The sequence below is a fragment of the Tessaracoccus luoxuelianae genome (genome assembly GCF_055326245.1).
Window position 1 is genome coordinate 1 of the sequence record NZ_JBUZNO010000003.1, and the last position, 115,343, is coordinate 115,343.

Annotated in this window: 93 protein-coding genes, 3 pseudogenes and 1 riboswitch (1 of these 97 running past the window's edge); of the genes and pseudogenes, 75 read left to right on the forward strand and 21 right to left on the reverse strand. The window is 68.6% G+C overall.

The window, feature by feature from the left end:
* Nucleotides 1-122 precede the first annotated feature (122 nt).
* The 21 genes and pseudogenes from ACZK39_RS05135 to ACZK39_RS05235 all read left to right on the forward strand — a co-directional run bounded on the left by ACZK39_RS05135 (nt 123) and on the right by ACZK39_RS05235 (nt 28,553).
* Nucleotides 123-1,544 carry an IS1380 family transposase gene (locus tag ACZK39_RS05135; RefSeq protein ID WP_459055881.1) on the forward strand — a complete coding sequence of 474 codons (1,422 nt, stop codon included), beginning with the start codon at nt 123-125 and terminating at the stop codon, nt 1,542-1,544.
* Between the two features lie 1,292 nt (nt 1,545-2,836).
* Nucleotides 2,837-3,955 (forward strand): DegT/DnrJ/EryC1/StrS family aminotransferase, encoded by a 1,119-nt coding sequence (locus ACZK39_RS05140; RefSeq protein WP_463612707.1) that lies wholly within the window; start codon nt 2,837-2,839, stop codon nt 3,953-3,955.
* A 2-nt stretch (nt 3,956-3,957) separates the two neighbouring features.
* The gene (locus ACZK39_RS05145) at nt 3,958-4,893 is read left to right on the forward strand and encodes a WxcM-like domain-containing protein (RefSeq protein WP_463612708.1); all 936 of its coding nucleotides are present in this window, start codon (nt 3,958-3,960) and stop codon (nt 4,891-4,893) included.
* On the forward strand, nt 4,880-5,839 hold the full coding sequence (locus ACZK39_RS05150) for a glycosyltransferase (protein WP_463612709.1): 960 nt from the start codon (nt 4,880-4,882) through the stop codon (nt 5,837-5,839). Before ACZK39_RS05145 ends, ACZK39_RS05150 begins: the two co-directional genes overlap by 14 nt.
* A gap of 51 nt (nt 5,840-5,890) precedes the next feature.
* Nucleotides 5,891-6,925, forward strand: a complete 1,035-nt coding sequence (locus ACZK39_RS05155) for a glycosyltransferase family protein (protein WP_463612710.1) — start codon at nt 5,891-5,893, stop codon at nt 6,923-6,925.
* Nucleotides 6,926-7,036: 111 nt separating this feature from the next.
* A complete protein-coding gene (locus ACZK39_RS05160) occupies nt 7,037-9,274 on the forward strand; it encodes a glycosyltransferase (protein ID WP_463612711.1) in 2,238 nt (745 codons plus the stop codon).
* Nucleotides 9,275-10,373: 1,099 nt separating this feature from the next.
* The gene (locus ACZK39_RS05165) at nt 10,374-11,672 is read left to right on the forward strand and encodes a hypothetical protein (RefSeq protein WP_463612712.1); all 1,299 of its coding nucleotides are present in this window, start codon (nt 10,374-10,376) and stop codon (nt 11,670-11,672) included.
* Between the two features lie 160 nt (nt 11,673-11,832).
* Nucleotides 11,833-12,618, forward strand: a pseudogene (locus tag ACZK39_RS05170) (transposase); the annotation flags it as partial.
* A gap of 192 nt (nt 12,619-12,810) precedes the next feature.
* Nucleotides 12,811-13,818 (forward strand): glycosyltransferase family protein, encoded by a 1,008-nt coding sequence (locus ACZK39_RS05175; RefSeq protein ID WP_463612713.1) that lies wholly within the window; start codon nt 12,811-12,813, stop codon nt 13,816-13,818.
* 581 nt (nt 13,819-14,399) lie between these two features.
* On the forward strand, nt 14,400-16,205 hold the full coding sequence (locus tag ACZK39_RS05180) for an ABC transporter ATP-binding protein (RefSeq protein WP_463612714.1): 1,806 nt from the start codon (nt 14,400-14,402) through the stop codon (nt 16,203-16,205).
* Nucleotides 16,206-16,266: 61 nt separating this feature from the next.
* Nucleotides 16,267-17,130 carry a glycosyltransferase family 2 protein gene (locus ACZK39_RS05185; protein WP_463612715.1) on the forward strand — a complete coding sequence of 288 codons (864 nt, stop codon included), beginning with the start codon at nt 16,267-16,269 and terminating at the stop codon, nt 17,128-17,130.
* Nucleotides 17,127-18,020: a glycosyltransferase family 2 protein gene (locus ACZK39_RS05190; RefSeq protein WP_463612716.1), complete on the forward strand. Its 894-nt coding sequence runs from the start codon at nt 17,127-17,129 to the stop codon at nt 18,018-18,020. Before ACZK39_RS05185 ends, ACZK39_RS05190 begins: the two co-directional genes overlap by 4 nt.
* On the forward strand, nt 18,017-19,024 hold the full coding sequence (locus tag ACZK39_RS05195) for a CgeB family protein (protein ID WP_463612717.1): 1,008 nt from the start codon (nt 18,017-18,019) through the stop codon (nt 19,022-19,024). The genes ACZK39_RS05190 and ACZK39_RS05195 overlap by 4 nt, the downstream gene beginning before the upstream one ends.
* 113 nt (nt 19,025-19,137) lie before the next feature.
* Nucleotides 19,138-20,040, forward strand: coding sequence for a prephenate dehydrogenase (locus ACZK39_RS05200; protein WP_463612718.1), 903 nt, complete (start codon nt 19,138-19,140; stop codon nt 20,038-20,040).
* Nucleotides 20,037-20,912 (forward strand): glycosyltransferase family protein, encoded by an 876-nt coding sequence (locus ACZK39_RS05205; RefSeq protein ID WP_463612719.1) that lies wholly within the window; start codon nt 20,037-20,039, stop codon nt 20,910-20,912. Before ACZK39_RS05200 ends, ACZK39_RS05205 begins: the two co-directional genes overlap by 4 nt.
* A gap of 84 nt (nt 20,913-20,996) precedes the next feature.
* Complete coding sequence (locus ACZK39_RS05210) at nt 20,997-23,240, forward strand: N-acetylneuraminate synthase family protein (RefSeq protein WP_463612720.1); 2,244 nt, start codon at nt 20,997-20,999, stop codon at nt 23,238-23,240.
* 1 nt (nt 23,241) lies between these two features.
* Nucleotides 23,242-24,282: a glycosyltransferase family 4 protein gene (locus ACZK39_RS05215; protein WP_463612721.1), complete on the forward strand. Its 1,041-nt coding sequence runs from the start codon at nt 23,242-23,244 to the stop codon at nt 24,280-24,282.
* On the forward strand, nt 24,279-25,310 hold the full coding sequence (locus tag ACZK39_RS05220) for a glycosyltransferase family 4 protein (protein WP_463612722.1): 1,032 nt from the start codon (nt 24,279-24,281) through the stop codon (nt 25,308-25,310). Before ACZK39_RS05215 ends, ACZK39_RS05220 begins: the two co-directional genes overlap by 4 nt.
* On the forward strand, nt 25,307-26,233 hold the full coding sequence (locus ACZK39_RS05225; protein ID WP_463612723.1) for a glycosyltransferase family 2 protein: 927 nt from the start codon (nt 25,307-25,309) through the stop codon (nt 26,231-26,233). The genes ACZK39_RS05220 and ACZK39_RS05225 overlap by 4 nt, the downstream gene beginning before the upstream one ends.
* The gene (locus ACZK39_RS05230; RefSeq protein ID WP_463612724.1) at nt 26,233-27,378 is read left to right on the forward strand and encodes a glycosyltransferase; all 1,146 of its coding nucleotides are present in this window, start codon (nt 26,233-26,235) and stop codon (nt 27,376-27,378) included. The genes ACZK39_RS05225 and ACZK39_RS05230 overlap by 1 nt, the downstream gene beginning before the upstream one ends.
* Nucleotides 27,375-28,553 carry an O-antigen ligase family protein gene (locus ACZK39_RS05235; RefSeq protein ID WP_463612725.1) on the forward strand — a complete coding sequence of 393 codons (1,179 nt, stop codon included), beginning with the start codon at nt 27,375-27,377 and terminating at the stop codon, nt 28,551-28,553. Before ACZK39_RS05230 ends, ACZK39_RS05235 begins: the two co-directional genes overlap by 4 nt.
* Here the strand turns inward: ACZK39_RS05235 and ACZK39_RS05240 are convergent.
* Nucleotides 28,547-30,082 (reverse strand): tyrosine-protein kinase domain-containing protein, encoded by a 1,536-nt coding sequence (locus ACZK39_RS05240; protein ID WP_463612726.1) that lies wholly within the window; start codon nt 30,080-30,082, stop codon nt 28,547-28,549. The genes ACZK39_RS05235 and ACZK39_RS05240 overlap by 7 nt on opposite strands.
* 145 nt (nt 30,083-30,227) lie before the next feature.
* Here ACZK39_RS05240 and ACZK39_RS05245 point away from each other — a divergent pair, with 145 nt between their 5' ends.
* Genes ACZK39_RS05245 through ACZK39_RS05270 form a run of 6 tightly spaced genes read left to right on the forward strand, consistent with a single transcriptional unit; the run spans nt 30,228 to nt 35,275 of the window.
* The gene (locus ACZK39_RS05245; RefSeq protein WP_459055854.1) at nt 30,228-31,646 is read left to right on the forward strand and encodes a sugar transferase; all 1,419 of its coding nucleotides are present in this window, start codon (nt 30,228-30,230) and stop codon (nt 31,644-31,646) included.
* Nucleotides 31,647-31,692: 46 nt separating this feature from the next.
* Complete coding sequence (locus ACZK39_RS05250; RefSeq protein ID WP_463612727.1) at nt 31,693-33,102, forward strand: sugar nucleotide-binding protein; 1,410 nt, start codon at nt 31,693-31,695, stop codon at nt 33,100-33,102.
* Nucleotides 33,099-33,998, forward strand: coding sequence for a nucleotidyltransferase family protein (locus ACZK39_RS05255; RefSeq protein ID WP_463612728.1), 900 nt, complete (start codon nt 33,099-33,101; stop codon nt 33,996-33,998). Before ACZK39_RS05250 ends, ACZK39_RS05255 begins: the two co-directional genes overlap by 4 nt.
* A complete protein-coding gene (locus ACZK39_RS05260; RefSeq protein ID WP_463612729.1) occupies nt 33,995-34,255 on the forward strand; it encodes a PqqD family protein in 261 nt (86 codons plus the stop codon). Before ACZK39_RS05255 ends, ACZK39_RS05260 begins: the two co-directional genes overlap by 4 nt.
* Nucleotides 34,248-34,985 (forward strand): hypothetical protein, encoded by a 738-nt coding sequence (locus tag ACZK39_RS05265; protein WP_463612730.1) that lies wholly within the window; start codon nt 34,248-34,250, stop codon nt 34,983-34,985. The genes ACZK39_RS05260 and ACZK39_RS05265 overlap by 8 nt, the downstream gene beginning before the upstream one ends.
* Nucleotides 34,982-35,275, forward strand: a complete 294-nt coding sequence (locus ACZK39_RS05270; RefSeq protein WP_463612731.1) for a PqqD family peptide modification chaperone — start codon at nt 34,982-34,984, stop codon at nt 35,273-35,275. Before ACZK39_RS05265 ends, ACZK39_RS05270 begins: the two co-directional genes overlap by 4 nt.
* Here the strand turns inward: ACZK39_RS05270 and ACZK39_RS05275 are convergent.
* Together ACZK39_RS05275 and ACZK39_RS05280 are read right to left on the reverse strand one after the other, a co-directional pair.
* Nucleotides 35,265-36,167 (reverse strand): HAD family hydrolase, encoded by a 903-nt coding sequence (locus ACZK39_RS05275; RefSeq protein ID WP_463612732.1) that lies wholly within the window; start codon nt 36,165-36,167, stop codon nt 35,265-35,267. The genes ACZK39_RS05270 and ACZK39_RS05275 overlap by 11 nt on opposite strands.
* 9 nt (nt 36,168-36,176) lie before the next feature.
* Nucleotides 36,177-37,940, reverse strand: a complete 1,764-nt coding sequence (locus ACZK39_RS05280; protein WP_463612733.1) for a glycoside hydrolase family 3 protein — start codon at nt 37,938-37,940, stop codon at nt 36,177-36,179.
* A gap of 215 nt (nt 37,941-38,155) precedes the next feature.
* Between ACZK39_RS05280 and gnd the strand changes: the two genes are divergently transcribed.
* The 3 genes from gnd to ACZK39_RS05295 all read left to right on the forward strand — a co-directional run bounded on the left by gnd (nt 38,156) and on the right by ACZK39_RS05295 (nt 42,087).
* Nucleotides 38,156-39,610 (forward strand): NADP-dependent phosphogluconate dehydrogenase, encoded by a 1,455-nt coding sequence (gene gnd, locus ACZK39_RS05285; RefSeq protein WP_463612734.1) that lies wholly within the window; start codon nt 38,156-38,158, stop codon nt 39,608-39,610.
* Between the two features lie 11 nt (nt 39,611-39,621).
* Nucleotides 39,622-40,695, forward strand: coding sequence for a PfkB family carbohydrate kinase (locus ACZK39_RS05290; RefSeq protein ID WP_463612735.1), 1,074 nt, complete (start codon nt 39,622-39,624; stop codon nt 40,693-40,695).
* 84 nt (nt 40,696-40,779) lie between these two features.
* Entirely contained in the window at nt 40,780-42,087 is a 1,308-nt protein-coding gene (locus ACZK39_RS05295) for a lactate racemase domain-containing protein (protein WP_463612736.1), read from the forward strand.
* A gap of 1,343 nt (nt 42,088-43,430) precedes the next feature.
* Here the strand turns inward: ACZK39_RS05295 and ACZK39_RS05300 are convergent.
* On the reverse strand, nt 43,431-44,885 hold the full coding sequence (locus ACZK39_RS05300) for an MFS transporter (RefSeq protein WP_463612737.1): 1,455 nt from the start codon (nt 44,883-44,885) through the stop codon (nt 43,431-43,433).
* A gap of 338 nt (nt 44,886-45,223) precedes the next feature.
* Between ACZK39_RS05300 and ACZK39_RS05305 the strand changes: the two genes are divergently transcribed.
* From ACZK39_RS05305 to ACZK39_RS05315, 3 genes are all read left to right on the forward strand, one after another.
* Nucleotides 45,224-46,339 (forward strand): tyrosine-type recombinase/integrase, encoded by a 1,116-nt coding sequence (locus tag ACZK39_RS05305; RefSeq protein WP_463612738.1) that lies wholly within the window; start codon nt 45,224-45,226, stop codon nt 46,337-46,339.
* Nucleotides 46,336-46,680 (forward strand): helix-turn-helix domain-containing protein, encoded by a 345-nt coding sequence (locus tag ACZK39_RS05310; protein WP_463612739.1) that lies wholly within the window; start codon nt 46,336-46,338, stop codon nt 46,678-46,680. The genes ACZK39_RS05305 and ACZK39_RS05310 overlap by 4 nt, the downstream gene beginning before the upstream one ends.
* A 218-nt stretch (nt 46,681-46,898) precedes the next feature.
* A complete protein-coding gene (locus ACZK39_RS05315) occupies nt 46,899-48,227 on the forward strand; it encodes a hypothetical protein (RefSeq protein ID WP_463612740.1) in 1,329 nt (442 codons plus the stop codon).
* Nucleotides 48,228-48,353: 126 nt separating this feature from the next.
* Here the strand turns inward: ACZK39_RS05315 and ACZK39_RS05320 are convergent, their stop codons facing one another.
* Entirely contained in the window at nt 48,354-49,163 is an 810-nt protein-coding gene (locus ACZK39_RS05320) for a sulfite exporter TauE/SafE family protein (protein WP_463612741.1), read from the reverse strand.
* 86 nt (nt 49,164-49,249) lie between these two features.
* Between ACZK39_RS05320 and ACZK39_RS05325 the strand changes: the two genes are divergently transcribed.
* Entirely contained in the window at nt 49,250-50,521 is a 1,272-nt protein-coding gene (locus ACZK39_RS05325) for an IS256 family transposase (RefSeq protein WP_463612913.1), read from the forward strand.
* Here ACZK39_RS05325 and ACZK39_RS05330 read toward each other — a convergent pair.
* The 6 genes from ACZK39_RS05330 to eno all read right to left on the reverse strand — a co-directional run bounded on the left by ACZK39_RS05330 (nt 50,481) and on the right by eno (nt 54,861).
* Nucleotides 50,481-51,236 (reverse strand): MFS transporter, encoded by a 756-nt coding sequence (locus tag ACZK39_RS05330; RefSeq protein ID WP_463612914.1) that lies wholly within the window; start codon nt 51,234-51,236, stop codon nt 50,481-50,483. The two genes, ACZK39_RS05325 and ACZK39_RS05330, sit on opposite strands and share 41 nt — an antisense overlap.
* Nucleotides 51,233-52,042, reverse strand: a complete 810-nt coding sequence (locus ACZK39_RS05335) for a hypothetical protein (protein WP_463612742.1) — start codon at nt 52,040-52,042, stop codon at nt 51,233-51,235. Before ACZK39_RS05335 ends, ACZK39_RS05330 begins: the two co-directional genes overlap by 4 nt.
* Before the next feature lie 20 nt (nt 52,043-52,062).
* Nucleotides 52,063-52,135, reverse strand: a riboswitch (Fluoride riboswitch).
* Between the two features lie 92 nt (nt 52,136-52,227).
* A complete protein-coding gene (locus ACZK39_RS05340) occupies nt 52,228-52,599 on the reverse strand; it encodes a fluoride efflux transporter FluC (protein WP_463612743.1) in 372 nt (123 codons plus the stop codon).
* The gene (locus ACZK39_RS05345) at nt 52,596-53,045 is read right to left on the reverse strand and encodes a fluoride efflux transporter FluC (RefSeq protein WP_463612744.1); all 450 of its coding nucleotides are present in this window, start codon (nt 53,043-53,045) and stop codon (nt 52,596-52,598) included. Before ACZK39_RS05345 ends, ACZK39_RS05340 begins: the two co-directional genes overlap by 4 nt.
* Nucleotides 53,042-53,584: a universal stress protein gene (locus ACZK39_RS05350; protein ID WP_463612745.1), complete on the reverse strand. Its 543-nt coding sequence runs from the start codon at nt 53,582-53,584 to the stop codon at nt 53,042-53,044. The genes ACZK39_RS05345 and ACZK39_RS05350 overlap by 4 nt, the downstream gene beginning before the upstream one ends.
* Nucleotides 53,581-54,861 (reverse strand): phosphopyruvate hydratase, encoded by a 1,281-nt coding sequence (eno, locus tag ACZK39_RS05355; RefSeq protein ID WP_463612746.1) that lies wholly within the window; start codon nt 54,859-54,861, stop codon nt 53,581-53,583. The genes ACZK39_RS05350 and eno overlap by 4 nt, the downstream gene beginning before the upstream one ends.
* Before the next feature lie 395 nt (nt 54,862-55,256).
* Between eno and uidA the strand changes: the two genes are divergently transcribed.
* From uidA to pknB, 14 genes are all read left to right on the forward strand, one after another.
* A complete protein-coding gene (gene uidA / locus ACZK39_RS05360; protein ID WP_463612747.1) occupies nt 55,257-57,041 on the forward strand; it encodes a beta-glucuronidase in 1,785 nt (594 codons plus the stop codon).
* Nucleotides 57,042-57,046: 5 nt separating this feature from the next.
* Nucleotides 57,047-57,955: an ATP-dependent sacrificial sulfur transferase LarE gene (larE, locus tag ACZK39_RS05365; RefSeq protein WP_463612748.1), complete on the forward strand. Its 909-nt coding sequence runs from the start codon at nt 57,047-57,049 to the stop codon at nt 57,953-57,955.
* Nucleotides 57,952-58,638 carry a nickel pincer cofactor biosynthesis protein LarB gene (gene larB, locus ACZK39_RS05370; RefSeq protein ID WP_463612749.1) on the forward strand — a complete coding sequence of 229 codons (687 nt, stop codon included), beginning with the start codon at nt 57,952-57,954 and terminating at the stop codon, nt 58,636-58,638. The genes larE and larB overlap by 4 nt, the downstream gene beginning before the upstream one ends.
* Nucleotides 58,631-60,028, forward strand: coding sequence for a nickel pincer cofactor biosynthesis protein LarC (larC, locus tag ACZK39_RS05375; protein WP_463612750.1), 1,398 nt, complete (start codon nt 58,631-58,633; stop codon nt 60,026-60,028). The genes larB and larC overlap by 8 nt, the downstream gene beginning before the upstream one ends.
* Nucleotides 60,021-61,079: a LacI family DNA-binding transcriptional regulator gene (locus ACZK39_RS05380; RefSeq protein ID WP_463612751.1), complete on the forward strand. Its 1,059-nt coding sequence runs from the start codon at nt 60,021-60,023 to the stop codon at nt 61,077-61,079. Before larC ends, ACZK39_RS05380 begins: the two co-directional genes overlap by 8 nt.
* A gap of 7 nt (nt 61,080-61,086) precedes the next feature.
* On the forward strand, nt 61,087-62,508 hold the full coding sequence (gene uxaC, locus ACZK39_RS05385; protein WP_463612752.1) for a glucuronate isomerase: 1,422 nt from the start codon (nt 61,087-61,089) through the stop codon (nt 62,506-62,508).
* Nucleotides 62,505-63,947, forward strand: coding sequence for a mannitol dehydrogenase family protein (locus ACZK39_RS05390; protein ID WP_463612753.1), 1,443 nt, complete (start codon nt 62,505-62,507; stop codon nt 63,945-63,947). Before uxaC ends, ACZK39_RS05390 begins: the two co-directional genes overlap by 4 nt.
* 36 nt (nt 63,948-63,983) lie before the next feature.
* Nucleotides 63,984-65,009 carry a methylmalonyl Co-A mutase-associated GTPase MeaB gene (gene meaB / locus ACZK39_RS05395; RefSeq protein WP_463612754.1) on the forward strand — a complete coding sequence of 342 codons (1,026 nt, stop codon included), beginning with the start codon at nt 63,984-63,986 and terminating at the stop codon, nt 65,007-65,009.
* Nucleotides 65,010-66,322: 1,313 nt separating this feature from the next.
* Complete coding sequence (locus ACZK39_RS05400) at nt 66,323-67,030, forward strand: FHA domain-containing protein (protein ID WP_182783152.1); 708 nt, start codon at nt 66,323-66,325, stop codon at nt 67,028-67,030.
* Between the two features lie 2 nt (nt 67,031-67,032).
* The gene (locus ACZK39_RS05405) at nt 67,033-67,494 is read left to right on the forward strand and encodes an FHA domain-containing protein FhaB/FipA (protein ID WP_182783151.1); all 462 of its coding nucleotides are present in this window, start codon (nt 67,033-67,035) and stop codon (nt 67,492-67,494) included.
* Nucleotides 67,495-67,497: 3 nt separating this feature from the next.
* Entirely contained in the window at nt 67,498-68,943 is a 1,446-nt protein-coding gene (locus ACZK39_RS05410) for a PP2C family protein-serine/threonine phosphatase (RefSeq protein ID WP_463612755.1), read from the forward strand.
* Nucleotides 68,943-70,337: an FtsW/RodA/SpoVE family cell cycle protein gene (locus tag ACZK39_RS05415; protein ID WP_182783149.1), complete on the forward strand. Its 1,395-nt coding sequence runs from the start codon at nt 68,943-68,945 to the stop codon at nt 70,335-70,337. The genes ACZK39_RS05410 and ACZK39_RS05415 overlap by 1 nt, the downstream gene beginning before the upstream one ends.
* A complete protein-coding gene (locus tag ACZK39_RS05420) occupies nt 70,334-71,761 on the forward strand; it encodes a peptidoglycan D,D-transpeptidase FtsI family protein (RefSeq protein WP_182783148.1) in 1,428 nt (475 codons plus the stop codon). Before ACZK39_RS05415 ends, ACZK39_RS05420 begins: the two co-directional genes overlap by 4 nt.
* Before the next feature lie 68 nt (nt 71,762-71,829).
* Complete coding sequence (gene pknB / locus ACZK39_RS05425) at nt 71,830-73,674, forward strand: Stk1 family PASTA domain-containing Ser/Thr kinase (protein ID WP_463612756.1); 1,845 nt, start codon at nt 71,830-71,832, stop codon at nt 73,672-73,674.
* 650 nt (nt 73,675-74,324) lie between these two features.
* On the opposite strand, the gene ACZK39_RS05430 is transcribed toward pknB, so the two are convergent.
* Nucleotides 74,325-74,963, reverse strand: coding sequence for an aminodeoxychorismate/anthranilate synthase component II (locus tag ACZK39_RS05430; RefSeq protein WP_459055829.1), 639 nt, complete (start codon nt 74,961-74,963; stop codon nt 74,325-74,327).
* A 62-nt stretch (nt 74,964-75,025) separates the two neighbouring features.
* Nucleotides 75,026-75,805 (reverse strand): DUF881 domain-containing protein, encoded by a 780-nt coding sequence (locus tag ACZK39_RS05435; protein ID WP_255422274.1) that lies wholly within the window; start codon nt 75,803-75,805, stop codon nt 75,026-75,028.
* A gap of 105 nt (nt 75,806-75,910) precedes the next feature.
* Here ACZK39_RS05435 and ACZK39_RS05440 point away from each other — a divergent pair, with 105 nt between their 5' ends.
* The 9 genes from ACZK39_RS05440 (at nt 75,911) to ACZK39_RS05480 (ending at nt 85,854) form a co-directional block, all read left to right on the forward strand.
* Nucleotides 75,911-76,195 carry a cell division protein CrgA gene (locus ACZK39_RS05440; RefSeq protein WP_182783145.1) on the forward strand — a complete coding sequence of 95 codons (285 nt, stop codon included), beginning with the start codon at nt 75,911-75,913 and terminating at the stop codon, nt 76,193-76,195.
* Complete coding sequence (locus tag ACZK39_RS05445) at nt 76,192-76,836, forward strand: HAD family hydrolase (protein WP_220490973.1); 645 nt, start codon at nt 76,192-76,194, stop codon at nt 76,834-76,836. The genes ACZK39_RS05440 and ACZK39_RS05445 overlap by 4 nt, the downstream gene beginning before the upstream one ends.
* A gap of 48 nt (nt 76,837-76,884) precedes the next feature.
* A complete protein-coding gene (gene lysS / locus ACZK39_RS05450) occupies nt 76,885-78,393 on the forward strand; it encodes a lysine--tRNA ligase (protein WP_463612757.1) in 1,509 nt (502 codons plus the stop codon).
* A gap of 859 nt (nt 78,394-79,252) precedes the next feature.
* Nucleotides 79,253-80,554: an ABC transporter substrate-binding protein gene (locus ACZK39_RS05455; protein ID WP_463612758.1), complete on the forward strand. Its 1,302-nt coding sequence runs from the start codon at nt 79,253-79,255 to the stop codon at nt 80,552-80,554.
* Nucleotides 80,555-80,627: 73 nt separating this feature from the next.
* Nucleotides 80,628-81,560 carry a carbohydrate ABC transporter permease gene (locus ACZK39_RS05460; protein ID WP_182783142.1) on the forward strand — a complete coding sequence of 311 codons (933 nt, stop codon included), beginning with the start codon at nt 80,628-80,630 and terminating at the stop codon, nt 81,558-81,560.
* Nucleotides 81,560-82,468: a carbohydrate ABC transporter permease gene (locus ACZK39_RS05465; RefSeq protein ID WP_463612759.1), complete on the forward strand. Its 909-nt coding sequence runs from the start codon at nt 81,560-81,562 to the stop codon at nt 82,466-82,468. Before ACZK39_RS05460 ends, ACZK39_RS05465 begins: the two co-directional genes overlap by 1 nt.
* The gene (locus ACZK39_RS05470; RefSeq protein ID WP_463612760.1) at nt 82,465-83,874 is read left to right on the forward strand and encodes a GH1 family beta-glucosidase; all 1,410 of its coding nucleotides are present in this window, start codon (nt 82,465-82,467) and stop codon (nt 83,872-83,874) included. Before ACZK39_RS05465 ends, ACZK39_RS05470 begins: the two co-directional genes overlap by 4 nt.
* 14 nt (nt 83,875-83,888) lie before the next feature.
* Nucleotides 83,889-84,893 carry a LacI family DNA-binding transcriptional regulator gene (locus ACZK39_RS05475; RefSeq protein WP_182783140.1) on the forward strand — a complete coding sequence of 335 codons (1,005 nt, stop codon included), beginning with the start codon at nt 83,889-83,891 and terminating at the stop codon, nt 84,891-84,893.
* 43 nt (nt 84,894-84,936) lie between these two features.
* Nucleotides 84,937-85,854 (forward strand): DMT family transporter, encoded by a 918-nt coding sequence (locus ACZK39_RS05480; protein ID WP_182783139.1) that lies wholly within the window; start codon nt 84,937-84,939, stop codon nt 85,852-85,854.
* Nucleotides 85,855-85,857: 3 nt separating this feature from the next.
* On the opposite strand, the gene ACZK39_RS05485 is transcribed toward ACZK39_RS05480, so the two are convergent.
* Nucleotides 85,858-86,574: an NUDIX hydrolase gene (locus tag ACZK39_RS05485; protein ID WP_463612761.1), complete on the reverse strand. Its 717-nt coding sequence runs from the start codon at nt 86,572-86,574 to the stop codon at nt 85,858-85,860.
* 63 nt (nt 86,575-86,637) lie between these two features.
* Between ACZK39_RS05485 and nadA the strand changes: the two genes are divergently transcribed.
* The 4 genes from nadA to ACZK39_RS05505 all read left to right on the forward strand — a co-directional run bounded on the left by nadA (nt 86,638) and on the right by ACZK39_RS05505 (nt 91,179).
* Nucleotides 86,638-87,672 carry a quinolinate synthase NadA gene (nadA, locus tag ACZK39_RS05490; protein ID WP_463612762.1) on the forward strand — a complete coding sequence of 345 codons (1,035 nt, stop codon included), beginning with the start codon at nt 86,638-86,640 and terminating at the stop codon, nt 87,670-87,672.
* Entirely contained in the window at nt 87,669-89,291 is a 1,623-nt protein-coding gene (gene nadB, locus ACZK39_RS05495) for an L-aspartate oxidase (RefSeq protein ID WP_463612763.1), read from the forward strand. The genes nadA and nadB overlap by 4 nt, the downstream gene beginning before the upstream one ends.
* The gene (gene nadC / locus ACZK39_RS05500; RefSeq protein WP_463612764.1) at nt 89,288-90,205 is read left to right on the forward strand and encodes a carboxylating nicotinate-nucleotide diphosphorylase; all 918 of its coding nucleotides are present in this window, start codon (nt 89,288-89,290) and stop codon (nt 90,203-90,205) included. The genes nadB and nadC overlap by 4 nt, the downstream gene beginning before the upstream one ends.
* Nucleotides 90,206-90,372: 167 nt before the next feature.
* Nucleotides 90,373-91,179: a type IV toxin-antitoxin system AbiEi family antitoxin domain-containing protein gene (locus ACZK39_RS05505; RefSeq protein WP_182783135.1), complete on the forward strand. Its 807-nt coding sequence runs from the start codon at nt 90,373-90,375 to the stop codon at nt 91,177-91,179.
* A gap of 144 nt (nt 91,180-91,323) precedes the next feature.
* On the opposite strand, the gene ACZK39_RS05510 is transcribed toward ACZK39_RS05505, so the two are convergent.
* The 3 genes from ACZK39_RS05510 to ACZK39_RS05520 form a co-directional block, all read right to left on the reverse strand.
* Entirely contained in the window at nt 91,324-92,757 is a 1,434-nt protein-coding gene (locus ACZK39_RS05510) for a nitronate monooxygenase (RefSeq protein WP_463612765.1), read from the reverse strand.
* 88 nt (nt 92,758-92,845) lie between these two features.
* A complete protein-coding gene (hepT, locus tag ACZK39_RS05515) occupies nt 92,846-93,325 on the reverse strand; it encodes a type VII toxin-antitoxin system HepT family RNase toxin (protein WP_463612766.1) in 480 nt (159 codons plus the stop codon).
* Entirely contained in the window at nt 93,322-93,714 is a 393-nt protein-coding gene (locus tag ACZK39_RS05520) for a hypothetical protein (protein WP_463612767.1), read from the reverse strand. The genes hepT and ACZK39_RS05520 overlap by 4 nt, the downstream gene beginning before the upstream one ends.
* Nucleotides 93,715-93,866: 152 nt before the next feature.
* Between ACZK39_RS05520 and ACZK39_RS05525 the strand changes: the two genes are divergently transcribed.
* The 7 genes from ACZK39_RS05525 (at nt 93,867) to ACZK39_RS05555 (ending at nt 101,219) form a co-directional block, all read left to right on the forward strand.
* Complete coding sequence (locus tag ACZK39_RS05525) at nt 93,867-95,006, forward strand: ThiF family adenylyltransferase (protein ID WP_463612768.1); 1,140 nt, start codon at nt 93,867-93,869, stop codon at nt 95,004-95,006.
* A 16-nt stretch (nt 95,007-95,022) separates the two neighbouring features.
* Complete coding sequence (locus ACZK39_RS05530) at nt 95,023-95,262, forward strand: MoaD/ThiS family protein (RefSeq protein WP_182783132.1); 240 nt, start codon at nt 95,023-95,025, stop codon at nt 95,260-95,262.
* A gap of 14 nt (nt 95,263-95,276) precedes the next feature.
* Complete coding sequence (locus ACZK39_RS05535; protein WP_463612769.1) at nt 95,277-96,146, forward strand: DUF4031 domain-containing protein; 870 nt, start codon at nt 95,277-95,279, stop codon at nt 96,144-96,146.
* Between the two features lie 84 nt (nt 96,147-96,230).
* Nucleotides 96,231-96,686 (forward strand): cupin domain-containing protein, encoded by a 456-nt coding sequence (locus tag ACZK39_RS05540; protein ID WP_182783130.1) that lies wholly within the window; start codon nt 96,231-96,233, stop codon nt 96,684-96,686.
* Between the two features lie 221 nt (nt 96,687-96,907).
* Nucleotides 96,908-97,510 carry a TetR/AcrR family transcriptional regulator gene (locus tag ACZK39_RS05545; RefSeq protein WP_463612770.1) on the forward strand — a complete coding sequence of 201 codons (603 nt, stop codon included), beginning with the start codon at nt 96,908-96,910 and terminating at the stop codon, nt 97,508-97,510.
* Nucleotides 97,495-99,240, forward strand: a complete 1,746-nt coding sequence (locus tag ACZK39_RS05550) for an ABC transporter ATP-binding protein (RefSeq protein WP_463612771.1) — start codon at nt 97,495-97,497, stop codon at nt 99,238-99,240. Before ACZK39_RS05545 ends, ACZK39_RS05550 begins: the two co-directional genes overlap by 16 nt.
* On the forward strand, nt 99,237-101,219 hold the full coding sequence (locus ACZK39_RS05555; protein WP_463612772.1) for an ABC transporter ATP-binding protein: 1,983 nt from the start codon (nt 99,237-99,239) through the stop codon (nt 101,217-101,219). Before ACZK39_RS05550 ends, ACZK39_RS05555 begins: the two co-directional genes overlap by 4 nt.
* Before the next feature lie 1,107 nt (nt 101,220-102,326).
* On the opposite strand, the gene xylB is transcribed toward ACZK39_RS05555, so the two are convergent.
* Entirely contained in the window at nt 102,327-103,718 is a 1,392-nt protein-coding gene (gene xylB / locus ACZK39_RS05560) for a xylulokinase (protein ID WP_463612773.1), read from the reverse strand.
* An 11-nt stretch (nt 103,719-103,729) separates the two neighbouring features.
* Nucleotides 103,730-104,899 carry a xylose isomerase gene (gene xylA, locus ACZK39_RS05565; protein WP_463612774.1) on the reverse strand — a complete coding sequence of 390 codons (1,170 nt, stop codon included), beginning with the start codon at nt 104,897-104,899 and terminating at the stop codon, nt 103,730-103,732.
* Between the two features lie 73 nt (nt 104,900-104,972).
* Between xylA and ACZK39_RS05570 the strand changes: the two genes are divergently transcribed.
* The 4 genes and pseudogenes from ACZK39_RS05570 to ACZK39_RS05585 form a co-directional block, all read left to right on the forward strand.
* Nucleotides 104,973-106,199, forward strand: a complete 1,227-nt coding sequence (locus tag ACZK39_RS05570; RefSeq protein ID WP_463612775.1) for an ROK family protein — start codon at nt 104,973-104,975, stop codon at nt 106,197-106,199.
* A gap of 31 nt (nt 106,200-106,230) precedes the next feature.
* Complete coding sequence (locus ACZK39_RS05575) at nt 106,231-107,082, forward strand: VOC family protein (RefSeq protein WP_463612776.1); 852 nt, start codon at nt 106,231-106,233, stop codon at nt 107,080-107,082.
* Nucleotides 107,083-107,329: 247 nt separating this feature from the next.
* Nucleotides 107,330-108,847: a potassium/proton antiporter gene (locus ACZK39_RS05580; RefSeq protein WP_463612777.1), complete on the forward strand. Its 1,518-nt coding sequence runs from the start codon at nt 107,330-107,332 to the stop codon at nt 108,845-108,847.
* Nucleotides 108,848-108,909: 62 nt separating this feature from the next.
* Nucleotides 108,910-109,755 (forward strand): annotated as a pseudogene (locus ACZK39_RS05585) (PPK2 family polyphosphate kinase); the annotation flags it as partial.
* Nucleotides 109,756-110,098: 343 nt separating this feature from the next.
* On the opposite strand, the gene ACZK39_RS05590 reads toward ACZK39_RS05585, so the two are convergent.
* Entirely contained in the window at nt 110,099-110,455 is a 357-nt protein-coding gene (locus ACZK39_RS05590; protein WP_463612778.1) for a BlaI/MecI/CopY family transcriptional regulator, read from the reverse strand.
* An 80-nt stretch (nt 110,456-110,535) separates the two neighbouring features.
* Here ACZK39_RS05590 and ACZK39_RS05595 point away from each other — a divergent pair, with 80 nt between their 5' ends.
* Together ACZK39_RS05595 and cydB are read left to right on the forward strand one after the other, a co-directional pair.
* Entirely contained in the window at nt 110,536-112,020 is a 1,485-nt protein-coding gene (locus ACZK39_RS05595; protein ID WP_463612779.1) for a cytochrome ubiquinol oxidase subunit I, read from the forward strand.
* A 16-nt stretch (nt 112,021-112,036) separates the two neighbouring features.
* Nucleotides 112,037-113,113 carry a cytochrome d ubiquinol oxidase subunit II gene (gene cydB / locus ACZK39_RS05600; RefSeq protein WP_463612780.1) on the forward strand — a complete coding sequence of 359 codons (1,077 nt, stop codon included), beginning with the start codon at nt 112,037-112,039 and terminating at the stop codon, nt 113,111-113,113.
* Between the two features lie 67 nt (nt 113,114-113,180).
* Here the strand turns inward: cydB and ACZK39_RS05605 are convergent, their stop codons facing one another.
* On the reverse strand, nt 113,181-113,735 hold the full coding sequence (locus ACZK39_RS05605) for a DUF4395 domain-containing protein (RefSeq protein WP_463612781.1): 555 nt from the start codon (nt 113,733-113,735) through the stop codon (nt 113,181-113,183).
* A gap of 249 nt (nt 113,736-113,984) precedes the next feature.
* On the opposite strand from ACZK39_RS05605, the pseudogene cydD reads away from it, so the two are divergent.
* Nucleotides 113,985-115,343 (forward strand): annotated as a pseudogene (gene cydD / locus ACZK39_RS05610) (thiol reductant ABC exporter subunit CydD) (its annotated part continues 180 nt past the right edge of the window); the annotation flags it as partial.

A 115,343-nucleotide genomic window follows, 5' to 3' on the forward strand; every position in this document is an offset into this window, starting at 1 on the left:
AGCCTCGATCCACCGATGGGTTGGGTGGGTTGAGCGTGCCGTGACGAACGAATGCCCTTGCTACTGGGATATTGGGACTTGTCTAGAGTCAAAAATCACCAAGTAGGAAGAGCATCCGTCAGATGCAACTCTCTCATACTCCTCACGCTGTTTCTGTCAGCTTCGATGACCCGAATCTTGTGTCGGCCGCTGGGCTGGTCCCGACGATGAGACTGGCCCAAGCTGCGGGGCTGCAGGACCTGGGCGATGCGCACTTGAGTGTCCCCACCGACAAGGGCGCCAACGCCGGCGCGAAGGTCACATCGTTGGTGGCCGGGATGGTTGCCGGAGCAGACTCCATCGATGACATGGCCCTGCTGCGCCACGGCGGCATGAAGAAGCTCTTCTCCAGCATCTATGCCCCCTCCACGTTGGGGTCGTTCCTGCGGAAGTTCACCTTCGGGCATGTCCGCCAACTCGACGCCGTCGCGTCCCGGTTCCTGGCCGCACTGACCGGGCTGACCTGGCTGCTGGGCAACCCGCAGCAGGCTTCCAGGACTCCCGGGGTCGCGTTGCTGGATGTTGATGACACCATCATCGAGGTCCACGGCCACCAGAAACAGGGCGCAGGGTTCGGCTACTCCCGGGTGCGTGGGCTCAACGCCCTGATCGCCACCTTGGCCACCGCGACCACGGCCCCGATCATCGTGGCCCAGCGGCTACGCAAAGGGGCCTGCGGGTCCCCGCGCGGGGCGAACCGGTTGATCGCCGACGCGGTGAAACAGGCCCGCCGTCTCCTGCCAGCGGGAACGCCGGTGCTGGTGCGGATGGACTCGGCCTACTGGGGTCGGCCCTCGCTCTGGGCCGCCATTCGCGGCGGGGCCAACGTGTCAGTGACCGTCAAGATGAGCCCCACCATCAAAACCGCCATCGCGACCATTGATGAGCAGGCCTGGACCACGATCAAGTACACCGACGCCATCTTCAACCCCGACACCCAACAGTGGATCTCGACCGCAGAAGTCGCCGAGGTCGCCTTCACCGCGTTCTCCTCGCAGAAGAAGGCTGAGCAGATCCCTGGACGGTTGGTGGTGCGCCGGATCCCGGACTTCAACGCCGCCACCAAGGCCGCCGCCGGGCAGGACGGACTCTTCGACACGTGGCGGTTCCACGCCTTCTTCACCACCACCGACCCGACGGTGTTCAACACCATCACGGCGGACACAACCCACCGCGGCCACGCGGTGATCGAGCAGGTCAACGCCGACCTGAAAGCCTCCGCCCTGGCTCACCTACCCTCGGGGGTGTTCACGGCCAACGCCGCCTGGCTGGTGCTGGCCGTCATGGCCTTCAACCTCACACGCGCCGCAGCCACCCTGACCGGGACTGGACTGGCAAAGGCCACCACCGCCACCATCCGCCGCACACTGATCACCGTCCCAGCCAGGATCGCATCCTCAGCCCGCCGGCTCGTGCTGCATCTACCAACAGCCTGGCCCTGGGAAGCCGCCTGGACTGACCTGTTCAACCGGGTCAACGACCCACCCGCCCCAGCAACGGCCTGACCACCCCAGCAGCCACCCCTGCGCAACCCCAAGGAACCCTGGACACCACGGACAGCAAGGTCCGATGCCCCTTCACACCCTCACACCAGAAACCCGGCACCACCAGCCAGAACCGCACGGGCACAGTCGAAAACCCGTCACGCAGCACACAGGCTCTCATCGGTCGGTGGATCGAGGTTTAGAGCGTCCGCATGGGCACCGCGTTCCCGCTCGGCCACTACGGCGCCTTACCCTCGCCTGGGAGTTCCTGGCCGGATTCCTCCTGGCACGGATCGTGGGGCTCGTCCGGAAGGTCCCACAGCTCCTTCTCACCGGAGCGGGTTGCCTGGGCGCAATGATGCTGGGGATCAGCTTCGTCGGCATCACCCCCGGAGACTCCCTTTCCCCCGGGGAAGTGGACCCTCGTTCCCCTCGTCTGCACCGTGGAGCTCCTGACAGCCGGACGACGTGCGGAGAACGGCGTCGCACGGCTGCTCTCCAACTGACTGATGGTGACGATCGGCGACTGATCCTCTTCCCTCCACCTGTTGCATTGGCCGCTCATCGTCGTCACAGGGGCGACTTGGCCTTTCTCGGTTGTCGCCCGTGCTCGCTGGCGTCCTGTCGATCGTCCCGGCCTACCTGACCCACCGCTACGTGGAGCAGCCTCTCCGAGCCATGAACATCGCCGGTGTCCGCGCCGTGCTGAGAACCGTCGGCGGGATCGTGCTACCGCCCACGACCGTGGCCTTGTTGGCTTGGCTGGCCCTCACGCAGGCGGTTCCTCCGGCGATGGACCCGGGGGGACGGCTAGGGCCGACGCACGGCAGCGGACGCGCCGATCGAACTGGAGCTCATAGCGGGACGAGCAGATGCCCCCCTCAGCAACGGACTCTGCGGCACGACGCTTCCCGGCCAGGCACGGGTCCTGGGATGCCGTGCTTTCCTTCCGCGGCACGAGACCATCTCATCCGACCTGAGGGCGGTCCTGTCTGAGACAAATGCCGCAGTCGTTGGCGCGCACGAGGCATTCTGAGATGACTCCACCTGTCGTCGCGCTACGGGCCGCGAGGCCCTCTCCACGGACGGCGACCACGTTTCCGAGGCTGGCGCCGTCCTGCTGTTGCAGATGGCACTGGCGCAGAGTCGAGACCTCGCGGTCGCGCTGGGGATCCGCGCATCTCCCTAGCGATGGGGCTGGGACGACAACGTCGCCCCCGGTGTCGTGTTGCCCTGGTCTCCTCCCAGCGCCGTTAAGATGAGGCCAGCGGGCCGTCTGCCCCGCCATCCCTCTGGGGTAGAGGAGAAGCCTCATGCTCGGCAGCTCACCGCGTGAGTCACCCATTGTTCCTTTCAACGACTTGAAACGGGCAACCGCAGCGCGGCACCAGAACCTCGGGGAGGCCGCCTGCCGGGTGATGAACTCCGGATGGTTCGTCCACGGCGTCGAGCACAAGCGCTTCGAGACCGATTTTGCGGACTACCTCGGCGTCGAGGACGTCATGGGGGTCGCGAGTGGAACAGATGCCCTCGAGTTGGCCTTGCGCGCCGTTGCCACCCCTGAGAGAAGAACCGTCGTCACCGTGGCCAACGCCGGCGCTTACGCGACGTGCGCGGCGCTGGCGGGGGGGTTGGACGTGGCCTTCGCCGACATCGACCCCGACAGCCACCTCATCTCCCCGGAATCCTTGGCCACGCTCTTGAGTGAACGGGTGACCGCCGTCGTCGTCACCCATCTGTACGGACGGTTGGCCGACACGGCCGCCGTCCGGCGACTTTGCGACCCACTCGGCGTCGCCGTCATCGAGGACTGCGCACAGAGTGCTGGAGCGAGGAACGAGCACGGCATGGGTGGCGCCGTTGGACACCTGGCTACGTTCAGCTTCTACCCAACGAAGAACCTCGGCGCTCTGGGCGACGGCGGGGCCATCGCGACGTCCGTCCCCGAGCTGGCAGAACGGGTCCGACAGCTACGCCAGTACGGCTGGACCAAGAAGTACAACAACGCCATCCCCGGCGGCCGAAATTCTCGCCTGGACGAGATCCAGGCAGCTTTCCTCAACCAACGTTTGCCTCTACTCGACACGGGAAACGAGCGGCGTCGCGCCATCATCAGCAAGTACGCGAACTCGGTCCCTGCGAGCGTCCGAGTGCTGCCGGCCGACGGCCTGCACCACGCAGGACATCTCGCGGTGGTGGAGACTGCCAACGCAAGTCGACTGGCAGAGCATCTGAGCAGCTACGGCGTGACCACTGAGGTTCACTATCCTGTCCCGGACCATAGGCAGCCGTTCATCGCCAGAGATGCAGTCATCCCCGTAACCGAGTCGAAGGTGGGGCGAATCCTGTCACTCCCTTGCTTTCCCGAGCTCACCGACGACGAGGTCGCCCGCGTTTGCGAAGCACTCAGTCTCTACCAAGACACGGAGTAAACATGGACTACTTCGTTCATCCGCAAGCAATCTGCGAGTCGTCGACGATCGGATCGGGGACGCGCATCTGGGCGTTCGCGCACGTGTTGCCGGGCGCGAAGATCGGCAACGATGTCAACATCAACGACGGCGTGTTCGTCGAAAACGACGTGATCATCGGCGACCGGGTCACGGTGAAGTGCGGAGTCCAGGTGTGGGACGGAGTGCGGTTGGAGGATGACGTCTTCGTCGGCCCAAACGCCACCTTTACCAACGACCCCTTCCCCCGCAGCAAGCAGTACCCAGACGCCTACACCGCGACGGTCGTGGAAAAGGGCGCCTCGATCGGGGGTGGCGCCGTCATCCTGCCGGGCCGCACGATCGGGAGCAGGTCGATGGTCGGCGCCGGCGCAGTGGTGACGCGGGACGTTCCGCCGAACGCCATCGTCGCCGGCAATCCCGCCCGGATCATCGGCTACGTCGACGACCACCGAACCGCGCACGTCCCGTCGGCGACCACTACGCATGACGAAGCAACCGGCCCCGGAGAAATGGTGAGTCTGACCGTGGCGCAGGACCTACGCGGATCGCTGTCGGCCCTCGATTTCAGCGCGATCCCGTTCACCCCCCAGCGCTTCTTCAGCGTCTACGCGGTGCCTAGCACCGACGTGCGCGGGCAGCACGCGCACCGGCGTTGCCACCAGTTCCTTGTCTGTTTGGCGGGCCACGTCACGTGCCTCGTAGACGATGGGCAGAAGCGGTCCACCTACCTGCTCAACAACGCCGCCAAGGGCGTCTACATGCCGCCTATGACCTGGGGCTCGCAGTTCAACTACTCGCCCGACGCGGTGCTGGGCGTCTTCGCCTCCCTCCCCTACGACGCGGATGACTACATCCGTGACTACGCCGAGTTCCGTGAGCTTGTCTCCGTCGAGAGGTCCGACGATGCCGGGAGCTGAGCCTCGCGTCACGTTGGTGGCCGCCTGCTACAACCACGCGCGCTTCCTGCGCGATTGCCTGAGCTCTGTCGCGGCTCAGACCATCGACTCCTTTGCCCTGATCGTCACCGACGACGCATCCACGGACGGCTCCCAGGACCTCATCCGGGCCACCCTCGGTGAGTTGGGGCTCGAGGCCCGGACCATCTTCAACCCCTCAAACCGCGGCATCTGTGCCACCTTCAACGCGGCGTTGGCAGAGGTCCGTACGCCATACGTGGCCTTCCTCTCCACCGATGACGTTCTGCTGCCCACGCGGCTTGAGCGCCAGGTGGCCCTGCTCGACGCGCTCGGCCCAGACGTGGCGTTCGTCTACGGAGACATGCCCGTCATCGACGGCGCCGGCGAGCGAACCGGCGGCCGCTTCTACGGGCCGTCCATGCGGAACCGGTACCGCCCCGTTAAGGAGGAGATGTACCGGGAGCTGTTGAGCGGCAACTTCATCGCCGCGCCGTCGGTGATGATGCGGACCGACGCGCTGAGGGCTGTGGGTGGCTATGACGACCGCCTCGTCTACGAGGACTACGACGTCTGGTGCAGGTTGACGCGCGAGTACCGCGTCGGCTTCGACGACCATGAGACCGTTCTGTACAGACGCGAAGGGGGCCAAGGCAACCAGACTTCCCTCTCTGACGAACTGCAGTCTGCGCGTCGCGCCACCTACCTCCTCACCAATGTCCGCATCCTCGCGAAGCATCTCGGTCAGTCGCGCGAACTAGACCAGCTCATTACGGGGCGCGCCTTCAGCTACGCCATGGAGGCGTACAAGCTGGGGGCGCGGGACAAGGAGCTGTACCAGGCATTCCTCGCACGGTTGCGGGTCAGCCCCAGCGCGCGAGGGGTCGTGCTGACCCTTCTCACCGTCCTCCGCGTGCCGATCCAGAAGTTCCTGCCGTCGCTTCGCTGACTCCGTGCCATCTCAGAGACCACTCGCCCGTTCCGAAAGGAGGCTCATCGCATGCCCCGCTGTCTAGTGCTGTTCGACGGGCGCGCCAGCCTCGGCCCCTACGGCATCGACAAGCTGGCGGACTTCGGCTACGAGCTCGTCGAAGTCCCACCCGCCGAGACGCAGCGCCACCGGAAGCTCCGTGACGTAGCGGAGCATCGGCTTGGCGTGCCGCTCGATAAGACTCTACGGTCGGCCTCCAAGGTGCCGACCGTCGACGTCGTTCTGGCCTTCCTGGAACGCCAAGCGCTCGCGCCGTCATGGTTGAAGCTGCACCACATCCCGCCGTTTTCGCGTAAGCCCCTGGCGATGCTGGCTTGCTGGTTGGCTGACGAGCTTCGCGCCCTGCACGCTGACGACCGTCGCAATGCCGCTCGTCGCTACGCGGGCGTCGACCTGACGATGGTCTGGTCGACGAACCAGATCGACATCCTCGTGGACGCGGGCTTTCGACCTGACCAGGTTGAGGCCATCAGCTTCGGGTTCGCACCGGGGCTCTTTCAGTTCGTTGATCCGCTGGAGCGGGACGGCACGATCGCCGCGATCGGATCGGACCGCGGCCGCGACTACCCGACGCTGCTGGAGGCGGTTTCGGGGACTGATCTGGCCGTTGATCTCTACTGCCGCGATGACAACCTCGAGGGGGCGCCTCTCCCGGACTGCGTGCGCTTGGTAGGTATCGTGCCGTTCGAGGAGTACCGATCGGTCCTGCGCCGCGTCGGAGTAGTGGCCGTACCCACCAAGGTGATGGCCTATCCCACCGGCCAGACCGTGGCGTTGGAGGCTGCCGCCTCCGGCGCCGCGGTGGTCCTCACCAACACCCCTGCCATGCACGAGTACTTCCCCGAGGACACCGCGATGTTCGTGGCTCCCAACGACATCGATGGGTGGCGCAATGCGCTGCGGTCATTGCGCGACGACCCCGACCTACGGATGCGGCTGGGGAGGCACGGCGCACAGCACGTGCGCACGCGGTACACCTATGAAGCGATGTGGCGCGAAGTTGACCAGCTCTTCCGCTCCCGGGGTTGGATTGCCGGGCAGTAGCCCCAGCCTGCTTCCGCCAGTCCAGCGCTCTATGGTGGTGTGATGCGTATCGGAGTCGTCACGCCGTGGCCCATCGATGACCCCCGGGCGTGGTCCGGGGTGGTGGCACCGATGGTGTCGGCCCTGGCCGAGCGGGCCGAGGTAGTTCCCTTCGTCACCCGAGACGTAGGGGACTCGATCGTGGACCGCGCCTTGGCGCGCGCTCTTGACGGACGGTTCGGCGGCCGGTACCTCGTCGGACACGCCCTCGCCACCGGCGCCAAGCACGGCCGGAGCCTTGCGAAGCGGCTCAAGGAGGAGCCCGTCGACGTCATCCTCGCCATTGCGGCGTCGCAGGACATCGCGTTCCTCGACACCGACATCCCAATCGTCCAGGTGTCTGATACGACGTATCGGGCCATCAAGGACTTCTATCCTTTGTTCAGCAACCTGACTCCGCTGTCCGACTTCCAGGCAGCCATCCAGGCCCGACGCTCATCCCAGCGAACCCGGCACTCTCTCGCCGCCACCCGCTGGGCGCGCGACGCGTTGATCCGAGACGAGGGCTTCTCCCCGCAGGACGTGACAGTGGCGCCTTTCGGCCCGGCGATTAGGCCGACCGGGGAGGAGGCCGCCCGTCCGTCTACAGGACCGCTTAGGCTCCTCATGGTCTCGAGCAACTGGGAGAGGAAGGGTGGCCCAGACGTCCTCGCTACGTGGCAAGAACTCACGCGCCGGGGTATGGACGTCGAACTCACGGTTGTGGGTGAAGCGCCGTCGCTCCCGCAGGAGGTCCGTGGCCTCGGCCGGGTTTCACGTGATCAGATGCGCGAACTGTACGCCACCCACCACGTGTTACTTGAGCTCTCGACAAGCAACGCTGCTGGCGTGACACTAACCGACGCCGCGACGTTCGGCCTGCCGGGGGTCGCCACCGACACTGGTGGGGTGTCCACGATTGTCCGGGACGGGGTGACGGGCTTCCTGGTGCCGCCCGCAGCAATCGACAAGGCCGCCGACTGCGTCGTAGCCTTGGCGGACGCGGACACCGCGGCGGCGATGTCTCTCGCGGCGAGGCGCCACGCTGAGGCCACCCTCAACTGGGGGGCATGGGCGGACGCGGCCATTGCCGCCTGCCGGGCGAGCGTCGAACCGGAGCGTGCTTTAATGCCCATTGTGTTCCTTTCCCCCGCGATCCCCTATCCAGGCATTGAGCACGCCGGCGGTCGGTACATCCATAAACTCCACGAGGCTCTCGACGGACGCTCGGCCACCTGTTGGATGGCAATGGACCGGCCGAGCCTCCGACACTCCCTGCAGCAGCCCGGGGTCGCCGACGACGTGGTCCTCCTCGGCAACTTTGACGCCCCCGCAAAGTGGCGTCGCGCCGCCTACCGGCTCGCCGACCAGATAGAGACGCGGCTCTCTCGGATCGACTCCCAGCCGATCCCGCTCGCACCGGCCCTGGACCTCCTCACACACCCTGCGGTGCGAAGGAGGGTCAAAGAGGCTCGCATCCTCGATATCCAGTGGGCCAATTACACGAAGCTCGGCTGTCTCGCCCGTCTGATCAATTCCCGAGCCCGCATCCACTTCACCTTTCACGACGTGATGAGCCAGAAGTGCGACCGATCGGCAGCAGGCGCCCCCGACGCACTGAGACGCGCCAAGTGGCGGCTGGCCGCGTTGCTCGCCCGGCGCTGGGAACGGCGAGCCGTGCGACTGGCTGATCTCTGCATCGTCTTCAGCGACAAGGACAAGAGCCTGCTGGACCCTCGAGACATGGGGAGGGTGGTGATCGTCAATCCCCCGCTCGCCGAAGGAGAGGTGCCAGCGCACGCCCCGAACGACGATGCGAGGGTGTTGTTCGTCGGCTTTATGGCCCGCAAGGAGAACGTGGACGGGCTCCTCTGGTTCCTGGACTCGGTGTGGCCGCAGGTGTTGGCTCGGAGTCCTCGCAGTGTCTTGCGCGTCGCGGGGGGGGCGATGGCTCCGGCCATGCAGGAGCGTGTCGCGAACTACCCCGGATTGGCCCTCCTCGGCTTCGTGCCGGATCTCGCCGATGAATACCGAGCTGCCAGCGCCGTCGTGGTGCCCCTCCTCGATGGGGCCGGGGTGAAGTTCAAGACCATCGATGCACTGCTCCAAGGAGTGCCGGTCATCACCACGACGGTCGGGGCCGAGGGAATCGGCGGGGGTCAGCTCTTCGCAGGTATGACCGACGACCCAACGGAGTTCGCCCGTGCACTCGTCAGGGCGCTGGACAGTAACGAAGAGGCCGTCGACGCCGCTAAGCCAGGCCAGAAGTGGGCTTGGGGTCGCTACAGCGTCGACAGCTTCCGGTCCACGATTGCGTCGCTCTACCTCTAGAAGTCGTCCGTCCTGGCGTGTGACGCGCTGCTCAAGGCGTCTTCCAACCGGCACCCAGTGATGCGTCGGTGATGCAACTGTGCGGTTGAGGGGGACAATTGAGGCATGGCGAATAGGACGGCCAGCCCTAGCCTAGCTAGGCTAGCGTTGGTCTTGCGTGAGGGTGATCGGGTCGAGTTGGAGCGGTTGACCCGGCTGGCGACGGTGGTGGCCTCGACCGCGCACGGGCGCGGATGGGACCGGTACGAGGGACGAGGCTTGTTTGGTGAGCCCCGCCCGGGTCGGCCCAGGCAGGTGGATCGGTTGCCGTCCTCGCCGCGACGCTAGACCCGCCGCCGGCCAGCCTGGGGGAGACGCACGGGTCGTCGCGGCTACTGGCTCCTCGACTGGGGGTTGACCACGCCACGGGCGCGGCGGTGTGGTGAGCTGGTAGCCAAGGTCACCGACGTGGTCGGCTCGTATCTCGCGCCCCGGACAACTCGATCGTGCTGTGCGTTGGGCCCGCAGCGACAACTCGGGCTTGGTCTGGGTGAACGTCCGCCGTGGGCACGCCCGATCGGCGCACACCAGCCTGGGCTTCACCACGATCTCCCCCAGCCTGCCGGCGTTCGGGAGGTCCTGGACCCGCTGCCGGCACCAAGCGTGGACCCGCTCCGACACCACCCGCAGTCGGGGCAGCAGTGAGCGTGTCGGCCTGAACGATCACGCGCCGACCAACCAGGGGGAGATCGACCGCGTCGATCACGTGGTACTAGGGCAAGTTGAAGATCACGCTCGCGGCGTCACGCCGCGAGCCCGCAGGCTCGATCACAGCTCGTGGTCCTTGTCGTTTGGACGGATGTCTCGCAACACCCATCCAGCGCAAGGCCACGAGCCCCCGCATCAACGGCCCACAGCCCTCAACTGCGAGCAGCCCATTTGATCTCATGGGATCTCGTGGGCGATCTCCCGTGCGCCGCTGCCGTAGAATCTCTGCATGTCGCCCAATCACATATTGCCTCCATCGCCGCATCACGAGAGACAGCCAATGAGACGAACACTCGCCGCACCACTCCTATGCGCGGTATTCTTGGCCAGCGGCCTATTGGCAATGCCCCGGATGGCTGCTGACTACGCGATATTCGCCTCGGTTGCCGAGAGGTTATTAGCCGGCGATCGACTCTACGAACAAGTCTGGGACAACAAGGATCCACTGTTTTATTATCTGCTGGCCCTGTCCAGGGCTTTCCACCCAACCGCAGGGTACCTCCTTGAGCTATTTTGGATTTCCGCGGCCGCGTTCGCCGTCTATCAGATCTCTCGCTGGCGCGGAGCGACCCCCACAAGATCCACGTTCGGAGCCGCCCTGACCACGATTATCATGACTGGTGGCGTTGCTTGGGCAGGCTACACGCACCTCCCCGGCACCGCACTAGCGCTCATCGCAATCATGGGAGCGTTGCGGCGACAACCCCTCGTTGCTGGTATTGCGCTTGGGCTCTTGACATTCGCCAAGATCACGTCCCTCCCCGTTGCGGTCGGCGCCTGTCTGGCAATCGTCGTCTGGCGTCGGGATCCGAAATTCGGCGCGGCCTGTTTCGGCGCAGCCATGATGACTCTTGGTACTTTCGTGGGCTTTATGGCCCTACGGGGCGAGCTCGCTGCCTATTTTCAGGCACTCCGCCGCAATGTGGGCTACTCATCCGTGGGCGGCACCGGAGCTTCTCACTTGGCTAGTGTCTTCGTCGCCCCACCATCTGCGATTGCTCTTGTCAGCCTAGTCGCACTTCTGATCTGGCAAAGAATACGCCTCGTGAGAGGACAGGCGGAAGACGCGGCCGTCTGGCTGGCTGCGGCAACGTCAGCATGCGTCGCGCTGGGCGTTTTGGCGCTTACTGGAATGTGGGATCATCACGCGCAAATCCTCTACATCTCGGCTGCCCTGTGCGTTCCGAATCTCGCGGCTTCAGCGCGTTCAGTCCAAGCGATTGCTCTGTGTGTGTTGGTGGCGGTCGCGCTCGGTGGATTCTCGGTCGAGAAGTACAGACGGTCTGTCAGAAACCTAACCCTGACCAGCCAACTGGGCCAAGTCCCCGAGGTCTCGAGGGCACTGGCCCGCGAGGTAGGCATAGCGAGTTTCGCAAGAGTGGGCAGTAATGACGATGGCTGGAATGCTACTGGCCTCAAGAACATGCGACTCCAGTGCCCTGTTTTCCATCAGTACAGCTTCGACCCTTCTGAGACCTTGGCTGCTACCGCCACTTGCCTGGGGACGGCCGACGCCATCATCGTCAGTCGGAACTTCTCGACTACCCCGATCAACGCGTCGTGGGACGGGTTCACTCGTAGCGTCACGGCCGTTATCGAGCAACGAGAATGTACAACTTACCGCGACGGCACTTTGTGCCTGCGTCGCTGACGGGCCCCGAATCGGCGGGTCCCAATCCCTAGCGGTCGATCTCGTGGTTAGTTAGCTAGCTATTTCGACCTGAAGAAGTCCAAGGGGTGTCAGTGCTGAATTGGGGTCTAACTCGGTGAGATGATGGTCTCGTCTTCTGGGGAGAAGGAACGAGACCGTCTTGTTACGCACTGTAGGCGATCAGCCGTCTTTGTGGGAGTCGCTGCTGCCGGCCGAGTTGGTGGTGTTGCCGGTCGGGTTGGCTCGGGTGGATGCCTTGTTGGATGATCCGGTGTTCTTCGCCCCGTTCGTCGGGTTCTTCGATGAGCGGCTGGGGAGGCCGTCGATCCCGCTGGAGACCTATCTGCGGATGATGTTCTTGAAGGTCCGCTATCAGTTCAGCTTCGAGTCGTTGTGCCGTGAGGTGGCCGACTCGATCTCGTGGCAGCGGTTCTGCCGGATCAGTTTCGGTTCCCGGGTGCCGCATCCGACCGCCTTGATGAAGATCACCTCCCGCTGCGGCGACGTGGCGGTGTCGGGGTTGAATCAGGCTCTGCTGGCCAAGGCGGTCGAGGCGAAGCTGGTCAAGACCGACAAGGTCCGCGCGGACACCACGGTGGTCGAGGCCGACGTGTCCTACCCCACCGATTCGGGTCTGTTGGCCAAGGGAGTGTCCCGGATCGCGGCCACGATCGCTCGGGTGAAGGCTGCCGGTGGCGCGACCCGCACCCCCGCCGCGGATCGGCGTCGGGCCGCGGGTCGCAGGGTCCGCGCGATCGCCGGGAAGCTGAAACTGCGTGGCGCCGAGCAGCGCGGTCAAGCCCAGACCGCGGTGCGGCGGATCACCGGCGAACTGGCCGACCTGGCCGAGCAGGCCATCGCCGAGGCCCAAGCCGTGGTCCGTAACGGCCGCCGCGCCGCGAAGAAGGCATCCGGCCAGGCCAGGGGCCGGTTGAAGCGGGCGGTGACTGACAACCCCGATGACCACGCAGCATCCTTCACTTGTCGAGTGTCTTCCGCTATTGGTCTCTTTAGCTTCGCAACTCCAAGTGTCCTGTAGTCAGAAGGCGCTCTACCTCATTACGGCACAAGTCGCCCACACCGCCATGAACGATCGAGGCTAGGATGAAGCCGTGTTTAGCTAGCAAGGGGAGCAGCGATGAAGGTCCTGATTAGTTCCGCCTATCTCGGTGGCGCAGGAGGAGTGGAGCGGGCCATGTACTCAATCTTGACCGCTCTGGCTGCCGACGAAGTTGACGTCGTTGTCCGTCGTCGCATCGGTGGTCACTTGGCGGAAGTGGCTGGTCGCCCGAACGTCTTTACCGTCCGGGATTGGCGTTGGCGTGGTGCTTCCCGCGAGGCGGGGCCATCAGGATTTCTCATGCAACGAGTAATCAATCCGCTTCGGCGACGCTTGCTGCCGAAGTATGACGTTTACCTTCAGCTGTTCCACGGTCATGATCTGACAGGGACCATCAACGCGTCAGTGAAGCTTCTCGTTCCGGCCGGCAACCCGGTTTCGCCCTCCGAGGCGCGCTACTTTGACCACTTGGCACTTGAGGCTCCCGACAATATTCGGTTCGTCCCAGCGGGAGCCAGTAGCGTCGTGCTTAACCCTCCGGTTCCCCCCCTGAGCGACATTGCCGTACCGCCAGATGTTGAGTTGCCGAACGACTACTTCCTGACAGTCTTCAACCCCTACAGCCCAATTAAGGGCTCTGATGACCTAGCTATGGCCCTAAGGTCAGCACCTCTCCCCATCGTTTGGTGCCACAGTCAAAGAACGCTGCAATTTGATATCTCTTCGGAGCTAATCGAGCATCCGCGGCTGATCCACATTGACGACCCGTCACCATCGGAGATGAGGTACTTATATGAGAATGCGCGAGCCTACCTGTCGTTTTCCAAGAGCGAGGGCTTCGGCTGGAGCATTGCCGATGCGCTTCGGTACTCGCGGGCCGTGGTGTCGCGACAGGTCGGTGTTCTCTCTTTCCCTGACGCTGCTGCACTTCCGCAAGTAATCCTAGTCACCGAGCCGTGGGCCGTCGACTGGTCTTCGATTGAGGATCGGGCGGGCGAGCCCGATGCTGCGTTGGCTTGGCTTTCTCTGGACAGATTCCGTGAGCGACTCATAGAACTAGCAAACGGGAAGCTCCAGCTAAGCTAGGCCGTCTAGCTCGCCCGCCGCTACGAAACCATCTGCGAGTCCTGCCCCAAGTTCTTCACCACCCATGAGCTCCTGCAACGCGAACGAGACGACGCCTGCGCCAAGGCCAGACCCGCCGCCTCGACGTCGAGACCGGCCTGCTCGACGCCTCGATCAGGCCCCGCTTGACATCGATCACTCCGGTCGACTGGTGCACCACGGGCGGCTCCACTCCTCGGTCGGCTACGTCCACCGGTGCGCCAAGCCACCTGCGACCCAAAAAGACTATCCATGACCCTCAGTCCCGGGAGAGCTGGTCCTCCGATCCAATGAACCGGGGTGGTTGACTGACTCCGCCACGAACGATCAGGGCTTGCTCCTCGTGGTGACGTTCAGGCCCCTGATCCACAGCCTTCCATGACGAGAATGGGATATCCATCCTGCCCGTACTAACATCGGTCCATCGCGACAAGAAGGGGGCATGATGGTGCATCATCGGCTCAAACTCGGGCTTAGGTGCCCCGAAGACCTTGAGCCCCCTGCCCAAGGTGCTCCGAAGAGGCGTGCTGCCAGACAGTCACTCGAAAACCTGTGGCTCCCGCGTGCGTGAGATCCGTGAGGTGGTGGCCGACCTACGCGTGGCCTTCACGCTGGTTCCCTGGCGGATGCGTCCCAAGCTCATCGGCATCCTCCTCGGCTCGATAGCAATCGCGGCCTTCGACCTTGTAGCGGTCCTTCTCACCCTTCCGCTAATGCAGTTGATCAGCGGCTTGACACCCGAAGAGTCTGGCATTTTGCGATATATCGCGGACTTCACCGGGGTCGAAGGCCAGCAGGGATTGCTAATCACCGTGCTGGTCGCTGTAGTCGCCATGATGCTCCTCAAGAACCTGACCGCACTTTCCTTCCGATGGTGGAGCCTTGGAGTGATGGCACGGGCAACGTCCGATGCCAGCTACTCCATGTTGGCGCTTTACACCACCTCCCCGTGGGCCTATCACCGCCAGCGCCAACGAGACGGCATCTACCAGGCGATGACGGGATACGTACCGGGCGCATTCGGAACAGCCGGGGACGTCATCATTCTGGCCGTAGACATTTTCTCCGCCATCGCTGTCATGGCTGCGCTGCTCATCGTCTCTCCTGGCGCCACCCTCGTGGCTGTGGTCTTCTTCGGCGGAGCTGCCTGGGGATTGCAGTTGGCCTTGAAGGGCTCCCAATTGAAGCTAGGCGAGGTTTCTCGGCAGGCTAATGTACGGAGCTGGTCGTATTTGACGCCAGCCATCGATGGGTTCAAAGAGGCACGGATCTCTGGAGCAAGCGAGCGCTTTTCGCTCGACTATGCCTCCACACGCTACGAAGCCAGCATCGCAAACCGCAGCGTGGGGATTCTCGCGGAGATACCCCGCGTGATCCTAGAAATCCTCATGATTCTGGGGATCATGGTCGTGGCAGGGTTCCTGTTTGCCACCACTACCCAGTCAGTGGCATTCGCATTCTTGGGAGTATTTGCGGTCGGCGCGCTACGCATCGTGCCATCGCTCAATCGTGCGGTCGCGACACTAGGCCGCATTCGCACCGCGGTGCCAAATCTCCGAGCTCTGACGAAGGACATTCGATCACTCCGTTCGGAGCCGCGCCTGACCCTGGAGGCTCCTACACACACCTTTCCCATGGCAGACATCCGGTTTGAGGCCATCTCCTACACGTTCGCAGATGCCGAAGATCCTGTTCTGATCGACATCTCGGGGGTCATCCCGAAGGGTCACACAGTCGCGCTAGTCGGCTCAAGCGGCGCGGGCAAGACCACGTTCGTGGACATGTTGCTGGCTCTGTTCACCCCCGGTCAGGGGTCCATGACCGTGGATGGTGTGAGTATTCATGACCACCCCACAGCCTGGTGGAAGCAGCTCGGGATGGTAGCTCAAGACGTATTCGCGATGCCCAGAACCATTCGCGAGAACGTTGCGTTTGGATTCCCTGAAGACCAGATCGACGACGACCGAGTCCTCGAAGCACTCCACCTCGCACAACTCGACGAGTTCGTGGAAGACATGCCCGACGGCATCCACAGTCTACTGGGGCAGCAGGGGCTTCGGCTCTCCGGCGGCCAGAGGCAGCGCATCGGGATAGCACGCGCCCTCTACCGGCAGCCCCAGGTCCTCATCCTTGACGAAGCCACCTCGGCACTCGACAACGAAACCGAGTCTCGCATCACCCAGACCCTCAAGTCGCTCCATGGCAAGGTGACTATCGTCGTCGTGGCCCATCGATTGTCGACAGTCAAGCACGCGGATCAGATCCTCTTCTTCTCGAAGGGCAGGATTGCGGCCCGCGGCACCATGGCCGAACTGGTTGAGTTGAACGATGAGTTTGCGAACCTCGTCCGACTCGGTCAGCTAAACTAGGCTCAGTCGCAAGCCTCGCCGCGTCCCTTTGGGGCCGCCTTACCGAAACCAGTGAGCTTCAGTGACCGTCGATATCGTCGTCGTCATCCCGTGCAAGAACGAGGCAATATGCCTCCCACGGCAGCTGGCGGCGTTGGATAGACAGACTGATCTCGACTTTGAAGTAGTGGTGAGCGACAACGGCTCGACGGACGCCACTTTATCATTGGCTTCTAGCTGGGGTGCTCGGTTCCACGGGGGAATCCGTGTCGTGGATTCTTCAGCCAGGGCCGGTGCAGCGCATGCGCGGAACGTGGCGGCACGTGCCACCTCGCAGCCACTTATCCTCTTCTGCGACGGTGACGACGTAGTCCACCCAGAGTGGGTTGGGTCGATGCGCGCGGGCTTAGCGACAAACTACATCGTCACTGGGCCACTCCATCTAAAGTACGTCGGCGCTTCCCATCGCGACACCATCTGGAACGGCAATGAGGTCCCCATCTCGATGAGATACCGACCCTACGCCCCCAGCGGCAACATCGGGATTCGCAGGGCCGCGTTCGAGAAAGTCGGCGGCTTCGACGAAGCCCTCTCCATGGGACAAGAAGACGTCGACTTCGGCTGGCGGGCCGGGGAACTTGGCTTCCGCATCGGCCACGCTCCCGGGGCCATCCTTGACTACTATCAACGCCCCGATCTCGGGTCATCGATTCGGCAACAATTGCGGTATGGAAAGGCGCACGTGATGTTGTACGACAAACACCGTCACTCCCACGACATACCACCCCCAGCCTCAGACATGGCATCACTTCGTTGGTTTTGGGAGTGGGCGAAGCAGCTGCCCGGCGCAGTTACTTCTGGCCGGACGCGGGACTCGCTATTAGCCGCAGCATTCCAAGGCGCGCGCTTCTACCATTCACACCGGGTGGGGAGAAGTCCACTATGACCTTGCTCAGCGTGGTGATACCTCACTATGGGCCTCCCGAACCGACACTTGCGCTGGTGGAGCAGCTACTGGCTCAACGCGATGCACCCGAAATTGAGATCGTTGTCTGCGACGATCAATCGCCCGATCCGTTCCCTTCCCGCGAGGGCTGCAACCTGGTGGTGCGGACGAGGAACGGCGGTTTCGCCGCTGCCGTGAATTCTGGCGCGCGAGCGGCGACCGGGGAGAAGTTGCTGATTCTGAACAGCGATCTCGAGATTCCAAGCGACCTGGTCAGCTCCCTCGTCCAGATGGCTGCGGCGACCCCGCCGGCTGTCATCGCGCCCAAGGTCCTAGACCATGAAGGACGAGTCACCTACACCGCTCGACGCTGGCCGACTCTGTTGAACCAGTCGATCGAGTGGCTTAGCCCGCTCGCACGTTGGAGGAATCAGGCCTGGATGAGACGCCTGCTGGGGCACGATGTACGCGTACTAGGCGCGGCCCAGCCCTTTGACGTGGACTGGCTTGTCGGCGCCGCCTTCATGGTGCCTACCGCAGTGTTCCGGGCCGTGGGCGGACTGGACGAGCGATTCCACATGAATTCCGAGGAGGTCGACCTCCAGCGCCGCCTTGCCGACCGCGGTGTCAGACGCATCTACGTGCCATCGGTGACGGTCACACATGAGGGAGGCGGGTCATCCGACCCCGCCAAGCGACGTCAATGGCTCGTCACATCCCAGCTCAGGTACGCGGACAAGTGGGGCGGGCTCAAGCGCCTTCGAGCTGCACTGACAGCCGCCACAGGGATCAATTTCGCATGGAACTGCGCGCGCCGTCTCCGCGGAATTGACGTCAAACCGTTGAAGGTTGCCCGTGAAGAGTTGTCCCTAGTCTGGGCCCGGATATGACTATCAGACCGCGAATCCTTCTGGTGAGCCCCATCTTCCACGGGTACTGGAGATCAATTGAGGATGGCTTCCGAACACTTGGCTTCGATATCCAGACGCAGCAGTACGACCGCAAGAACCACCTATTCGACAAGGTGGCGCACAAGTTTCTTCAAGAGCTCCCATCCATGGCCGGCGTCAAGAGCGACGAGGTGAACCCGACCGTCACAACGCGAGCAGCCGAGGCGATCCGGAGCCACCGGCCCGACGTCACCATCGTGATCCGCGGCGATCAGTTCGGGGAGGAGGTCTTCGACGCGCTGGACGACGTGGGATCGAGGAAGATCGTCTGGCTGTGGGACGAGGTGCGCCGAACCTCGCACACGGTCGAGCTCCTGGACCGCTACGACCACCTGCTGTCCTACTCCCCCCTCGACACCGCCGCCTTCATTGCCGACGGTAGGCAGTGTCTCCACATCCCCAACGCCTTTGACCCGGCCATGTCGCCAGCGCCTCGCCACACCAACGAAGTTGTGTTCATCGGCGCGCGCTACCCCAGGCGGGAGCATCTTCTCGTCCGCCTCGCAGCGCGAGGAGTTCCCGTCAGGGCCTTTGGCCGCGAGTGGTCACGGCATCCCTTCGACCGAGCCCGCACCTGGCAGGTCAGCCGACCCGACGTCCCTTCAGCACGCGACATCAGCCGCCTCGATGGGTACGCGCTGACCGCCGGAGCGCCGGCCGCGATCAACATCCACGGGGATCAGGACGGCTTCACGATGAAGACCTTCGAGGTGCCCGGGGTAAGGGGTGTCCAGCTGATCGACCGCGACGACGTCTCCGACTACTACGAGCCCGGCACCGAGGTGGCCGTGTTTCACGACGAGGACGAGCTGGTGGACCTCTGCCGCAGGGCCGTCAGCGATGATCGGTGGGGCGACACCTTACGCGAGGCTGGCCGCAAGCGCACGCTGGCCGAGCACACCTGGGCGCACCGCGCCGCCAAGATAGCAGAGCTATGGGCCTGAAGTTCAACGACTTGGCGTCGTGGCGCCGCTGGCAGGACTCGCGCCGTCGTCTTCATGTCTGGAAGGACCGCATCACTCCACGAGGCCTCCCAAACACGACGACCCCGCCTCCGATGAGGTTCTGGATCCGGGGGACAGATCCTCGACTTCTGGTGGCCTGCGATTCGAACTCCCCCACCAACTATCACTCCCTCCTGGCTCCCCTCAACGCGGGTGCTGACCTGCCCGTCGTCGTCGCCGCCCCCGCCGACGTCGAGTTGGGGCTTCCCGACGGCCAGTGGGCCGAACTCGGCCAGCTGAGTGATCTCCTGACGGGTGTGCGCACCGTCGCGACTATCGGGGACCATCTGCAGGTAGGCGCCTGGGCACACGCGGAGGCCCGCGCGCGGGGTTGGCGCGAGGTGGTGGTCCAGCACGGTCTGCTCACACCGTTCGCCCCTCCCCCACCCCGGGGAGTCGAGTGGCTGGCTTGGTCGGGAGGTGATGCCCACTTCATCGCGGAGGGCCGTCCTGACCTTCAGACCCACGTGGTGGGCTCGGCGATACTCGCCGCCGCGGCACAACACCCCGCGCCGCATGTGAGCCGTTTCGAAACGCCGGTCTTCCTCGGGCAACTGCACGGGGCTGAACTCTCCCGATGGGCCATGACCCGCTCGGTGACCGACTTCTGGCGAAGGACCGGGGCCATCTACCGCCCCCACCCGCGCGAGGAGGACAGGCTTTCGCGAGCGCAGCACGCACTCTGGCGTCGGATGGGCATGAAATTCGACACCTCGTCGAGCCTCAGCTCTCTCGGCCGCCCGGTGGTGAGTGCATTCTCCACTGGCGTCCTGGAGGTCGCCGCCCGCGGGGTCCCGGCCTGGGTTTATCACCTCGATCCGCCGCACTGGCTGGAGGAGGTATGGGACCGCTACGAGATGCGCCGTTGGGGCCAACCTCCCACAACGCCGACGGGGTGGGTGGGGTCCCCGTCCGCCATTCTCCAGGCCATGACAGATTCCGGAGCCGCTCTATGACCACCTCCGACGCCACCGCCCCGGCCGCCACCCTCGTCCGGCCACGAGCCTGTCTGGTGTCAGGAGCCGACGAGATCCGCCTGCGCTCCTACGTCAACCACACCATCTACGCCCGCACCCACGGCTTGGACTACCGCCTCGAGTGTGGACTTGACCGGGGCATCACGAACAAGTTCTTCTATAAGACCTCAATCATTCGGCGCGTGCTGCCGCAGTATGAGTGGATCATCTGGATCGACGACGATGCCTACTTCACCGACTTCGACCGCGACAACCTCAACGAGTTCGTCAATGAGGCCGAGCGCGCGGGCAAGTTCATGGTCATTGCCAACGGCCCCACAGAGCCGAACGGTTTCTGGTCTGTCATCAACACAGGCGTCGTGCTGTTCCGGAACGATCCCCGGACCATCGAGCTGCTCACTCTCATGGAGCGCAGCGACCTGGCAGAGGTCCGAAGGTGGTGGGACGACGAAAAGCACGGAGTCTTCACCAACGGAGATCAAGATCAGATGCTCTGGGCCCTTGAGACGTCGGGGCTGATGGGCGACATCACTATCGTCGACCACCGAGAGTTGAACTCCCGTGGCCACTACTACGACAGATCGCTTTCCGACGCGTTTGTCATGCACTTCTGTGGTCACTACGACAAAAAGCTCGGAATTGCGCGTTTTGCCGAACGACTCGGGGTCGGCCAGGAGTTGGTCCCCGAGCACCTCCTGGATGAGTTCAGCGCGCAGGTTCGTAGTCCAATGAGACCAGCCGAGTATTGGTTGCGGGCCCGCCGCATGGATGTTGTGGGCCGATTCAAGCGGCGCTTCCGCCCGCTGTGGCATTGGCTGCGGGCCAAGCGCGCGGCTGCACCTTCTCGATAGTCGTGGGGCTCCGCTGTGTGACACGATGGGTGCAGTCCGGTGTTGCAGACACGGGTGCATCCAAGCCGCCGGGGGGCAATCACAATGATCATCGACCGTCACGTCGGACAGTTCGCCGTCCGCGACGATGAAGCGCTGCTCGCAGCGCTTCGAAAGATCGACGCCAACAAGTCGCGGATCGTCTTCGTCGTGGATGGTCACGGACATCTCGTCGGATCCCTCACCGACGGGGACGTGCGCCGCTGGCTGTTGTCCACTGCCGACGCCAACCTCGATTCCCCAAGCCGGCAGGCCGCCAACACCTCATGCGTGCGTGCCCGCATCTCTGACCCGCATCAGCAGATCGCGTCGCTCATCTCCGGGCCCATCAGCCACGTGCCGCTCCTCGACGATCAGGGCCGACTCGTGGCCGTCGCCAGCAACGACCGCCGCGCGCTCCACATCGGCCGCCACCGCGTCTCCGCCGACGACCCGACGCTCATCATCGCCGAGATCGGCAACAACCACCAGGGCGACGTCGCCTTCGCCAAGGAGCTGGTGGACCTCGCGGTCGACGCAGGTGCCGACATCGTGAAGTTCCAGCTCCGCAACATGGACGCCCTCTACCGGCAGAGCGGGGCGGCCAGCGGCGGAGAGGACCTCGGCGCCCAGTACACGCTCAATCTGCTGGCCAAGTACTCGCTGAGTGCGGAGCAGATGATCGAGGTGTTCGACCACTGCCGCACCGTGGACGTCGACGTGCTCTGCACCCCCTGGGACTCCCCCAGCGTCCAGGTGCTCGCCGACTACGGCATTCCAGGCCTCAAGGTGGCCTCCGCCGATATGACCAACCACACGCTGCTGGACGACATGTTCGCCACGGGCCTGCCACTCATCGTCTCCACCGGGATGAGCACCGAGGCCGAGATCATCGAGGCAGCGGACCTGCTGCGCTCGTCGGGCTCGCCGTTCGCGATGCTGCACTGCCAGAGCACCTATCCCGCGCCGTTCAAGGACATCAATCTGCGCTATCTCTCCCGCCTCGCCGAGATCACCGGCGGGCCGGTCGGGTACTCCGGGCACGAGCGCGGCTACCACGTGCCGCTGGCCGCCGTCGCGATGGGCGCGCGGATCATCGAGAAGCACTTCACCACCGACCAGAGCCTGGAGGGCAACGACCACAAGGTGTCTCTCCTGCCCGGCGAGTTCAAGCAGATGGTGTTCCGGATCCGCGAGCTCGAGGAGGCGCTCGGCGACGGCAGCGCCCGCGTGGTCTCCACGGGCGAGTCGATGAATCGCGTCAACCTGGCGAAATCACTGGTCGCCACCCGCCGCATCGAGCTCGGCGAACGGATCGGGCGCGACGACGTCACGGTGAAGTCCCCCGGCCGCGGCCTCCAGCCGAACAAGCTCCACGAGCTGGTGGGTCGTACAGCCGGCCGCGCTATCGACGAGGGCGATTTCTTCTACGCCGGCGACCTCAGCGACGCCCCCGTGGGCAAGCGCAACTACTCGTTCCATCGCCCGTGGGGCCTGCCGGTCAGGTACCACGACTTCGCGAAGCTGGCCCAGGGCACCAATCCAGATTTCGTCGAGTTCCATCTCTCCTACAAAGACGTCGAACTCGACGTCGACGAGATCTTCGCCGGAAGGCTCCCCTACGGCTTCACCGTTCACCTGCCCGACCTCTACGCCGGTGACTTCATCGTCAACCTCGCCAGCCCCGACGAAACGACGTGGGAGCGCTCGATCATCGAGACGCAGCGGGTCATCAGCCTGACCCGGCATCTCACCCGCTACTTCACCCAGGACGAGGCGCCCGTGGTCATCGCGACAATGGGTGGCTTCACCGCAGACGGATTCGTCGACCCGAGCGAGCGCCCCGCCCTGTACGCCCGGATCGCGCAGGCCATCGAGCGGCTCGACACCGCCGACGTCAGGCTCACCGCCCAGACTCTCCCGCCCTACCCGTGGCTGATGGGCGGCCAGCAGTATCACAATCTCTTCATGGGGCTGGACGACACCGTCGAGTTCTGCGAGCAGTACGGCCATCGGCTCACGCTCGACATCTCCCACTCCAAGCTCGCCGCCAACTTCCACAAGCAGGCGTTCAGCACCTACGTGGAGAGGCTCGCCCCGCACACCGAACACCTCCACATCGTCGACGCCGAGGGGGTCGATGGGGAAGGCCCGCAGATCGGCGAGGGCGAGGTGGACTGGCCGCTCCTCGCGAAACAGCTCGACGAGCTGAGCCCCGGCGTCTGGTTCATCCCGGAGATCTGGATGGGGCACACCGACGGCGGCGCCGGCTTCTGGACGGCCCTCGAACGTCTGGAACAGTGGTTCTGACGTGAGACGAGCCCTGTGGGTCACCCCGGTGAGCAACCTGGCGGGCGTTGCGCGCAAGATTCTCGACGCGGCCACCGTCGGCATCCCCGGGTACTGGCTCACTGTAGCCGCGCCTGCCGGTCCGCTGCTCGATCGGCTCGACGAGCTGGGCGTCCCCACCCTCGCCCTGCCACTCGACGGCTCGGCAGCCGACGCTGTCCGCGAGTTGAGGGCGTCCATCCGCGCGCTGAAACCGGCCATAGTCCACTCCCACCTGGCGCGGGCTGACTTCCTCGTCACGGCCGCGACGGTCGGCCTCCCCACGCACCTGGTCTCTACCGAGCACGGCATCGCGGCCGACGAGCGGCTCTATCACCGCGGCAGGGCCAAGGCGCTCGTCCGCCGAGCTCTTCACCACGTCCGCTCTCGACGCTTCGACGCGCTCATCGCCGTCAGCGAGTCAACGAAGCGGGAAATGATTCGCGCCTGGCGCCCCACGACTCCCATCTCCGTCGTCCTCAATGGCGTCAACCGCCTGGAGATCACACCCCGTGAGCCAGGGATGAGGTTCCTCAGCCTCGCCCGGCTGGCCCCGGAGAAGCGCATCCCTGACACGCTCCGCGCCTTCGCGCGCCTCGGTTCCGGTCTCCCCCACGCGACGCTCACAGTCGCTGGGGAAGGGCCCGATCGGATGGCACTCGTGGGCCTCGCCAAGGCTCTCGGCATCGAAGACTCCGTGACATTCCCCGGCTTCCTCGAGGTCCCAGAGGCCTTGGCCCATCACGACGTCCTGGTGCAACTCTCGGCGTGGGAGAACGCGTCCTACTCCGTCCTGGACGCGGTGGCCCACGGTCTGGGCGTCGTGGCAACACCAGTGGGTGGCAACCCAGAGATCCTGCCGGCGTACTGCATGGCTGAGGCCGATGATGTCGCACGCGTCGCGGACCTCATGCGTGAGCAGGCGTTCGACGTGGAGAAGCGACCCGAGTTGCCCCCGCACTGGCCATCGGTGTCAGGCATGGCGGCTCAGATTGCCGAGGTGTATGAAAGGGTGCTGCGATGAGGATCAGCTTCGCGGCCAACCACGGCGACATCGGCGGTGGCGAAGTGATGCTGCTCGCCATGGCCGTAGCCGCGCGAGACCTGGGGCACGACGTTGAGGTTGTGGTGCCCTCCTCGCCAAGGTCACTCCTCGAAGCCGCCCGGGCCGAGGGCCTGCGGGTGGTCGAGATTCACGCCGACAGCACCCTCGGCTACCTTCGGGGACTGCGTCGCTGGACTCGGAGGGAACGCCGGGGCCTATTGTGGTGCAACGGGCTTCGCCCCGCCGCGGCCACCGCAGCGCTGCCCAACCGTGTCGTACACCTCCACCAGCAGCCCACGGGAGAACTCAAGGCCATCGCGCGTGGCGCAACGCGGGGGGCCCGGCTCGTCGTAGTGCCGTCAGAGCTGATGCGACAGCAGGTGGGGCTGGGATCAGAGGTGATGGAGAACTGGACCGCACCCCTTGACCCTTCAACTGTTGAGGGACGCACCCACTCCGGTGCTGTCGTCATCGGCTACCTCGGACGCCTCTCTCCGGACAAGGGAGTCCACGTTCTTGCCCGGGCGATCCGGCTGCTCGACCAGGAACGGCCGGGCACCTACCAGCTGTACCTCGCCGGGGAGCCCCGCTTCGTCCCGGAGTCGGACATCCGGATGGTCGACGATGCTCTTCGGCCGATCGAGCACCTCACCGTACGAGCGGGCTGGGTGACCCGCGAGGAGTTCTTCTCAACTGTCGACCTGGCCGTTTTCCCTTCCGTGTGGGACGAACCGTTCGGGCTGGTGGCCGCAGAGGCGATGTCGGCACGCTGCCCGTTCGTCATCACCCGAGCAGGCGCTCTTCCCTCAGTGGCGGGACCCGCCTTCCCGTGGATGGCAGATCCCGGCGACGCCGACGACCTGGCGCGGACAATCCAGGCCGCGCTCGTCGGCTACAGCACTGCCCACCTGGACGAGTCTCACCGACGCTGGGCTCAGACTTTCTCACCCGAGGCCGGACGGCACCGCCTTGACGAGGTCCTGCAACGGTTGGAGGCGCAACAGTGACCCTCGCCTCGATCATCATCCCCAGCCGCGGCGGCGCCAAGCGCCTGCCGAGGCTGCTCAACGCCTTGGCTGCCCAGGACGATCGCGACTGGGAGGCCATCGTCGTCATCGACGGCGACGTCGACGGCTCCCGCCAGGCGGTGGAACGGTATCGGCACCTGCCGGTCCGCTCGACCGTGTTCCCGGAGAACCGCGGCAGAGTGGCCGCCCTCAACGCAGGCTTCGCAGCCGCCGAGGGAGACGTGCTGATTCGCTGTGACGACGACCTGGAGCCAGGCAGCGACTACGTGCGGCAGCACAAAGCGGCCCACGAGTCGGAACCCGGAGGCGCGATCGGTCTCTACCTCAACCAACTTCCAGACACCCCTTACGCGCGCTGCTACGGTATCGACGCGGATGAAGCCTTCCGGCGCGATGGGTACCACAGCCAGCAAGCCTGGCGGTATTGGGCTGGCAACTGCTCCACGACTCGGGACCTGTGGAACGCGGTCGGACCCTACGACTCGGACTACAGGGCCTATGGCTGGGAGGACGTCGACTGGGGGTACAGGCTCCATCAATATGGCGCCCCGGTGCAACTCGTCCGCGAGTTGGAGACACCGCACTTCGTCGCCGCAGTCACCACCCAAAGCCGGGTGCAGCGGGCCTTCCACTCCGGTGCCGCTCGTCGGTTGTTCGAGGCCAAGCACGGAACTGAGGTGCTTGGCAGCGCTGAGCCGTCAGACGGGGGAGTGTGGAATCGCGCGGTACGAGCGGTCGGACGAGCCCCCTCGAGACGGTTCCTGGACGCCGCTTCGGCTGCCGTCGACGCTGGCGCACGCGTGCTGCCGCGTGCACTCTCACACAAGGCCATCGCACTGCTGGTGGAGGGCGGGTCCGTTGCCGGATACCGTCATCCCGACGACGTCACCACGGAGCTTTGATGGCCGCCCGTCCCCGCGTCGCGATCGCGCACGACTACCTGACACAGCGGGGCGGCGCAGAGCGCGTCGTCCTCGCCATGACGCGTGCTTTCCCGGAGGCCACCGTTCACACCACCGTGTACAACCCGGAGACCACCTTTCCCGAGTTCCGTGACGTGCGCGTGATGACAACCCGGCTCAATCGGATCGAACTCCTGAGACGGGACCACCGCTACGGGCTTCCGCTGTATCAGAGCGCCATCGACAGGGCGCCGATCATCGATGCCGACATTCTGCTGGTGTCCTCCACCGGCTTCGCGCACGGGTTCCGCACCACCGGAAGGAAGCTCGTCTACTGCCACTCCCCCGCTCGATTCCTCTATCTGTCCGAGGAGTATCTCGGCGCACCGGCGGGCCGATCCCCGGTGGGCTGGGCCCTGTCCGCGCTGCGTCCCGCGCTCGTGCGGTGGGATCAACGCGCCGCTAGGTCCGCCGACCGCTACCTCGCCAACTCCACCGTGGTCCGTGAGCGGATCAGGGACGTGTACGGCCTCGACGCCGCCGTCGTGCCGGCTCCCCCGGCCGTCCACGACGCCGTGCCGCCGGAGCCCATCGTCGCACTGGCGGACTGGCCGTCCTTCCACCTGGTGGTCTCACGGCTGCTCCCCTATAAGAACGTGGACACGGCCATCGACGCGTTCCGCGGCCTGCCCGACGAGCGCCTCGTCGTCGTCGGCAGGGGCCCCCTCCGCGACCAACTCCACCGCACTCTCCCTCGCAACGTCCGGATGCTCGAGGGGCTCTCCGACGGTGAGCTGGCCTGGGCTTACAGCGCCGCGGAGGCGCTCATCGCCCCCAGCTTCGAGGACTATGGGCTCACCCCGCTGGAGGCGGGCATGTTGGGCACGCCCACCCTCGCGCTGCGCGCCGGCGGCTATCTGGACACCGTCACGGAGGGGGTCAACGGCTCGTTCTTCGACGTCTCCACCGCAGACGACATCGCGCGGGCGGTGCTGGCCAACCGCGGCCGCGCCTGGAACGGCTCCGAGATCCGGGAGCACGTGACCGCGTTCGACGAGGCGCACTTCGCCGCGGCCCTGAGGCGGCGCGTGACTGAGCTTGTGTCACACTCGTCGGATCACATCGACGACGGGAGGGCACGGTGAGCACTACGGACACCAGCTCCGTGGCCCTGTCAGACAGCGAGGCCCCCGCCGAGAGCCGCTGGCTTCAGGAGTGGGGAGACATCGTCATCCCGGTGTTCCTGCTCGGCATGCTCATCCCGGTGCGTGGGGTCGAGTTCCTCATTCCTTCCCTGACCCTTCCGGTCAACACCCTCGCCTGCGTGGCGCTCGTGGCCATCGGCGTCTGGGCCGGCGCCCGCTGGAGGGCGGGGAGCGCCCTGGTCTCGCTGGCAGGGACGGGGCTGGTGCTCTGGCTGGTGGGCTGGACGCTCTACGTGCATGGGTTGGGCGAGCTCCGGCGTTCCGTCAACATCGTCACCCTCTTCGCGGTGGCCGCCGTCCTCGGCGCCGGGCGCCTGCACGTCCGCTCGGTCAGCCGGGGCGTGGTGATCGGCATGCTCGTCGCCCTCTCTGCGAGCGTTGCTCTCCTTCCCAGCAGCAGCTACGTCGGCAGGCTCACCGGCGTGCTGGGGGATCCCAACGCCGCGGGCTACGTGCTCACCACACTGGGCTTCGCCACCATCCAGTCGCTCCGCACGCGACGCGCCCGGATCTCGCTCTGGGCTGTGGTGGGCGGCGGGGTGCTCCTCACCGTCTCCCGGACCACGCTGTTCGCCTACGCTATCGCAACGCTCTGGGTGTGGTTCGCACCTCGGTTGAATCGGCTGGTGAGCCTGGTCGCCATCGGCAGCACGGCCGTTCTTTACGCGTGGGCGGACGCCTTTGCGGAGGAGCGCGGCTGGTTCACCGACCGCGCAGGCTCGGACGACCTCCGCGAGGCCCTCGCCCTGGCCGAACAGCAGATGGTGCGCGAAGCCGGATGGCTCGGCGAGGGTCTGGGCACCGCCGTGGTCGACATCCGCGGCACCACACTGTTCTTCCACAACAGCTACCGGGCGATGCAGATGGAAGGTGGCCTCCTCGCGATGGTCCTGCTGATCGCCCTGATCATCGGCGTCTTCCTCATGTTCCACCAACTGCCGGCGCTGGACCGGCCGGTGTGGGCCGAGGCCGCGCTGATCTGTGGCCTCATCGTCTCGTTCAACATCGGCTTCTCCCTGACGAGCCCGCCGATCGCAGTCGCCCTGGGGCTGTACCTCGCGTATCACGGCGCGGCACGCACGAGGATTGAGGCGGAGGCCGACGGCGGTCAGTGACCCGCGCTGCGCTTGGCCGACCGAGGCACGGCCACCGGGACCTGGGGCGCCGTCTCGAGCGGCTCCGGGGCGGGGGCGGCTCGCCGTACGGTGATGGGCGCCGCGTCCTCCTCGGAGAGCTGGGTGTCGCCGGTGCCGTAGTAGGCCTGGTACGCACCGCCATGTCCGGCGCCGTACACAACCTCACCCATGCTCTTGCGGTGCGCCCGGTGGAGCACCGTGCCCAGGACCGAGCCGCCCACCTGCTTGAGCAGCTTCGTCGCCATCCGCAACTGTTCCTTGTGCGTCTTCCCGACGCGGGCCACCAGGACCGCACCGTCGGTGGATGCCGTCAGGAGGCCCGCGTCGGTGACGGCCAGGATTGGTGGCGCATCGGTGATAACGAAGTAGTGCTTGGATAGGCTGGCCAGGAGCGTCTTCATGCGCCGCGACCCCACCATCTCCGACGGGTTGGCCGGCACCTTCCCGGAGGTGAGGACCATGAGATTGGGCTCGCTGGTGCGCTGCAACGCGTCCTCCACCGACACGTCGCCCACGAGCACCTGCGAAAGCCCGATCGCGTTGTCCGCGCCGAAGATCGTGTGCTGCACCGGTTTGCGGAGGTCGGCATCGATGAGCACCACAGGCTGCCCTGACCGCGCGATCAGCACCGCGAGAGTCGACGAGATGGTGGACTTGCCCTCACCCGGGTTGGCCGAGGTGACCACGATCGACCTGGGCGGCGAGTCGATGTTGACGTAGCGCAGGTTGGTGCGGAGCTGGCGCAGCGCCTCTCCGGCCGGACCGAGCTTGGACAGGCTGATCCGAGCCCCGGTGCGCGCCTCGGACAGTTCCTTGGTGTCCGGGATCACACCGAGGACTCCGTGCCCGGTTTCAGCCTCGACGTCCGCCATAGTGCGCACCCTCACGTCCAGCTTCGAGCGGGCGAAGGCAACGGCCAACCCAAGCCCGAGCCCGGCGCCGGTCCCGATGAGGAGGAGTCGAAGCCAGTTCGGCGAGACCGGCTCGGAGGATGCGGAGGCGGGGCTGTATGTCGCGATCCGAACCGCGACATCGTCCGGATTCGCCGGCGTCCCCTCCTCAGTGGGGGTGCGCATCTCCAGGGCGAGCGCCTCGGCGGCGAGCGCCTCGAGTCCGGCGTCGGCCAGCAGCCGCGCCTCCTCACCCGAACCGCCGGTGGCGCTGACTGTGAGCAGCGGCGTGCCCGTCACAGTACTGGCGCTGATCGATCCGTTGGCGGCCGAAGGGTTCTCCTGGATGGAGGGTGCCTCCGCGGCGCGGTCCCGCACGGCCGCCGTCCCGGCCAAGGCCACGTAGACCGCCGCGCGCTGTTGCGCGAGGGCGCTTCCGCTCATGGCGCCGCCGACGCTCGTGTTGTCCCCCGCGACGATGATGCCCGTTGCGCTCGACTGGTACACCACCGGCTGCAGGTAGGCGTAGCCCGCCGCCGCCACGAGGCCCAGGAGGGTCATGATGGCGATCAGGCGCGCGTCGTGGCGCAGAAAGCGGACGAACTCGATGAGCGTCACGTACGGAACCCCCGGACATAATCGCGGGTGCCGCCCCGCGGTCCTCCCGAGTATAGGCACCGCCCGCAGGGCACGCACCGTCGAGGATTCGGCGTCCGCCACACCCACTGGCTAGAGTGCTCGGAAGGGGGTGTTGGGGAGCACTATGCGTAATCTGTATCGCTGGGCACTCGTCGCCCTGGATACTGCCCTGATTTCTGCTGCTGCGGTCGCCGCGGTGGCGCTGCGCAGGTGGGTCCCCTTCCTCCGGAGCATCAACGACGCGGAGCAACTGGTCATCCCCGTGGCTCCACTCATCGTGGTGGGATGGCTGCTCGCACTGGCCTTCGGGGGGGCATACCGCCCGCGTCACTGGGGCTTCGGAGTGGCCGAGTACCGCCAGGTGTTCAACTCATCGCTGCTGTTCCTGCTCGCTCTGGGCTTCTTCGCCTTCATCTTCAACTACCCGCTGTCCAGGGGGTTCGTCGCCATCCTGGTGGCCATCGGCATCCCCGCCCTGCTAATGGGGCGCCTCACCGCGAGGCGGATCCTGCAACAGCTGCGGGTGTCCGGTCGCTTCTGTCTGCCCACCCTGGTGGTCGGGGACAGTGGCGCCGTCGACGACGTCGTGGCCGTGCTGCGGAGGGAGACGTGGCTCGGCTACACCCCGGTGGGCGTGGTGGCTCCGCCCGACGACGAGTCGATCGACGTCGACGCGAGGTCAGACAGCGACATCGACGAGGTGGGCACCCTCGACGACCTCCTGAGCGTGATCGATCGCACCGGTGCCCGGGCCGTGATCTTCACCACGGGCTCCGTCCGACGCGGGCGCGAGTTCAACGAGATGGCCCGCAAGTTGGAGGGCCACCGCGCCGAGATGGTGGTGGTCCCCGCCATGACCGACATCTCCAGCCAGCGCATCCACGTGACGCCCGTGGCCGGACTCCCGCTCATGCACGTGGGAAAGCCGCAGGCGGAGCGGTCCCTCAGGTTCACCAAGCGAGCCTTCGACCTGGTCGCCTCAGTACTGCTGTTGGTGCTGCTGTCCCCCCTCATGCTGGTGACAGCCCTCGTCATCAAGCTGAGCGACGGCGGGTCCGTGCTCTTCAGGCAGCAACGCGTGGGCATGGGAGGAGAGCCGTTCCAACTGCTGAAGTTCCGCTCCATGGTGCAGAACGCCGAGCAGATCCGGGCCGAAGGCCTCGAGGACGCCAACGAGGCGGAGGGTGCCCTGTTCAAGATCAGAAACGACCCCCGCATCACCCCCTTTGGGCGCTTCATCCGCCGCTTCTCCATCGACGAACTCCCCCAACTGTTCAACGTGCTGCGAGGGGAGATGAGTCTCGTCGGGCCGCGCCCGGCCATGGAGCAGGAGGTGGCGCTCTACCTGACTCATGTGCGGCGTCGATTGGACGTGCGGCCAGGCATCACGGGCCTGTGGCAGGTGTCGGGCAGATCCGACCTCGGGTGGGACGACACCGTCCGTCTCGACCTCTACTACGTGGACAACTGGTCCATGCTTCAGGACATCGTCATCCTCCTGCGCACCTTCCGCGCGGTCGTGAGCTCGCGCGGCGCCTACTGACGAGGATGGAGCGAGCGCCAAGGCATCCACCGGCTAGGCTGGCCGCGTGACCACCGCTGTGCGCCCAGGGGAGGGGGTCGCAGGGCTCAGCCTCTCCTCAACCTCGATCCCCGGCCTCCTGATCCTCACCCTGCCCCTCCACGGCGACGCCCGCGGATGGTTCAAGGAGAACTGGCAGCGCGCCAAGATGATGACCCTCGGGCTGCCCGATTTCGCGCCAGTGCAGCAGAACATGAGCTTCAACGCCGAGGCCGGCGTCACCCGCGGCATCCACGCCGAGCCGTGGGACAAGCTGGTCTCAGTCGCCACCGGGCGCGTGTTCGGGGCCTGGGTGGACCTCCGCGAGGGCGACACCTTCGGCACCGTGGTCACCCACGAGATCGGCCCAGACACGGCCGTCTTCACCCCCAGCGGCGTGGGCAACGCCTACCAGGCCCTCGAAGCCGGCACCTGCTACTCCTACCTCGTCAACGAGCACTGGTCAGCCGAGACCAAGTCCCAGTACACATTCGCCAACCTCAACCACCCCGCCATCGCCTGGCCCCTGCCCCTCGAATCGGCCATCGTCTCCGAGGCCGACCGCACCCACCCGGCCCTCGCCGACGTCATCCCGATGCCCCGGCCCCGCCCCGTCGTCACCGGGGCCGGCGGCCAGCTCGGCCAGGCACTGCGCCGGCTCCTTCCGGACGCCCAATTCCTCGATCGAGACGAACTCGACATCACCGATGCCGACGCCGTCGCCGCCTTCCCGTGGGGACGGGCCTCCACGATCATCAACGCCGCCGCCTGGACCGCCGTCGACGCCGCCGAAGCCGACGGACGGGTTGCCTGCTGGGCGGTCAACGTGACCGGCACTGCCAACCTGGTCGCAGCCGCCAACCGCCACCGGCTCCCCCTCGTGCACGTCTCCTCCGACTACGTCTTCGACGGCACCCGCGACACCCACGCCGAGGACGAGCCCTTCTCCCCCCTCAGCGCCTACGGCGCCTCCAAGGCCGCCGCCGACGCGCTCGTCGCCACCCTGCCCCGGCACTACATCCTGCGCACCAGCTGGGTGATCGGAGACGGCCCCAACTTCGTGCGGACCATGGCCCGCCTCGCCGACTCCGGGATCAGCCCCGCCGTCGTCGACGACCAGTTCGGCAGGCTCACCTTCGCCGACGACCTCGCCCGGGCAACGCTCCACCTCGTCGAGACGGGCGCCCCTGCCGGCATCTACAACGTCACCTCCGACGGCGACCCGATGTCGTGGTTCGACGTGGCCACCGCCGTCTTCGACGCCCGCGGCGCTCAGGGCCGCGTGACCCGCACAGACACCGCGACATTCTCAGCCGGCAAGATCACCGCACCTCGCCCGCGACACAGCACCCTCGACCTGGCCAAAATCAAGGCCACCGGCTTCCAGCCCAGTGACGGCACCGAAGCCCTCCGCCGTTACCTCGACACCCTGCGATGACGAAAGAGCCCTCCCTCCACGTCCGGCTCCGGCTCACCCACGGCGTGCTGCAGCGCATCGCGGACAAGGCCGGGGCGGACGTCCTGCACGTCAAGGGGCCGGCCGTCGCGCGGGAACTGCTCGACACCCGCGACATCCACGACGCCGAGGGCGGCTTCGAACGCACCGAGACCGTTCCCCGTCACAGCAGCGACGCGGACCTCCTCATCCGCCCCGAGCACGTCCACCGCTTCCTCGACGAGGCCTCCAGGCACGGCTGGATCCGCAAGACCAGCTTCTCCACCAGCTCGGCCTTCGGCCACGCGATGAACATCTTCCATCCCACCCTCGGCAACGCCGACGTGCACCGCCGCTTCCCCGGCCTCGCGCCGGAGGCGTTCGACGAGCTGTGGCGGGCCCGCACGAGCACGGACCTGGGTCACGTGCCGTGCCCCACGCCGTCGGTCACGGCGCAGCGGCTGCTCCTCCTCCTGCACTCCGCGCGCAGCGGGCCCCACCACCCCGATACGGGTCGTGCCTGGGACCGCGCCACCGCCGACGAGCGCACGGGGGTGCTCGCCCTGGCGCGGCATCTCGGCGCCGAGATCGGGGTGGCGGCCGCCGTCGGGGACCTGGAGGCCTTCAGGGACCATCCCGAGTACCTGCTGTGGAAGCACTTCCGCGACGGTAACCCGAGCCGCCTCGACGAGTGGCGGGCCCGTTGGCGGGCCGCCACCACCGTCGGCAAGAAGGCCGCCGTCGTCCAAGGGCTGCTGTTCTTCGACCCGTCCCTGCTCGAGGCCGAGCTGGGGCACGCGCCCAGCCACCGCGAGGTCGCTCAGCGTACGCTGCTGCGATGGAGACGACTGCTCGGCGAGCTGGCCGCCCGTCGCACCTCGACGGGGGGCAGGGCATGACGCACCGCCACCATCCCGACGTGGTGTGGGAGGACGACGAGGATCGCGTGGTGGCGACGGCCCCCACCGTCGGGGAGGTGGTGATCCTCGACGGCACCGCCGCCCTCATCTGGCACTGCCTCGACGGCGCCACCACGGCCGAGATCGTCAGCACCGTGAGCGAGGCAACCGGGACCGAGGCGACCGAGATCCACGCCCCCGTCGCCGCCTACCTGGCGGATCTCACCACGAGAAGGCTGACGGTCTCCGATGAGTGAGGCGCCCCACACGCTCACCCTCGCGGGCCTCGGCACCGGCGTCGCGGTGGACCTCGGCGACTCCGGCCTCGACCTCGACGCCGTCCGGCACCTCTGGGCCCGCTGCCTCTCCCGCGACACCACCGCCCAGGCCGACGTCACCGTGAGGAAGAACTCCTCACAGGAGTCAGCCACCCAGCAGATCACCCAGGCGTTCATCGCCGCCCGCGCCGGGCAGCTCCTCATGTTCCACGCCGGGGCGGTGGCACACCCGCAGACGGGGCGCGCCCTGGTGTTCGTCGCCCCCGGCGGCACGGGCAAGTCCACGCTCACCCGCCGCCTCGGGAGGAGCTACGGCTACCTCTCCGACGAGACGGTGGGCATCGACCCGGTCACGCTGCGGATCCACCCCTACCCCAAGCCCATCACGCTGGCCCCGGACCACGGGCACCCGAAGCGGGAGAACTCCCCCGACGACCTCGGGCTGCTCCAGGCCCCCCCGTCTCCGACGCTGACTGACCTGGTGGTGCTGCGCCGGACCCCCGGCCGCGACACCGCCGCCTTCACTCCCCTGCCCGTCCTCGACGCCCTGGCCATGATCGCCCCGGAGACCTCGTCGCTCTCGAAGCTGCCCCGCCCGCTGCACCTCATGGCCGACGTGCACCGTCGCGCCGGCTGCACGCTCGTCGAGTACGGCGAGGGGCACCAGATCCTTCAGTGGTGCACCGACCGCTTGGAGGGACGGCAGTGATCAGGCGCGCAGACCTCACGGACTTCCTGCCGGTCGACGGCGAGTCGCTGGTCCTCCTCGACGACCAGGTCCTCCGCCTCGGCCCCGTGGCCACCCTCATCCTGGAGGTGCTGGGCGACGGGCCGGTCACCCTCGACCAGCTGAGCGACGAGCTCGCCACGGCCTTCGGCACCCCGCCCGACGGCTCCCTCGCGGAGGCGGTCGCGGCCCAGTTGGGCGCTCTGAACGACAACGGGCTCCTCATCATCGATGAGGAGCCCGCGGGTCACGACCCGAGCGTCACACGGTGACCCAGGTGGGCCTCTCCGGGAGCAGCGCCTCGAAATCGGCGACCAGGGATTCCATGTAGGCGCCCCGGTAGGTGCCGTCGAGGAACTTCGGCAGCGCCTCCTCGCGGAACCGTCGCCAGGACTCGGCCTCGCCGCCCGGCATGATCGGGTAGAACAGGACGCCCTCGGAGAAGGCGCTGTCGCGGTCGCCGGGGGCATCGCCGATGAGCATGATGTGGTCGTCGTCGTACTTGCCCTTGGCGGCCCAGTGCACGTGCTGTGCCTTCGAGCCCATCTCCTGGCCGGCCACCACCTTCATGTATTTGGCCAGGTCGTGCTCGTGCCACTCGCGCTCGAGCGCCTCCATGGGCGTCGCGGAGACGGTCATGCAGTCCACGTCCGGCTGCATCGCCTCGATGGCCTCGCGCACACCCGGGAAGGGTGCGCAGCCGTGCACCATCCAGGCGATGAGCTCGTTGACGCCCTTGCCCCAGGCGATGCAGCGCTCGATCTCCTCTGACGGATGGGCCTCGGCGAACTCGGCGATCCCGCGATCGGAGCGCGGGTAGCCGGAGTCCAGGAACCTCCGCAGCTCGACGCCCTCGGGCACCTTCACGCCGCGTTCCAGCACCTCGGGCCGCTGCCTGAGCAGCTCGAACAGCCGGGCCAGCGCCACCCAGCGGTTCTGGCCGCGGGTGGTGGAGTGGAGGTTGACGAACAGGGCGGTCTCGCGGACCAGGGTGGAGGCGGCCTGCAGGTCGAAGTACTTGATGTAGGACGGCGTGAAGCACTCCTGGTGCTTGATGTCCATGGCGTCCATGGCGCAGCCGTCGGAGTCGATCCCGACGAAGAACTGCTTCGTGGGCTGGAAGTCGAGGAGCACCTGGGCGCGCTCGGGCATCTTGTCGGTCATCGTCGGTCCTCAGATCCGGGTGTCGGGGAAGGGGAACATCTCGGTGTTGGGCGTGCCCTTGAACTCCGACTTGCCTTCGAGCTTGTCGAGCACGATGTCGAGGTTGAAGTCGTGGTCGTCGTAGGCGTTGATGTAGGTCTTGACCTGCGGCATGTCGGGCAGCATGTTGGGCGACGCCGTCGACACCAGGATGGTGGGCAGCTCGTGCACGTACCAGGGCATGTCCAGGGTGCCCTTGGTGCCGGGCCAGTAGGGCCGCTCGACCGCCTGGCCGATGCCGTTGACGTTGGCCACCGACAGCACCATGTCGTAGTTGTCGGTGAGGTCGGCGATGGCGGACTTGCCGGCGTAGGCGTTCTGCAGAATCGCCCTGACCTCGTCGGCGCTCTTGCCCTTGATCTTGTCCAGCTGCGACTCGTACAGGTCCGCCTCGTAGCCTCGCTCGCGCAGCTTGTCCGCGAACGTGGCGGCGGGGTGCTTGCTGCCGCCGTCGACCATCATCGCGAAGGGGCTGGGCGCGGCGCCGATCGGGACGACGAGGATGCGCTTGAACGTGGACGTCGAGATGGGGAGGTTCCCGGGCTGCTTGTTCTTGACCAGGGTGATGGCGGCGTCGGCCACCTCGACGGCGACCGCCTTGTGCTCGGGCAGGCCGATCCTCGCCAATGCCTCCTCCTTCGGGGGCAGCAGCTCGTTGCCGGGCTTCTTGTGGAGGCCGAGCATCGCCTTCAGTCCGAGGATGCGGGTCAGCGCCTCGTGGAGCCGCACGTCGGAGAGCTTCCCGGACTTCCAGCCCTCCATCATCCAGCCGAAGTCCTCGTCGGGATCGTTGAAGAAGAGGAACAGGTCGCAGCCCGCCTCGATGGCGGTGGGGAGGATGTCGGAGCGCTTCATGGCGCCGGTGAGGCCCACCATGTGGCTGGCGTCGGTGACGACGACGCCGTTGAAGCCCAGCTGCTCGCGCAGGAGGTTGGTGTTGATCTCCTTCGACAGCGTGGCGGGGAGGATGTCCTCGTCGGTCATGTCGGGGTTGAAGTGCTTCTGGTACGACGGCAGCGCGATGTGGCCGGTCATCAGCGACGGCAGGCCGGCGTCGATCAGGCCCTTGTAGAGCCTCCCGAAGGTGTCGTCCCACTCCTCGACCGAGAGCCAGTTGGGGGCGTGGGAGAGGTGCTGGTCACGCTCGTCGATGCCGTCGCCGGGCCAGTGCTTGGCGGCCGGCGCGATGCCGGACTCCTGGATGCCCTTCATGTAGGCGAGGCTCATCTCGAGCACCTGGTCGACGTCGCCGCCCCAGGTCCGCCGCGACACGATGGGGTTGCGCCAGTTGCGGTACACGTCGACGATGGGCGCGAAGGACCAGTTGCAGCCGATCGCCGCGGCCTCCACGCCGGAGATGCGGCCGAGTTCGTAGGCGTAGCGGACGTCGCCGGCGACGCCGATCTTCGCCTCCCAGCCCACGTAGGTGCCGTCCGTGCAGGCACCGTTGCCGCCGGCCTCGGTGTTGGCGGCGATGAGCATCGGGATCTTCGAGTTGGTCTGCAGGATGTTGTTCTGCTCCCACACCTCGTCGGCCTTCGCGGGGGTGTAGCGCACGGCGCCGATGTGGTAGGTGTTCAGGACGTCGGTGAGGTACTCCTCGGTCCGCTGGGCGCCCATGTTGACGAAGAGCTGGCCGATCTTCTCCTCGTCGGTCATCTCCGCGATGGTGGTGTTCACCCACTCGATCGCCTCGTCGTCGAGGTTGAAAGGCGTGGCCTTCAGATCCACCATGATGCTGCTCCTTGCTCCGTTGCTGGTGACTTCACGGTACGAGCTGCCACCCGCAGAGGGCACATGATTGCCGTTTGTTGCCACGCTCAGCGCAGCGTGCCCTGCGCATGAGTTGCCACGTCCCCGGCGCACCGCCAAGCAACAAGTGGCAACACCTGCCGCCCGGGCCACCACTCGGGCCATCCTGAGGGGGCACACGACCCAAAGGAGCATCGATGGCACTCGCCACACCAACCCCGTCCACCGCCGACATCGGAGTCACCGGGATGGGGGTCATGGGCTCCAACCTGGCCCGGAACCTCGCCCGCAACGGCCACGCCGTTGCCATCCACAACCGCAGCGCCGCCAAGACCGAGGCCGTCATGGCCGCCCACGGCACCGAGGGCACTTTCGTGCCCGCCGAATCCATGGACGACTTCGTCGCCGCGCTCAGCAGCCCCCGCGTCGCCATCATCATGGTGGCCGCAGGGCCGGCAACCGACGCCGTCATCGAGGAGCTCGCCCCCCGCATGGACAAGGGCGACATCATCGTCGACTGCGGCAACTCCCTGTTCTCCGACACCCGCCGCCGCGAGGCCGCCCTCCGCGAGCGCGGGCTACACTTCGTGGGCGCCGGCGTCTCCGGCGGCGAGGAGGGCGCCCTGTGGGGTCCGTCCATCATGCCGGGCGGCTCCGTCGAGTCCTACACCCGCCTCGGCCCGATGTTCGAGTCCATCGCAGCGCAGGTCGACGGCCAGCCCTGCTGCACCCACGTCGGCTCCGACGGCGCCGGGCACTTCGTCAAGATGGTCCACAACGGCATCGAGTACGCCGACATGCAGGTGATCGGCGAGGCCTACGACCTGCTGCGTCGCGCGCTGGGCCTCAGCCCCGCCGAGATCGCCGACATCTTCGCCGAGTGGAACACCGGCGATTTGGACTCCTACCTCATGGAGGTCAGCGTCGAGGTGCTCCGCCACGTGGACGCCACCACCGGCCAGGCCCTCGTCGACGTCATCGTCGACCAGGCCGGCCAGAAGGGCACCGGATCCTGGACCGTCCAGACCGCACTCGACCTCGGCGTGCCGGTCACGGGCATCGGCGAGGCCACCTTCGCGCGCGGCCTGTCGTCGTCGGTCGAGCAGCGGCTCGCCGCCCGCAACTTCGACGGTGGGGCCTCAGCCTGGGACGTCACCGACCGCGACGCCTTCATCGAGGACGTCCGCCTGGCGCTGTACGCGTCGAAGCTGGTGGCCTACTCGCAGGGCTTCAACATGATCCAGGCCGCCGCCGCCACCTACGGCTGGGACATCAACATGGGCGAGCTGGCCCGCATCTGGCGGGGCGGCTGCATCATCCGCGCCCAGTTCCTCGGCGAGATCACCCGCGCCTACACCGCCTCGCCTGACCTGCCGCTGCTGATCGGCGACAGCTACTTCTACGACAAGATCGTGGCCACCCTCCCGGCGTGGCGCCGCGTGGTCAGCCAGTCCGCGCTCCACGGCGTCCCGGTGCCGGTGTTCTCGTCGTCGCTGTCCTACTACGACGGCGTCCGCGCGGATCGGCTCCCCGCCGCGCTGATCCAGGGCCAGCGCGACTTCTTCGGCGCGCACACCTACCGCCGGATCGACCTTGACGGGTCCTTCCACACGCTGTGGGCCGCCGAGGGGCGCCCCGAGGTCGAGGCCTGAGGCGCGGGATTATGAAACTCCGTGACGATGCGCGGTGGGCCCTGGTGGTGCCCACGTCCATGGGGGTGCGCCTCACGCCGGTGAACCGGCAGAGCGTGCACACCTCCCGGGAGTTCACGCTCCAGGCCACCTCGGCCGAGACCAACGTCGCGTCCGTGGTGTCCTACCTCGGGCTGCCGGTCAAGGTGCTCACCAACTTCGTCGAGGGATCTCCCATCTCGGCGTTCATCAAGGCGGACCTGCGGGGTCGCGGCATGGCGTTCGAGGGTCCCGACGTGCCCCAGGGCGACGCGTGGGGCCACCGGCACCAGTTCAACATCGCGGATTCGGGCTTCGGGGGTCGTGGCCCGCGGGTGTGGAACGATCGCGCGGGCGAGGTGGGGCTGACCCTCTCGGCAGACGACTACGACCTCGACGCTCTGTTCGCCGTCGAGGGCGTGGCAATCCTGCACCTCTCCGGGCTGGTCGCGGCGCTCTCGGAGCAGACGGCGACGTTCTGCCTCGAGGTGGCCCGCAAGGCCAAGGAGCATGGCACCGCCATCAGCTTCGACCTCAACTACCGGGCCTCCTTCTGGAAGGGCCGCGAAGAGGAGCTACGGGCCACCTTCACCGAGATCGCAGGGCTCTGCGACATCCTCTACGGAAACGAGGAGGATTTCCAGCTCTGCCTGGGCATTCCCGGACCGGAGGCCGGCGGCGAGGCCATCGGGGCCAAGATCGACAGCTTCAAGGAGATGATCGGGCGCATCCGCGAGGCCTACCCCCAGGCCTCCTACATCGGCACCTCGCTGCGTGAAGTGGTCTCGGCCAACCGCCACGAGTGGGGCATGGTGCTGTGGGGCGACGGCGACTTCCACGTCGCCGAGCTCCGCGAGATCGATGTCATCGACCGCATCGGCGGCGGCGACGGCTCCGTCGGCGGCGTGCTCTACGGCATCCTCCGGGGCTGGCCGGCCGAGCGCTGCATGCAGTTCGGCTGGGCGACGGGGGCGCTGGCCGCCACGTCGCTCAACGACTACGCGGCACCCGCCGACGAGGAGCAGGTCTGGTCCATCTGGTCCGGGAACGCGCGCGTCAAGCGCTGACCCGCTCCACCGTTCCATCCACTCCCCCGGGCCCGCATTCAACAGGCCCGGGGGAGTGCCCATCCACGAGAGTTAGGCTGAACCATGACCGAGCTGTATCCGGACGTCGCGCCGGCCGCCACCGTCGGAGGCCCGCAATCGACGCTGACCGAGGATGAGATCCGGCGCTTCGTCGCCGACGCCATCGGCGCCTACGACTTCGACGGCAAGCGCGTCACCCTCGTGGTGCCCGACGGCACCCGCCACGCGCCCATCGCGATGCTGTCCCACCTCATCCGCGACGCTCTGGGTTCGCGGCCGAAGGACGTGCGGGTGGTCATCGCGCTCGGCACCCACGACTACATGTCCGAGACCGCCATCGCGGCCCTCATGGGCTACGAGCCGGGCCATTTCGCCGACGAGTTCCCCGGATGGCAGATCTTCAACCACGACTGGCGCAACGACGACTGCTTCGCCAACCTCGGCACCATCGAGGCCTCACGCATCGGCGAACTGACCGACGGCAGGCTGACGGACCGCGCCATGACGGTGCTGGTCAACAGGATGGTCGTCGACACCGACATCTCGCTCGTGCTCGGGCCGGTGCTCCCGCACGAGGTGGTGGGCATCTCGGGCGGCAACAAGTACTTCTTCCCGGGGCTGTCCGGCCACGACGTGATCGACATGTCGCACTGGGTGGGGGCCCTGATCACCAGCTACGAGATGATCGGCAGCGTGGGCATCACGCCGGTGCGGCAGATGATCGACGCGGCGGCCGAACTCATCCCGTCGACGAAGCTGCTGCTGGGCATGATCGTCAAGCCCGGCTCCGACGACCTCCAGTTCCTGGCCTTCGGCGACACCCGCTCCTCGTGGGAGGCGTGCGCGGAGGTCTCCGCCCGGGTGCACGTGAAGTACGTGCCGAAGGCGTACAAGCGGGTGGTGTCGATCATCCCGACGATGTACGAGGACATGTGGACCGGCGCGAAGGGCTTCTACAAGATGGAGCCTGTGGTGGCCGACGGCGGGGAGCTGATCATCTACGCGCCCCACATCACGCAGGTCTCAGTGATGCACCCCGGCATCGAGGAGATCGGGTATCACAACCGGCAGTACTTCGTGGGGCAGTGGGAGCGGTTCAAGGACCACCCGTGGGGTGAGTTGGCGCACTCGACGCACCTGCGCGGGCTGGGCGACTACGACCCGGCAACAGGGGTCGAGACCAACCGGGTGACGGTGACCCTGGCCACAGGGATTCCGCGGGAGGTCGTCGAGGGGATCAGCCTGAACTACCTGGACCCGGCTGAGGTGGACCTCGACGCGATGGAGGCGGACCCGGACACGCTCGTCGTCCCGAAGGCGGGCGAGCTGCTCCACCGCACCGAGGAGCAGCGCAACCGCCTGCCCGCCTGACCTCCGTCCCGACGCCTGCCTCCCGTCCCGACGCCTGCCCTACGTCCCGACGCCTGCCTTACGTCCCGACGCCTGAGGAGTCGCCTGCGTTGCGTTCGCCCGCCAGCGCTGGAGCGCTGGCGTCGGGAGCTAATACAGGCGCCCAGCCAGGCCGTCGCGTGGCCAGCCACGGAGTCCACTGACAGGTGCCGGGAGCCCTGACACGAGGCCCGCGCGGCCCTTGACCACACTCTGCTCCTCGACCGCCAGCCGGTCACGGGTCGGGTAGTTGAGCCGCACGGGTCTCGTCCCACGTCTCCCCGCACTCGTCTGCCCGTGGCGTGGTCAGTTCCGGGCGTGTGCCGGCAGGGCGGCCCTGGCTCAAGCCTGCTCAGGCGGGACGCCAGTTGAGCGATCCTCGGGATGGGCATCCCTGCGCGCAGCCGCCCTGACGTCCCCCACCCTCGCGCACATCGCTCGTCGGCTGAGACGCCAGCGACGGAACGCGGCACCCATGGCTGAGGCGCGAGGAGCGCCAGCGAACCCAAGCCCCCTGCGCATGCAGACCGGCGGCCGACAACGAGGGTGAGGGTCGACGGGGCGGCTCGGCGCAGTGTTACCCAGCCCGAGGATCGCCTAACTGGCGTCCCGCCTGAACGGACCCTGGCCAGGGCCGCGCCGTCGACACGCGCCCGGGCCCAGCCACGCCACCGGCAGACGCGTGTGGGGAGACGTGGGCCGACGGCCGGGCGGCCTCAACTACCTGAGCCACACCCAGGCCAAGGCCCGACAGCAGAACCGGCCACCACGGCCGCCCGGGCGTCGGGGCAGGGCTCCCCGCACGGCTAGCGCCCCCGTCGCGTCGCCGTCGCCGTCGCCGTCGCCGTCGCCCAGAACCCGTGGCACGAAACGCCGCACGACACCGCCCGCGTGCCCCTCCAGGTACCTGACCATCCATCGCGACGGCGTGTCGCGCACCTCCGATGCCGGGGCCGGGGCGGCGCCTGGGTGGGGTTGGCTTGAGCAAATGGCACGACTCGCGGAGAGCCCCACGCTCAATTCGCGCGGGAGGGGTTCCGCGACCCATGCCATTTGCTCAAACCGAGCCCCACCACAGGAGTGCGACGGGGTCGGCCGTGGCGCAGCCCCTCGCCGCCAACCACGACGGATGGGACGAACCGCCAACGACGACGGGTGGGCGAACCGCCAACCACCACGGGTGGGGCGAACCGCCAACCACGACGGGTGGGGCGAACCGCCAACGACGACGGGCGGGGGGAACCCGATGGGAAGCAGACGAAGAACGGCCCCCGCCTGAGCGGGGGCCGTTCTGGGTGGGACCTCGGTCCCGGTGTCGTCGATGATCAGACGGTGGCGACAGCCTCCGCCTCGGCGCGGCGACGCTTGAGCTCCGCGATGTTGGACTCCACTGCCTTCTTGCCCAGCGGGTAGACCAGCCAGAGGGCCAGGGCGCAGGCCAGGTACATGAGGCCGGGCAGCACCGTCGACAGCATCCAGATGCCCTGGATCGTCTCGGGGGTCTGGGTGACGGACTCGCCGGCGCTGGTGGCGGTCTGGTAGCCGATCCAGCCGAGCGCCATGGAGCCGAGGCCGCCGGCGAGGGCCTGACCGAACTTGCGGGACCACGAGTAGACGGCGTAGACGACGCCGTCGTTGCGGGCACCGGTCTTGACCTCCTGCTGGTCGATCACGTCGGTGATGAAGGCCCAGACGAGGACGTTGAACAGTCCGAGGCCGATGACCGCGATACCGAAGACCACCAGGAAGGCGTAGGGCGAGGTGCGCAGGTCCACGAAGTAGAGCCCGATGTGGAGGAGGCCGCAGAGGGCGACGCCGACGACGCCGATCTCCTTCTTGCCGAAGCGGCGGGCCAGCGCCGGGGCGAAGGCGGCCAGGGCGAGGGCGGGGAGGAAGGACAGGATCTGGCCGATGGAGGCGAGCTCGCCGCGCTCGAAGTACTCGAGCCACAGGAAGGAGCTGACCGAGCCGGCGAACAGCGAGGCGAACAGCAGCATGATGGCGGCGAGGATCAGTCCGCCGAGTGCACGGTTGGTGAACAGGCCCTTGGCGATGGCGGCGGCGCCGGCCCCCTCACCCTTGCCCTTCGTCTCGACGATGACGCGCTCCTGGACGTTGAAGTAGCAGAGCGCGTAGCAGATGATCGCGAGGACGGCGAAGACGACGGCGATGATCGGGAAGCGGCCGGTGAGGATCTCCTTGCCCTGGAAGGCGATGAGCGGGACGGTCAGGGAGATCACGATGCCAGCGAGCGAGGCGCCCATCGAGCGGAACACCGACAGCTGCGAGCGGTCGTCGGCCTCAGGCGAGATGGCCGATGCCATCGAGCCGTAAGGGATGTTGATCATGGTGTAGAAGACCGAGCCCCACAGGAAGTAGGTGACCCACATCCAGGCGATCTTGGCGCCCATCTGGGCCTCGCCGACGGGGAGGAACCAGTACATGGCGAAGATGGCGACCATGGCCAGAGACACCGGAATGGCGCCACGGAGGATCCAGGGGCGGAAGCGTCCGGCCGGGGTGGGCTTGGAGCGGTCGACGATGACGCCCATGGCGACGTCGGTGAAGGCGTCGACGAAGCGGGCCACGAGGAACACCAGGCCGACGGCGATCGGGTCGATGCCCATGCCCTTGATGAAGAAGGCGCCGAGGAAGAAGGCGGACATCATGAAGGTGAAGTCGTTGCCGAAATCACCGAACATGTAGCCGACCTTGTCGCGCCAGCCGAACGGACGGACGTTGGTGACCTTCCTGCTGGAAGGTGCTGCGATGGTTGACATTGGAGTCTCCTTTGACTAGCGGCTTCGACGCCGCCTTGCGGGGTGTGCGGTCAGGCTCCTCGGGTTGTCGATCCGCCTGGTGCAGTGACACACCTGTCGCATCGGCCGATCGAGCGTGGCCAATCGCATCGGTTGCGATCCCGCCACAGTGGTTGTTCGGTAGCGGAAGACTGCGTTCGTCCTTGTCAGAAAGTGTTGACGGCCGAGCCGGCGAACACCGCCGAACTCACGCGCCTGTGGGGGTCGGTGTGGTGGTTCGCTGGCCTCGGCGGATACCGCGGTCTCGCATCTGATGCGATATTGTCGCGGCAGATGCGAGCGGTGGAGGGGGTGTTTCTGTGGGCCAGCACGTGGCGGCGGGGGCGGCGCGACTGGTCCTGGTCGACGGGGTGGCCCTGCTGCATCCCGAACCGCAGGTGTTCGAAGCGATGGTGACGGGCTGGCGGAACCAGATGCTGGCCCGCAACCTGACGGCTTCGACGATCATCGGACGGGAGCGGCAGGTGCGCGCGTTCCATGCCCATTCCAACGAGTTCCCATGGTCGTGGTCGTCGTGTTTGGCCGATGAGTGGTTCGCCGATCTGCGGTCGGTGCGGCACTGCACCCGGTCGACGGTGCGCGGCTACCAGGTGTCGGTGCGCGGGTTCTGTGACTATCTGACGGACCCGGCTTACGGGTGGGCGAGCGTGTGCGAGGAACGCTTCGGGACCCATCCGATCCAGGTGATCAACGCGGTGAACTCCGCCGCGCATGTCGCCGATTCGGAGTCCGAGCCGTCGAAGCGCGCGTATACCCGCGACGAGTTGCAGGCGTTGTTCGATCACGCCGACGACCAGGTCGCCCGCAAGCGGGCGTTGGGGCGCAAGGGATGGTTGGCGGCGTTCCGCGACGCCACCTTGCTGAAGGTGGCCTACTCCTACGGCACCCGCCGCCAGGAAACCCAGATGCTGGATGCCGCCGACTTCGGCCGGAACCCTGATGGTGCCGAGTTCGGCGAGTACGGGGTGGTGTACGTGCGGCACGGCAAGGCCCAGCGGGGGTCACCACCGAAGCGTCGCAGCGTGTTGACGGTGTGGCCGTGGACCACTGACGTCCTTGAGCAGTGGTTCACCGAGGTCCGTCCCCTGTTCGGTGTCGAGTCCCCAGCGGCGTGGCCGTCGGAGCGTGGCGTGCGGATCGGTCTGGAGGTCCTGGACCATCGCCTGTCCGCCTACAGGGAGGCGCTCGGTCTGGCCTCGGGGCTGGACTTCCACTCGCTGCGTCGCTCCTATGTGACCCATCTGATCGAGGACGGGTGGGACCCCAGGTTCGTCCAGGAACAGGTCGGCCACGACCACGCCTCGACGACCTCGATCTACACGTGCGTGTCGTCGGACTACCGGACCAGGACGCTGCGTCGGGCGCTGGACCGCACGATCGCCGACGCGCTCACCACGCAGGGAGGATCACGATGACCCGGCAGAAGCGGAGGGTGTCCTATGAGTGGCGGTTGCGAGAGGTGATGGCCGAGCACCGGATGTACGCGACGACCGAGTTGGTGCCGTTGCTGGCCGAGCGGGGCATCGTGTTGTCGGCCTCCCAGGTGCACCGTCTGGTCACCCAGACTCCGGAGCGGTTGTCGTTGCCGACTCTGGCGGCGTTGTGTGACATCTTCGCCGTCGACGTCGACCAGCTGATCACCACCCTGGCCACCAACGTGGGCGTCCGAAAGATCGCCGCCGGTGACGCGCCAGGCCGCATGGTCCACGCCGAAGGACCCGCCCCCGTCCGGGCCCGGATCAGCCGCCAGGAGTGACCGCCACCGCTGCGGACGCGGCCGGGGCGGGTCTGGTTTGTGCCCGCTGCCAGCGGCCGGCGCGGTTCCCGGCCCGCCGGGACCACCCACCTGCGCCGGACCCGCGCGGGCGGGTGTGGGTGGTCCTGCGACGGTGGCCCGACGGGTTGATCTGCTCCGGTTGTTACGCGCGGGCCTGCGAAACGTACGGCGTGTGCGACGGGTGTGGGACCGACCGGTTGCTGCCCGGACGCGGCCCCCAGGGGCAACGATGGTGCACCGATTGCGCCGGCGGCATCGGTAACTTCACCTGCAGCCGGTGCGGACAGGAGGGCTGGAACCACTACAAGAACGTGTGCGGACGCTGCGTCCTGGTCGACCGGCTCGCCGCAGCCCTCGACGACGGCACCGGACAGATCAGCCCCGAACTCGTCCCTCTCGCCGACTGGCTGGCCGCCATGCGCAGGCCCCGCTCAGGCATCCTGTGGCTGACCAAACCCCACGTCCAACCGATCCTGACCGCGATCGCCCACCAGCAGGTGCCCCTCACCCACGAGGGCATCACCACCTTGACGCCCTGGCGTTCGGTGATCCACGTCCGGGACCTGCTCGTCGCCTGCGGCATCCTGCCACCGGTGGACCGGTTCCTGTTCCTGTTCGAGCAGTGGCTCCCCGGCTGGCTGGACACCCTCCCCGACCCCGACCACCGCACACTCCTCCACCGGTACGCCACCTGGCACGTGCTCCGCCAACTCCGACACAGTGCCGCCTCCGGGCCGATCGGGCACTACCGGCACCAGTCCGCCCGCCACAACCTGCGCGTCGCCGCCGCGTTCCTCAACCACCTCGCCGAGCACCACAGCACGCTCGCCACGTGCGGCCAGGGCCAGCTCGACGCGTGGCACGCCCACCACAGTCGCACCGAAGCCGTCTCGCTGCGCCCCTTCCTGCGGTGGGCCATGACCGGCCGCCACCTGCCCCGACGCCGCTTGACCGCGTTACCCGAACGCGAAGGCAACCCGATCAGCCACCGGGACCGGCTCGCGTTGATCCGCCGCGTCCACAACGGCGACGGACTCGACCTCGCCGACCGCGTCCTCAGCCTGCTGATCCTGCTGTACGCCCAATCGTTGGACCGGATCAGCCGGCTCACCATCGACGACATCATCACCAACGACCACGGCGTGTCGATCCGGCTCGGGACACCGGCCAGCCCCGTCGCGGCCCCGTTCGACCGCCTCCTCACCGACTACCTGGCCGCGCGGCCGGACCTGATCACCGCCACCAACCCCGGCAGTCGCTGGCTGTTCCCCGGCCGCAGCGCCGGACAACCCCTGCACCCCACCTCGATGCGCAAACGGCTCCACCGGTTCGGCATCCCCAACCTCGCCGGACGCCAACGAGCCCTCCGCGACCTCGTCCAACAAGCACCTCCCAGCGTGGTGGCCCGCATGCTCGGCTACAGCACCCCTCGCACCGAAAACCTCGCCGTCGACGCCGGCACCACCTGGCGCCACTACGCCCCCGGCGACCACACCCGCACCCGACAGCCCACCCCCACCCCCTGACCACACCCCCGGGCCGCGCGTCCCGGGTCCCTTCGATCGACCGTGCTGTAGGGGTCCTCGCGGTTCGAACCGGCACCAGCTCGAGGTCGAGGGACAACGAGCCCGGTGGGTTCGTGATCGTCCGGGCTAGTCGCTCAGGGTCAGCAGCATCTTCACCGCGGCGACGGCCAACACCACCCCGAGCAGGCGGTAGATGGTCTTCGTGTTTGGGGTTCGCGAACCGTACCGGGAACCGGCCAGCCCGCCGACCAGCACCAGCGGCACCCACACCGCCAGCGCCGTCCACGGGACCACCGCCACCGACGCCACCTGCCCGGCCAGGCCCGCCGCCGAGTTCAGCAGGATGAACACCGCCGCCACCCCGGACGCCTGCCGGGTGGGCGCCCACCGAGCGAACAGCAACAACGGGCTGAGGAAGATCCCGCCGCCGATCCCGGTCAACCCCGACAACAGCCCCAACACCGCACCCGCGGCCAGCGCGGGCACCACCGGCGGAGTCAGCGTCGGGTCGTCACACGGGCGGGCCCGCGGCAACCACAACGACACCGCCGACCACAACAAGACGACCGCCAACAGGGGCTTGTACACCACCCCCGGCACCGGGAGCTGGCCGCCGACGAACGCCAACGGGACCGCCGTCACCGCCAACGGCCACAACGTCCGCCACGCGAACGCCCCCCGCCGCAGGAACGTCCACGCCGCCACCGACGCCACCACGATGTTCAGCACCAGCGCCCCAGGGCGCATCACCTCCGGCGCCACCGCGAACAGGGCCATCACCGCCAGATAACCCGAACCGCCCCCATGCCCCACCGACGAATACAGGGCCGCGACCACCAACATGACCACACCGATCAGCAGCACGATCTCGAACGGCATCACCGCGCCCTCGACCTCGCCCACCGATCCCTCACCCGGCTCAGGGTAGCCGGTCAAGTGGGACTGTACGTTTTCCGGTGTAACTCCGATGTAGGAGGTACCCGATGAGGATGCAGGTTGAGCCGGTCGCTGAGGCGGTCGTGATGGAGGTCGAGGACCAGGTGACGGCGACGGGAACGCCCCCGCTGGTGGACAAGGATTTGGTGGCGCAGCTCGTGGGCGACGCGCAGCGGCTGGGGCTGTCCGTGGAGGGCGAGGGCGGGCTGCTGGCTCAGCTGACCAAGCTGGTCCTGGAGTCGGCCCTGGAGGGCGAGATGACCGCGCATCTGGGCTATGACAAGCACGAGCGGGTCGAGGGCAGCGACAACGCCCGTAACGGGACGCGGTCGAAGACGGTGCTGACGAAGGCCGGCCCGGTCGAGATCGCTGTGCCTCGGGATCGGGCCGGGTCGTTTGAGCCGGTCGTGGTGGCGAAGCGGCAACGGCGTTTGGGGGCGATCGAGGACGTGGTGTTGTCGCTGTCGGCTCGCGGGCTGACCCATGGCGACATCGCGGCGCATCTGGCCGATGTTTATGGCTCTGAGGTGTCGAAGACCACGATCTCGACGATCACCGACAAGGTCCTGGACTCGATGGGCGAGTGGCAGAACCGACCACTGGACCCGGTGTATCCGGTGGTGTTCATCGACGCGATTCATGTGAAGGTCCGCGACGGGCAGGTCGCGAACCGGCCGATCTACGTCGCGTTGGCGGTCACCGTCGAGGGGAACCGCGACATCCTCGGGCTGTGGGCCGGGGACGGCGGCGAGGGCGCGAAGTACTGGCAGCAGGTGTTGACCGAGATCAAGAACCGTGGCGTCGCTGACGTGTTGATGCTGGTGTGCGACGGCCTGAAGGGGTTGCCCGAGTCGGTGGGCAACGTGTGGCCGCAAACGATCGTGCAGACCTGCGTGGTGCACCTGATTCGCGGGTCGTTCCGTTACGCGGCAAGGCAGGACTGGGACAAGCTGGCCCGCGCGCTGCGGCCGATCTACACCGCCGACACCGTCGCCGCGGCCGAGGACCGGTTCCTGGAGTTCACCGAAGTATGGGGCGCTAAGTACCCGGCGATCGTGCGTTTGTGGGAGAACGCGTGGCCGGAGTTCGTGCCATTCCTGCAGTTCGACAAAGAGATCCGCCGGATCGTGTGTACCACCAACGCGATCGAGTCGGTCAACGCCAGGATCCGCAAGGCCGTCAAGGCCCGCGGGCACTTCCCCAACGAGCAGGCCGCACTCAAGTGCGTCTACCTCGCTGTGATGGCGCTGGACCCCACAGGCAAGGGACGAGCACGTTGGACACAGCGCTGGAAGGGCGCCCTCAACGCGTTCGAGATCACCTTCGACGGACGGCTCTCCGCCGGCCGCCGATACTGAGAGTCAAACAACCATGAGATACACCGAAAACTTGACAGACCCAACGCACCACGGGGGCGACCTGGCGGGGGGCAGGTGGCACCGGAGCCACCCGGCCCTCAGGCGGCCGCGGCTCACGGACCAGGCCCACCAGCACCGCCGAAACCACCGCCGGGACCACCGCCCACCACAACGCGGCATGCAGGTCGCCTTGCAAGACGGTCAGCGCCCACAATCCGAGCAGCGGGCCGACGACCGCTCCAAGGGTGTCACCAGCCCGATGGAAACCGAACGCGCGCCCCAACGCGTCCGGTGGCACTGACCCGGCGATCAGGGCGTCCCGGGGCGCGGAACGGACACCCTTGCCCACCCGGTCCACCACCCGACCGGCCAGCACCAGCGGCCAACTGCCCGCCGCCGCGACCAGGACCTTCCCCACAGCCGCCAGCCCGTAGCCTGCCCCGATGAACCCCTTCCGGCCGGCCCGGTCGGACCACCGTCCCGCCACGTACCGGGCGATGCCGGCGGTGGCCTCCGCGACACCCTCGATCACCCCCAACACCACCGGCGGCGCCGCCAACACACCCGTGATCAGGAACGGCAACAACGGGTACACCATCTCGCTGGCGGCGTCCTGCATCAACGACACCAGCGTCAACACCACCAGGTTGCGCGACAACCAACGCCTCGACGGCGACGGCGAACCCGACGGCCCGCCCCACCCCGTCGGTGTCATGACCCGGGTTCGGGTGACGTGAGCCAGCACGGGAACTCCCACCCCGCGAACCAGCCCAGGGCCTCGACCCACGAGGCGTTCTCCGCCGGCGACGGGGCCGGCGCACCCTGCCGCATCGACCGGCCCAAAGCGTCCAGCCGCACCCCCACACCCGCCAGATAGTCAGCCAGCCCCGTCGCCGACACCTGCGCCGGGGCCCCCGGTCGCGTGAGGTGTCTCAGGCACCACACCCGAGGGTCGCCCGCATCGCTCGTCGGGTCGGGCTGGTCGACGCATGCCGGGCACCGGCGCCGCTCCCACACCGGACGGGTCTCGATCAGCCACTGCCGGGTGAACCGCAACGCGTTCGCCTCAGCCGTCAACTCCGCCGAGTTCGACCCCGCGAACGTCACCGGTCCACCATCCAGATCGGGACCCAGCGCCGCACAGACCCGACACGGACCCTGCCGAGCCAGCCGCGCCACCAACGACCCGCGGCCACCCGACCTGCGGGCGCGGAGCCGGGACACCACCTGCTCCAGCAGGTCGGTGTACAACACGCACACGTCGAACGGCTGGTGACCCCCACGACTGCCCGCCCCGTCGATCCACAACTCGACCTCGACCACCGCGTAGCCCCACGTGTGCCGGGGACACAACCCCAGCGACGCCCGCAACAACTGCCGGATGCCACCGACCATGATGTCGCCGTGCAGGAACGCCCACAATTCGCGTACCTCGGCGGGGGTCAGCGGCTCCCGCGGGAACACCGGCGACGCCCACGTCACCGCATCGACACCCGAGGGCGAATCAACTGACCTGACCATGGGGTCCGTCCTCCCTGTCACACTCGGGAGGACCCATCAGCCAACACGGCAGTTCAGGCAAGCACCTCGGTGGGATCCATCACCACCTCCATGGTAAGCACTCCACCCGGCACCGTCGATAACGCTGAGGATGATGACCAGCCGCCGTGGACCGCAGCCCGCCGAGCCCACCGACACACCCCGGCTCAACCAGCGAATCCGCCCACCAGCCCTCCCAGCAGAGCCGCCCCGATACTCGCCCCCACCATGACCAGCGCAAGGAAGACGGCCGCCCAGGGTCGGTCGGCGCGGACCAGGCGGACCAGTTCGACGCTGGCGGTGCTGAACGTGGTGAACCCGCCCAGGAACCCGACCCCGGCCACCGCCCGGACGATCGGCGGCCCGTCGTGGGCGGCTGCCCAGCCGGCGACCACGCCGAGCAGGAAGGAGCCCAACACGTTGATGATCAGCGTCGCCGTCGGCAGCGTCCGCCGACTGAGCTCGGTGAGCAGCCCGTCCAGCACGAACCGGGCCCCCGCACCCAACCCGCCCGCCAGCGCGACCCACAGCGCGGTCACCGCGCGTCCCCCCAGGCCGCCCGGACCGCCGCCCGGGTCACCCCCATCGCGACAGAGGCGGCCGTGAAACCAGCCAGCACACTGCCGGCCGCGTACGCGACCGCGAGCAGGACCGATCCGTGGCCACCCAGGGCGATGGTCTCCAGCACGAACGTGCTGTACGTGGTGTACCCACCGAGCAGACCCGTCCCGAACGTCAGCTGCAACCCCCGCCGTCGGCGTCCCTCCGGGGCCACCAAGCCGAGCACCTCCAGCAGGAAGCCGAGCAGGAACGCCCCCGACACGTTGATACCGAACGTCGCCCACGGCAGCTGACCGGCCGACGCGGCGAACACGGCCTCGAGCCGATCCCGCACCGCCGTGCCCACCGTGCCGCCCAACACAACCAAGCCCACCAGGGAGGGCCGCAGGTACGCCGGACGGCCCTCCGCGCCGGAGGTGCTCACCGCCATTCCAGGGGGGTCTTCCAGTCGACCACCTCGGTCGGGACCACCAGCACCGGCCGGTGCTGATGATGGGACAGGTGCGCACCCACCGACCCCTGCAACAGGTCGTGCATCCGGCCACCCCCGCCGGGCCGGTGGGTACCGACCACGATCACCGATGCGTCGACCGCCCGCGCCAGATGCGTCAACGCACGATCCGCCCGCCCCGCCAGATAGCGGAACTCCCACCCCACCCCGCTGCCGGACAGGGTGTGCCCCAATGCCGCTTTCAACGCGGCCTCCCGCCGCCGCCACTGCTCGTCATCAGACAGGTCCGGATCCAGATCGGAGTGCTGGACCCGGCCGTCGGGGAACTCCCGCTCCACCACCCGGCCCGGGTCGGCGTAGCCGAAGAACAGGTCCACGCCCAACGCGCGTGCCAACTCCACCGCCGTCAACGTCACGAGCTCGGGCTGGTCCGGGGTGACCCCCACCACGATCGGGTGTGCGGCGAACGGGGTGATCCGCGACGGATGCGGTTGCGGCGGCACCCGGCTCACCGAAGCACGCCCTCCGGCAACCCGAACGGCAACTCCGGCCGCAGCGCGGCGATCTCGAGCAGCCGGTTGTACTTCGCCACCCGCTCCCCCCGCGCCGGAGCACCCGTCTTGATCTGCCCACACCCCGTCGCCACCGCCAGATCGGCGATGAACGAGTCCGGAGTCTCCCCCGACCGGTGCGACACCATCTGCCCGTAGCCGGCCTCATGACACAAGCTCATGGCCTGCAGGGTCTCGGTCACGCTGCCGATCTGGTTCAACTTGATCAGCGCCGCGTTCCCGATACCCGCCTTGATCGCGTCGGCGATGATCGCCGGGTTGGTGCAGAAGTTGTCATCGCCCACTAACTGGATCTTGTCGCCGAGGCGCTGGGTGAGCTTGACCCAGCCGTCGCGGTCGTCCTCACCCAATCCGTCCTCGATGCTCCACACCGGGAACCGGTCCACCATCGCCGCGTAGCGTTCGATCATCTCGTCGCTGGACAACATCACCCCGTTGACCCGGTAGCGGCCATCGGCCTGCCGGAACTCCGACGCCGCCGGATCGAGCGCGATCGCGACCCCGTCCCGGCCCACTGGGTAGCCGGCCTTCTCGATCGCGGCGACGATCAACGCCAACACGTCCTCCGGCACCGCCAGCTCCGGCGCGAAGCCGCCCTCATCGCCCAACCCGGTTGCCATCCCTTGCGCCTGCAACCCTGAACGCAGGGCGGCATACACCTCCGCACCCGCGCGGACTGCCTCCGCCATCGACGTCGCCCCCACCGGGCACACCATGAACTCCTGGAAGTCCAGCGCGTTCGGGGCGTGCGCGCCACCGTTCAACACGTTGAAACACGGCACCGGCAGCCTCTGCGCCGCGCCCCATCCGGGCAGCCAGTCGAACAGCTCCTTGCCCTCGGCCATCGAGGCCGCCCGGGCCGTCGCCATCGACACCCCCACCAACGCGTTCGCCCCCAAGCGGCCCTTGTTCGGCGTCCCATCCAAGCCGGCCAGCCCCTCATCAACCTCAGCCAACGACCCGAACGAGCGACCCACCAGGAAATCGGCGATCTCACCGTTCACGTGGGAGACCGCGTTCAACACGCCGGCCCCCCCGAAGCGGGCCTTGTCGCCGTCGCGCAACTCAACGGCTTCACGCGTCCCCGTAGACGCACCCGACGGCACCCCCGCCGACGCCACCACCCCATCCGCCAACTCGACCGTCACCGACAACGTCGGACGACCCCGCGAATCCAGGATCTCCAACGCACGCACACCACTGAACGACAACGACATGACCGAGACCTTTCAACTCACCCGGGCACGACTCGACCGCCCCCGGGAAACCGGTGGACAGGAGCCATCAGCCAACAGGCGGTTCAGGCCGGAACATTCCGGCCTCGGTGGGGTCCATCACCACCCCAAACCCTACGCCGAACCCGACCGCGACACTCCCAACAGGCCACAGTCCAATCAGCGACCATTCGCCACCCTCGAACACGCCATCGCGCCAGTGCGGGTGGCCATAAGTTGCCATCTCTTGCCGCGGCGCCCGCTGAGCGGTGGTTCGGCGGCGAAACACGGTCCAACGCGACGGCAACTTGTGGCAACCCAGGAGAGGGGCGGGCGGCAAGGTGATGCAATGAATCTCACCGACCACCCGCACGCACCGCCTCGCAAAGGAGCAAGACATGCTGGGAGCACGCCCCTCAGTCAGCCGATCCATCACCACCCTCGACGGTGTGTGGGAGTTCCGTGCCGACATCGCCCATGAGGGCCGCAACGACGGTTGGTACGCCCGCCCCCTGACGGATGCCCGCCCCATGCCGGTGCCGGCCTCCTACAACGACATCACCACCGACACCGCCCTCCACGACCACGTGGGCGTCGTCTGGTACCAGCGCACCGTCACGGTGCCCCGCATCGTCGACGGCGAGCGCCTCATCCTGCGCTTCGGCGCCGCCACGCACCAGGCCACGGCATGGGTCGATGACACCGAGGTGGTCAGCCACGTGGGCGGCTACCTCCCCTTCGAGGCCGACATCACCGACGTCGTCGAGCCCGGCGCCACCTTCCGGCTCACGGTCGCCGTCGACAACCGACTCTCGTGGCAGTCCATCCCGCCGGGCTTCGTGAGGACCGACGAGCTGGGCCGCGAGAGGCAGTTCTACTTCCACGACTTCTACAACTACGCCGGCCTTCACCGCTCCGTGATTCTCTACACCCGGCCGGCGGTCGCGGTCACCGACGTGACCATCGTCACCGACATCTCCGGCACCGACGGCGTGGTGGCCTACGACGTGGTGGCAGAAGGCGCGACGAGCATCCGCGTTCGCGTCCTCGACGCGACCGGAGCCGAGGTGGCCTCCGCCGACGGCGCGAGCGGCGAGATCACCGTCGCCGACGCCGAACTCTGGGCGCCGGGGCGCGGCTACCTCTACACCCTGGAGGTCCACGCCGACGACGACGTCTACCCCCAGCCGTTCGGCATCCGCACGGTGGAGGTCAGGGACTCGCAGTTCCTCATCAACGGCGAGCCCTTCTACTTCCGCGGCTACGGCCGCCACGAGGACAACCTGGCCCGCGGCAAGGGCCACGACAACGTGCTCATGGTCCACGACTTCGAGCTCATGGCCTGGCAGGGCGCCAACTCCTTCCGCACCTCGCACTACCCGTACGCGGAGGAGGTGATGGACTACGCGGACCGTCAGGGCTTCGTCGTGATCGACGAGACGGCCGCCGTCGGCCTCAACGCGGGCATCACGGGCGGCATCTTCGGCGACGACACCCCCCGGTCCACCTTCAGCCCGGACACGGTCAACGACGAGACCCAGCGCGTGCACGCCGCGCACATCCGTGAGCTCATCGCCCGCGACAAGAACCATCCCAGCGTGGTGCTGTGGTCCATCGCCAACGAACCCGAGACCTTCACCGATGCCGGCCGCGACTACTTCGAGCCCCTCGTCCAGGTGGCCCGCGAGGCCGACCCCACCCGCCCCGTCGGCTACGTCAACGTGCAGCTGTCCACGCCCGACAAGGAGAAGGTGGCCGACCTCTACGACGTGGTGATGCTCAACCGCTATTACGGCTGGTACTGGGACAACGGCGACGTGGCCCTGGCCGAGGCGCACCTGCGCACGGAGATCGACGCCTGGATCCAGCTGGCCCCCGGCAAGCCCATCATCTTCACCGAGTACGGCCCTGACACGCTCAGCGGGCTCCGCGACTTCCACCATCGCCCCTGGTCCGAGGAGTTCCAGGCCGACCTGCTCGGCATGTACCACAGAGTCTTCGACGACTACCGCGAGGTTGCGGGCGAGCAGATGTGGAACTTCGCCGATTTCCAGACCACCCCCGGCATCATGCGCGTGGGCGGCAACAAGAAGGGCATGTTCACCCGGGACCGTCTGCCGAAGGCCGCCGCCTACGGCGTCCGCGACCGCTGGCTGCGCCTGCGCGACGAGCAGGGCCGCTGACCGACATGACCTTCCATCGCGCAGCGTGGCCGACGGAGGCGAGAGTCGATCTCCACTCCGCCCTCCCCGCAGAACTCGAGAGGGTCGCGGCCCTAGTGGCCACCGACCTCGCGCCCGACGGCGCCACCCCCCGCGTCGGGGTCGCCTACTCCGGCGGGGTGGACTCGGCGGTCCTCGGGGCGCTCACCGCCCGAGCCGTCGGCCGGGACAACACAGTGCTCCTGCTCGGCGTCTCGCCGTCGCTGGCCCGGCGCGAGCGACGCCTCGCCCACCGCCAGGCCGAGCAGCTGGGCCTCACGGTGGTGGAGGTGGCCACGCACGAGCTGGAGAACCCGTCCTACAGCGCCAACCCCGTCGACCGCTGCTACTTCTGCAAGGACGAGCTGTTCACCCGCCTGGACGCCCGCGTGGTGTCCGAGCTCGGCCTCGACGTGGTCGCCTACGGTGAGAATGCCGACGACGCGGTCCGCGCGGACCGTCCGGGCAGCCGGGCCGCCCGCGAACACCACGTGCGGCACCCCCTCTCGACCGCGGGTGCCACGAAGGCCCTGGTCCGGGAGATCGCCGCCCACCTGGGCCTCCAGGTCGCGGCCAAGCCCGCCTCCCCGTGCCTCTCCAGCCGCATCCCGCACGGGCAGGAGGTCACCGCGGAGAAGCTCGCGGCCATCGACGCCGCTGAGGACGCCGTCCTCAGCGCGGGATTCACCGACTGCCGCGTGCGCCACCACGGCGACACCGCGCGCATCGAGGTGCCGACGACGGAGTTCGGCCTCCTCGCCGACCACGCGCGCAGCGCCCAGCTGCTGGCCGCGGTACGGGCCGCCGGCTTCCAGCACGTCACGCTGGACCTCGCCGGCATCCAGTCCGGCGCCTTCACCCTCTCCCTCCTGACGCGCAGGCCGGAGGCGCTATGACCGACGTGGCACACCTCGACTTCGACCGCTTCAAGCGCCGCGGCTACGCGGAGGCCGTCTTCTGCCAGGGCAAGACGGCCGCGCAGTGCGGCGAGATCGCCCGGATGTGGCGCGAGCGCGCCGCCGTCGCCACCGAACCCCTGGGCACCGTCCTGTTCACCCGCGCCAGCGCCGAGCAGGCCGAGGCCATCCTGGGCGAGCTGCCCCACGCGTCGTACGACCAGACGGCCTCGCTGCTCGCCTGGCCCGCCGACCCGCCAGCACCCACCGGCGGCCGCGTCGTCGTCGTCTGCGCCGGCACCTCTGACCTCCCCGTCGCCCGGGAGGCGGCCCTGACCGCCCGCTATCTCGGCCGCGACACCGTCGAGATCGTCGACGTCGGCGTGGCCGGACTCCATCGGATCCTCGGCCGGCTCGACACCCTGCGCGGGGCCGACGTCATCGTCCTGGCCGCCGGCATGGACGCCGCGCTCGTGCCGGTGGTGGCGGGCCTGGTGTCCTGCCCTGTGGTCGCGGTCCCCACATCTGTGGGCTACGGCGCCACCTTCGACGGCGTGGGCGCGCTCCTGGCGATGCTCAACTCGTGCGCGCCCGGCGTGGGCGTGGTCAACATCGACAACGGCTACGGCGCCGGCCACCTGGCCGCCCAGATCGTGGCACCCAGGGAGCCCCGCCATGCATGACATCGTCACCGGGGGCGCCCACCACTCCCACGGGCACTCCCACGTCACCACCGCCGACGGCCAGGTGGTGGAGGCCGGAACCCGCGTCGAGCCAGGCCACATCCGCCACGGCGACGACGCGCCCACCACGCTGTGGATCGACGCCTCGCAGGGCGCCTCGGGCGACATGCTCCTGGCCGCCCTCCTCGACGCCGGCGCCGACGCCGGGTCCGTGGCCGCCGTGCTGGACCTGATCGCCCCCGGGGCGCTGCACCTGCAGACGCGCCGGGTGGTGCGCGGCCCGTTCAGCGCCCTGAAGGTCGACATCATCGCCGACGAGGTGGACCCGCCGGCACGTCACATCGGCGACATCGAGGCCATGCTCGACGTCCCCGGCATGCCCCCCGCGACACTCCGGCTCGCCACCTCCGCCTTCCGCTCCCTCGCCCGGGCCGAGGCCGCCGCCCACGGCACCGACATCGAGTCGGTCCACTTCCACGAGGTGGGCGCCCTCGACTCCATCGGCGACATCGTCGGCGTCTGCGAGGCCGCCCGCACACTGGGGGTCCAGCGTGCCGTCAGCTCCGTCGTGGCTGTCGGCGCGGGCACCGTCCACACCCAGCACGGCCTGCTCACCGTCCCCCCGCCGGCCGTCATCGAGCTGTCCCAGGGGTGGCAGGTGGAGGCGGGAGGACCGGCCGACGTGGGCGAGCTCTGCACCCCCACCGGCATGACGCTGATCCGCGCCCTGTGCGAGGACGTGGGCCCACTCCCCCGGATGACCGTCCACCGCACCGGCACCGGCGCCGGCAGCCGGGTCCGCGCCGACCGTCCCGGCGTCCTCCGTGCAGTGATCGGCGCCACCACCGCCCAGCAGCACACCGCCGCCCATGACCCGAGCCCGGACCGCACCCCTGACGAGGTGTCCGAGGTCAGCGCCAACATCGACGACCTCGACCCCCGCGTCTGGCCCGCGGTGATCGACCGCCTCCTCGACGCCGGCTCCGTCGACGCCTGGCTCACCCCCATCACGATGAAGCGCGGCCGCCCGGCCCACACGATCTCCGCCCTGGTGCCGCCGGCCTCGGTCGACGACGTGGTGGACGCCCTCATCACCCACACCTCCACCATCGGCGTGCGGATCTCGCCGCCCTGGCGCCGACGGGTACTGCGCCGGACGTGGAGACCCGTCGAGGTGGATGGCATCGAGGTGCGGATCAAGATCTCCGGCGACGGCCCCGGCTCCGCGATCCATCAGGCCACCGCCGAGTTCCGCGACATCGAGGAGCTGGCCACCATCCTCGGCTGCGCGCAGCGCGTCGCCCTCACCCGGGCGCAGGGCGCCGCGTGGCGCGCGGGCCTCTACCCCGGCGCCCCCTGGCCCGATGCGCAGGAGGACGGCGATGACTGACGAGTCCACCCCCAAGCGTCGCAAGCGCGTCACCATCTACGACGTGGCGCGGGAGGCCGGCGTCGCGGCGTCCACCGTCTCCCGGGCCTTCGCCCGCCCCGGCCGCGTCAACGCCGAGACGGGCCTGCGCATCCACGAGGCCGCGGCCCGGCTCGGCTACCGCGTGGATCCGATCGCCCGCCCGGAGGGCATCACCCCGGGCACCAAACTGCTGGCCTTCGTCGTCGCGGACGTCACCAACCCCGTCTACGCCCACATCATGAAGGGCTTCCAGAAGGAGGCCACGGCGCACGGCCACACCGTCCTGCTCATCGACTCGCAGGAGGACGGTCAGATGGAAAACCAGCTGATCCAGAGCGTCCTCCACCTGGTCGACGGGGTGGCGCTCACCTCGTCGCGCCTGAGCGACTCGGCGATCGCCCAGATCGTCAAGGTCACGCCGGTGGTCGCGGTCAACCGCGCGATCGCCGGGCTGCCCTCGATCATCCCCGACACGGCCAGAGGGCTACGCCGCGCCGTCGAGCATCTGGCCACCCTCGGCCACCGGCGGCTCACCTACCTCTCCGGACCCGCCGCCTCCTGGGCCGACGGCGCCCGCTGGCGCGCGGTGTCAGAGGCCTGCCAGGAGCTCAGCCTGCACCTGCGCCGCATCGGCCCCAACGCGCCATCGATCCACGGCGGCTTCGCCGCCGGCCGCGAGTGGCAGGAGCACCCCACCTCTGGGGTGATCGCCTACAACGACATCATGGCCATCGGCTTCATGAAGCAGGTGCAGGGCGCCGGCTACCGGGTGCCCGACGACGTGTCCGTGATCGGCGTGGACAACTCCATCTCGTCGGTCCTGACCACGCCCACGCTCACCACCGTCTCCCCCGCCACGAGCCTGATCGGCGCCCGCGCCGCCCGGGCCCTGATCACCCAGCTCCGCCACCGGGGCGCCCCCAGCGCCGAAACCATCGTTACCCCCATGGAGCTCCTGGTGCGCGAGAGCGTCGCCCCACCTCCACCCGTCGACCCCACGCCCATCGCACCTCACACGGAAGTCAGGTAGAAACGCCATGTCCCCCGCCCCCCTCGCACCCCATCCGGACCGCCTCTTCCCCGCGGAGCCGGGGGTGCGTGACATCGCCCGCGAGCTGTACTCGCACGTCGCCGAACTGCCCATCATCTCCCCGCACGGCCACGTCCCCGCGGAGTGGCTGGCCGACGACGCCCCGTTCAGCGACCCCACCACGCTCCTGCTCACCCCGGACCACTACGCGAACCGGATGCTGCACAGCGCCGCCGGCGTGGACCTCGCCGATCTCGGCGTCCCCGTCGGCACCCCGCTGAGCGAGGCGCAGTCGCGTGCCGGCTTCAGGCTCCTGTGCGAGAACTGGAAGGTCCTGCGCGGCACACCGGTGCAGTTCTGGTTCGAATCCTCGTTCGCCGACGTCTTCGGGGTCACGGTCCGCCCGTCTGCGGAGACCGCGGACCAGATCTACGACCAGATCGCCGAGTGCCTCACCCGCGACGAGTACCGTCCGAGGGCGCTGTACCAGCGCTTCAACATTGAGGCCATCGCCACCACCGACGACCCCTGCTCGGACCTCTCGGCGCACGCCAAGCTGGCCGCAGACCCCACCTGGACCGGGCGCGTGGTGCCCACGTTCCGCCCCGACGCCTACCTGGAGCCCGCCCGCCCCGGTTGGCGCAAGCTGACCGAGGACCTGGCCCGTGTCACGGACGTCGACATCTCTGACTACGCCTCGCACGTCGAGGCCATGCGGGTGCGGCGCCTGTTCTTCAAGGAACAGGGCGCGGTGTCCACCGACCACTCGCACGCCGACGCTGGAACCGAGCGCCTGAGCGACGCCCGCGCCGACTTCCTGTTCACGGAGGCCATGACCGGCACCATCTCCGCGCCCGACGCCGACGCCCTGCGCCGCCACATGATCAACGACCAGGCGCGCCTGGCCTGCGACGACGCACTGGTCATGACGCTGCACCCCGCCGTCGCGCGCAACCACGACCCCGCCACCCAGGCCAGGTTCGGTGCCGACGTGGGCGGCGACGTGCCCCACGCCGTCGAGTTCACCCGTGCGCTGCAGCCGCTGCTGTCGTCCTACGGCAACGCCGACGGGTTCCACGTCGTCGTGTTCACCATGGACGAGACCGTGTACTCCCGGGAGCTCGCCCCCCTGGCGGGGTGGTACCGCGGCATGTACGTGGGAGCCCCGTGGTGGTTCATCGACGAGGCGGACGCCATCATGCGCTTCCGCCGCAGCGTCACCGGGTACGCCGGCTTCAGCAAGACCTCCGGCTTCATCGACGACACCCGCGCGTACTGCTCCATCCCCGCCCGCCACGACGTGGCCCGCCGCGTGGACTCGGCATTCCTGGCCACCCTCGTCGCCGAGCACCGGCTCGCGATGGATGAGGCCGTCGAGACCGCCATCGATCTTGTTTCCACCCAGCCCAAGAAGGTGTTCAAGCTGTGACTACCACCACTCCCGCTCCCGCCCTGCCGCCCCTCACCCGCGCCGGCTTCGGCCGCCCCGCCGCCCCCGTCCGCATGGTCCACCTGGGTCTGGGCAACTTCACCCGGGCACACCAGGCCTGGTACACCGAGCACGCCAGCGACGCCGCCGAGTGGGGGATCGCGGCGTTCACCGGCCGCCGGCCCACGATGTCGGACCTGCTCACCCCGCAGGACGGCCTCTACACGCTGATCACCAAGGGTGCCCACGGGGACACGTTCGAGGTCATCTCGTCGGTCTCCCGGGTGCACCCGGCCTCGGATTTCGCCGCGCTCGTGGGCTACTTCGCATCGCCTGAGCTCGCCGTCGTGACCTCGACGGTCACCGAAGCCGGCTACCACCGCGCGGCCGACGGCCGGCTGGACCTGGCCGACCCCGCCGTCGCTGCCGACCTTGCCGTCCTGCGGGAACTCGTCGAGGGGGGCGACCTCAGCCCCGAGCGGATCGGCGCTCTCACCGTCGCGACGGTGCCCGCCCGGATCCTGGCGGGCCTGCTTGCCCGCCGCGCCGCCGACGCCGGGCCGCTGACGATCCTGCCCTGCGACAACATCCCGGACAACGGCTCCGCGTTCGCCGCCGTCGTCACGGATGCCGCCGACGCCGTCCAGCCCTCGCTGGTGCACTGGATGGACCGGAACGTGGCCTGGGCCACCAGCATGGTGGACCGGATCACACCGGCCACCACCGACGGGGACCTCGTGGAGGTGGCCCGCACGCAGGGCTACGTCGACGCCTCCCCGGTGCCCACCGAGCCGTTCAGCGAATGGGTGATCAGTGGGGAGTTCCCCGCCGGCCGTCCGGATTGGGAGTCCGCGGGCGTCCAGATCGTCGACGAGGTGGAGCCCTACGAGCAGCGCAAGCTGTGGATGCTCAACGGGTCGCACTCGCTGCTGGCCTACGCCGGGCCCATCCTCGGCGTCGAGACAGTGTCCGAGGCCATCGCCCACCCGACGCTGCGCGCCTGGGTTGAGCAGTGGTGGACCGAGGCCGGGGTCGGGCTACAGGTGCCGTGGGAGGACTACGCCCGGGCGCTGCTCGATCGCTACGAGAACCCCAACATCCGGCACCTCCTGGCCCAGATCGCCAGCGACGGGTCACTGAAACTGCCCGTGCGGATCATGCCGACGGTGAGTGCGTTCCGGGCGCGCGGTGAGGTGCCCGCGGCCGCCGTGCGGGCGGTCGCGGCGTGGCTGCTGCACCTCCGCGGGCACGGCGCCCCTGTGCGCGACGCCGGTGGTGAGGGCCTTGCCGGGCTCGTCGGCGAGGACCTGCAGGCCGACGCGGCCCGCGTCGTCGCGTTCCTCGACCCGTCGCTCGCCGACGACGTGCAGCTGCGGGACGCTGTGGCGGCGGCCGCCGAGGAGATCCTGGAACTCGAAGGCAACGCCAGGCGGGGCTGACGTCGCCGCGGGCGGCTGCGGCGGTAGGGTCGGGCCATGCGGAAGGTGACACCCGAGGAGTTGGCGGACCGGATCGTCGCGGGATCGCGGGGGCACATCGCCCGCGCCATCACGCTGGTCGAGTCATCGAAGCCGGAGCACCGTGAGCAGGCGCATCAGCTGCTGCGGCTGATCGCCCCGCTCACCGGCAAGGCCTTCCGCGTCGGCATCTCCGGTGTCCCCGGCGCCGGCAAGTCCACCTTCATCGACGCCATGGGGATCAAGCTGATCGATGAGCGGAACCACCGCGTGGCGGTCCTCGCGGTGGACCCGTCGTCGTCGCGGACAGGCGGTTCCATCCTCGGCGACCGCACCCGGATGGCCGAGCTCGCGGCGCGGGAGGACACGTTCATCCGGCCCTCACCGTCGGGGGGCCATCTGGGCGGCGTGGCGCGCGCCACCCGCGAGTCCATGCTCGTCCTGGAGGCGGCCGGCTACAACGTGATCCTGGTGGAGACCGTCGGCGTGGGGCAGTCAGAGGTCGCGGTGGCGGGGATGGTGGACACGTTCCTCATGCTCCAGGTGGCCCGCACCGGTGACCAGCTGCAGGGCATCAAGCGCGGCATCCTCGAGCTCGCGGACGTGATCGCCATCACGAAGGCCGACGGCGACAACGAGCAGGCGGCTAGGGTCGCGGCACGCGAGCTGAGCATCGCGATGAAACTGATCACCAGCGACACGAAGAAGCGCCGGGCTCCGGTGCTGACCTGCTCGTCGTACACGGGGGTGGGCCTGGACGAGCTGTGGAACACCGTCGAGAAGCATCGTGCCGAGCTGGAGGCGGAGGGGTCGCTGGCCGCCCGCCGGCTGGACCAGCAGCGCGACTGGCTGTGGAACATGGTGCGCGACGAGCTGCTGGAGTCGCTGCGGACCTCGCCTCAGGTGCGTTCTGTCGCGAAGGATGTGGAGGCGCAGTTGGCGGAGGAGTCGCTGTCGGCGCTGGAGGGGTCTCAGTTGATCCTGCGCGCGTTCGCCGACGCCCTGCCCACCTTCCCGTGGGCCCACCACGCCCACCACTCCTGAGTTCCGTCCCGACGCCTGCCCTCCGCCCGGACGCCTGCCTTCCGTCCCGACGCCTGCCCTCCGTCACGACGCCTGCGGAGGCGCCTGCGTTGCGTTCGGCCGCCCGCGCTGTACCGCTGGCGCCGAGAGTTAACGCAGGCGCCCAGCCCAGGCCGGCGCGGCGGCCAGCCACGGGGCAGTCCCACTGACAGGTGGCGGGAGTCGTGAGCCGAGGCCCGGGCGGCCGCTTCCTATGGTCTGCGAGCGGCGGCGAGTCACGCGTGGGTCGGTGATCGAGGCCGCCCGGGCCTCCTCTCCCGCCTCCCCGCACTCGATTCCCCGTGGCGTGGCCGGGGTCAGGGCGTGTGCCGGCCGGGCGGCCCGGTGAAAGTGAGTTGAGGCGGGAGGCCAGCCTGGTGATCCTCGGGTTGGGCGTCCCGACGCGCAGCCGCCCCGCCGACCCCCACCCTCGCATTTGGCTCGCGACGCAGAGCCGACCTGCCGACCCCTACACTCGCACACACCTCGCGTCGGCTCGTCTCAGGGCGGCGGGCCCTGTGGCGCCTGCGATAAGTCTGGCCGCCCGCGCTACAGCGCTGGCTGCCGAACATAGGACAGGCGGCTCCGGGGCGCCTGCGATCTAGAGCAGGCGCCGAGACGCAAGCCAGGCGTCGAGACACAAGCCAGGCGCCGAGACGCAAGCCAGGCGTCGAGACACAAGCCAGTCGACGCGACGGGGACAGCCAGGCGGTGGGTGGTGGGGGCCGGGGCAGGTTGGGTGGGCGTTGATGACGGCGTGGCTGCGCGAAGCGCCGCCGCCGGCGTCATGGGCGGCCCGGCCCCCACCACACGCCGCCAGACCCGACCGCCAAGTCGCCCACCGTCGAGAGGGAGTTACATCGAGGGTTGGGGGACGGCAGGGCGGCACTGCGCAGCGGTGCCCAACTTGACGATCACCCAGCTGGCATCCCGCCTGAGCAGACTGACGCCAGGGCCGCCCTGACGGCACACACCCGAACCCGGACACGCCACCAGCAGACGAGTGTGAGGAGACCAGGGACGAGGCCCGGGCGGCCTCACCACCCGACCACCAACGCACCGGCACCAACGCGCAGACCGTAGACAACGGCCGCCCGGGCGACGGGGCTGGGCTCCCCGCACCGGCAGCCAGGGCCAAGACAGCGGGAGCCGAGGGGAACAGAGACGGCACCGGCGGATCACGCGGCCTTCCTCCTTGTCGCAGCCCGATATCGCACCCGCGCAGGCTCGACGGTTAGACTGGCGGCGAACGTGTGCCTGGGGGGAGGCGCTGTCCAAGCACCGAGAGGAGGCACATGGGAGTCTTTGACAAAGCCGAGAAGCGGATCGAGTCCGCCGTGGGCAAGGTCTTCGCGAAGGCCTTCAAGGGCTTCGTGCATCCCGTGGAGATCGTCGCGGGCATCCAGCGCGAGCTCGACGCGGAGGCCAAGCTGCTCTCGCGCGACAAGCGCCTCGTGCCCAATGCCTTCACCATCGGCCTCTCACAAGCGGATTTCGACAGGCTCGTCCCGTACTCGAAGACCCTCAACGCCGAGATCCTGCCCGGCATCCGGGACCACGCCGCGGACCGCCACTACGTTTTCAACGGGCCCGTCACCATCGATTACTCCCTCGACGAATCGCTGCCCACCGGGCAGTTCACCGTCACCAGCCACGCCCTCCCCTCCGAGGGCGCGGGCCATTCCTCCGTTCCTGCCGCGGTCCCTGGGCGGCTGGTCGTCGAGGTCAACGGCGTGCGGCACCCGCTGGTGGCGCCCGGCCTGCTGATCGGCCGCGGCGCCGAGGCGGACCTCCGGCTCAACGATCCCGGCGTCTCCCGGCGCCACGCGATGATCAGCGTCTCCGGTGACCCGGACCACCCGGTGATCACCGTCGAGGACCTCGGCTCCACCAACGGCGTGCACGTCAACGGGAGCCGGGTCACCAAGACCCGTGTCGGCGAGGGGGCCAGGATCGAGGTCGGCAACACCAGGATGCTGATCCACTCACCGACGGGATCCTGAGCGTGTCTGACCTTCTCGTCGGGACGATCAAGATCGTCTTCATGGCCATGATCTGGCTGTTCATCCTCTTCGTCGCCAACGTGGTGCGCACGGACATGTTCGGTCGCCGGGTGCCCGTCTCATCGCTCGCGGCCATCCCCGCGGACCGGGGGCGGGGCCGCAACCGTTCGAAGCTGCCCACCCGGTTCGCCATCACGGCCGGGGGGCAGCAGGGTACCGCGGTCCCCGTCGAGCCCACCATCAACCTCGGCCGCGCCGCGGACTCCACCCTGCTCCTCGACGACGACTACGCCTCCGCCCGGCATGCCCAACTGGTGCAGAAGGACCCCACCACCTGGGTGATCACGGACCTGCAGTCCACCAACGGCACCTACGTCAACGGCAAACTCGTGACAGAACCCACGAAGGTCACCGTCGGGGACGTGGTCCGCATCGGCAAGACCCTCATGCGGTTCGAGATCTGATCCATGACCTTCTCCCTCCGCTTCGCCGCCCACTCGGAAGTGGGCAGGATCCGCAAGAACAACCAGGACTCCGGCTACGCCTCCCCCACCATGCTGCTGGTCACCGACGGCATGGGCGGCGCCGCAGCGGGTGACCTGGCCTCCGCCGTCGCGGCGCAGGAGGCGGCACGCTTGGATCAGCGCGCGGCTGACGGCGAGGAGATGCTGGAGCGGATGGCCGGGATGATCGCCCGCGCCAACACGAAACTCACGGAGCTGATCGAGGAGGACCTGGAGCTCGACGGCATGGGCACCACCTTCTGCGGCGCCATGTTCAACGGCACCCAGTTCGGGCTGGCGCACATCGGCGATTCCCGCGGCTATCTGCTCCGCGACGGCGAACTCACCCAGCTCACCCACGACCACTCGTGGGTCCAGTCGCTCCTCGACGACGGCAAGATCACCCCGGAGCAGGCCGCCACCCATCCGCACCGCTCGCTCATCCTCAAGGTCCTCAACGGACAGGTCGAGTTCGAGCCGGACCTCGAAGTCCTCGACGCGCAGGTGGGCGACCGCCTCATGTTTTGCTCCGACGGGCTCAGCGGCCTGGTGGACAATGCGACCCTCCGCGAGTTCCTCACCATCGACGACGCGTCGTCTGCGATCTCCCGGCTGTCCGAGACGGCCAACGCCAACGGCGGCCACGACAACATCACCATCGTGATCGGCGACGTCGTGCCTCAGGACGACGCCCTTGACGCGCTCGAGGGCCAGCTCGTCGGCGCCGCCGTCGACCTCAAGGTCCCCCGGACGGGGCAGTTGGCCATGACGAAGGGCGGCACTGGACGCGGGCCGCAGTGGCCGCAGTCCGCACCCGCCGTCGACGTGGAGCACGACGCGGCGGAGGTGGCGCGCTACGCGCCGCACGAGGCGAAGCACCGCTGGCCCGGCATCACGGCCCTGGTCCTCGCCGTCGCTCTGGTACTCGGTGGCAGCGCGTGGGGGGTCATCTCGTACTCGCGCACCCGCTACTTCGTGGCCGCCGACGACGGGTACGTGGCGATCTACAACGGCATCCCCGGCTCACTGCTGGGGCTGGACCTCAACACCCTCACCCAGCGCACCGACATCCCCGTGACCGACCTGCCCCGTTTCTATCAGCGCGTGGTGGACGGCGCTATCCAGGTGGACAGCCTGCCCGCCGCCCGGGGCACCACCCAGCAGCTGCGCACCCTGGCCGAGCGCTGCGTCGAGGTGCGGGAGGAGAGGCAGCAGCCCACGCCGCAGCTGTCGCCGTCACCCAGCCAGACGGCCACCCCGTCGTCGACGATCCCCGGCCTGCCCACCACCACGCTGTCGGCGGTGCCCGGCGCCACCGCGCAGTCCGCTCCCCCGAGCTTCCTGCTTCCCTCCACCCTCGTCACCGCGACCCCCACGGCCAGCGCCGAGGCTGACCCCGAGGCCTGCTGATGACGGCAGCGGTCCAGCCGGCGGTCTCGGATGAGGTGATCGTCTACAAGAAGCGACGGACGGTCGAGCTGTTCCTGGTGCTGTTCGCTCAGTCGTTCGGTCTGGCCGGTTGGGTCATCACGAGCCTCAACCTCTACGGCGAACTGCCCCAGAACCTGATTCCGGTGACCGCTCTCTGGTACGGGATGGGGGTTGCCGCGCACCTCGTCGTGCGCTTCCGACTGCCCTATGCGGACCCGGTGATCCTGCCGTCGGTGTTCCTCCTCAACGGCCTGGGCCTGGCGATGATCTCGCGGATCGACCAGATCCCTGAGCCCGTCAACGACGACGCGGCCACCCAGCTGCTGTGGACGGCGCTCGGGCTGATCCTGTTCGCCGCCGTCGCGATCGGCCTCCGCGACCACCGCCGCCTCCAGCGCTACCCCTACCTCCTGTTCATCTCCGGCCTTGTGCTGCTGCTGCTGCCGCTGCTCCCGGTGATCGGCGTCTCCTCCGGTGGCGCCCAGATCTGGATCCGGGTCTTCGGCTTCTCGTTCCAGCCCGCCGAGGTGGCCAAGATCGCGCTGTCGATCGCGTTTGCCGCCTACCTCTACGAGAAGCGCGAGGTGCTCGCGCTTGCCGGTAAGCGGTTCATGGGCATCGAACTGCCCCGCGCCCGCGACCTCGGACCCATCGCGGTGATGTGGCTGCTGTGCCTGGTGGTGATGGTGTATCAGAACGACCTGGGCACCTCGATGCTGTTCTTCGGGCTGTTCACGGTGATGATCTACGTGGCGACGGAGCGGCCCGCGTGGCCCATCCTCGCCGGCCTCTCCTTCGTCGTCGCCGCCCTTGCCGCCAACCAGTTCACCCACCACGTGCCGCGTCGCGTCAACGCCTGGCTGGACCCGTTCAGCAACTACGACCAGAACCTTCAGATCATCAGCGCGCAGTTCGGGTTCGCCTGGGGCGGACTGTTCGGCCGCGGCTGGGGCCTGGGCCGGCCCGGGCTCACCCCGCTGGCCAAGAGCGACATGATCGCGGCCGCCCTGGGTGAGGAGATCGGCGTGCTCGGGCTCATGGCCATCGTGCTGGTGTACGCGCTGCTGGTTGCGCGCGGCTTCAAGACGGCAGTCACCTCGCCCGACGGGTTCGGCAAGCTGCTGGCCACCGGGCTGAGCTTCACGTTCGCGCTGCAGGTGTTCGCCATCATCGGCGGCGTCACCCGGCTCCTGCCGCTGACGGGCCTCACCACGCCGTTCATGTCCCAGGGCGGCTCCAGCCTGATCGCCAACTGGATCATCATCGCCATCCTCATGGTGATCTCGCATCGCAGCCGGATGCCCCAGGCCGCCACGGCCGCCCCGCGCGAAATGGGTGCGGTCAACGATGAGACGGCGGTGATCAGCCGATGAACGTGCCCATCCGCAGGGTGACGGTGTTCGTGGCCCTCATGATGGCCGCGCTGCTGCTCAACCTCACCGCCATCTCGGTGGTCCAGGCCGAGGACCTCAACGCGCACCCGAGCAACCGTCGGGTCCGCGACGCCGAGTTCGCCCGCCCCCGCGGCGCTATCCTGGTGGGCAACGAGCCCATCGCCGTCTCGGTGCCCCGGCCCGGCCGGTTCCCCTACGTGCGGACCTATCCCGCGGGAGAGCTGTGGTCGACGGTGACCGGCTGGTACTCCTACGACTACGCCCGCTCCGGCCTCGAGAGCTCCTTCAACGAGGAGCTGGCCGGCACCTCGTCCGAGCAGTCGATCGACCGGATCGTCGATCTGGTCACCGGGCAGAGCTCGCAGGGCGCCAACATCTCCACCACCCTCAACCCGCGCGCCCAGGCCGCGGCCGTCCGCGCCCTGGGCAGCCAGCAGGGCGCCGCCGTCGCGATGAACTACGAGACCGGCGAGATCCTGGCCATGGTCTCCACGCCCACCTACGATCCCAACCGGCTGGCCACCGTCGACCTCGAGGTGGCGCGGGAGGCCTGGACGGAGCTCCTGGACTCCCCGGACGAGCCGCTGAAGAACCGCGCCGCCCGCGAGGTGTACCCGCCCGGCTCCACCTTCAAGCTCGTCACGGCTGCGGCGGCTCTGGAGGACGGCATGGTGCCGAGCAGCGAGTTGGATGCCCCCGCTTCGCTGCGGCTGCCCAACTCCAGCCGCTCCATCGGCAACTCCACCAACTGCGGCGGCACCACCGTGACCCTGCAGCAGGCGCTCCAGACCTCGTGCAACACGGCCTTCGGGTCCCTGGCGCTGGATCTGGGCAGCGACAAGCTGCAGGCGATGGCCGAGGCGTTCGGGTTCAACCAGGAACAGAGCCTGGACCTCGCGGCCGCCACGTCACGGTTCCCCACCGAGCTCGACGAGGCCCAGACCGCGTTGTCGGCGATCGGTCAGTACGACGTGGCCGCCTCCCCCCTGCAGATGCTGCAGGTGGCGGCCGCCATCGCCAACGACGGCGTCATGATGTCTCCCTACCTGGTCAGCACCGTGACCAACCAGGACCTGACGGTGCTGAGCTCCCGTGGCCCCGAGGTGATCGGCCAGCCGATCAGCGGCTCCACAGCCGGGCTGCTGCAGCAGATGATGGTGGCCACCGTCGAGGACGGCACCGGGCGCCCCGCGCAGACCGACGGCGTCGTGGTCGGCGGGAAGACTGGCACCGCCCAGACCGCGCCGGACCGCCCCCCCTACGCGTGGTTCGTCGGCTACGCCGAGGACCCGTCGGTGGCCATCGTCGCGTTCGTGGAGAACGCCGACGTGGACCGCGACGACATCTCCGGGGGTCGGCTCGCGGCCCCCATCTTCAAGGCCGTACTGGAGGCTCTCCGATGAACTTCTCAGACACCTCTCAGGTAGATGGCGCACTATTGTGCGTGACTGACCGAAAGGATCGTTAAGCGATGACAGAGCGAGGAGCGCTGCTCGGCGGCCGCTATGAACTCGACCAGGTGATCGGTCGGGGCGGCATGGCCGAGGTGTGGCGCGCACGGGATCTCCGTCTCGAGCGCGATGTGGCGGTCAAACGGTTGCGGGTGGACCTGGCCAGCGACCCCACGTTCCAGGCCCGTTTTCGACGGGAGGCTCAGTCCGCGGCCGGTCTGAACCACCCCAACATCGTCGCGGTCTACGACACCGGTGAGGAGCGCGACCCCTCGTCGGAGGTCTCTGTCCCCTACATCGTGATGGAGCTCGTCGAGGGCGTGACGCTGCGCGAGGTCCTGCGCGATGGCCGCAAGATCGTGCCGGACCGCGCCATGGAGTTCACGGCCGGCGTGCTCGACGCCCTGGCCTACTCGCACCGCGCCGGCATCATCCACCGCGACATCAAGCCCGCCAACGTCATGCTCACCCCCAACGGCACCGTCAAGGTGATGGACTTCGGCATCGCCAGGGCTGTCGCGGACACCTCCGCCACCATGACGCAGACCGCGGCCGTGATCGGCACCGCGCAATACCTGTCCCCCGAGCAGGCGCGCGGCGAGAAGGTGGACAACCGCTCGGACATCTACTCCGTCGGCTGCCTGCTCTACGAACTGCTCACCTCGCAGCCACTGTTCAAGGGCGACTCCCCCGTGAGCGTCGCCTACCAGCACGTGCGGGAGATTCCCGTGCCGCCGTCGGAGATCGACACCGAGATCAGCCCGTCGATGGACGCGATCGTGCTGAAGTCGCTGGCGAAGGACCCGCGGGACCGCTACCAGGACGCCTCCGAGATGCGCGAGGACCTTCTCCGCGCTCTGAACGGGCAACCTGTGCTGGCCGCGTTGCCTGCAGAGCCGGCCACGAAGGTGATTCCGAGCGATCCGATGACCACCACCGCGCGACGGGGGGCTGTGGTGCCTGCTCCGTCGCCGGTGCTCTCTCCCACCGACACGGACCTGATGGAGCCCGAGGAGAAGAAGTCCAACAAGGGCGTGATCGCGCTGGCGATCGTCGCCGGGCTCATCCTGATCGCCATGGGCGTGGCCATCTGGACCATCCTCAACCCGCCTGAGCCGCCGTCGACGGCAACAGTCCAGATTCCGACGGTGGTGGGGCAGACCGAGCTGGCGGCCACCAACATCCTCACCGACGCCCGGCTGGTGCCCAACGTCACCTACGAGGCGCGCTCGGACGTCGACGAGGGGGTGGTGCTGAGCTCGGATCCAGTGGCGGGGACGATGGTGGAACCCGGGTCACGGGTGGCACTGGTGGTCTCCAGCGGGCCGGACGAGAAGACGGTGCCCGATGGGCTGACGGGGGTCACGGTCGCGGAGGCTCGACGGTTGCTCGAGGCGGCCGGACTGACCCAGGTCACCGAGGAGGATGCGGACCCGGCCACCGAGCCGATCGATGCTGTCGCGGGGAATGTGGTGTCGGTGAATCCGGCCTCCGGTGCGACGGTGCCGCCGGATCAGCAGATCGTGCTGACCGTGGCGACGGGTCGTTCGCTGGTGCCCGTGCTGACGGAGCGCACGGCGTCGGCGGCGCAGCGTGAGGCTGAGGCCGCGGGCTTCCGGGTCGAGGTCACTGAGGAGGAGACCACCGAGGTGTCGCCCGGTGTGGTCTTCGATCAGGATCAGGCCGCCGGTGCCGCCCTGGACCGCGGATCGGTGATCAACATCAGGGTCGCGGTGGCTCCCCCGGAGGTTGAACCCACGACGCCTCCGCCCACGAGTGAGCCACCCGTCGTTGAGACCCCGACACCTCCCCCTTCCCCGCCGGCCTCTGAGTCCCCGACTCCTGACCCGTCCGCGACCCCGTAGCCCCGGACGACGCGGAGCGGCTTGGCCCGGCCTTCCCGCTCCCTGAGCTGAGAAGGGCCGCCCATCCGCTCCATGGGAGGGCCGCCCGCGTAGCGGCGCGGATCGTCCCCTCGCTCCCTGAGGAGGGCCGCCCGCGGAGCGGCGCAGCCGTCTTTCCGCTCCCTGAGGAGGGCCGCCCGCGAAGCGGCGTGGCCCGTCTCGAAGGGTCGTGACTACCACCTTCATGCAGTTCTGGTGGTCGGGTGCGGGGAGCTGTGAGTCGATGCCCAGGCGGCCGTTGTCCAGGGTCCGCTGATCGCCGCCGGTCAATCTGTGGTCGGGTTGTTGAGGCCGCCCGGGCATCGTCTCCCGTCTCCCCACACTCGGTCCTCCCTGTGGCGTGGTCCTGTCCCGGGTGCGGGCCGGCAGGGCGGCGTTGGGGTTGGGTCTGCTTGGGCGGGATGCCAGCTGGGTGATCGTCGGGTTGGGCACCGCTGCGCAGTGCCGCCCTGCCGTCCCCAACCCGTGCGTTCACGCGCAGGTTCTGGAGCCTTCGAAATCTCCCGCGGAAGATCGGAAATCGGGGGTGCCCCCAGAGTGTGGCCTCGGGGTCGGTCTACCATCCCGGAATCCACACTCTGCGGAGGGGTGGTAGCCCCCGGGGGCCGGGATCAGTCGAGGGTGGTGGTGACCAACGGGGACATGCCCTCGGCGCGGCGCGGGGCGTCGTCGTCGCCACACTCGACCAACCAGTTGGCCAACATCTGATATCCCCCCTCGGTGAGCACCGACTCAGGGTGGAACTGGACCGCCTCGACGGCGAGGTCGCGGTGCCGGACCGCCATGATCACGCCGGTCTCCGTGCGTGCCGTGACCTCCAGCACGTCAGGAACGGTCTCCTCGACGATGGCCAGCGAGTGGTAGCGCGTGGTGGTCACCGGCGATGGCAGGCCCTTGAACACGCCCTTGCCCTCGTGGAACACCGGGGAGGTCTTGCCGTGTAGCAACTCCGGCGCGCGGTCCACGACACCGCCGTAGGCCACGCCCATGGCCTGGAGGCCGAGACACACCCCGAACAGCGGCTTCACGCCTCCGAGCGTGCGCACCACGTCGATGCACACCCCCGCCTCCTCGGGCGTGCCGGGCCCCGGGGAGAGGAGCACGCCGTCGAAGGGCTTGTGCCAGCCCTCCTCCGCGAAGCGCGGATCGTCGTTGCGCCACACCTCGACCTCGGCGCCGATCTGCGCCAGGTAGGACACGATGTTGTAGACGAACGAGTCGTAGTTGTCGATCACGAGGATGGCTGCCACGCGGCCATTGTGCCACCGGGAGCCCGATCCGCCGCGCGCCGTTCGGCGGCGCCGCGACACCGTCAGCCGGCGGCCTGCGCCAGGGAGATGCCGGTTGTGCCGCTGAAGGCGGGTAGCTCCAGCTGCTGGGGCCGTTCCACCGCGTAGCCGAGGCCGTAGGCGTCAACGTACTGCCGGTAGATCTGCACCGCCTCGGACGCATCGAGCCCAGCCTGCAGCCGCTGCTGATCCCCGACGGCCTCGATCACATACGGCGGCGCGTACGGGATGCCGTGCAGCACGACGGTGTTGCCGACGCACTTGATGCCGGTGGTCGCGATCACGCGCTGGCCCTGAATGGTCATCGCCTCCGCCCCGCCGGCCCACAGCGCGTTGGCCACCGCCTGGATGTCCTGCTGGTGGACGACGAGCGCGTCGTCGTCGACACCTGCGGGGCGGACGTCGTTGGGGGCGTCGGTCAGCGTCACCCTCAGGCCCGGCCCGCCCACCGCGACCAGGCCCGCCCGGAACTCGGCTTCAGCGAGGTCGTCGGCGAGATCCCCTGTGCCCACCTGGCCCGAGCCGAGCGACGCCACCTCGGCCCGCAGCTCGTCAGCCTCCAGGCTCAGCTCCGCGTTGCGCTGGCCCTGAGACACGATGAGGTCGCGCATGTCCGCGTTGCGGTCCGTCCTCAGATCCGTGCCTCGGGCTGCCAGCGCCGCCACCGTCATCATGAAGCCCGCCAGCACACAGACCAGGATGGTGGTCACCCGTCCGCGGCCGGAGCGGTGCCGAAGCTGGTTCTTGCCGATGTTGGCTCGCACGCGCGGCACCCGCTGCTTCAGCGCGCCCCACATGCCCATGGCCCCACGGTACCCGGCGCGCGGCGCGCCAGGGATTCCTCAGGCGCCGATGTGGGCGATTCGTCGACGCTGACCTAGGCTAGGTGCCCGACGAAGGAGGCAAAAGTGCCCGAATCAAAGGTGCGCAAGACCGCCGAGGACAAGAAGAAGTCCAAGGCGAAGGCAGAGCTCACGGAGCAGCGACGTGAAGCCGCCCGGTTGGCGCCCCGCGGACGGTCCTGGGTGCCGGCGGTCTTCCTGCCGATCGGCCTCATCGGCGTCGCCTGGATGGTCACCTGGAACCTGGCCTACGAGTACATCGGCTTCATGCGCTCCCTCGGGGACTGGAACCTGGCCATCGGCCTGGGCCTCATCGTCGTGAGCTTCACAGGAATGACCCTGTGGAAGTGACCGGGATCGGCACGTTCGACGCTGTCATCTTCGACTTCGACGGCACCCTCGCCGATTCCATCGCCTCGATGCATCGCGCCTACAGGCTGTGGGCCGCCGAGTACGGGGTGGATCTCGAGACCCTGCGGCAGTACACGGGCCGGCCGGCCGAGGCGGTGGCGCGCGCTCTCCTGCCAGCGGACATCGCGCCCGCTGCCGGGGCACGGATCGACGAGTTGGAGGTCTCGGACACCGACGGCGTGGTGGCGCTCCCAGGAGCGGCCGCTGCCTTCGCGGCCATCCCCACCCACCGTCGCGCCATCGCCACCTCCTGCACCACCGCGCTGTTGGACGCCCGCCTGGGCGCCACCGGCCTGCCTCGCCCCGAGGTCATCGTGACCCGGGACCAGGTGGAGAACGGGAAGCCCGCCCCGGACAGCTTCCTGCTCGCAGCCCTGCGGCTGGGCGTGGATCCCGCGCGCTGCCTGGTCTGCGAGGACGCCCCCGCCGGGGTGGCCGCCGCCCGATCGGCCGGCATGAAGGTGCTGGGCGTCCTGACCGAGCACCGCGCCGACGAGCTCGCCGCGGACTGGACCACCGAAAGCCTCGCCGGCGTGGTCTTCGAGGACACCGTCGACGGGGTGCGCGTCAGCTGGGCGTGAGCCCTCGCCGTGACGGGCGGGACACCCCCACCCGTTAGGATGTCCCGCGTGACTGATACCCCCTCCGCCCTGCCCAGCGACTCGGAACAGACCGCCATCCGCAAGGAGAAGCGCGCCCGGTTGCTGGACGCCGGGGTTGAGCCGTATCCGGCGGACCTGGAGCGCAGCCACACCCTGCGGGCAATCCGGGGCACCTGGGGACACCTTGAGGCCGGGCAGGAGACGCAGGACCTCGTCACCACCGGCGGGCGCGTGGTCTTCATCCGCAACACCGGCAAGCTGGCCTTCGCCACCCTGCAGGACGGCTTCACCCCCGACGACAACGGCGAGCGCCTCCAGGTGATGCTGTCGCTGGCCGAGGTGGGCGATGAGGCGCTCGCGGCCTGGAAGGCCGACGTGGACCTCGGCGACTTCGTCTGGGTGACCGGCCGGGTCATCTCGTCGAAGCGCGGTGAGCTGTCCATCATGGCCTCCGAGTGGCGGATGGCATCCAAGGCGCTTCGGCCGCTGCCCGTGATGCACAAGGACCTCTCCGAGGAGGCGCGCGTGCGCCGTCGCTACGTGGACCTCATCGTGCGCGACGACGCCCGCCAGATGGTCCGCACGCGCGCCGCCATCACCCGGGCGGTCCGCCAGACGCTGTACGCGCAGGACTACATCGAGGTGGAGACGCCCATCCTGCAGCTCGTGCACGGCGGCGCCGCGGCGCGCCCGTTCACCACCCACATCAACGCGTTCGACATCGACATGACGCTGCGGATCGCTCTCGAGCTGCACCTCAAGCGGACAATGGTGGGCGGCGCGGACCGCGTCTTCGAGATGGGCAGGGTGTTCCGCAACGAGGGCATCGACTCGACGCACTCCGCGGAGTTCACCATGCTCGAGGCCTACATGGCGTGGGGGGACCAGCGCACGATCGCGCGACTGATCCAGGACATCGTCGTGGCGGCGGCGGACGCGGTGGGGTCGCGGCAGATCGAGACGCCGAAGGGCGTCATCGACCTCGACGGCGAGTGGCCGTGGCTGTCGGTCTTCCCGGCCATGTCCGAGCGGTTCGGGGAGGAGATCACCGTCGACACGCCCCTGGAGACCCTGCACCGGATCGCCGACGCGCACGAGGTGGAGTACGACCCCAAGTGGGCCGCGGACAAGATGGCGATGGAGCTGTTCTCCGAGGTGATCGAACCGGACCTGCTGCAGCCCACGTTCGTCTACGACTACCCGTCGATCGCGCAGCCGCTGGCCCGCCAGCACCGTACGGATCCGGGCAAGGTCGAGGCGTGGGATCTGATCATCGGCGGCCTCGAGCGCGGCACCGGCTTCACCGAGCTGGTGGACCCGGTGATCCAGCGGGAAGTGCTGGTGTCCCAGTCGCTCAAGGCGGCCGGGGGTGATCCGGAGGCGATGCAGTTCGACGGCGACTTCATCGAGGCGCTCGAGTACGGGGTGCCGCCGATGGGCGGTCTGGGGTTGGGCATCGACCGGTTGATCATGCTGCTGACGGGGGTCGGCATCCGCGAGACGATCCTCTACCCCCTGTTGCGCCCCCACGCCTGACCTCCCCTGGTGGGGCTGCGGGAGGTGTGGGTCGGTTTCGACGCGCGCTGCGCCGCTTCGCGGCTTGGCGCGGCTCAACCAGCGGAGCTGCAGGACAGCGCGAGCAGCGACCGACGGCCGGCCCACCGACCCCTGAGGAGGCCGGCGTCGCGCAGCGACCGTTGTCCGTCTCGAAGGGTCGTGACGGAATCCGTGCGCAAGACTGCTTGTCATCTCGCGATTCGACCCTTCGAGACGGGGCTCGCCGCTCCGCGCGCGCCCCTCCTCAGGGAGCGGATTGGGGCGCTTTGCGGGTCCTGGGTTCTGCGTCAGGGCAGGTCGGTTTCGACGCGCGTTGCGCCGCTTCGCGGCTTGGCGCGGCTCAACCGGCGGGAAGGCGGGACGACGCCGGATCCAGGTTCCAGCGAAGGCGGGGGTCGACAGGGCGGCATTGCGCAGCGATGCCCAACCCGACGATCACCGAGCTGGCATCCCGCCCAGGAAGACCCATGCCAACGCCGCCCTGTCGACGCGCGCCGGGACGCAACCACGCCACGTGCGAACGACGCGGGATCAGGGAGACCCTGCCTGGGCGGCCCTCACGACCCGACCACCGCAAGACCACTGCCTCAAGGCAGACCGTGTCAACAGCGGGCCGCCCAGGCAGGGTTCTCCCGGATCCCCGCACATCCCGGTTCAGCGGCTACTGCTCGAGGGGTCGCCGCGGGGCCAATTATCACAAGTTGATAACCCCGGTTGACTTTCGGCGGGGGTCGCACATACGATTCTAGCAATCCCTGAGAGCGCTCTCGATGATTCGCCGAAGACAGATGAGAGCGCTCTCTACGGGAAGGCACACAGTCATCACAAAGGAGTCACCGTGCGTCCTGTCATTCGCAATCTCGCCGCCGTCGCTTGCGTCGGCGCCCTACTGACGGCCTGCTCGTCGGGCACCCCCGACGCCACCACGTCCCAGGACGCCTCGGCGAACCCGGACGAGAAGATCACCCTCACCGTCGCCACGTTCAACGAGTTCGGCTACGAAGAGCTGATCAAGGAGTACATGGCCGAAAACCCCAACATCACCGTCGAGCAGCGCAAGGCCGCGACGGCCAACGAGGCCCGCGACAACATGAACACCCGCCTCGCCGCAGGCTCGGGCCTGGCCGACATCGAGGCCATCGAGATCGACTGGTTGACCGAGCTCATGCAGTACCCGGACAAGTTCGTCGACCTGGCGGACCCCGAGCTGGAGGGCCGCTGGCTCGACTGGAAGACCGCCGCCGTGACCACCGAAGACGGCAAGCTCATCGGCTACGGCACCGACATCGGCCCCCAGGGCATCTGCTACCGCGCCGACCTCATGGAGAAGGCCGGCTTCCCGACCGACCGCGAGGAAGTAGCCGCGCTGCTCGAGGGCGACTGGGACAACTACTTCACCGTCGGGAAGGACTACGTGGCCAAGTCGGGCGGCGTCGCCTGGTTCGATTCCGCCTCGGCCACCTTCCAGGGCATGGTCAACCAGGTGGAGAACCCCTTCGAGAATTCGGACGGCACCCCCATCCCGCTGAGCGAGAACGCGGAGATCAAGGGGATCTACGACCAGATCGCCACCGCTGCCGTCGACGACGGCCTGTCCGCCGGCCTGGCGCAGTGGACCGAGGACTGGACCAACGCCTTCCAGGGTGAGAAGTTCGCCACCATGCTCTGCCCCGGCTGGATGCTGGGCGTCATCGAGGGCAACGCCGAGGGCGTCGAGGGCTGGGACATCGCCAACGTTTACCCGGGCGGCGGCGGCAACTGGGGCGGTTCCTACCTGACCGTTCCTGAGCAGGGCCCCAACCACGAGGCGGCCAAGGAGCTCGCCGCATGGCTGACCGCCCCTGAGCAGCAGATCAAGGCGTTCGAGGCCAAGGGCACCTTCCCGTCGCAGGTCGATGCCCTCGAGGACCCGGCCCTGCTGGAGTCCACCAACGCGTTCTTCAACGACGCGCCCACCGGACAGATCCTGGCCGACCGCGCCAAGGCCGTCACCGTGCAGCCTTTCAAGGGCCCGAACTACTTCGCCCTTGCGCAGCTGGTCACTGACGGTCTGAACCGTGTCGACGTCGAAGGCACCGACGACGCCGCCGGCTCGTGGGACAAGGCCCTCGCGGCCTACGACGCCCTCGGCCTCAGCTGAGTCACCGCGGGGTCGGGGGTCGCACCCCCGGCCCCCGACCCCGCCCCGTCCCCGCTGCCCGAAAGACATCCCCATGAGAGAGCTCACCCTGAGCCAGCGCCTGAGCCGGCTCGACGTCAAGGCGTCGCCTTACCTGTACATCAGCCCGTTCTTCATCCTGTTCTTCATCGTCGGCCTGTTTCCACTGGTGTACACCGCCTACGTGTCGGTGCATGACTGGCACCTGATCGGCGGCCAGGGCGACCTGGTGGGCCTCAAGAACTACACGGACGTGCTGCAGCAGCCCAACTTCTACAAGGCGCTGCGCAACACCTTCTCGATCTTCCTTCTCTCCTCCGTGCCGCAGGTCATGGCCGCGATTGTGATCGCCTACCTGCTCGACACCAACCTCCGCGCGAAGACCTTCTGGCGGATGGGCGTGCTGCTCCCCTACGTGGTGGCGCCCGTGGCCGTCTCCATGATCTTCGCGAAGATCTTCGCCGACCAGTCCGGCCTCGTGAACGCGGTCCTCGCGAACCTGGGCGCGGCCGGCATCGGCTGGCACGCGGATCCGCTGGCCGCCCACATCGCCATCGCCACCATGGTGAACTTCCGCTGGACCGGCTACAACGCGCTGATCTTCCTCGCCGCCATGCAGGCCATCCCGCGGGAGGTCTACGAGGCCGCGATCGTCGACGGCGCCGCCCGCTGGCGCACCTTCTTCTCCATCACCATCCCGATGCTGCGGCCCACCATCATCTTCGTCGTCATCACCTCCACCATCGGCGGCCTCCAGATCTTCGACGAGCCCCGCATGTTCGACACCCTGGGCCAGGGCGGCGCGGACCGGCAGTGGATGACGCTGACGATGTACATCTACGAGCTGGGCTGGGGAGCCCAGAAGAGCTTCGGCCGCGCCGCGGCCGTGTCCTGGATCCTGTTCCTCATCATCATCCTGGTGGGCGTCATCAACTACCTCATCACGCGCTCCATCGCGTCATCCTCGAGCGGAAAGGCGGGCCGTTGATGTCCACGCAGATGTCCTCCCCCATGGTCGAGCAGTTGGCAGGCAAGGGCGCAGCCCGCGCGGTGCGACGCAAGCTGCACGGCGTTGACAAGCGCCCAGGCTGGGCGACGTACGCCGCCCTCGCCGCCGTCGTGCTCATCTCGATCTACCCGATCTACTTCACGATCCTGCTGGCCTCCTCGACCGCGCCCGAGATCGCGCGCAACCCCATCCCGTCCTTCATCCCTGGTGGCAACCTGATGGCCAACATCGGTCGCGTCATCACCTCGGACATCAAGTTCTGGACGGCGCTGGGCAACTCGGTGATCGTCTCCACGATCACCGCCATCTCAGTGGTGTTCTTCTCGACGCTGGCCGGTTACTCGTTCGCGAAGCTACGATTCCGCGGCGGCAATGGCCTGCTGGTGTTCGTCATCGCGACCATGGCGGTCCCGACGCAGCTCAGCATCGTGCCCCTGTTCATCCTCATGTCCGAGCTGGACTGGGTGGGCAAGCTCCAGGCGGTCATCGTGCCCGGCATGGTCACGGCCTTCGGTGTGTTCTGGATGACCCAGTACCTGCGCGAGGCGCTGCCCTTCGAGTTGATCGAGGCGGCCCGAGTAGACGGCGCCTCCATGATCCGCACATTCTGGTCCATCGCGCTCCCGGCGGCCCGTCCCGCCGCGGCAATGCTGGGCCTGTTCACTTTCGTCGGGTCCTGGACCAACTTCTTCTGGCCCTTCATCATCCTGGGCTCTGCCAACCCCACCCTCCCGGTGGCGCTGCAACTGCTCCAGGCGTCCTACTTCAAGGACTACTCGCTCATCATGGCCGGCGTCCTCGTCGCCACGCTGCCGCTGGTTGTCCTGTTCGCCGTCGCCGGGCGCCAGTTGGTGGCCGGCATCATGCAAGGAGCAGTCAAGGGATGACCGCCTATCAGTTCCCCCCAGGCTTCCTGTGGGGCAGTGCCACCGCGTCGTTTCAGATCGAGGGGGCCACCCACGAGGACGGCCGCACGGACTCCATCTGGGACGTGTTCTGCCGTGAGCCGGGCGCCGTCTTCGGCGGCCACGACGGCACGGTCGCATGCGACCACTACCACCGCATGCCGCAGGACGTGGGCATGATGGCGGACGTGGGACTGCAGTCCTACCGCTTCTCGACGTCGTGGCCCCGCGTGCGCCCCGACGACAAGGACATCAACCCCCGGGGCCTGGACTTCTACTCACGTCTGGTCGACGAGCTCCTCGGCCACGGCATCACGCCGTGGGTGACGCTCTACCACTGGGACCTGCCCGCCGCACTGCAGGACAAGGGGGGCTGGACCAACCGCGACACCGCCTACCGCTTCGTCGAGTACGCCGAGGCGATGCACGCCGCGCTGGGTGACAGGGTCAACATCTGGACCACGCTCAACGAGCCGTGGTGCTCCTCATTCCTCTCCTACGCGTGCGGGGAGCACGCCCCCGGGCATGCCTCACGGCGCGAAGGCCTGCACGCGGCGCACCACCTGCTGCTGGCCCACGGGATGGCGACGGCGCGGCTGCGCGAGCTGGCGCCGTCGGCCACGCTGGGGATCACCACCAACCACACGGTTCCGGACCCGCTGGACCCGTCGTCGGCCAACGACGTGGAGGCCGCCAGGCGGATCGACGGGATTTTCAACCGCTTCTTCCTGGACCCGATCTTCCGCGGGGAGTACCCGGCGGACGTGCTGGAAGACCTGGCGGGGCTCGGCCTCGAGGACGCCATCCAGCCGGGGGATCTGGAGATCATCTCCACCCCCATCGACGTGCTGGGCGTGAACTACTACCACGGTGAGGCCGTCACCGGCACGCCGTCGTCGGACTACGCGCCGGTGGTGCTGCCCGACGGGCGGGTTCGGGGGAACCCGAACATCGGCTCCGAGTGGGTGACGTCCGTGCCGCGCGGGCTGCCGGTCACGGATCAGGACTGGGAGATCCAGCCCGAGGGCCTGACCCGGCTGCTGGTGCGGCTGCAGGAGGAGTACACCGGCCCGGCCGGCATCCCGCTGTACGTGACTGAGAACGGCGCCGCGATGCCTGACGTGGCGAACGCGGAGGGCTTTGTCGACGACCAGGACCGGGTGTCGTTCGTGCGCGACCATCTCGTCGCCGTCCACGACGCCATCTCGGCCGGGGTGGACGTGCGCGGGTACTTCGTGTGGTCCCTGATGGACAACTTCGAATGGGCGTGGGGCTACGACAAGCGCTTCGGCATCGTGCGCGTGGATTACGAGACACAGCAGCGCACCCCGAAGGCGTCGGCTCTATTCTTCCGTGACGCTGCGCGCCAGAATGGCGTGCAGGGGTAGTGAAGGGACCGACGATGGTGAGGCCGACGCTGGAGGACGTCGCACGGTTCGCGGGCGTCTCGCGCGCCACGGTGTCACGCGTCGTGCGTCACGATCCCGGGGTGGCAACGGAGACCGCTGCCAAGGTGGGGGCCGCCGTCTCCAAGCTGGGCTACGTGCCCAACGCGTCGGCCCGGTCCCTGGCGACGGGGCGCTCCAACACGCTCGCGATGGTGGTGCCGGAGCCGGACGGGATGGTTTTCTCGGACCCGTTCTTCGGCCTGGCTGTGGCCGGCATCAACGACGGTATGGCCGGCACAGACATGCAGCTCGTGATGGTGTTCGCGTCACACCCGGACCGGTCCGGTTCAGTCGTCGACTTCCTGCTTGAGGGGCGCGTTGCGGGGGCGATCGTGGTGTCGCACCACCGCTCCGACGGGCTGGTCGCGGCCGCGCTCAACCTGCCCATCCCGACGGTGTTCCTGGGGGCGCCGCTGCTTCCGGACACTGATCATCATCCGTACTTCGTGGACACCGACAACTTGGGCGGCGCACGTCTCGCGGCGGAGCGGATGCTGGCGACGGGGGTGCGCCGCCCTGCCACCGTCGCTGGCCCGTCGGACATGTCGGCGGCGCTGGACCGACTCACCGGCTGGCGCACGGTTCTCGAGGATGCGGGGCTCGAGGTCGCCGTCGCGCACGGCGACTACACCCGCGAGTCGGGCGCCCGCGCGGCGGCTGAGCTGCTCGACGCAGACCCAGCGATCGACGGGATCTTCGCGGCCTCGGACCTGATGGCCCAAGGCGTGATGGATACGCTCCGGGCGCGCGGGATCCGGATCGGCGAGCAGGTGAAGGTGATCGGATTCGACGACTTCGCGGCCGCCGCGACACTCGACCCGCCCTTGACGACGGTGGTCAACCCCGCGGTCGAGTTGGGCCGGCAGGCCACCCTGATGGTGTTGGGCCTCGTTGAGGGGCGGGAGATCGCGTCTCCGGTGACGCTGCCGGTGGAGTTGAAGATCCGCGCCTCCGGCTAGCCGCCCGTAGACTTCCCGCGACACACAGAGCGGGAGGAGGAGCATGCGGAAGCCAACCGTCGCCACCCTGGCATTGCTCGTGGTGACGGCGATCTGGGGGTCGACGTTCTTCATCATCAAGGACGCCGTCAGCAAGATCGACCCCATCGACTTCCTCGCCGTCCGGTTCGCCGTCGGAGCCGCCATCCCCGCCTTCGTCTTCTGGCGACGACTCAGCCGCCTCACCGCCACGCAGTGGCAGATCGGACTGGCCCTCGGCTGCCTCTACGGCCTTGCGCAGATCGTCCAGACCGTGGGCCTGCAGACGACGGCGGCCTCAGTCTCCGGGTTCATCACCGGCACGTACGTGGTCCTGACCCCGATCATCATGTGGATCGCCTTCAAGGCCCGACTCAACGTCCGCACGTGGGTGGCGGTGGCGCTGGCACTCGCCGGGCTCGCGGTGCTGAGCCTCACCGGGCTCGGCAACGGCGGAGTCGGCGAGGCGCTCACCCTCGTCGGCGCGGCGCTGTACGCCGTTCACATCGTCCTGCTGGACCGGTGGTCACGCTCCATGGACGCCATGAGCCTGGCCATCGTCCAGCTCATCGGCGTGGCGCTGACCACCGGTTTCCTGGGCCTCCCCGGCGGCTACCACGTGCCCGCGGACCCCGGCGTCTGGGGCGCCATCGTCTACACCGCGATCATGGCCGGCATCGTCACGATGCTGTTGCAGACCTGGGCGCAGCGCCACATCACCCCCACCCGGGTGGCCCTACTCATGACGTTCGAGCCGGTCTTCGCCTCGGCGTTCGCCGTCGGCTTCGGCGGCGAGGCCGTCACAATCCGCCTCGTGGCCGGCGGAGCTTTGATTCTGCTGGCCACCCTCATCGGCATCCGCGGTGGGCAGGCCGATGCCGTGAACGACACCATCTCAATCCCGGGGCGCGACGACGCCGACCCCCCTCCCCGCGCTGGGTGAGGCCTACTCGGGGCGGAGGACGGCGAACGGGTCGGTGACCACCAGAGCATGGTCGCGGAAGCGGAACACCCGGGCCGGGCGGCCACCCTTCGTGCCCGGGGCCGACATCTCCCCCGTCGGCACCAGCTGGCCGCGACGCGTCAGGACGCGCTCCAGGTTCGTCGGCGCGACGTCGTGGCCCAGGGCCGCGACGTACACTTCCCGCAGCTCCGCGACCGTGAACTCGACCGGCATCAGCGCGAACCCGATGTTGGTGTAGCTCAGCTTCGCCCTGAGCCTGGTCACCGCTTGGGCCACCACGCTGTCATGGTCGAACGCCAACTCCGGCAGATCGTCGACGGCGAACCACGCTGCCCGCTCGGGCAGATGTGGCTCCAGCACCGTCGGCACGAGGCCGAGGTAGCTGGTGCCGATGGTGCGCTGCGCCGGGTCGCGGCCAGGGTCTGAGCGCGTGCCCAGCTGCTCGAGGTGCGTCAGCCCTGCGACGTCCACCTTCTGCGCGAGGTGCCTGAGCACCGCCGCCTCCAGCGTCTCCTCCGGCTCGACGGGCCCGCTCGGCAACGCGAACCGGCCCGCGTAGGGCTCGTGGTCCCGGCCGGCGAGGAGCACGGAGAGCCGCGGGGCGCCCTCGTCGACCCCGCGCACCTGCAGGACCGCCCCGATGGCCTCGTGCCGGTACAGCGCTACGCCCACGGAATCGCGCGGGGTGTGGGGAGCCATGGATGGCATGCTACAGTTCCCCTAGTTTTCGCCTGATAGTCGAAAACCGGAAAGGAGCAGGAGATGACTCTCCTCCAGGAGCCCGCCGTCGGCCTCGACGCCTGGGAGCGTTGGACCCCCGACGAGGTAGCCGCATGGCAGACCCGCGTCCACGCGCTGGCCGCGGAGCGCAACGCCGTCATCCTCGCCCACAACTACCAGGCGCCGATGATCCAGGACGTCGCGCACCACGTGGGCGACTCGCTGGCCCTCTCCCGCATCGCCGCCACCTCCGACGCCGAGACCATCGTCTTCGCCGGCGTCCACTTCATGGCCGAGACCGCCAAGCTCCTCTCCCCCGCCAAGCGCGTCCTCATCCCGGATCAGGCCGCCGGCTGTTCGCTCGCCGACACGATCAACGCGGACCAGCTGCGCGCCTGGAAGGCCGAGCATCCCGGCGCCGTCGTCGTGAGCTACGTCAACACCACCGCCGAGGTGAAGGCCGAGACGGACATCTGCTGCACCAGCTCCAACGCCGTCGACGTGGTCCGCTCCATCCCCGAGGACCGCGAGATCCTCTTCCTCCCGGACCAGTTCCTCGGCGCGCACGTGCGCCGCGCCACCGGCCGGACGAACATCCACGTCTGGCTCGGCGAGTGCCACGTGCACGCCGACATCTCGCCGTCGGACCTCATCGAATCCGTGCGCGCCAACCCCGCCGCGGACCTCTACGTGCACCCCGAGTGCGGCTGCACCACCAGCGCACTGTGGCTGGCCGAGTCCGGCGAGCTGCCCGCCGCCCGCACCCACGTGCTCTCAACGGGCGGGATGCTGGACCACGCCCGACGGGAGACGTCGCGGCAGGTGCTGGTGGCAACCGAGATCGGGATGCTGCACCAGCTGCGCAAGGCCAACCCCCTGACCGACTTCCAGCCGGTCAACCCGAAGGCCTCCTGCCCGTTCATGAAGATGACCACGCCGGAGAAGCTGGAGGCGTGCCTCGGCGACCCGGCTCTGACCAGTGGTTACGAGGTGGACGTGCCCGCCGACGTCGCCGCCCGGGCGCGGCAGGCCGTCGAGCGGATGGTGGCGATCGGCAACCCCGGGTCGGGGGAATGATGCTGCCCGCGGCCGCCCCCGCCTGGACGGGGCGGACCGACGTCGTGGTGGTCGGCACCGGCGCGGCGGGCCTGTCCGCGCTCCTGCACCTGGCCGCCGCCGGCGTCGACTGCGTGGCCGTCACCCGCGGCGAGGTCACGGACTCGGCCACCGCCTGGGCGCAGGGCGGCTTGGCCGCGGTGTGGGACGACGGCGACACGCTCGCCGCGCATGTCGCGGACACGCTGACCGCCGGGGCTGGGCTGTGCGACGCGGGGGTCGTGTCGGATCTGGTGGCCAGTGCACCGGGCGCGATCCGGCGGCTGATCGGGCTGGGGGCGCGGTTCGACCGGGGGTCCGGGGGCGGGCTGGACCTGCACCTCGAGGGCGGTCATTCGGCGCGGAGGATCATCCACGCCGACGGCGACGCCACAGGCGCGGAAATCGAGCGTGCGCTGTGGGCGGCGCTGTCGTCGGCTCTCGCGGGGTCGCGGACGCGGGTCATGACCCGGACGCGGCTCGTCGACGTGCTCACGGATGCCGAGGGGCGGGCCTGCGGGGTGCGGCTGCTCGACGCCGACGGCCAGGTGGGCGAGCTGCTCGCCGGCGCCGTCGTGCTCGCCACCGGCGGGCTCGGTCAGTTGTGGCCCGTCACGAGCAACCCGCTGGGCGCGACGGGCGACGGCGTGGCCGCGGCGCTGCGGGCCGGCGCCGAGGTGCGCGACCTCGAGTTCATGCAGTTCCACCCCACCGTGCTGGCCGACGCCGACGCGGGGTCGCGGGGGGTCCTGGTGTCCGAGGCGGTGCGCGGCGAGGGCGCGTGGCTGGTCGACGACGCGGGCCGCCGGATCATGGCTGGGGTGCACCCGCTGCTCGAGCTGGCGCCGCGCGACGTCGTCTCGGCCGCGATCATGGCCCACCTCGACCGGACCGGCGCGCCGCACGTGTGGCTGGACGCGACGTTCTTCGGGCGGTCGACGTGGGAAGGACACTTCCCGGGCATCCTGGCGCTCTGCCGGGGCCGCGGTGTCGACCCGGTGACCGAACGCATCCCGGTGCACCCGGCCGCCCACTACGCGTGCGGGGGTGTCGCGGCGGACCTGTCCGGGCGGACGTCGGTGCAGGGGCTTTTCGCCGTCGGCGAGGTCGCGGCGACGGGCGTGCACGGGGCGAACCGGTTGGCGTCGAACTCGCTGACCGAGGCGCTGGTCGCGGGCGACCGGGTGGGGGCGCTGCTGGCCTCGAGCTCCGTTGCCCGGGTTGGGGCTCCGGGGTCGCGGGGGGTCGCGGACGCCGTCGATCCTTCGGCGGTCCCAGGCATCAGGGCATGGATGCAGCACGAGGCGTTCGTGTCGCGGACGTCCGACGGCTTGGGTGCGCTCGGCGCCGCTCTGGCCGAGGCCCCTCGTGTGGTCGGTGTGGTGGATGACGCGACCCTCACCGCCACGAACCTGCATGCCGTCGCGACTGCCCTGGTGGCTGCGGCGTCCGCCAGGACCGAGTCCCGCGGATGTCACCGACGCGCCGACTACCCCGCCACGTCGCCCGCCTGGGAGCGGCGGATCGCCGTCCGGCTCGACGGCGAACGCCTCACGCTCACCCTCGCACCCTTGGACATCGCCGAAAGGACCGCAGCATGACTGCCCTGTCAGTGGACATAGACCTGGCCCAGCTCAACCGGAGCTTGACCGACGCCTGGAGCGCCGTCGACCCCACCGAGGTGCGGCGGATCATCGAAGTCGCCGTCGACGAGGACCTTCGGCTCGGGCCGGACGTCACGACGGAGGCGACGGTGCCTGCGGGTGCCGTCGGGGTCGCGGAGGTGGTGGCGCGCGAGGCGGGTGTCGTCGCGGGGATCTCGGTCGCGGTCGAGGTGCTGCGGGTGGTGGCGTCGCGGTTGGGGGTCGAGGCGTCGGCCGAGGTGGTGCTCGAGGACGGGGCGCGGGTGGAGCCGGGCGACGTCGTGCTGCGGATCGCCGGGCCGGTCCGCTGCCTGCTCACCGCCGAGCGGACGCTGCTGAACTTCCTGGGCCAGCTGTCGGGCGTAGCCACGGGGACTGCGTCGTGGGTGTCTGAGGTGGAAGGGACAGGGGCCCGCATCCGCGACACCCGCAAGACCGTGCCCGGGATGCGCGCCCTGCAGAAGTACGCCGTCGTGTGCGGCGGCGGCGTGAACCACCGGATGGCACTCGGGGACGCGGCGCTGATCAAGGACAACCACGTCGCGGCGGCCGGGTCGGTCGCGGCGGCGTTCCGGGCGGTGCGTGCGCACGCGCCGAGTGTCGCGGTGGAGGTGGAGTGCGACACCGTCGAGCAGGTGCGCGAGGCGGTCGCGGCGGGCGCCGAGCTGGTGCTGGTGGACAACATGACGCTGGCCGAGACCCGCGAGGCGGTCGCGGTGTGCCGGGCGGCGGGGGTCCGGACGGAGGCGAGCGGTGGGCTGACGCTTGAGCGGGCCGCGGAGGTCGCGGCCACGGGCGTGGAGTTCATTGCCGTCGGCGCCCTGACCCACTCGGCAGAGGTTCTCGACCTCGGACTCGACCTCACTTCCTGACCAACGCCCGGATCTGGCCACCCCTGTCTGCAACTTGCTATCCAGAGCGCGGTTTCTGTGGATATCTGCAGAAACCGCGCTCTGGATAGCAACTTGCAGAGGCGAGGTCGTCCACAGGGCGTCAGGCGTGGCGGGAAATGCCCCGCCAGGTTGCCGAGTGTGGCGGCATGGATCTCCAAGGCATCTACTCCCCCGCTCAACTTCGAGACGCGGGCATCACCCGGCACCACGCCGCTCTGCTGGTGAAGAACGGAAGCTTGCGCCGGATCCGCCCGGGCTGGTACGCCACGGACGGAGCCGACGAAGACGTGCAGCGCGCCCTCAAGGCTGGCGCCAGGCTGGGCTGCCTCAGCGGATGCCGGCACCATGGACTCTGGGTCCCCAACAGGTCAGGAATCCATGTCGTCTACGGGTCTGGAACCGACCCCGTCAGGCGCAAGGGGTTGATCGCCCATCCTTACGGGGTCAGATATCCGCCAGAGGCAGTCTGGCCGTTGTCGGACTGCCTGCGACAGGTGGCGGTCCGACACCCGGTGGAGGACGCCATGATCGTGGCCGAGTCCGCCCTGAACCTCGGCCTGGCACCTCTGGAGGAAGTCCGCTGGGCACTCGGAGGGTTGCCGAAGAAGTACGCCGACTACCGCGACCGAATCGCACCCGCCCAGTCCGGGAGCGAAACGAGAGTCAGGCTCTTCTTCGTGCGCAGGCGCGTCCCCGTCAGGGCTCAGGCCGAGATCGACGGCGTTGGGTTCGTCGACCTCCTGGTGGGAGACTCGCTCATCGTCGAGTGCGACAGCCAGGCACACCACGGCGAGACCAACTACGAGAACGACCGACGGCGGGACCTTGCCGCGAGAGGACTCGGCTACACGACGCTGAGGCTCAGCTACCAGCAGATCTGGAAGAAATGGCCGGCTACCCAACAGAGCTTGATCCATGAACTCCGCAAACGCCGCCACTTGAGGCCCAAGTGATCTGCAACATGCTACGTAGAGAGCGGCATTTGTGTATATACACAAATGCCGCTCTCTACGTAGATTCCTGCAGATCAGGCGGCGCCTCCCCGACCTCGCCACCAACCGGGGTCAGGGAAGGGTGCGGCTAACCGCTGCCAGGGGTCAGCGCGGCACTTGAGCCGACAGCAACCAGTCGACAGCCTGCCGAGCAGTCCACCCACCGGGATACAGGGCCGCCAGCGCCTTGGCGCCGTCCAGATCCTGCCCCAGGGTGACGGCCGGCTGCTCCTGGTAGCCGTCCTTGCGGAGCTGACCCAGGCCGATGTTGGCCATCAGCGCGTTGCAGAGGCACTTGCGCCCCACCGTGTCCTCCTCGGACCCGCCCTTGCGGAGGTAGGGCTTGAGGGGCTCCGACGGGCATCGGTAGGTGATCGACTTGTCTGGGCGCTCGACAGGGATGCGGAGGTACCCGAGGTCGCAGATGCGTTCCCGCGCCTGGTAGACGTCCTCCTCGGAGAGGGTGTCGGCCAGTTGGGCCACCTTGAAGGGGAAGCCGGTCGGCGACGCGCGCGGATCGTTGCGCACCACCAAGTCACCGGACTCCAGCTCGGCCATCAACTGCTGCCGGATGGCAGGGGTGAGGCCGGACTCGTCCGCCAGTGCGAACAAGGTGCCGATCTGCACGCCCTCGGCGCCTGCGGCGCGAGCCTCCGCGACCTTCTCCGGGGTGGCGTAGCCGCCGGCAACCCAGAACGGCAGGCCCACGCGGGCGATCTTGCTCAGGTCCGCGTCGTCCCTCGGCCCGTAGATCGGGTCCCCGGCCTCGTCGAGGACACGCACGCCGCGCGGCGGGGAGCTGTGCCCACCGGCGCGGGGGCCCTCGACGATGAAGCCATCGGGACGGATCTCGGGGTCGCGGTTGAGGTAGTCCGCCAGCACATGGAGGGTGACGATCGCGAGGAAGTTGGGGCGCCGCAGGGCGGGCAGCTCGTCGCCCATGGCGGTGACCGGGTTGAGGGAAGCCGTGTGGGTCGTCGTGGAGTTGACCACGTCGATGGTGAGGTGGCCGGTGCGGCCGGCCGCGAACTCCGTGAGCAGCCTGGGGATCTCGCGCGGCACCCCGGCGCCCATGATCACGTAGTCGACGTCGGCCAGCATCGCGCCGAGGATGGCGGAGAGACTGGCGGTCTGGATCTTCTCCAACATGTTGATCCCAACCAGGCCGGAGTGCCCCTCCTTGGCCAGCCAGACCTCGGAGAAGTTGCCGACGAGGTTGAGCTCGATGGCCGCCCGCCTCGGCGAGATCGTGAGGGTGGGGTGCGGGCGGTACGGCTGGCCGGGAGCGCGGCCGCCTTCGAGAAAGTAGGTGTCGAGGATCCGCTGGGCCATCGCGGGCGACGGGAAGTGCGACAGCGCCCGACGGCGGTGTCCGCCCGGATCGCCGTCCTGCAGCACCCGGGCCAGCACGCCGTCGAGGGCGGTGCCGGAGACGACGCCGAGTTCGCCGCACTGGGAGACCTCGCGGGCCAGCTTCCAGGACGACACTGCGACGCCCATGCCGCCCTGAATCACGGTCGGGGGATGTGTGATGGGCACTGATGATCTCCTCACAAATGGTGTTCCTACGGTACCGTAACTTACGGATGCGTAAGAATCGACTCCGGGGTCCACGGTTACCCGGTCTTCAGGGCGCCTCCGAGGGAGGGCCCTCTACGTGATCCCCCTCCCCCGTCGTCGAGAGCCACGTTGCCACCTCGCGCACGTAGTCCCCGTAGTCAGCGCCGAATTGCGGAACACTCGCAACGACGATGTTCCAGTCCGTCGTCGTGTAGTTGTGGACGAGGATGTTCCGGAGCCCTGCACTGGGCTTCAAGCGGGCCGCGAGCTCGGCTGAGATGGCCCCCACCGCGGCGGCCAGGTCGAACGACTCGCGGTAGGTGCCTGCGGCGATCGTCTTCCCGAGGCTGGCCGCGATGTGCCCGTTCGCTGATGCGGCCAGCTCAACCAGCTGGGTCAGGACCCTCTCCACCGCCAGACGAAGCACGACGTCGTCCCGGAGGCGCGCCCCGTCGAGGTCGCCCATCTGGTCAAGCGCGTCCAACAGGCCCCTGATGTGTTCCAGCTTCGCGGTGACCACACCCGCCGAGAACTCCCGCGGTGTCATGACCGCATCACCGCCAGCGCCAGCTCGCGGAACTCGCGCGTGTCCTCCAGTTCACCAAACGCCGCCATCTGACGGGTGGCGAAGAGGTCCGCCACGCGCTCGACGAGGATCCGTCCACCGCCAAGTGCCTCCCACTTTGCGACGGGGCCTGCGGTGGCGAGCGACATGACGTCGAGTCCATCGCCGAACCGGTCGAGGAGCGCATTGGTGACGCCCAGGTGATCACCCGCGCGCGACGACAAGTAGGCGAGGTCCACGTCGCGAGCGGTCTCTGGACTTGAGACGGCCGAGCCGAACACCACCAGGAGGTCGATCCCCTGGGCCGCGCAGAACTCCTCGAGGCCACCGTCGGCCCGGATCTCGGCGAGCAACTGCGCTGCGGTCCGCATGGGGTCATCGTAGACGGGCGGGCACCCGGCGGTGCGTGAGAGGATGACGCCACCGTCGATTCGAAGGGGTCCCGACCCGGAGCCCCCCGACATCGGCTCAAACCCCTCACACCCCGGAGGCAGCGACGGCGTCGCCGGGTAGGCTCGAACGCGTGACAGCCCCGCTCGTTGAACCCGGCCCGGAGCTCACCCGCGCCCAGCTCACCCGCTACTCGCGGCACCTGCTGGTCCCCGGCATGGGCATCGAGGCTCAGCGGCGCCTGCTCGCCGCCCGGGTCGCGGTGGTCGGCGCCGGCGGGCTCGGCAGCCCGATCCTCGCCTACCTGGCCGCGGCGGGCGTCGGGCACCTCACCATCATCGACGACGACGTGGTGGACGCCAGCAACCTCCAGCGCCAGATCATCCACCGCGACAATGCAGTCGGCCTCCCCAAGGTGGACTCCGCCGCCGCGTTCGTGACCGGCCTGAACCCAGACGTCACGGTCACCACCCAGCACACCCGCATCACCCCTGACAACGCCCGCAACCTCTTCGAAGGCCACCACCTCGTCCTCGACGGGGCCGACAACTTCCCCACCCGCTACGCCGTCTCCGACGCCTGCGCCCAGCTCGGACTCCCCGTGGTCTGGGCCGCGGTGCTGCAGTTCGACGCCCAGGTGTCGTCCTTCGTGCCCGGCCGCCCGGAGTCGGTCACCCTCCGCGACCTCTACCCGGTCCCGCCCCGCCCGGAGGACGTCCCGTCCTGCGCCGAGGCCGGTGTGCTGGGCGCGCTGGTGGGCCAGGTGGGGTCCATCATGGCCGCGGAGGCGGTCAAGCTGATCTGTGGATTCGGCGACCCCCTCGTCGGCCGCATCCTCCTCATCGACGCGCTCACCCAGCGCACCCGCGAGGTGCCGCTGCGCCCCGCACCCCCCGTCGTCCATACCCGCCCCCACACCCACCCCCACACAGCGGAGGCCCCCATGACACTGAACGAGCTCACCGTCGAGGACGTCGCCGCCATCCTGGAGAATCCCGCGCGGCCCACGCTCTTGGACGTCCGCGAGCCCGCGGAGCACGCGCTGGGCACGATTCCCGGCTCGCTGGCGGTGCCGCTCGGCGAGGTGCTGACCTGGGACCGGTTGGACGACAACCTTCCCGACGGCCCCGTCATCGTCTACTGCAAGATCTCACCCCGCGCGCGCCGCGCCGCGGCGCACCTCATCGGGCTCGGCCACCCTGATGTGTCGCTGATGGAGGGCGGCATGATCGCGTGGGGCGAACGGATCGACCCGAGCTTCCCCCACTACTGATGCGACACTGGTTCCCATGGCGACGGTGAGGTACTTCGCCGCGGCCGCCGAGGCCGCGGGCACAGAGCAGGAACAGGTGGCGGCCCCCACGCTGGGCGCGCTCCTGGCGGACCTGCGCTCGCGGCACGGGGCGAGACTGTCGCGGGTGCTGGAGGTCAGCTCCGTCCTCCACGACGGCCAATACGTGGAGGACCCAGCCACACCGCTGGCCGACGACGCCCTCCTGGACGTCCTCCCGCCCTTCGCCGGCGGCTGACGGCGGGTTCGACGATGGCCGTGCTGATCGACCCGCCCCGCTGGCCGGCGCACGGCACCGTGTTCGGCCATCTCGTCTCGGACGCGTCCCTCGACGAACTCCACGACTTCGCCGCGCGCGCGGGCATCCCGCCCAGGGCGTTCGACCACGACCACTACGACGTGCCGGTGTCTCGCTATGACGAGCTCGTCTCCGCCGGGGCCCTCCCGCTGGATGAGCGGGAGCTGGTGCGCCGGCTGGCCGCCTCCGGCCTGCGGGTGCGCGTCCACGAGAAGACCCCCACCCGCCCGGCGGCCCGCGTCGCCGTCGTCACCGCATGGGAGCGTCTCCGTCTGCCGACGACCCTCCGCGACGACCTCGTCGCCCGATGGTCGGAGCCTCACCGCCACTACCACGACGTCCGCCACCTCGCGCAGTGCCTCACCGCCCTCGGGCAGTTGGGGTGCCGGGACGGCGTCGTCGAGCTCGCGGCATGGTTCCACGACTCCGTCTACGACGGCGTGCCCGGGGATGACGAGGAGCGTTCGGCCGCGTTCACCGAGTCGTCGCTGGGTGGACTGATTCCGGCCGACGACGTGGCTCAGGTGTCGCGGCTGGTGAGGATGACCGCCACCCACGCCCCCGACGACGAGCGCGGGGCGCTGCTGTCCGACGCGGACCTCTCGATCCTCGGCCAGATCCCCGGCCGCTACCACGTCTACGTCCGCGACGTCCGGCTGGACTACGCCCACGTCGACGACGACGCCTGGAGGGTGGGGCGGGCGGAGGTGTTACGGCACCTGCTCGCGATGGAGCCCCTGTTCCGCACCACCGGGGGCCGCGATCTGTGGGGGTCGCGGGCGCGAGAGAACGTGGCCGCAGAGCTCGCCCGACTCACCGCCTGACCTCAGCCCCACGGAGCCGCACGTCCCCCCCACCGCTGGCCCCGCCGCTGGGCTAATGTGGGAAGACGACCGGAGGGAGAACCGATGAAGATCACCGACAATGGGCCGGAGCCCAACGTCTTCGACCTGGAGACCGCTACCAGGGAGAACCCCAACTACCGCACTGTCGCATGGACCGGGAAGTACCTGCAGATCACGTTGATGTCCATCCCCGTGGCCCACTCGATCGGGCTCGAGGTGCACCCGGACACGGACCAGTTCATCCGCCTCGACGCGGGCAAGGGTCGCTGCCTGATGGGTCCCTCCAAGGATGAGCTCAACGTGAAGGTGGACGTGGAGGACGGCTGGTCCGTCCAGGTCCCGGCCGGCACCTGGCACGACATCGTCAACACCGGCGACGAGCCCATGCAGCTCTACGTGATCTACGCCCCGTCGCACCACGCCAAGGGCAAGGTGCACAAGACCGAGGAGGACTCGGAGGCCGACGAGAAGGCGGGCAAGGACGAGCCCCCGACGTGGACTGTCCAACCGGACGAGTGACGTCCATCGCGCTCCGGTCAGTCTTGCCGCCTGCGTAATGTCGCGCGGCCTGCGCTTCAGCGCGGGCGGCGCGCACCAACGCAGGCGCCTCCACAGGCGGCCCAACCCAAGGCAGGCGACGGGAGCCAACGCAGGCGGCCCGAACTCACGCACGCGCCTGGAGACCACGCGAGGGCACAGCGCATTTGATGAGTGAGTGTTCACTCACTACACTTCCACCTGTGACCCGCGCTGCCCCCATGCCCCCCGAACAGCGCCGCGCCGCCATCATCGAGGCCAGCATCCCCCTCCTTGGCGAGCACGGCCAGGCCCTCACCACCCGGATGGTGGCCGAGGCGGCCGGGGTGGCCGAGGGCACGATCTTCCGCGTGTTCGACTCCCTCGACGACCTCATCTCCGCCACCATCAGCGAGGCGCTGTCCTCCGAGCGGCTGACCACCCGCCTCGCCGCGACGGACCTCTCGGGCGACATCGAGACCCAGACCCGCGCCGCCATCGAGCTCATCGAGCAGTACCTGCACTCGGTGCACACCATGTTCGTCGCCGCGCACGGCGCCGCCAAGCACACAGCCCCTCACGCCGCCCAGTGCGCCCGCACCGAGCTCGAGGCCCGCACGGCCGAGCTCGACGCCTGGATGACGGACGCCTTCGCCCCCCACCGCGACCACATCACCATCCCCCTCGACGCCTTCGCCACGCTCCTGCGCACGTTCGCCGTCGGGCACGCCTCACGCTTCGTCTCGTCGTCGCTCTCACTCGACGACCTCGCCCGCCTCGCGCTCCACGGGGCGCTCCGAAAGGACACCGAATGCTCTCCCGCTTAGGGCGGCTCATCAACCGCTACATCCGCCCCTACTGGGGGCTGCTCGCGATCGTCATCGTGCTGCAGACCATCGCAACCATCATGTCGCTGCATCTGCCCACCCTGAACGCCCGCATCATCGACGAGGGCGTCGTCACCGGCAACACCGACTTCATCTGGAGCACCGGCGGCATCATGCTGCTGCTGACGGCCGTCCAGGGCGCCGCCCAGATCGCCGCGGTGTGGGCCGGTGCCAACGCGGCCATGCAGTTCGGCCGCGACGTCCGGGCCGCGATCTTCGAGCGCGCCCTCTCCTTCTCCGCCCGCGAGCTGAACAAGTTCGGCGCCCCGTCGCTGATCACGCGCAACACCAACGACGTGCAGCAGGTCCAGATGCTGGTCCTGATGAGCGCAGTCATGCTCGTCTCTGCCCCCATCACCATGGTGGGCGGCGTCTTCATGGCGCTGCGCGAGGACGCCGGGCTGTCGTGGATCATCCTCGCCGCCGTCGTCGTCCTGGGTGCCGGCATCACCATCCTCATCGTCAACATGGGCCCGCTGTTCGAGATCATGCAGAAGCGGATCGACACCCTCAACCGCGTCCTCCGCGAGCAGATCACCGGCATCCGGGTGGTGCGCGCCTTCGTCCGGGAGCCCCACGAGGCCCGACGCTTCGACAAGGCCAACGCCGAGCTGGTGGACACCACCACCACCGTCGGCCGGCTGATGGCCTTCCTGTTCCCCTTCGTCGGGCTCATCATGAACGTCTCGACCGTGGGCGTGATGTGGTTCGGCGCCCAGCGCATCGAGTCCGGCGACATCCAGATCGGCCAGCTCACCGCCTTCATCTCCTACCTGATGCAGATTCTCATCTCGGTCATGATGACGACGATGTTGCTGGTCATGGCGCCCCGCGCCGCCGTCTGCGCGGACCGCATCATGGAGGTCCTCGACACCGAGAGCTCGGTGGCCCCGCCGGCCAACCCGGTGGCGCCGTCGGGTGAGCGCGGCCACGTGCTGTTCGACCGGGTCAGCTTCTCCTACCCTGGCGCCGAGTCCCCGGTGATTCAGGACCTCTCCTTCGAGCTCACCCCCGGCACCACCACCGCGATCATCGGGTCCACCGGGGCCGGCAAGACCACCCTGATCAGCCTCATCCCCCGCCTGTTCGACGCGACGCAGGGACGGGTGCTCGTCGACGGCGTCGACGTGCGCGACCTGGACCCGGACACCCTCTGGGCCCGGATCGGCCTCGTGCCGCAGAAGCCCTACCTGTTCTCCGGCACCATCGCCAGCAACCTGCGCTACGGCAAACCGGACGCCACCGACGACGAACTGTGGTCAGCGCTCCGCGTCGCGCAGGCGGAGGCGTTCGTGCTTGAGAAGGAGGACCAACTCGGCGCGCACATCTCGCAGGGCGGCACCAACGTCTCCGGCGGGCAGCGACAACGCCTCGCCATCGCCCGGGCGCTGGTGAAGAAGCCATCTGTCTACATCTTCGACGACTCCTTCTCAGCCCTCGACGTGGCCACCGACGCGCGCCTCCGGGCCGCGCTCCGGCCGGAGACCGCGAACGCGGCGGTCCTCGTGGTGGCGCAGCGCGTCTCCACCATCACCGCCGCAGACCTCATCCTCGTCGTCGAAGACGGCCGGATCGTCGGTCGCGGCAACCACGACGAACTGCTGGCGTCCAATGAGACGTACCGCGAGATCGTCGAGTCCCAGTTGAGCGCCGAGGAGGCCGCCGCATGAGCGAGAACAAGGCAATCCCCGTCAAGGCCAACGAGCGCCCCAAGCACGCCCCCACCCACCGCGGCGGCCCCGGGCACGGCCCGATGTCCGGCAGCGGCGAGAAGGCGGCGAACTTCAAGGTGTCGGTCCGGCGCCTGCTCAGCCACCTGCGCCCGCAACGCGCCGGCATCATCCTGGCCATCGCGATGGGCGTGCTGTCGGTGGCACTCAGCGTGGTCGGGCCCAAGATCCTCGGCCGCGCCACGGACCTCATGCTGTCGGGCATCATCGGCGGCCAGATGCCCGCCGGCGTGACCAAGCAGCAGGTCATCGACGCCGCCGTCGCGGAGGGCAACACCGACTTCGCCGACCTGCTGCGCAACCTGGACTTCATCCCGGGTGAGGGAATCGACTTCGGCGCCATCGGCGTGATCCTGTTGTGGGTGCTCGGCCTCTACGTGGTGTCGTTCGTCTTCTCCTACATCCAGGGCTGGGTCCTCAACGGCGCCGTGCAGAAGTCGATCTACCAGATGCGACGCGAGGTGGCCGCCAAGCTGGACCGGCTTCCGCTTTCCTACTACGACAAGCAGCCCCGCGGTGAGGTGCTCAGCCGCGTCACCAACGACATCGACAACGTGTCGCAGACGCTGCAGCAGACCCTGTCGCAGCTGCTCAACTCGCTGCTCATGGTGATCGGCGTGCTGATCATGATGTTCTGGATCTCCCCCATCCTGGCGCTCGTCGCGCTGGTGTCGGTGCCGATCGCGATGGTGGTGGTCTCCGTGATCGGGAAGCGCTCCCAGAAGCTGTTCGCGCAGAACTGGAAGTCCACGGGTGAGCTCAACGCCCACATCGAGGAGGCCTTCACCGGCCATTCCCTGGTGAAGGTGTTCGGCCGCCAGAAGGAGGTCGAGGCCGAGTTCCAGGTCCGCAACCAGGAGCTGTACAAGGCGGGCTTCGGCGCCCAATTCATCTCCGGCATCATCATGCCGGTCATGTTCCTGGTCGGGAACCTCAACTACGTGGTGATCGCCGTCGTCGGCGGCCTGTGGGTGGCGTCGGGCCGGATGAACATCGGCGACGTGCAGGCGTTCATCCAGTACTCGCGCCAGTTCACGCAGCCGCTGACGCAGGTGGCGTCGATGGCCAACCTGTTGCAGTCCGGCGTCGCGTCGGCCGAGCGCGTGTTCGAGCTGCTGGACTCCGAAGAGATGTCGGAGGAGCCCTCCGGCGAGCTGAAGGTGTCGCGTGGAGAGGTGGTCTTCGACCACGTCGGCTTCTCCTACAAGCCGGAACAGCCGCTCATCCAGGACCTGTCGCTGACGGCGAAGCCCGGGCAGACGGTCGCAATCGTCGGCCCGACGGGCGCAGGCAAGACCACGCTGGTCAACCTCATCATGCGGTTCTACGACCTGCAGAAGGGCCGGATCCTCATCGACGGCGTGGACATCGCGTCGGCCCCGCGCGGGGAGGTGCGCGGCAACATCGGCATGGTGCTGCAGGACACGTGGCTGTTCGGTGGGACCATCCGCGACAACATCGCCTACGGCCGCCCTGACGCCACGGAGGAGGAGATCCGCGCCGCTGCGAAGGCCACGTTCGTGGACCGCTTCGTGCACTCGCTGCCCGACGGCTACGACACGGTCATCGACGAGGAGGGCTCGAACGTCTCGGCGGGCGAGAAACAGCTCATCACCATCGCGCGAGCCTTCCTCGCCGATCCGGCGCTGCTGATCCTCGACGAGGCCACCTCGTCGGTGGACACCCGCACCGAGGTGCTGGTGCAGCACGCGATGGCGGCGCTGCGCACCGGGCGGACGTCGTTCGTGATCGCGCACCGGTTGTCCACCATCCGCGACGCGGACCTGATCCTCGTCATGGAGGAGGGTCGCATCGTCGAGCAGGGAACCCATCACGAGCTCCTCGACGCGAGGGGTGCGTACTACGACCTGTACCAGAGCCAGTTCAACGCGGCGATCGAGGAGGAGACCGCTGCCTGACCCGCTCTCGCTCCTGAGGAGGTCCACCCGCGAAGCGGCGTAGCCCGTCCTTTCGCCCGCGGAGCGGCGTGGCCCGTCCTTTCGCCCCCTGAGGAGGGCCGCCCGCGGAGCGGCGCACGGAGCGGCGCAGCCCGTCCTTTCGCCCCCCTGAGCTGAGGAGGACCGCCCTTTCGCTCCCTGAGGAGGGCCGCCCGCGGAGCGGCGTGGGCCGTCTCGAAGGGTCGTGACTACCACCTTCACGCGGATCTCGTGGTCCGGTGCGGTGAGCCGTGAGTCGATGCCCGGGCGGCCATTGTCCAGGGTCTCCTTGACGACCGCACGACGTTGTGTCGCCGGGTTGTTGAGGCCGCCCGGGCATCGTCTCCCGTCTCGCCGCACTCGTCTGCCTGTGGCCTGGTCGGGTCCGGGTCCGCGACGGCAGGGCGGGCCTGGGTCGGGCCTGCCCAGGCGGGACGCCAGCTGGGTGATCCTCGAGTTGGGCATCACTGCGCCGAGCCGCCCCACCGTCACCCACCCTCGCGCTCCCTCACGACTGTCTTCGGCGCCAGGCACGGGCCCGCCGGAGGCTAACTGTCACGTCTGAGGTCGTAGTCGACGCTAGACGTGACAATGAGGGTGAGGGCTCCGAATCCCGGCCCTGCCGCAGGACCCCGACGGGCGCGTCCCGTCGTCTCATTCGGCGTGGCGGGCCCTGTGGCGCCTGCGTTGAGTCTGCGCGCCCGCGCTACAGCGCCGGCGGCTGAACCCAGGGCAGGCGGCTCCGGGGCGCCTGCGATCTAGCGCAGGCGAGCAGACACACAAGCCAGGCGACGCGACGGGAGGCAGGCGACGCGACGGGAGGCAGGCGACGCGACGGGAGCCAGGCGACGCGACGGGGCAGCAGGCGGCGGGTGGTGGGGGCCGGGGAAGGTTGGGTGGGCGTTGATGACGGCGCGGCAGCGCGAAGCGCCGCCGCCGGCATCATGGGCGGCCCGGCCCCCACCACACGTCGCCAACCCGACCACAGGTCCTGCAGGCAAGATGACCCAAATCCCTTGTCAGCTCACTTTCCTTAGGCTTCGAGGCCGCTCCGCGGCACCTCAGCCCGCGGGGGAGGTGGCGGGAGGATCACCAACCGTTCGACGACACCAACCGACCCGCGACCTCGCGGTAGCGCGCAGCGATCTCCGGCCGCGACACCGCCTCGTAGGTCTCCGTCGACGACGACTCCCACGCCGGCCGCGACCCCGTCAGCGCCCACGCCGCCTGGCGTGCGGCACCCAGCGCCACGTACTCCGCCGGGGCCGGCACGTCGACGGGAACCCCGAGCACCTCGGGAGCCAGCCGTCGGACGGCCTCGGACTTCGCGCCTCCGCCGATCAGGCTGACCCGCTCGATCGAGACGCCGAGCCGACGAATCGCCTCCAGACCCTCACCCATGAGGCACAACAACCCCTCGACGGCGGCCCGCGCCACGTTCTCGGGCGTGAAGTTCTTGAGCGTCATGCCCACCAGCGACGCCGTCGCATCGGGCAGGTTCGGCGTCCGCTCCCCCTCGAACCACGGCACCATGACCAACGCCTCGGCGCCGGAAGGAGCCGAGAGCGCAAGCCGCGACAGTTCGTCGAAGTCCACCCCCAGCACCCGTCGGGCCGCATCCAAAATGCGCGCCGCGTTGAGGGTCGCGGTCAGCGGCAGCCAGGAGCCCGAGGCATCGGCGAACCCGTTGACCAGGCCCGACTCGTCGTAGGCCGGCGTCGACGATACCGCCGCGACGACGCCCGACGTCCCCAGCGACACACTCGTCTGCCCAGGGCACAGGTCCAGGCCCAAGGCCGCGCCGGCGTTGTCGCCGCAGCCCGGCCCGAGCACCCAGCGCCCGCCGTCGACGCCCTCAGAGGGCGCCAACACCCGCGGCAGCACCACCGACGACGCGTCACGCCGCAGTGCCAGCGACAACAGGTCCCGCCGGTACTCATTGCGCACCGAATCGAAGTAGCCCGTGCCCGATGCGTCGGAGCGATCCGTCACGAGATCCGTCAGAACCCCGGTTCCCTGGATCTTCCAGGTCAGCCAGTCGTGCGGCAGTGCCACCGCAGCCACGCGGGCCGCGTTATCCGGCTCGGCGTCCGCCATCCAGCGGAGCTTGGTGTTGGTGAACGACGCCAACGGCAGGTAGCCCACGGCCGGGACCCACCCGTCGAACTCCTCACGGAGCTGACGGGCGGCCTCGGCGGAACGGGTGTCGTTCCAGAGCAGGGCCGGCCGGATGACCTCACCGGAGGCATCCAGCGCGACCATCCCGTGTTGCTGGCCGCCGACGCTGATCGCGGTGACGTCGTCGAGCCCACCCGCGGCGGCGGAGGCCGACTGGAAGGCGGTCCACCAGTGGTCCGGGTGCACCTCCGTCCCGTCGGGATGGGAGGTGGCGCCCTGGCGGACGATCTCACCGGTGTCGGCGTCAACCACCAGCACCTTGCACGACTGCGTCGACGTGTCGACGCCAGCGACCAGCGTCACGGCTTAACCCCTCAGGCCTTGAGCAGGTGCCGGATGGCGGCCTGCTGCAGCTCGACGAAGTGGTACTCGCGGGCACCCTTCTCATCGGGGTCGGGCATCTCGGCGGCGCGCAGGTCCGCGATCGTCTCGCCCTCGGCGAGCGTGGGCTCGGCCAGCTCGAAGATCGAGGCCTGGCGCATGAGCTCCTGGACGGCCGGGTCGGCACGGAAGGCGCGGGCGCGCTCGGCCAACAGGGTGAAGGTCTCCATGTTCGCCTTCGCCGAATCCCAGATGCCCTCGACGCCCTCGGTGCGGCCGGGCTTGTAGTCGAAGTGGATGGGGCCCTCGTAGCGGGGCGCGTCCGGGCTGGCCGGGAAGCCGTTGACCAGGAGGTCGACGGTGAAGAACGAGCTCATCAGGTCGCCGTGGCCGAAAGCCAGGTCCTGGTCGTACTTCAGGCCGCGCTGGCCGTTGAGGTCGATGTGGAACAGCTTGCCCGCGTACAGCGCCAGCGCGAGGCCGGTGGTGTAGTTGAGGTTGGCCATCTGCTCGTGGCCCACCTCGGGGTTGAGGCCGACGATGTCGCCGTGCTCCAGCGTGGCGATGAGGCCGAGAGCGTGCCCGATCGTCGGGAGCAGGATGTCGCCGCGGGGCTCGTTGGGCTTGGGCTCGAGGCCGATCTTCAGATCGTAGCCCTTGTCCTTGATGTACCCGGCGATGGTGTCGAGGCCCTCGGCGTAGCGGGCGTGGGCGGCGAAGTAGTCCTTGGAGGTGTCGTACTCGGCGCCCTCACGACCGCCCCACATCACGAAGGTGGAGGCGCCCACCTCGGCGGCGATGTCGACGGCGTTCAGAATCTTCTTCAGGCCGAAGCGGCGCACACCACGGTCGTTGGAGGTGAGGCCGCCGTCCTTGAAGATGGGGTGGCTGAAGGTGTTTGTGGTGACCATCTCGATGGTCAGGCCCGACTTGTCGCAGGCGTCCTTGAGCTGCTTGATGCGGCCCTTGGCGGTGGCCTCGTCGGCATCGAAGGGGTAGATGTCGTTGTCGTGGAACGTGATGCCCCAGGCGCCGAGCTCGGCGAGCTTGTCTGCGTAGTGCCAGGGGTCGAACTCGGGGCGGGTGTCGGAGCCGAACGGGTCGGTGCCGCGCCACCCGACGGTCCAGAGGCCGAACGAGAACTTGTAGTCGTGATCAGTCATGGGGGTCTCCTCGTCGAGAAACGATATTGTTTTCGTCCTGAACTTATAACGATTCTGGGCTAGAGTCAAGCCCATGCGCACACGTTTCGATCCCGCGGCCGGAGTGGCCAGGCAGGGCAGCCTCCGCGCCAGCAATCTCTCGCTGGTGGCCAGGTACGTCTTTGCCAGCGACACAGCCCCGGCAAGGGCGAACGTCGCCCAGGCCACGGGCATGACGCGATCGACGGCCTCGCGCATGGTCGACGAGCTGGTGGCGGCCGGCATCGTCTCGGAGTCCAGCCCGCTGCCGGCCACCAAGCGCGGGCGCCCCGCCACGCCGCTGCACCCCCGCGCCGGCACGCTGTTAGCGCTGGGCCTGGAGATCAACGTCGGCCACAGCGCCGCTCGACTGGTGGACCTCACCGGCACCGTCGTCGCGGCGGCGGACGCCGCCACCCACTACGTGGACCTGTCCCCGGCCGAGGCACTGGCCCGCGTGGCAGGGCTCGCCCGGGAGTGCCTGGGCGCGCTCCCCGAGGGCGGCAGCCTGGTGGGCATCCAGCTCGCCGTCCCGGGCCTGGTGGACGCGTCCACGCACATGGTCCTGCGCGCCCCCAACCTCGGCTGGCACGACGTGGACCCGCGCGCCCTTCTTCGCGACGGCGGGCTCCCCGAGGTGGACGAGGTGGACTTCGGCGTGGCCAACGAGGCCGATTGCGCTGCCATCTACGTGGGCCACGAGCGGCCCGGCCGCCCCGGCCCCCTGGACGCCTTCCTCTACCTCTCCGGCGAGGTGGGCATCGGATCGGCCCTCGTCATCAACGGTTCCGTCTCGCTGGGAACCCGCGGCTGGGCCGGGGAGATCGGCCACACCTTCATCGACCCGGACGGGCCGCAGTGCGGCTGCGGCGCCAAGGGCTGCCTCGAGCGCTACGCCGGCACCCGCGCGCTCACCGAGCTGGTGGGCGTCGGCTCGATCGAGGAGGTCCGGCAGGCCTTCCTCGACGGCGTCCCCGCGGCCGTGGACGCCGTGCGGGCGGCTGGGCGCGCGCTCGGGCTCGCCCTGGCCAACGCCGGCAACCTGCTCGACATCACCACCGTCGTGTTCGGCGGCGACCTCGCGGTGCTCGTCGAGGAGTACCGGCCCTTCATCCAGCGCGAGCTGGACACCCGGCTGCTGGCCAGGCCCTTCACCGAGCCCGCCCTCATCGCCGCCACGCCGGACCACGCGGCACCGGCGTTCGGCGCGGCCTACGTGGCACTGGAGCGGGTGCTCGACGACCCCGCGCGTTGGGCCCCGCCGTCGAGCGATCGCGCTTGATTAGTTGAAGTTTAAACTTTAGACTGGGGGTATGAGCCTTCACGCCGACACCCACATGGGTCGCCTCGAGCTGCGCGTCCGCGACATGACCAGCATGCTCGCCTACTACACCGACGGCGTGGGCCTCGAACCGCTCATCGACGAGCCCGGCTCGGTCACACTCGGCCACTCCCAGACCCCGATCGTCCGCCTCACCGAGGCCAAGGACCTGCGCCCCGCGCGGCGCACCGACGCGGGCCTCTTCCACACCGCCGTCGTCTACGCCGAGCTGCCCGCCCTGGCCGCCACCCTGGTGCGGATGTATGAGCGGTATCCGCAGACCTACGCCGGCACGGGGGATCACCTCGTGTCCCAGGCCTTCTACTTCACCGACCCTGAGGGCAACGGGGTGGAGCTCTACCACGACCGCCCCCGCGACCAGTGGCAGTGGCACGGCAGCCAGGTCCAGATGGCCACCCTCTATATCGACCCCAACGAGTTCGTCGCCAAGTATCTCGCCGGCACGGACCCCGCGACACTGCCGCCCACCGAGGCCGAGCTGGGTCACGTACACCTCCAGGTGGGTGACGTCGCCACCGCCCGCTCGTTCTACGTCGACGCGCTGGGGTTCGAGCAGACCGCCTCCCTCGGCGGCTCGGCCCTGTTCGTCGCGGCGGGCGGATACCACCACCACATGGCGATGAACGTGTGGAACTCCGCCGGCGCCGGCCCGCGACACAACACGCTCGGCATGGGGGTCATCGACATTCTGGTGCCCACCGCCGAGGAGATCGCCAAGGCCGACGAGCGGCTGCGCTTCTCCGGCCACGCGCCGACGTTCGACGGCCGGACGCTGTCCGTGCTCGACCCGTGGAGGAATGAGATCCGCCTCACCGTCGGCTGACACGCCGCGCGCCAGCGTCAGGTCTCGACGCCTGCCCTCTATCGCAGGCGCCCCAGAGCCGCCAGCGTTACGTTGGGCCGCCCGTGCTGGAGCGCGGGCGGTCCAACCAGGCGCAGGCGCGACCACGGGGGACCGACCCAGCGCAGGCGCGGCGACTGTGGACCGACGGAGTCAGCGGACCTCCCTGCGCCGCTAAGCTCATGCCCACCGGCCGAAGGGTCCCCATGCGCACCACGCGAGCCAGACCATGACCCACGAGGAGCTCAACCTCGTCGTGCTGGCCGTGTCCGGCATCTTCCTCGCAGCCGTGGTGGCGGTACGCATCTCCTCGCGCAGCGGGATGCCCGGCATGCTGCTCTACCTCGGCATCGGCCTCATCATCGGCGAGGCGGGCCTGGGCATCCGCTTCGACGACAGCCAGCTCGCGTTCAACCTCGCCCTCATCGCCGTCGCGGTCCTCCTCATCGACGGCGGATTCACCACCCGCTGGGCGGATCTGCGCCCCGTCGCCCTCCGCGCCGGAATCATGGCGACGGCGGGCGTCATGGTGAGCGTCACGGTCGCGGCCACCTTCGCCGTCCTGATCCTGGGCCTGGATCTTCGTACCGCGATCCTGCTGGCCGCCATGGTGTCCTCCACCGACGCGGCCGCCGTCTTCGCGATCCTGCGGCGGCTGCCGATCAAGAACCGCGTCCGCACCACGCTGGAGGGCGAGTCCGGCTTCAACGATCCCCCGACGATCGTGCTGGTCAGCGTCGTCGCCTCGGACGCCTGGAGCGAGGGGTCCGTGGCCGCGATGCTGGGCACCGCGCTCTTCCAGCTCGTCGCCGGCGCGCTGATCGGGCTGATCATCGCCCGCATCGGACAGGTGGTGCTGGCCCGGATCTCCCTCCCGTCCGCCGGGCTGTATCCGTTGGCCACCCTGACGATTGCGATGGCGGCCTTCGCGACGGCCGGCATCGCCGGGGGCTCCGCCCTTCTGGCGGCCTACGTGGCCGGAATCTGGCTCGGCAACCAGGCCCTCCCCCACCACTCCACCACCGAGGGCTTCACCGAATCCCTCGGGTGGCTGGCGCAGATCGCCCTGTTCATCATGCTCGGGCTGCTGGCCTCGCCGGCCGAGCTCCCCGGCGCCATCGTCGACGCCCTGGTGATCGGGTCGGTCCTGACGTTCGTGGCACGTCCCCTCTCGGTGTGGCTGTGCCTGGCACCGTTCAAGGTGCCCTGGCGCGAGATGGCGTTCACCTCCTGGTCCGGGCTACGAGGCGCGGTGCCCATCATGCTGGCCACCATCCCGCTCACCGAGCACCTGCCCTACGCCAGCCACATCTTCCACGTCACGTTCCTGCTGGTGGTCACCTTCACCCTGCTCCAGGGACCCACCCTGCCCCGGTTCGCGCGCTGGATGGGCGTCACCGAGGCCATCTCGCAGCACGCCGTCGCGTTCGACTCCTCGCCCCTGGAGGGGATCGACGCCACCCTGGTGCAGGTCACCGTCCCGCCCGGCAGCCGCCTCACCGGCATGTACGTCGACGATCTCCGCCTCCCCGGCGGCGCGGTGGTGTCCATGGTGATCCGCGGAGACGCGATCCTGGTCCCGGACAGGAGCACCCGCCTGCGCGAGAACGACCAGCTGCTGCTCGCGGCACGGACGGAGCTGGTCGAGCGCACCCAGCGCCGCCTGGAGCTGCTCCACGAGGGCGGCACCCTGGCCCGGTGGGTGACCTCTGGCCGGAACCGTCGACGGCTCACCGACGACGCCTGAGCGGAAAGCTCCCGCCCACCGGCCTGCCGCGACAGAATGGGGTCCCAGAGAAAGGACCACCCATGACTGACTTCTGGAGCGAGGACCCGCGCAGCGCCCTGCGCGTCGGACCCGACTTCGACCTGTCCACCTTCGACCGGGCCGGCACCCCGGGCTGGACGGGCGACAAGGATCAGGCCGAGGAGACCATGAAGGAGCGCGGGGAGTTGCTCTCCGAGCTTCAGGAACGCCTCTTCGCCCATGGCCGCGCAGGGGGCAACCGCAAGGTCCTCGTCGTGGTGCAGGGCCTCGACACGGCCGGCAAGGGCGGCATCACCCGCCACGTGATGGGAATGGTGGACCCGCAGGGGGTGGCGCTGCGCAGCTTCGGGGTCCCCACCCCCGAGGAGCGGCGGCACCACTACCTGTGGCGGATCAAGCGCGGCCTCCCCCGCCCCGGGCTGATCGGCGTGTTCGACCGCTCCCACTACGAGGACGTGCTCGTGGTGCGGGTCGAGGAACTCGTCGAGGAGGAGGTGTGGCGCAAGCGCTACGCCGAGATCAACAAGTGGGAGAAGTCGCTCGTCGACGACGACACGATCGTGATCAAGCTCGCGCTCATGGTCTCGCACGACGAGCAGGGCAAGCGCCTCATGGAGCGCCTCGACCGCCCCGACAAGCGGTGGAAGTTCAGCTCCGGCGACCTCACCACCCGCGCGAAATGGGACGACTTCCAGGAGGCCTACGCCGACGTGTTCCGGCTCACCTCCACCGATCACGCCCCCTGGTACGTCCTGCCCGCGGACCGCAAGTGGTACTCGCGGCTGGCCGCCACCGAGATCCTCACCCGCACCCTCGTCGACATGGATCTCAAGTGGCCCCAGCCGAGGTGGAAGCCGGAGGTCCAGCGACGACAACTGGCCGCGACGATGTCCCCGGACGCCCTGGCCGAATCGCTGGAAGACACGGAGCGTGTGGTCATGAAGGCCCTCGAGTCCAGCACCGAGGTCCGGGAGGAGTCGGTCATGCTGCGCGTCAAGGGGCAGGGCGACGAGGCCCATGGGGCCGCGCTGGAGGGGCTCCGGGCGAAGCGGGAGGGCCTGCTGGCCGATCTGGAGCGGACGCTGGCCCACAAGCGTGAGCTGCTCGCCACCGTCGCGCCCGATCTCCTTCCAGCCCCAGACGACGACGCTGCCGAGGAGGAGAAGAAGGGCAAGAAGAACAAGAAGAAGGGCGGTAAGGGGAAGAAGAAGTGACGCGCGGCGGCGCCGGTCAGGCCGTGGCCAACGGCGCAGCCAGCGCCGCCCGCTCCTCCGAGCTCAGGCTCTCAGCCAGGCGACGCAGCGCGTCGATGCGCACGTCCGGCGCCACAGGCTCCAGCAGGCGCTCCATGTCGCGGGCCACGACATCCGCCTGCGGCGATACCGGCCGGTACTGCCAGGCGCGGTTTACCAACTCCCGCGACACCAGGCTCTTCTTCGCGAGCCTGTCCAGCACCGTCATGACGGTGGTGTAGGCGAGTTCGCGTTCCCGGTTGAGCTGCTGATGCACGTCCGCCACGGATTGGGGCACCCCGGAGGACCACAGCAGCTCCATGACGCGCTGCTCGAGTTCTCCACGTGAGGGCATGGGGCTAAGCATAAGGGGCGATCTCACCCCCCGGGGTGCACTCGTTGGGCAAATACGACCCTGGGTAGTACCGTCCAGCTATGGATGCTGTGACCCTGGCGCGGTGGCAATTCGGAATCACCACTGTCTACCACTTCCTCTTCGTCCCCATCACCATCGCGATGTCGATGCTGGTGGCAGTTCTCCAGACCTTCTGGGTGCGCACAGGCAACGACGCCTACCTGCGGCTCACGAAGTTCTTCGGGAAGCTCTTCCTCATCAACTTCGCGCTCGGCGTGGTCACGGGAATCGTGCAGGAGTTCCAGTTCGGCATGAACTGGTCCGAGTACTCGCGCTTCGTCGGAGACGTTTTCGGGGCCCCGCTGGCGCTCGAGGCCCTCCTCGCGTTCTTCCTTGAATCCACCTTCCTCGGCCTGTGGATCTTCGGCTGGGACAAGCTCCCCAAGAAGATCCACCTGATGACGATCTACATGGTGGCGTTCGGCACGATGCTCTCGGCGGTCTTCATCCTCGCCGCCAACTCGTGGATGCAGAACCCCGTCGGCACCGTGTTCAACAACGGCCGCGCCGAACTCGACGGTGTCGCGGGATTCCTCGAGGTGCTCACCAATCCCGTCCTCCTGGTGACCTTCCCGCACGTCATCGCGTCGTCCTACATGGTGGCCGGCGGCCTGATGGCGGGCATTGCGGGGTGGCACCTCGCCAAGATCAACCGCGACGGCGAGTCCAGGCCCGGCGACACCAGCGCCTACCGCTTCTCCGTGCGCTTGGGCGCCTGGGTACTGCTGGTGACCTCGATCGTCGTGGTCTTCACCGGAGACCTGCAGTCCAAGACCATGACGCAGGTGCAGCCCATGAAGATGGCCGCCGCCGAGGCGCTGTTCGACACCGAGAAGAACGCCTCGTTCTCCGTCTTCACCATCGGCACCCTGGACGGCACCGAGGAGGTCTGGGCGCTCAAGATCCCCGGCCTGCTGTCGATCCTGTCCGGCCATGAAGAGGTCAAGGGCATCAACGACCTCCGCGAGGAGTTCGAGACCGAGGGCTTCCGCCAGTTCGACGGGACCCAGACCACCATCCAGGAGCAGTACGCGGCCGAACTCTCCGCCAACTACCCGGACCTGGACCCCATGCCCATCGTGCCGGTCTCCTATTGGACCTTCCGGCTGATGATCGGCCTGGGGTTCGCGGGCATGGCCATCGCGGCGCTCACGCTCTGGGTGACCCGCAGGGAGCGTCTCCCGCAGCCGAGCACCCTGTGGACGTGGCTGATGTTCGCGATGCCGCTGCTGCCGCTGTTCGCGATCTCGTTCGGCTGGATCTTCACCGAGATGGGCCGCCAGCCCTGGATCGTCGCGGGCGTGATGCCGACGGCGTCGGGTATCTCCCCCACCGTCAGCGTGGGCGAGGTGCTGTTCTCGATGATCACCTACACGCTCATCTATGGCGGCCTGGCCGTGATCGAGGTGTGGCTGTTCCTCAGGTACGCGAAGGCGGGCCTGCCAGACGTCGCACCCATCGAGGTGCAGACGGATCCCGACGCCCCCATGACCTTCGCGTACTGAGAGAGGAGAACCAGAGATGATCACCCTGCTTGAAGCGACGGTGTCGGTTCCGACGCTGCCCATCGTGTGGTTCCTGCTGGTCACCGTGCTGTGGCTGGGCTACTTCTTCCTCGAGGGCTTCGACTACGGCGTGGCCATGCTGATCCCCGTCCTGGGGAAGAACGACAAGGACAAGCGTGTCCTCGTCAACACCATCGGCCCCGTCTGGGACGGCAACGAGGTGTGGCTGCTCACCGCGGGCGGCGCGATGTTCGCGGCGTTCCCCGGCTGGTACGCCTCGCTCTTCTCGGGGCTCTACCTGCCGCTGCTGCTCGTGCTGGTGGGCCTGATCCTGCGCGGCGTCGCCTTCGAGTACCGCTCGAAGCACCCCGACACCCGCTACCGGGCCATGCTGGACTGGTTCGCCACCGTCGGATCGTTCCTGCCGTCGTTGGTGTTCGGCGTCGGGTTCGCCAACTTCGTCATCGGCCTCGCCAACGACGGCCTGCTCTGGAACGGCTCCTTCTGGGTCCTGTTCGGGCCGTTCGCGCTGCTGGGCGGCGTGATGCTGGTGACCCTGTTCCTGGTCCACGGCTCGGCGTTCATCGCGCTGAAGACCAAGGGACACATCCATGAGCGGGCCGAGGCCTTCGGCTCGAAGGTGGGCTGGGCCGCCTCCGCGATGGTGGCGCTGTTCGTGATCGCCCAGAACGTGTTCTGGCCGGCCAACTCCGAGTTCGGTGACTTCACCGTGTTCGCGTGGGGCGCGGGGATCATCGCCATCGTGGCCATCCTGGGCGCCACGCTCATGATCACCAAGGGCCGCGACGGTTGGGGCTTCATCCTGACCGGCGCGACGGTGGTGACGCTGTTCATCGGCATCTTCATTCGCATGTACGGAAACCTTGGCTTCGCACAGGACGAGACGGTCCCCGTTGATGAGCGCCTCAACATCATCACCGCGGCGTCGTCGGACACCACCCTCACCATCATGACGTGGGCCGCCGTGATCTTCGTGCCGATCGTGCTGGCCTACCAGTCGTGGTCCTACTGGGTGTTCAGCCGCCGCATCTCGACGAAGAACATCCCCGACGAGATGGTCGCGGTCCACTGACCCCGCCCCACAAACGCGCGAGAAGGCCCACCCCAGACGGGGTGGGCCTTCTTGTCTGCCTGGTGGGTCAGGCGCGGCGCGACGACGGGGCGCAGTCCACGCAGACGTCCTCCGGGATGAGGCCCACGCGCATCAGGGCGACGAAGATGGTGCAGCCGAGGCAGAACCCGAGCGCAGCCTCCAGCCCAGGCAGCACGATCATGACGACGGCGAGCGCCGTCGCGGCCCAGATGAGGCCGGGGGTCGCGGTGAGGGAGTGGGCAATCCACAGCGCGGTGATGGTCGCGGTCATGACTGCGCCGATCCCGGCCGCGAACCGCTTGGGCGCAAACGGCGTGGGCTGCTTCGGGGCGGCGAGGCGCGGCCGGAGCCAGGCGCCGACGGCGCGCGCGATCGGGCTCCAGCGCGGGCCCCCAGCGGCGCGGAGGGTGAAGTCGGCGAAGAGGACGGCGTAGAGCCACCACTGCTGCGTGGCCAGCGCCAGCAGGCCGACGGCCACGACCACCGCCGCGATCAGCCGGACTGTCACGTCGTCGACGAAGGTGGGCACACGCGAAACAGTGATCTGGGGGGCGCGGGTGCTGTCGAGAAGGCTGCGCGTCGCGGGCTTGGTGTCGGTCACGGGTGAGGTCATATCTGGCTGCTCCGGTTCTGCGAGGGGGTGGCTGGCCGGTGGACGACGAGCACGCTGACCACAACAGTTGAAAGGGCAAGAACATTCCCCCCGTGTGCGGCGACGCGCGCGAGTGGTGAGAGACGAAGGCGCCCACCGGCCCCGCAGAAGGCCCCACTGGCCTTGTGGAACACTGGCCAGGTGGCAGGCCCCATCCATCCCCGACTGTTCACCCGCGCCCGCGCCACCCGTGGGTTCATGGTGGCGACGGTGCTCGTCGGCCTGGTCACCGCAGGGCTGCTCATCGTCCAGGCGCGGCTGTTGGCGGACTGGATCACCCTGGCGTTCGAGACTCAGGCCCTGCCGCCGGGGTGGCAGACGGCGCTGCTCCTGCTGGCGGCCGTGTTCCTGGCACGCGGACTGCTGGCCTGGCTGAGCTCAACTCTGGCCCACCGCTCCGCCGCGACAGTCAAGTCCCAGCTCCGCCGCGACATTCTCGCCGCCCGCCTCGACACCCCCGTCGGCGCCGCGTCGTCGGCCTCGCTGATCCGGATCGTCACCCAGGGCCTCGACGCCCTGGACGGTTACTTCTCCAAGTACCTCCCCCAACTGGGCCTCGCCGCGACAGTGCCGTTCCTCGTCGGCGGCGCGATCCTGCTGGCGGACTGGCCCTCGGCGATCATCGTCGCGTTCACCCTCCCGCTGATCCCGGTCTTCATGGCGCTGATCGGCTGGACCACGGAGAAGGCAACCCGCCGCAGCTTCGCCGTGGCGGACCGGCTCGCCAACCACTTCGCCGACCTCATCGCCGGCCTCCCCACACTCCAGGCCTTCGCCCGGGCGCGGGCGCAGAAGCGCGGGGTGGAGCTCGGCGAGGAGGACTACCGCGACGCCACCATGAAGGTGCTGACCATCTCGTTCCTCAGCTCGTTCGCGCTCGAGCTGCTGGCCACGCTGTCAGTGGCCGTGGTCGCGGTGACGGTGGGCTTCCGCCTGGTCTACGGCAACGTCGACTTCCCCACCGCCCTCTTCGTGCTGATCCTCGCCCCGGAGGCCTTCCTGCCGGTGCGGCAGGTGGGGGTCCACTTCCACGACTCGGCCGACGGGGTGGCCGCGGCGGACGCCGCCTTCGAGATGATCGACGGCGGGGCTGGGCACGCCGGCACCGAGCCCGCCCCGCGCGGCGGGTCCCTGCGGCTGGAGGATCTCACCTACGCCTATCCCGGCACCGCGGGCCGGGCCGTCGAGCATCTCAACGTGGAGGTGGCACCCGGCGAGGTGGTGGCGCTCACCGGCCCCTCAGGCGGCGGCAAGTCGACAGCGCTGGCCATGGCGCTCGGCTTCCTCACCCCGACGTCGGGCCGGGTCACCGTCGACGGCGTGGACCTGAGCGGCGTGGACCTCGCGTCGTGGCGGGGGCAGCTGGCCTGGGTGGGCCAGGAGCCCGGAATGCTCAACGGCACGGTGGGCGACAACGTCGCGCTCGGCTGCCCGGGCGCGGCGGAGGATGACATCCGGCGGGCGCTGGACGAGGCGGGGGCGGACTTTGGGCCGGACAAGCCCGTCGGCGACGACGGCGAGGGCCTGTCCGCCGGGGAGCGTCGCCGGGTGGCGCTG

Bases quoted from the DNA above. Each gene is read 5' to 3' on its own strand.
- ACZK39_RS05555 (WP_463612772.1), top strand. From the start codon at position 99,237: ATGAGCGAGAACAAGGCAATCCCCGTCAAGGCCAACGAGCGCCCCAAG.
- ACZK39_RS05550 (WP_463612771.1), top strand. From the start codon at position 97,495: ATGCTCTCCCGCTTAGGGCGGCTCATCAACCGCTACATCCGCCCCTAC.
- ACZK39_RS05420 (WP_182783148.1), top strand. From the start codon at position 70,334: ATGAACGTGCCCATCCGCAGGGTGACGGTGTTCGTGGCCCTCATGATG.
- cydB (WP_463612780.1), top strand. From the start codon at position 112,037: ATGATCACCCTGCTTGAAGCGACGGTGTCGGTTCCGACGCTGCCCATC.
- ACZK39_RS05135 (WP_459055881.1), top strand. From the start codon at position 123: ATGCAACTCTCTCATACTCCTCACGCTGTTTCTGTCAGCTTCGATGAC.
- ACZK39_RS05595 (WP_463612779.1), top strand. From the start codon at position 110,536: ATGGATGCTGTGACCCTGGCGCGGTGGCAATTCGGAATCACCACTGTC.
- meaB (WP_463612754.1), top strand. From the start codon at position 63,984: ATGCGGAAGGTGACACCCGAGGAGTTGGCGGACCGGATCGTCGCGGGA.
- ACZK39_RS05140 (WP_463612707.1), top strand. From the start codon at position 2,837: ATGCTCGGCAGCTCACCGCGTGAGTCACCCATTGTTCCTTTCAACGAC.
- larC (WP_463612750.1), top strand. From the start codon at position 58,631: ATGCATGACATCGTCACCGGGGGCGCCCACCACTCCCACGGGCACTCC.
- ACZK39_RS05435 (WP_255422274.1), bottom strand. From the start codon at position 75,805: ATGGGCATGTGGGGCGCGCTGAAGCAGCGGGTGCCGCGCGTGCGAGCC.
- ACZK39_RS05410 (WP_463612755.1), top strand. From the start codon at position 67,498: ATGACCTTCTCCCTCCGCTTCGCCGCCCACTCGGAAGTGGGCAGGATC.
- ACZK39_RS05570 (WP_463612775.1), top strand. From the start codon at position 104,973: ATGCGCACACGTTTCGATCCCGCGGCCGGAGTGGCCAGGCAGGGCAGC.
- gnd (WP_463612734.1), top strand. From the start codon at position 38,156: ATGGCACTCGCCACACCAACCCCGTCCACCGCCGACATCGGAGTCACC.
- ACZK39_RS05255 (WP_463612728.1), top strand. From the start codon at position 33,099: ATGACGAAAGAGCCCTCCCTCCACGTCCGGCTCCGGCTCACCCACGGC.
- ACZK39_RS05230 (WP_463612724.1), top strand. From the start codon at position 26,233: ATGGCCGCCCGTCCCCGCGTCGCGATCGCGCACGACTACCTGACACAG.
- ACZK39_RS05150 (WP_463612709.1), top strand. From the start codon at position 4,880: ATGCCGGGAGCTGAGCCTCGCGTCACGTTGGTGGCCGCCTGCTACAAC.
- ACZK39_RS05470 (WP_463612760.1), top strand. From the start codon at position 82,465: ATGACCGCCTATCAGTTCCCCCCAGGCTTCCTGTGGGGCAGTGCCACC.
- ACZK39_RS05535 (WP_463612769.1), top strand. From the start codon at position 95,277: ATGGCCGTGCTGATCGACCCGCCCCGCTGGCCGGCGCACGGCACCGTG.
- ACZK39_RS05165 (WP_463612712.1), top strand. From the start codon at position 10,374: ATGGCTGCTGACTACGCGATATTCGCCTCGGTTGCCGAGAGGTTATTA.
- hepT (WP_463612766.1), bottom strand. From the start codon at position 93,325: ATGACACCGCGGGAGTTCTCGGCGGGTGTGGTCACCGCGAAGCTGGAA.
- ACZK39_RS05505 (WP_182783135.1), top strand. From the start codon at position 90,373: ATGGATCTCCAAGGCATCTACTCCCCCGCTCAACTTCGAGACGCGGGC.
- ACZK39_RS05400 (WP_182783152.1), top strand. From the start codon at position 66,323: ATGGGAGTCTTTGACAAAGCCGAGAAGCGGATCGAGTCCGCCGTGGGC.
- ACZK39_RS05335 (WP_463612742.1), bottom strand. From the start codon at position 52,042: ATGGTCAGGTCAGTTGATTCGCCCTCGGGTGTCGATGCGGTGACGTGG.
- ACZK39_RS05160 (WP_463612711.1), top strand. From the start codon at position 7,037: ATGGTGTCGGCCCTGGCCGAGCGGGCCGAGGTAGTTCCCTTCGTCACC.
- ACZK39_RS05310 (WP_463612739.1), top strand. From the start codon at position 46,336: ATGACCCGGCAGAAGCGGAGGGTGTCCTATGAGTGGCGGTTGCGAGAG.
- eno (WP_463612746.1), bottom strand. From the start codon at position 54,861: ATGTCGTTGTCGTTCAGTGGTGTGCGTGCGTTGGAGATCCTGGATTCG.
- ACZK39_RS05175 (WP_463612713.1), top strand. From the start codon at position 12,811: ATGAAGGTCCTGATTAGTTCCGCCTATCTCGGTGGCGCAGGAGGAGTG.
- nadC (WP_463612764.1), top strand. From the start codon at position 89,288: ATGACTGCCCTGTCAGTGGACATAGACCTGGCCCAGCTCAACCGGAGC.
- ACZK39_RS05290 (WP_463612735.1), top strand. From the start codon at position 39,622: ATGAAACTCCGTGACGATGCGCGGTGGGCCCTGGTGGTGCCCACGTCC.
- ACZK39_RS05480 (WP_182783139.1), top strand. From the start codon at position 84,937: ATGCGGAAGCCAACCGTCGCCACCCTGGCATTGCTCGTGGTGACGGCG.
- ACZK39_RS05265 (WP_463612730.1), top strand. From the start codon at position 34,248: ATGAGTGAGGCGCCCCACACGCTCACCCTCGCGGGCCTCGGCACCGGC.
- nadA (WP_463612762.1), top strand. From the start codon at position 86,638: ATGACTCTCCTCCAGGAGCCCGCCGTCGGCCTCGACGCCTGGGAGCGT.
- ACZK39_RS05260 (WP_463612729.1), top strand. From the start codon at position 33,995: ATGACGCACCGCCACCATCCCGACGTGGTGTGGGAGGACGACGAGGAT.
- ACZK39_RS05195 (WP_463612717.1), top strand. From the start codon at position 18,017: ATGACTATCAGACCGCGAATCCTTCTGGTGAGCCCCATCTTCCACGGG.
- ACZK39_RS05590 (WP_463612778.1), bottom strand. From the start codon at position 110,455: ATGCCCTCACGTGGAGAACTCGAGCAGCGCGTCATGGAGCTGCTGTGG.
- ACZK39_RS05330 (WP_463612914.1), bottom strand. From the start codon at position 51,236: ATGACACCGACGGGGTGGGGCGGGCCGTCGGGTTCGCCGTCGCCGTCG.
- nadB (WP_463612763.1), top strand. From the start codon at position 87,669: ATGATGCTGCCCGCGGCCGCCCCCGCCTGGACGGGGCGGACCGACGTC.
- ACZK39_RS05190 (WP_463612716.1), top strand. From the start codon at position 17,127: ATGACCTTGCTCAGCGTGGTGATACCTCACTATGGGCCTCCCGAACCG.
- ACZK39_RS05540 (WP_182783130.1), top strand. From the start codon at position 96,231: ATGAAGATCACCGACAATGGGCCGGAGCCCAACGTCTTCGACCTGGAG.
- ACZK39_RS05210 (WP_463612720.1), top strand. From the start codon at position 20,997: ATGATCATCGACCGTCACGTCGGACAGTTCGCCGTCCGCGACGATGAA.
- uidA (WP_463612747.1), top strand. From the start codon at position 55,257: ATGCTGGGAGCACGCCCCTCAGTCAGCCGATCCATCACCACCCTCGAC.
- ACZK39_RS05465 (WP_463612759.1), top strand. From the start codon at position 81,560: ATGTCCACGCAGATGTCCTCCCCCATGGTCGAGCAGTTGGCAGGCAAG.
- ACZK39_RS05380 (WP_463612751.1), top strand. From the start codon at position 60,021: ATGACTGACGAGTCCACCCCCAAGCGTCGCAAGCGCGTCACCATCTAC.
- ACZK39_RS05295 (WP_463612736.1), top strand. From the start codon at position 40,780: ATGACCGAGCTGTATCCGGACGTCGCGCCGGCCGCCACCGTCGGAGGC.
- ACZK39_RS05200 (WP_463612718.1), top strand. From the start codon at position 19,138: ATGAGGTTCTGGATCCGGGGGACAGATCCTCGACTTCTGGTGGCCTGC.
- ACZK39_RS05300 (WP_463612737.1), bottom strand. From the start codon at position 44,885: ATGTCAACCATCGCAGCACCTTCCAGCAGGAAGGTCACCAACGTCCGT.
- ACZK39_RS05275 (WP_463612732.1), bottom strand. From the start codon at position 36,167: ATGACCGACAAGATGCCCGAGCGCGCCCAGGTGCTCCTCGACTTCCAG.
- ACZK39_RS05485 (WP_463612761.1), bottom strand. From the start codon at position 86,574: ATGGCTCCCCACACCCCGCGCGATTCCGTGGGCGTAGCGCTGTACCGG.
- ACZK39_RS05475 (WP_182783140.1), top strand. From the start codon at position 83,889: ATGGTGAGGCCGACGCTGGAGGACGTCGCACGGTTCGCGGGCGTCTCG.
- uxaC (WP_463612752.1), top strand. From the start codon at position 61,087: ATGTCCCCCGCCCCCCTCGCACCCCATCCGGACCGCCTCTTCCCCGCG.
- ACZK39_RS05530 (WP_182783132.1), top strand. From the start codon at position 95,023: ATGGCGACGGTGAGGTACTTCGCCGCGGCCGCCGAGGCCGCGGGCACA.
- ACZK39_RS05145 (WP_463612708.1), top strand. From the start codon at position 3,958: ATGGACTACTTCGTTCATCCGCAAGCAATCTGCGAGTCGTCGACGATC.
- larB (WP_463612749.1), top strand. From the start codon at position 57,952: ATGACCGACGTGGCACACCTCGACTTCGACCGCTTCAAGCGCCGCGGC.
- ACZK39_RS05580 (WP_463612777.1), top strand. From the start codon at position 107,330: ATGACCCACGAGGAGCTCAACCTCGTCGTGCTGGCCGTGTCCGGCATC.
- ACZK39_RS05575 (WP_463612776.1), top strand. From the start codon at position 106,231: ATGAGCCTTCACGCCGACACCCACATGGGTCGCCTCGAGCTGCGCGTC.
- ACZK39_RS05520 (WP_463612767.1), bottom strand. From the start codon at position 93,714: ATGCGGACCGCAGCGCAGTTGCTCGCCGAGATCCGGGCCGACGGTGGC.
- ACZK39_RS05245 (WP_459055854.1), top strand. From the start codon at position 30,228: ATGCGTAATCTGTATCGCTGGGCACTCGTCGCCCTGGATACTGCCCTG.
- ACZK39_RS05220 (WP_463612722.1), top strand. From the start codon at position 24,279: ATGAGGATCAGCTTCGCGGCCAACCACGGCGACATCGGCGGTGGCGAA.
- xylA (WP_463612774.1), bottom strand. From the start codon at position 104,899: ATGACTGATCACGACTACAAGTTCTCGTTCGGCCTCTGGACCGTCGGG.
- ACZK39_RS05415 (WP_182783149.1), top strand. From the start codon at position 68,943: ATGACGGCAGCGGTCCAGCCGGCGGTCTCGGATGAGGTGATCGTCTAC.
- ACZK39_RS05325 (WP_463612913.1), top strand. From the start codon at position 49,250: ATGGAGGTCGAGGACCAGGTGACGGCGACGGGAACGCCCCCGCTGGTG.
- ACZK39_RS05280 (WP_463612733.1), bottom strand. From the start codon at position 37,940: ATGGTGGATCTGAAGGCCACGCCTTTCAACCTCGACGACGAGGCGATC.
- ACZK39_RS05460 (WP_182783142.1), top strand. From the start codon at position 80,628: ATGAGAGAGCTCACCCTGAGCCAGCGCCTGAGCCGGCTCGACGTCAAG.
- ACZK39_RS05205 (WP_463612719.1), top strand. From the start codon at position 20,037: ATGACCACCTCCGACGCCACCGCCCCGGCCGCCACCCTCGTCCGGCCA.
- ACZK39_RS05155 (WP_463612710.1), top strand. From the start codon at position 5,891: ATGCCCCGCTGTCTAGTGCTGTTCGACGGGCGCGCCAGCCTCGGCCCC.
- pknB (WP_463612756.1), top strand. From the start codon at position 71,830: ATGACAGAGCGAGGAGCGCTGCTCGGCGGCCGCTATGAACTCGACCAG.
- larE (WP_463612748.1), top strand. From the start codon at position 57,047: ATGACCTTCCATCGCGCAGCGTGGCCGACGGAGGCGAGAGTCGATCTC.